General features: G+C 44.5%; 62 protein-coding genes. 18 read left to right on the top strand and 44 right to left on the bottom strand.

Features of this window, described 5'->3' with window-relative positions; translation table 11 throughout:
* Positions 1–5: 5 nt before the first annotated feature.
* The 9 genes from CHA01nite_RS14960 to CHA01nite_RS14920 all read right to left on the bottom strand — a co-directional run bounded on the left by CHA01nite_RS14960 (position 6) and on the right by CHA01nite_RS14920 (position 12,750).
* A complete protein-coding gene (locus CHA01nite_RS14960) occupies positions 6–170 on the bottom strand; it encodes a DUF4260 family protein (RefSeq protein WP_146942774.1) in 165 nt (54 codons plus the stop codon).
* A 67-nt stretch (positions 171–237) separates the two neighbouring features.
* Positions 238–819, bottom strand: coding sequence for a Crp/Fnr family transcriptional regulator (locus tag CHA01nite_RS14955; RefSeq protein WP_146942772.1), 582 nt, complete (start codon positions 817–819; stop codon positions 238–240).
* 84 nt (positions 820–903) lie between these two features.
* Positions 904–2,631 (bottom strand): sodium:solute symporter family transporter, encoded by a 1,728-nt coding sequence (locus CHA01nite_RS14950; RefSeq protein WP_146942770.1) that lies wholly within the window; start codon positions 2,629–2,631, stop codon positions 904–906.
* A 3-nt stretch (positions 2,632–2,634) separates the two neighbouring features.
* The gene (locus tag CHA01nite_RS14945; RefSeq protein ID WP_146942768.1) at positions 2,635–3,795 is read right to left on the bottom strand and encodes an aldose epimerase family protein; all 1,161 of its coding nucleotides are present in this window, start codon (positions 3,793–3,795) and stop codon (positions 2,635–2,637) included.
* Between the two features lie 22 nt (positions 3,796–3,817).
* Positions 3,818–5,314: an L-arabinose isomerase gene (gene araA / locus CHA01nite_RS14940; protein WP_146942766.1), complete on the bottom strand. Its 1,497-nt coding sequence runs from the start codon at positions 5,312–5,314 to the stop codon at positions 3,818–3,820.
* Between the two features lie 93 nt (positions 5,315–5,407).
* Positions 5,408–6,106, bottom strand: a complete 699-nt coding sequence (locus CHA01nite_RS14935; protein ID WP_146942764.1) for an L-ribulose-5-phosphate 4-epimerase — start codon at positions 6,104–6,106, stop codon at positions 5,408–5,410.
* A 17-nt stretch (positions 6,107–6,123) separates the two neighbouring features.
* Positions 6,124–7,824 carry a ribulokinase gene (locus CHA01nite_RS14930; RefSeq protein WP_146942762.1) on the bottom strand — a complete coding sequence of 567 codons (1,701 nt, stop codon included), beginning with the start codon at positions 7,822–7,824 and terminating at the stop codon, positions 6,124–6,126.
* 240 nt (positions 7,825–8,064) lie between these two features.
* On the bottom strand, positions 8,065–10,044 hold the full coding sequence (locus tag CHA01nite_RS14925) for an alpha-L-arabinofuranosidase family protein (protein ID WP_146942761.1): 1,980 nt from the start codon (positions 10,042–10,044) through the stop codon (positions 8,065–8,067).
* 66 nt (positions 10,045–10,110) lie between these two features.
* Positions 10,111–12,750: a glycoside hydrolase family 3 C-terminal domain-containing protein gene (locus tag CHA01nite_RS14920; protein ID WP_146942759.1), complete on the bottom strand. Its 2,640-nt coding sequence runs from the start codon at positions 12,748–12,750 to the stop codon at positions 10,111–10,113.
* 825 nt (positions 12,751–13,575) lie between these two features.
* Between CHA01nite_RS14920 and CHA01nite_RS14915 the strand changes: the two genes are divergently transcribed.
* Positions 13,576–15,294: a S41 family peptidase gene (locus CHA01nite_RS14915; RefSeq protein ID WP_146942757.1), complete on the top strand. Its 1,719-nt coding sequence runs from the start codon at positions 13,576–13,578 to the stop codon at positions 15,292–15,294.
* Positions 15,295–15,471: 177 nt separating this feature from the next.
* On the opposite strand, the gene CHA01nite_RS14910 is transcribed toward CHA01nite_RS14915, so the two are convergent.
* The 23 genes from CHA01nite_RS14910 to CHA01nite_RS14800 all read right to left on the bottom strand — a co-directional run bounded on the left by CHA01nite_RS14910 (position 15,472) and on the right by CHA01nite_RS14800 (position 56,535).
* On the bottom strand, positions 15,472–18,195 hold the full coding sequence (locus tag CHA01nite_RS14910) for a T9SS type A sorting domain-containing protein (protein WP_146942755.1): 2,724 nt from the start codon (positions 18,193–18,195) through the stop codon (positions 15,472–15,474).
* A gap of 960 nt (positions 18,196–19,155) precedes the next feature.
* Positions 19,156–19,530: a VOC family protein gene (locus tag CHA01nite_RS14905; protein ID WP_146942753.1), complete on the bottom strand. Its 375-nt coding sequence runs from the start codon at positions 19,528–19,530 to the stop codon at positions 19,156–19,158.
* Between the two features lie 30 nt (positions 19,531–19,560).
* A complete protein-coding gene (locus tag CHA01nite_RS14900; RefSeq protein ID WP_146942751.1) occupies positions 19,561–20,328 on the bottom strand; it encodes a helix-turn-helix domain-containing protein in 768 nt (255 codons plus the stop codon).
* Between the two features lie 64 nt (positions 20,329–20,392).
* The gene (locus CHA01nite_RS14895; protein ID WP_146942749.1) at positions 20,393–20,641 is read right to left on the bottom strand and encodes a hypothetical protein; all 249 of its coding nucleotides are present in this window, start codon (positions 20,639–20,641) and stop codon (positions 20,393–20,395) included.
* Between the two features lie 238 nt (positions 20,642–20,879).
* Positions 20,880–23,408, bottom strand: a complete 2,529-nt coding sequence (locus CHA01nite_RS14890; protein WP_174771832.1) for a glycosyl hydrolase 115 family protein — start codon at positions 23,406–23,408, stop codon at positions 20,880–20,882.
* Positions 23,409–23,658: 250 nt separating this feature from the next.
* Positions 23,659–25,548: a sialate O-acetylesterase gene (locus CHA01nite_RS14885; RefSeq protein ID WP_228458426.1), complete on the bottom strand. Its 1,890-nt coding sequence runs from the start codon at positions 25,546–25,548 to the stop codon at positions 23,659–23,661.
* Between the two features lie 32 nt (positions 25,549–25,580).
* Positions 25,581–27,521 carry a glycoside hydrolase family 97 protein gene (locus CHA01nite_RS14880; RefSeq protein ID WP_146942747.1) on the bottom strand — a complete coding sequence of 647 codons (1,941 nt, stop codon included), beginning with the start codon at positions 27,519–27,521 and terminating at the stop codon, positions 25,581–25,583.
* A 2-nt stretch (positions 27,522–27,523) separates the two neighbouring features.
* Complete coding sequence (locus tag CHA01nite_RS14875; RefSeq protein WP_146942745.1) at positions 27,524–28,900, bottom strand: glycoside hydrolase family 43 protein; 1,377 nt, start codon at positions 28,898–28,900, stop codon at positions 27,524–27,526.
* Between the two features lie 758 nt (positions 28,901–29,658).
* Positions 29,659–31,068 carry a glycoside hydrolase family 43 protein gene (locus CHA01nite_RS14870; RefSeq protein ID WP_146942743.1) on the bottom strand — a complete coding sequence of 470 codons (1,410 nt, stop codon included), beginning with the start codon at positions 31,066–31,068 and terminating at the stop codon, positions 29,659–29,661.
* A gap of 9 nt (positions 31,069–31,077) precedes the next feature.
* Positions 31,078–33,102 (bottom strand): NPCBM/NEW2 domain-containing protein, encoded by a 2,025-nt coding sequence (locus CHA01nite_RS14865; protein WP_146942741.1) that lies wholly within the window; start codon positions 33,100–33,102, stop codon positions 31,078–31,080.
* Positions 33,103–33,105: 3 nt separating this feature from the next.
* The gene (locus tag CHA01nite_RS14860) at positions 33,106–34,482 is read right to left on the bottom strand and encodes a glycoside hydrolase family 43 protein (protein ID WP_146942739.1); all 1,377 of its coding nucleotides are present in this window, start codon (positions 34,480–34,482) and stop codon (positions 33,106–33,108) included.
* Between the two features lie 9 nt (positions 34,483–34,491).
* On the bottom strand, positions 34,492–36,951 hold the full coding sequence (locus tag CHA01nite_RS14855; protein WP_146942737.1) for a glycoside hydrolase family 31 protein: 2,460 nt from the start codon (positions 36,949–36,951) through the stop codon (positions 34,492–34,494).
* Positions 36,952–37,161: 210 nt separating this feature from the next.
* Entirely contained in the window at positions 37,162–39,087 is a 1,926-nt protein-coding gene (locus CHA01nite_RS14850; protein ID WP_146942735.1) for an alpha/beta hydrolase-fold protein, read from the bottom strand.
* Between the two features lie 255 nt (positions 39,088–39,342).
* A complete protein-coding gene (locus tag CHA01nite_RS14845; protein ID WP_228458425.1) occupies positions 39,343–40,953 on the bottom strand; it encodes a glycoside hydrolase family 43 protein in 1,611 nt (536 codons plus the stop codon).
* 232 nt (positions 40,954–41,185) lie between these two features.
* A complete protein-coding gene (locus CHA01nite_RS14840; protein WP_146942733.1) occupies positions 41,186–42,904 on the bottom strand; it encodes a glycoside hydrolase family 43 protein in 1,719 nt (572 codons plus the stop codon).
* Positions 42,905–43,208: 304 nt separating this feature from the next.
* Entirely contained in the window at positions 43,209–45,671 is a 2,463-nt protein-coding gene (locus tag CHA01nite_RS14835) for a glycoside hydrolase family 95 protein (protein ID WP_146942731.1), read from the bottom strand.
* Between the two features lie 138 nt (positions 45,672–45,809).
* Positions 45,810–46,625, bottom strand: coding sequence for an SDR family oxidoreductase (locus CHA01nite_RS14830; protein ID WP_146942729.1), 816 nt, complete (start codon positions 46,623–46,625; stop codon positions 45,810–45,812).
* A 3-nt stretch (positions 46,626–46,628) separates the two neighbouring features.
* Positions 46,629–47,843, bottom strand: coding sequence for a mannonate dehydratase (gene uxuA / locus CHA01nite_RS14825; RefSeq protein WP_146942727.1), 1,215 nt, complete (start codon positions 47,841–47,843; stop codon positions 46,629–46,631).
* An 86-nt stretch (positions 47,844–47,929) separates the two neighbouring features.
* Positions 47,930–49,891 carry a RagB/SusD family nutrient uptake outer membrane protein gene (locus tag CHA01nite_RS14820; protein ID WP_174771831.1) on the bottom strand — a complete coding sequence of 654 codons (1,962 nt, stop codon included), beginning with the start codon at positions 49,889–49,891 and terminating at the stop codon, positions 47,930–47,932.
* A gap of 12 nt (positions 49,892–49,903) precedes the next feature.
* Positions 49,904–52,786, bottom strand: a complete 2,883-nt coding sequence (locus CHA01nite_RS14815) for a SusC/RagA family TonB-linked outer membrane protein (protein ID WP_146942723.1) — start codon at positions 52,784–52,786, stop codon at positions 49,904–49,906.
* A gap of 95 nt (positions 52,787–52,881) precedes the next feature.
* Positions 52,882–54,210 (bottom strand): xylose isomerase, encoded by a 1,329-nt coding sequence (gene xylA, locus CHA01nite_RS14810; protein WP_146942721.1) that lies wholly within the window; start codon positions 54,208–54,210, stop codon positions 52,882–52,884.
* 107 nt (positions 54,211–54,317) lie between these two features.
* Complete coding sequence (locus CHA01nite_RS14805; protein ID WP_146942719.1) at positions 54,318–55,802, bottom strand: xylulokinase; 1,485 nt, start codon at positions 55,800–55,802, stop codon at positions 54,318–54,320.
* A gap of 16 nt (positions 55,803–55,818) precedes the next feature.
* Positions 55,819–56,535, bottom strand: coding sequence for an NUDIX hydrolase (locus CHA01nite_RS14800; protein WP_146942717.1), 717 nt, complete (start codon positions 56,533–56,535; stop codon positions 55,819–55,821).
* Between the two features lie 852 nt (positions 56,536–57,387).
* Here CHA01nite_RS14800 and CHA01nite_RS14795 point away from each other — a divergent pair.
* The 4 genes from CHA01nite_RS14795 to CHA01nite_RS14780 all read left to right on the top strand — a co-directional run bounded on the left by CHA01nite_RS14795 (position 57,388) and on the right by CHA01nite_RS14780 (position 61,942).
* A complete protein-coding gene (locus tag CHA01nite_RS14795; RefSeq protein WP_146942715.1) occupies positions 57,388–58,161 on the top strand; it encodes an SDR family NAD(P)-dependent oxidoreductase in 774 nt (257 codons plus the stop codon).
* Between the two features lie 464 nt (positions 58,162–58,625).
* On the top strand, positions 58,626–59,546 hold the full coding sequence (locus CHA01nite_RS14790; protein WP_146942713.1) for a helix-turn-helix domain-containing protein: 921 nt from the start codon (positions 58,626–58,628) through the stop codon (positions 59,544–59,546).
* A gap of 202 nt (positions 59,547–59,748) precedes the next feature.
* A complete protein-coding gene (locus CHA01nite_RS14785) occupies positions 59,749–60,561 on the top strand; it encodes an SDR family oxidoreductase (protein WP_146942710.1) in 813 nt (270 codons plus the stop codon).
* Positions 60,562–61,021: 460 nt separating this feature from the next.
* On the top strand, positions 61,022–61,942 hold the full coding sequence (locus CHA01nite_RS14780; protein ID WP_146942708.1) for a helix-turn-helix domain-containing protein: 921 nt from the start codon (positions 61,022–61,024) through the stop codon (positions 61,940–61,942).
* Between the two features lie 154 nt (positions 61,943–62,096).
* Here the strand turns inward: CHA01nite_RS14780 and CHA01nite_RS14775 are convergent, their stop codons facing one another.
* Together CHA01nite_RS14775 and CHA01nite_RS14770 are read right to left on the bottom strand one after the other, a co-directional pair.
* Positions 62,097–62,795: a LytR/AlgR family response regulator transcription factor gene (locus CHA01nite_RS14775; RefSeq protein ID WP_146942706.1), complete on the bottom strand. Its 699-nt coding sequence runs from the start codon at positions 62,793–62,795 to the stop codon at positions 62,097–62,099.
* Positions 62,795–63,850, bottom strand: coding sequence for a sensor histidine kinase (locus CHA01nite_RS14770; protein WP_146942704.1), 1,056 nt, complete (start codon positions 63,848–63,850; stop codon positions 62,795–62,797). Before CHA01nite_RS14770 ends, CHA01nite_RS14775 begins: the two co-directional genes overlap by 1 nt.
* A 182-nt stretch (positions 63,851–64,032) precedes the next feature.
* On the opposite strand from CHA01nite_RS14770, the gene CHA01nite_RS14765 reads away from it, so the two are divergent.
* Positions 64,033–65,148: an acyltransferase family protein gene (locus CHA01nite_RS14765; RefSeq protein WP_146942702.1), complete on the top strand. Its 1,116-nt coding sequence runs from the start codon at positions 64,033–64,035 to the stop codon at positions 65,146–65,148.
* A 457-nt stretch (positions 65,149–65,605) separates the two neighbouring features.
* Positions 65,606–66,094, top strand: a complete 489-nt coding sequence (locus CHA01nite_RS14760) for a YybH family protein (RefSeq protein ID WP_170234744.1) — start codon at positions 65,606–65,608, stop codon at positions 66,092–66,094.
* Positions 66,095–66,498: 404 nt separating this feature from the next.
* Here the strand turns inward: CHA01nite_RS14760 and CHA01nite_RS14755 are convergent, their stop codons facing one another.
* The 6 genes from CHA01nite_RS14755 to CHA01nite_RS14730 all read right to left on the bottom strand — a co-directional run bounded on the left by CHA01nite_RS14755 (position 66,499) and on the right by CHA01nite_RS14730 (position 74,348).
* Positions 66,499–67,257: a copper chaperone gene (locus tag CHA01nite_RS14755; protein WP_146942698.1), complete on the bottom strand. Its 759-nt coding sequence runs from the start codon at positions 67,255–67,257 to the stop codon at positions 66,499–66,501.
* Between the two features lie 7 nt (positions 67,258–67,264).
* Positions 67,265–68,923, bottom strand: a complete 1,659-nt coding sequence (locus CHA01nite_RS14750; protein ID WP_146942696.1) for a tyrosinase family protein — start codon at positions 68,921–68,923, stop codon at positions 67,265–67,267.
* A gap of 205 nt (positions 68,924–69,128) precedes the next feature.
* Positions 69,129–70,241 (bottom strand): FAD-dependent monooxygenase, encoded by a 1,113-nt coding sequence (locus CHA01nite_RS14745; RefSeq protein ID WP_146942694.1) that lies wholly within the window; start codon positions 70,239–70,241, stop codon positions 69,129–69,131.
* Positions 70,238–72,184, bottom strand: a complete 1,947-nt coding sequence (locus CHA01nite_RS14740) for a LodA/GoxA family CTQ-dependent oxidase (protein WP_146942692.1) — start codon at positions 72,182–72,184, stop codon at positions 70,238–70,240. The genes CHA01nite_RS14745 and CHA01nite_RS14740 overlap by 4 nt, the downstream gene beginning before the upstream one ends.
* 585 nt (positions 72,185–72,769) lie before the next feature.
* Positions 72,770–73,354 carry a hypothetical protein gene (locus CHA01nite_RS14735; protein WP_146942690.1) on the bottom strand — a complete coding sequence of 195 codons (585 nt, stop codon included), beginning with the start codon at positions 73,352–73,354 and terminating at the stop codon, positions 72,770–72,772.
* A 463-nt stretch (positions 73,355–73,817) separates the two neighbouring features.
* Positions 73,818–74,348: a hypothetical protein gene (locus tag CHA01nite_RS14730; protein ID WP_146942688.1), complete on the bottom strand. Its 531-nt coding sequence runs from the start codon at positions 74,346–74,348 to the stop codon at positions 73,818–73,820.
* A gap of 151 nt (positions 74,349–74,499) precedes the next feature.
* Between CHA01nite_RS14730 and CHA01nite_RS14725 the strand changes: the two genes are divergently transcribed.
* From CHA01nite_RS14725 to CHA01nite_RS14690, 8 genes are all read left to right on the top strand, one after another.
* The gene (locus CHA01nite_RS14725) at positions 74,500–74,772 is read left to right on the top strand and encodes a hypothetical protein (protein WP_146942686.1); all 273 of its coding nucleotides are present in this window, start codon (positions 74,500–74,502) and stop codon (positions 74,770–74,772) included.
* A 158-nt stretch (positions 74,773–74,930) separates the two neighbouring features.
* On the top strand, positions 74,931–75,179 hold the full coding sequence (locus CHA01nite_RS14720) for a helix-turn-helix transcriptional regulator (protein WP_146942684.1): 249 nt from the start codon (positions 74,931–74,933) through the stop codon (positions 75,177–75,179).
* Between the two features lie 293 nt (positions 75,180–75,472).
* The gene (locus CHA01nite_RS14715; protein ID WP_228458424.1) at positions 75,473–75,697 is read left to right on the top strand and encodes a helix-turn-helix domain-containing protein; all 225 of its coding nucleotides are present in this window, start codon (positions 75,473–75,475) and stop codon (positions 75,695–75,697) included.
* A 96-nt stretch (positions 75,698–75,793) separates the two neighbouring features.
* Positions 75,794–76,120 carry an ArsR/SmtB family transcription factor gene (locus tag CHA01nite_RS14710; RefSeq protein ID WP_146942682.1) on the top strand — a complete coding sequence of 109 codons (327 nt, stop codon included), beginning with the start codon at positions 75,794–75,796 and terminating at the stop codon, positions 76,118–76,120.
* Between the two features lie 58 nt (positions 76,121–76,178).
* Complete coding sequence (locus CHA01nite_RS14705) at positions 76,179–76,652, top strand: DUF6428 family protein (RefSeq protein WP_146942680.1); 474 nt, start codon at positions 76,179–76,181, stop codon at positions 76,650–76,652.
* 14 nt (positions 76,653–76,666) lie between these two features.
* The gene (locus CHA01nite_RS14700) at positions 76,667–77,278 is read left to right on the top strand and encodes an arsenate-mycothiol transferase ArsC (RefSeq protein WP_146942678.1); all 612 of its coding nucleotides are present in this window, start codon (positions 76,667–76,669) and stop codon (positions 77,276–77,278) included.
* Positions 77,279–77,298: 20 nt separating this feature from the next.
* On the top strand, positions 77,299–78,318 hold the full coding sequence (gene arsB / locus CHA01nite_RS14695) for an ACR3 family arsenite efflux transporter (RefSeq protein ID WP_146942676.1): 1,020 nt from the start codon (positions 77,299–77,301) through the stop codon (positions 78,316–78,318).
* 578 nt (positions 78,319–78,896) lie between these two features.
* On the top strand, positions 78,897–80,891 hold the full coding sequence (locus CHA01nite_RS14690) for a PAS domain-containing sensor histidine kinase (protein WP_170234743.1): 1,995 nt from the start codon (positions 78,897–78,899) through the stop codon (positions 80,889–80,891).
* A 622-nt stretch (positions 80,892–81,513) separates the two neighbouring features.
* Here the strand turns inward: CHA01nite_RS14690 and CHA01nite_RS14685 are convergent.
* The gene (locus CHA01nite_RS14685) at positions 81,514–81,930 is read right to left on the bottom strand and encodes a pyridoxamine 5'-phosphate oxidase family protein (protein WP_146942672.1); all 417 of its coding nucleotides are present in this window, start codon (positions 81,928–81,930) and stop codon (positions 81,514–81,516) included.
* A 243-nt stretch (positions 81,931–82,173) separates the two neighbouring features.
* Between CHA01nite_RS14685 and CHA01nite_RS14680 the strand changes: the two genes are divergently transcribed.
* The 3 genes from CHA01nite_RS14680 to CHA01nite_RS14670 all read left to right on the top strand — a co-directional run bounded on the left by CHA01nite_RS14680 (position 82,174) and on the right by CHA01nite_RS14670 (position 84,859).
* Positions 82,174–83,280 (top strand): DUF5700 domain-containing putative Zn-dependent protease, encoded by a 1,107-nt coding sequence (locus CHA01nite_RS14680; RefSeq protein ID WP_146942669.1) that lies wholly within the window; start codon positions 82,174–82,176, stop codon positions 83,278–83,280.
* A 273-nt stretch (positions 83,281–83,553) separates the two neighbouring features.
* On the top strand, positions 83,554–84,141 hold the full coding sequence (locus CHA01nite_RS14675; RefSeq protein WP_146942667.1) for a Crp/Fnr family transcriptional regulator: 588 nt from the start codon (positions 83,554–83,556) through the stop codon (positions 84,139–84,141).
* Positions 84,142–84,205: 64 nt separating this feature from the next.
* Complete coding sequence (locus CHA01nite_RS14670; protein ID WP_146942665.1) at positions 84,206–84,859, top strand: hypothetical protein; 654 nt, start codon at positions 84,206–84,208, stop codon at positions 84,857–84,859.
* Positions 84,860–85,131: 272 nt separating this feature from the next.
* Here CHA01nite_RS14670 and CHA01nite_RS14665 read toward each other — a convergent pair whose 3' ends face one another.
* From CHA01nite_RS14665 to CHA01nite_RS14655, 3 genes are all read right to left on the bottom strand, one after another.
* Entirely contained in the window at positions 85,132–86,160 is a 1,029-nt protein-coding gene (locus tag CHA01nite_RS14665) for a LacI family DNA-binding transcriptional regulator (protein ID WP_146942663.1), read from the bottom strand.
* Between the two features lie 252 nt (positions 86,161–86,412).
* A complete protein-coding gene (locus tag CHA01nite_RS14660) occupies positions 86,413–88,032 on the bottom strand; it encodes a UxaA family hydrolase (protein ID WP_146942661.1) in 1,620 nt (539 codons plus the stop codon).
* Between the two features lie 5 nt (positions 88,033–88,037).
* A complete protein-coding gene (locus tag CHA01nite_RS14655; protein WP_146942659.1) occupies positions 88,038–89,501 on the bottom strand; it encodes a tagaturonate reductase in 1,464 nt (487 codons plus the stop codon).
* Positions 89,502–89,635 lie beyond the last annotated feature (134 nt).

Raw genomic sequence — 89,635 nt, 5'->3', positions numbered from 1 at the left:
AGCTTCTAAGACCATGCTCCTGCCTCAGGATTGATTAAATAACCGGCCGTTGACAGATCCGGCAACAGAAGACAGGCCGGAAAAAGCCACCAGGAATAGGATAATTGGGTAAAAAGAAAAATAGCGAATAAAAACTGTCCTAATTCTTCGAGCTGCAAAAGATTTTTCATTGTGTTAATCATTCAAAATTAATATTACAAAGGTCTGATAATGCTGAAATCTTTTACTTGACAAATATCAAGAGTTTTGGGACTGCCGTTTTCTTATCCTGCTGAAGGTTTCCGGTGTCATTCCTAAAACAGAAGCGATATACTGCAGCGGAACCTGATGAAATAATTCTTTATTTCGCTCAAAATACTGATTGTACCGTTCTTCTGCTGTCATCGATAAGTGAGAAAAAATCCGGTCTTCCATCATCATAAAACATTTAATGATAAATTGCTTTTCTATCTCGTTCCATTTTGGGAATTCGGTACAAAGTTTTTTATAATCGGATTTGGTAATCGTCAACAGCCTTACATCACTAAAAGCCTGAATCGTCCACCGGTTCTGCTGGTTAAAAAAGAATCCCATTGATTCGGTAACGAAAAAATTTTTAGTAGAAAGCCACTGCGTAATTTCCCTTCCATCTTCCGCCGGTGCGTATACACGCAAAATACCGGACTGCACAAGGCTAAGCCTCGTACAGATCTGGCCGGATTCTGTAAACATTTCGTTTTTCCTTAGAACTTCTTCTGTAAAATAATTTTGAATAATCAACATTTCTTCAGGGCCGAGACTCCCAAAATGTTCGCGTATCAGGGTATCAAAACTTTCCATGATCTTTGAATTGACTTTAAAATTAGACAAAAAAACAGGACACCATCGGCATCCTGTTTTTGTTTTGTTTTATTGATTTTGAAATTACCAGAATCTTACATAAATAGCAGTAAGCAGTAATAAAGTAACTACAATCAGCACCATTGTTCTTGGATCTACCTTGAACATTTTGCTGTCGATAGCAAAAGCTTTCGGGTTAACTTTCGGACCGGCAAGGCTGATCAGGATCATCACGACGATGGTAATGAAGAAAGACCATCCCATATTGATAAGGAATGGGATTTCCGTAATGGTGTGTACCACGCCGTTTTCCAGTTTTTCATAGGTGAATGCCGTATACAGCCAGGTTTCTTTTCCAAAGATGCCGATGGCAAAGCTGTTGAAGAAAATTGCCAATACGAAACCTAAGATGACCCCTACCAAAGCGGCAGTTCCGGTGGTTCTTTTCCAGAACATTCCCAGTAAGAACATGGCAAAAACCCCCGGACTGATAAATCCGGTATATTTCTGGATGAAGGTAAACCCTCCTTCTCCACCAATTCCCAGAACGTCGGTCCAGGTAAAGGCAAGCGCAACCATCATAGCTCCGATAATCACCCATCTTCCGGTTCTTACCATCTGGATTTCGGTAGCATCCGCTTTCAGGTATTTCTTATAGATGTCCAGGGTAAAAATCGTGGAGATACTGTTTACTTTTCCGGCCAGGGAAGCGACGATGGCTGCCGTTAATGCGGCTACTGCCAGACCTTTAAGTCCCGAAGGCAGGAAGGTAAGAATGGCAGAATAGGCTCCGTCTTTCACTCCGCTGAATCCCGGAAGCTGACCTTTGGTGTACAATACATAGGCTGCGATTCCCGGAAGCATTACGATGATTGGCATAAACAGTTTCAGGAATCCGGCAAAAAGAATCCCGGTTCTCGCGGTTTTAAGGTCTGCCCCCAAAGCACGCTGGGTGATGTACTGGTTACAGCCCCAATAATTCAGGTTTACGATCCACTGTCCGGCAAAATACATCGCCAGTCCCGGTAACACCACATATTTCTGTACCTGCAGGTTTTCAGGCATCCCCAAAGTCGTGGTGGTGGTGGTCGGCTTGTCCAGCATCAGCTTAAAATGGCCCGGCGCTTCGTTCATTAACGTATTGAATCCGGCAAACGCATTTCCTACCGCTACACCGTTAATCCGTTGGTCAACGATCTGCAACGCCATATACACGGTAGCAAAACCACCGATAATAAGCACTGCTACCTGGATCACATCGGTATAACCGATCACTTTCATTCCTCCCAGGCCGATCAGCAAAGCCATCAGCAAAAGGACGATCATAATAATATGAAGATGTTCGCCGCCCAGTAAAGTATCAATGGCCAATGCACCGAGATACAGGATGGACGTCAGGTTCACGATAACATACAAAAACAGCCAGAACACCGCCATGATCAGGGAAACCGATTTGTTGTACCGGGTTTCCAGGAACTGCGGCATGGTGTAGATCTTGTTTTTTAGGTAGATCGGGATAAACCATACGGCGATGATAATTAATGCTACGGCGGCAATCCACTCGTAGGCGGCAACGGCCACTCCCACGAAAAAGCCTTCACCACTCATCCCGATAAACTGTTCAGCCGAAATGTTGGAGGCGATCAGACTGGCCCCGATTGCCCACCAGGTCAGTGACCCTTCGGCAAGGAAATAATCTTTACTTCCGGTAGACTCGGATTTTTTCTTTTTATAGATCCAGAGTCCATATCCGGCTACCACCACAAAATAAATGAGGAAAATGATGATATCAATGGTTGCTAGTTGTCCCATACTTTATTTTTTAACTGAGAATTTATACATGGTTTTGGTCTGGTATTTCTGTCCCGGCTTCAGTTCGGTTGTCGGGAACGCCGGCTGGTTCGGAGAATCCGGGTAATGCTGGGTTTCCAGGCAGAATCCGCTTCTTTTTTCGTATTTCCCCCCGGTTTTGGTATCAAATTTTCCGTCCAGGAAATTTCCGGAATAGAACTGAACGCCCGGCTGATCAGTCATAACTTCCATTACCCTTCCGCTTGCCGGATGGTAAACGGTGGCAATGGTTCTCATTCCGTTTCCGTTCAGGATCCAGTTGTGATCGTAACCGCCACCCAGTTTCAGCTGTTCGTCCTGCGCAGTAATATCTTTTCCTATGGCTTTTGCTGCCGTGAAATCAAAGGGAGTTCCTTTCACGCTCTTTTCTTCCCCTACAGGAATTAAGGTGCTGTTTACCGGTAAGAACTTATCGGCATTGATCTGCAGTTCGTGATCCGTAATCAGATTGGAAAAGTTTCCTGAAAGGTTGAAATATGAATGCTGCGTCAGGTTTACGACCGTCGCTTTATCGGTTTCTGCTTCGTAAGAAATTTCCAGCGCATTATCGTCAGTAAGGGTATAGTGAACCGTAGTTGTTAATTTCCCTGGGTAACCTTCTTCACCGTCAGCACTTACATAAGTCAGTTTCAACGTCGGAAGTTTGGCATCCTTTACAGGTTCTGCCGTCCATATTTTGGTATGGAAACCTTCTTTTCCTCCGTGGAGGCTGTTCGGTCCGTCGTTCTTGTCGATATCATACGTTTTGCCTTCGAGGGTGAATTTTGCATTGGCAATCCGGTTTCCGTATCTTCCGATCAGCGCGCCGAAATAGTACGGATTCCCGTTGAAATAATCTTCAGGCTTTGTAAAGCCCAATACCACATCCTGGTATTTCCCATTTTTATCGGGTGCCATAAGCGAAGTGATGATCCCACCGTAGTTGATGATCTCCACCTTCATTCCGTTTTTGTTGGTTAACGTATATTTTTTGATGGAATCCCCCTTTGCAGTGACTCCATAGTCTGAAACCTGTACATTTTCCATGGTATCTGAGTTCGTTTTATTGTTGTTTTCCTTTTTATTGCAGCCGAAAATACATAAAACGGCCAACAAAATGAATAAACTGCCTCCTATTTTTTTCATAATTAATGATATTTTTGAAGAATTAACGGTAATACATTTCATTCCAGCGAAGGGTATTCTTAAACTCACGGATTTTCGTGTCTTCATCGATGACCAGTGATTCGATTCCTGCCATTTCCGCAAACACTTCCAGCTGATCCACCGTCAGGTTTTCACTGTAGCAGGTATGGTGCGCGCCGCCGGCAAGGATCCACGCTTCGGCAGCGGTGTACAGGTCAGGAAGCGGTTTCCAGAGTACCCTTGCTACCGGAAGCTTCGGAAGCGCTTCGGTAATGTCCAGAGATTTTGTTTTGTTGATCAGAAGCCTGAAATGGTTTCCGAAATCCATCAGTGCGGCCACCAAAGAATCGGTATTGCCTCTTGAATTGAAAACCAGTCTCACCGGATCGGCCTTTCCTCCGATGCCCAATGGGTGGATTTCACATGAAGGCTTATCAGCGGCCAGTACCGGATCAACTTCCAGCATGTGGGAGCCTAAAATGGATGGGTTCGAAGGGTCTAAATGATAGGTGTAATCTTCCATGAAGGCATTTCCGCCTTCCATTCCCTGCCCCATGGTTTTCATGGCCCTTACCAGGGCTGCCGTTTTCCAGTCGCCTTCGCCGGCAAAACCGTATCCTTTTTCCATCAGTCGCTGTACGGCGATTCCCGGAAGCTGTTCCATTCCGTGAAGGTCTTCAAAGGTATCGGAAAATCCTTTAAAGTTTCCGTCTTTCAGGAATTTTTCAAGTCCGAGTTCGATCCGGGCAGCCGTTTCCAATGATTTTCTGTTGGCACCACCAGAAAGCAGGGATTCTGCCATCCGGTATGAGGCCTCATACTCTTCGATCAGGGTTTTTACCTCGCCTTGCCCGATGCCGTTGATCACGCTTACCAGATCCCCGATTCCCCAGGTATTGACGGAGAATCCGAATTTGGTTTCCGCTTCCACTTTATCGCCATCGGTAACGGCTACGTATCTCATGTTATCCCCGAAACGCGCGAATTTGGCGCCCTGCCAGTCGTCCCAGCCAGCAGCCACGCGGCTCCAGTCGCCGATCTGTTTCTGTACTCTTTCTTCTGCCCAGTGCCCCACCACGACTTTTCTGTTTTTACGGAGGCGGCTTACCATAAACCCGAATTCACGGTCGCCATGCGCCGCCTGGTTCAGGTTCATAAAATCCATATCCATTGTCGACCACGGAATGTCCTGGTTGAACTGGGTATGAAGGTGCAGCAAAGGTTTCTGCAAAGCTGTCAGTCCGCGGATCCACATTTTGGCTGGTGAAAAGGTATGCATCCAGGTCACCACCCCGATACAATCGGCCGTATGATTGGCGGCGACCAGGGTTTTAAAAATTTCTTCCGTCGTTTTTACGGTTGGCTTTAAAACCACTTTTACAGGGATCTGTGAAGAAGCATTGAACGCTTCCACAATTTTCGCTGAATGTTCGGCAACCTGGGCTAAAGTTTCAGGGCCGTATAAATGCTGGCTTCCGGTGATGAACCAGATTTCTTTCGTATTGAGAGGTGTTAACATAGTTTATAAATGATAATTGATTTTATTGTAAAATGTACTGGTGTACAATGTAAAAAGTATACTGTACGTTTTTACATTGTACCTGCTACAAGATTATTGCCCGTAATAAGCATCCTTGCCGTGCTTCCTTTCGTAATGTTTTTTAATTAAAGAATCCTTTAACCGGAGTGCATTGGGATTGATCTGCCGGGTAAGATAGGCCATTTCAGCGATGGTTTCCAGCACTTTGCTGTTGTACACCGCTTTTTCAGCATTTTTCCCCCAGGTAAATGGGCCATGGTTTCCGATCAGGACCATTTCCACTTCCTGAGGCGAGAGGTTTTTCTCCCTGAAACAGTCGAGGATCTGGATTCCGGTATTGTATTCGTAATTGCCTTCGATCAGGCTGTCATGCATCGGAGGCGCACAAGGAATATCGGAAGTCAGGTGATCCGCGTGGGTGGTCCCGAAAATCGGGATGTCCATCTGCGCCTGTGCCCATGCAACGGAATAGATAGCATGGGTATGGGAAATCCCGCCGATGTTTTCCCAGTTTTTGTAAAGGTACGCATGGGTCTTGGTATCGGAAGACGGTCTCAGTTTGCCTTGAATGACATTGGCATCAAAATCCAGGATTACCATATCCTTCGGCCTCAGATCCGCATATGGCACGCCGCTCGGTTTGATGGCAAAAATGCCTTCCTCGCGGTCGACGGCACTTACGTTGCCAAAGGTGTAGACCACAAGCTTCAAGGCATCAAGCTGCATGTTGGCTTCGTAGCATTCCCGCTGAAGTTCTTTGTATTTTTTCATGTTGTTTGTTTTTGGGATCAAGCCCTGTTAAGGTTTTTAACCTTAACAGGGCTTTTAATTACGCTTTCCGTAAAATCGGCCAGCTGCTGGTACTGCTGCATCAGTTGGGCATACTTATCAACCTGTTCCGGCTGCGGATGGTATTCCGCTTCGAAACCGGAACCCATTTTCCGGCTGGCTTCCTGAACATCAGGATAAACGCCAGCGGCAACGGCTGCATAAATGGCAGCACCCAATGCGGGAGCCTGGTCTGAAGCAGCGACGATGATCGGCATATCCAGCACATTGGCCAGAGTCTGCATGATAAACGGTGATTTTCTGGCAACGCCGCCAATTCCGATCACTTTGTGGATAGGAACGCCTTCTTCCCCGAAACGATCGACGATTTTCTTGGATCCGAAGCAGATGGCATTCACCAGGGCTCTGAAGATATGCGGGGCTTTGGTTCCCAGGGAAAGATGGCTGATGGCCGCCTTCAGTTCCTGGCTGGCATCCGGTGTCCTTCTACCGTTCACCCAGTCCAAGGCTACCGGAATGGCTTCACCGGACGGGATTTTTTCTGCTTCCTGAGTTAGATTTTTAATCAGGTTATTTTCAAATTCTTCTTTAAGCCGGGCTTTCTGTTCCGGTGAAATGATCTCGGAATGGTCCAGCATGTTGTTCACCGGCCACATCAGAATGTCGCGGAACCAGGCCAGGACGTCTCCGAAAGCGGATTGTCCCGCCTCAAGCCCGACCATTCCCGGAATAACGGAACCGTCTACCTGGCCGCAGATGCCTTTTACGGTTTTGTCGCCGATAACCTCATTCGGGGCTACCATGATGTCGCAGGTAGAAGTTCCCATGATCCGGATCAGAGTATTCTCCTCCACTTTGGCGCCTACCGCACCGGAATGCGCATCAAAAGTTCCAACGGCAATGACGGTGGAAGCCGTTAAGCCTAACCGCTGCGCCCACTCTTCATTAAGATGGCCGGCGATTTCGTCAGACGTATAGGTTTTTTCATAGAGCCGGTCCCTCAATTCTCCCAAAGACGGGTCGAGCCGGTTTAGGAAATCTCCGGAAGGCAGGCCGCCCCAGCTTTCATGCCACATGGCTTTATGCCCGGCTGCGCAACGGCTTCTTTTGAAGGTTTTTAAATCTTTATGATCCGACAGCAGGAAGGTGATGTAATCGCAGTGTTCCATCCAGCTGTAGGCCGCCTTTTTCACGTCTTCATCCATCCGGTTGATGTGGAGGATCTTCGCCCAGAACCATTCGGAGGAGTAGATGCCCCCTTCAAACCGGGTGTAATCTTCACCACCCCAGGTTCTGGCGAGGGTATTGATTTCTTCTGCTTCACGGATGGAGGTATGGTCTTTCCACAACACCATCATGGCATTCGGGTTTTCTTCAAAGCCCGGGGTTAAAGAAAGGGCTATTCCCTCCTGATTGACGGGAAGGGGTGATGAACCGGTGGTATCAATACAGATGCTGACAATTTCTTCCGGCTGTACCCTGCTCTCACGGACCACTTCGGTAATGGTTTTTTCCAGCCCTTCGATGTGGTCTGAAGGATGCTGCCGGAACCTGTTTTTTTCCGGACTGCAGAAACGGCCTTCTTTCCAGCGTTGGTAATAGCTTACCGAGGAAGCCAGTTCCGCTCCGTTTTCAGTATCGATGAGCACTGCCCGAACGGAATCGGTCCCGTAATCTAATCCTATAACATATTTTTTCATGAAAGTGAATGCTTGATTTTGATAATCTGTTTTTTAAAATTTGGGCTGAATCTTTTTTAGTTAAGCATAAGAAATCAAACCGGTCATATAGTTAATTAAAGTCTATTCAACGTTTTAATTTCTCAGTGTTATGCTATTCTATTTTCATTTCAGAGATTCAAACAAATATAAGATTCTTTTTAATTAAATGTAATAAACACACTTAATTTTTATTAAATACTGATTATCAATTAAATAAACTTATTTCATCTTTAAAATCACCAAAGAATGTGCAGGAATTTCCATCATCATTTTCCCTTTTTTCAGGCTCAGTGTTTCTTCTTTGGGCTGAATAGGTTCATTTTCAAAGCTGTTCTCGGCGGACAGCTGCGGTGCCGTCAGGGTAATTTTGGTCAATGTGTTGCCAAATTTCATGTTTGCCGGATGGATGGTCACCGATTTGCTTCCGGCATCCGTATTGACTATTTTAATAATGGTCTCCTGAGTTGTTGCATCTTTTACGGCAGTGGCATACAGCTGATCCTGTCCGGTTACCGGTTTTCCATTAGCTGTAATTTTCAGGACTTCCGTTCCTTTGTTGTTGGAAAAGAGTTTCTGAACGTAATAGTTCGGTGTTGCATAGGACGTAAGGTTATTGAACCAGATCAGATCGGGCGTCCACTGCCATCCTTCGGCATGAGCCAGCAGCGGTGCGTAGGAAGTCATATAAACTACATCGGCATTTCTTTCAAGGCCTGTCATGAAAGCCGCTTCGGAAAGAGCGCATTCCCAGTTGTTTTTGTTTTCAGGCTTTACCACACCCACAGACTGGGCAGCGTATTCCCCGGCAAAGACTTTCGGACCGCTGCGGTCGTAAGCATCATACCGCGCTGAATTTTTCCGGAACCATTCCGGAGAGTTGTAGTAGTGCTCGTCCACGATCTGGGCGTTAAGCTTCTTTAGTTCTTTCCAGCCATAATCAAAAAATTCGCCGTCCGGAGACGGTCCGCTTCCGGAAATGATTTTAATCGCGGGATACCTGGAATGAATGGCCTTTTCAAAAACTTTATAGCGTTCGATGTAATCTGCTCCCCACTGTTCGTTTCCAACCCCGATGAATTTCATATTAAAAGGTTGAGGATGCCCCATTTCAGCACGGATTTTCCCCCATTTTGTATCGGAATTGCCGTTGGCGAATTCAATCAGATCCAAAGCATCCTGAACATACGGATCCAAATCTTCCATTTTTACGAGTTCGGCGGTATTAAACTGACAAGCCATTCCACAGCTTAAAATCGGAAGCGGCTCTGCACCTAAATCCTCTGCAAGCTGGAAATATTCAAAGAAACCAAGGCCGAAAGACTGCCAGTAATCGGGCGTGAGACGATGTGCAAATCCGTTGTTCCATTTATTGATCAGGTTTTCCCTGTCTTCTGCTTTACCAATTGTTTTTTTCCACTGGTAACGTTCTGCCAATGTTCTTCCTTCTACAATACAGCCACCCGGAAAACGTAAAAATCCCGGCTGTAAATCATATAATTTCTGCACTAAATCTTTTCTTAATCCCCCTCTTCTTCCTTTCCAGGTATCCTGGGGAAACAGTGAGATCATATCCATATTCACCACGCCTTTCCCGGTAAATGTGATTTGAAGCTTTGCTTTTTCAATCGTTTTGGAAGGAGTGAAAACCGCATTGTATTTTTGCCAGCCACTGCCTTTTATGATGGCAGAAACTGAAGAAACCGCCGTTCCGTTTTCGTCGACAAGACTTATATTGACGGCAGAAATGTTTCCTGAAACGTTTTCCAAATTAAAATTTAAATCATATTTACCACCCTGGTGCAGCCCGATTCCTCTGAATCCCTCGTTTTCCAGCAGATAATTTTTGTCGTTCAAAACCGTAATTCTTGCGTAATTCTTATTAGGTTTGGACTTATCGGTTATGATTGTCAGAAACCCGGAATCCAGGTTCGGAGATAATGTTTTCGTATTGGGCTGCTTCCATCCCGTCAACGGTTCGTCGAACTCAAAGCTGCGGTTTTTGATCAGTTCAGCGTAAAGCCCTCCGTCCGCTGCAAAGTTGATATCCTCGAAGAAAATCCCATACATCGTAGGCTGGATCTTGATTCCGGTAGAAGAACCGTTCAGATCAAGGCTGAAACTCGACTTTTGGGACTGAGCGGAAAAGAAAGCGGCCGTTAGAAAAATAGCGGCGGTTGAGATGATATTTTTTGTTTTCATTAAAGTCTTTTTATCAAGCTAAACCTCATAGGCTTTAAAACCAATGAGATTTGATAAGGTGAATCATTATTTTACTTTGAGCGGAAGGCTTTTTAATCCGGAATTGGCAGAAGTTCCCCCATACAGGATGGTGTAATCGCCGGGTTTGGATACCAGGTCATCCGCTTTTTCGTCATAGAACATGAACGAATCCGGAGACAGGGTCAGCTGAACGGTGGCAGAGGTTTTGGACGGTATGGCGATCCTTTGGAATGCCCGCAGGGTTTTTAGCGGAGCCAGCGGATCATTGTTCCGTCTGACGTAGACCTCAACGGTTTCTTCGCTGCTTCTTCCGGAAGTATTGGTTACGGGAACTGAAACGGTTACGTTTTCATTCGCACCGATCATATTCCTGCTCAATGTGGCATTTCCATAAGAAAAGCTGGCATAGCTAAGCCCATGCCCGAACGGATACAGCGGTGTTTCTTTCATGTAGCGGTAGGTTCTCCCCTGCATATCGTAGTTTTCAAATCCTTCATGCTTGCCGGTTTTAGAAAGGGCATCATCCAGCTGTGCGATGTTTTTATAGAATGTAACCGGAAGCTTTCCGGATGGATTATAATCTCCGAACAGTACATCGGCGACGGCTGTTCCGCCCGATTGTCCGCCGTACCAGGCATTCACTAAGGCGTCGTAATTTTTTTCGTCCTGCTCAAGACCGAGGGCACTCCCGGTACACAAAACGAAGACAACGGGTTTTCCGGTTTTTCTTAATTCAGCTAAAAGTTCGCGCTGAACCTTCGGCAGTTCGATATTGGTTTTATCGCCTCCGCGGAATCCTTCGGCATTCACCAGCATTTCCTCTCCTTCGAGACTTGGGGACAGGCCGCCGGCAAATACGATCACGTCGGCATCTTTTACTTTTTCTTTTACTACTGCAAAATTCACCGGATCTTTGCGGTACACTTCAAATCCGATGTTCACATATTTCCCTTTCTGGCTGTGGCGGAGCTCCACCTGGTACTCTTTCCCTTTCTGCATCTGCACCGGGAATTCCGACGGGTGTCTTGCATCAGGGCCGTGGCGGGTCGCGATTTCCTTTCCGTCGATCAATAAAGTATAAACATCTGATGTAAAAGCAGAGAACACTACTTCGCCGGTATATGTGGCAGTAAATGTTCCTGAAATCCGAGCCGACGTATTTTCGCGGTTAACGCCCGGCGCCAGCTGCGTTCCGCCGAAGCTGTTGTAATTGATTACCGAGTTGTTCACTGAAGTATTCACCGGAGTTCCTTTCCAGTCAGGATTGTTGAAAAATTCCACTTTCATGCCCGGTGTCCCGTTTTTCTTCTGGCTTTTAAAATTTTTAGACAGCGATGTCCTTGCGGAAGGATCTGCAATTTCGCATCCTTTTTCATAAATGATCTCCGTACCGGGAAGCTTGGTTCTGATTCCGTCCAGGATGGTGACGATCGAAGAAGGGGTCCCGTTATAGTTGCCCAGCTGCATAATTCCGTCATCGGCATTAGGTCCCACCACCGCAATTTTCTTCATGTTTTTAGATAAAGGAAGAACGTTTTTCTCATTTTTCATCAGTACGATCGACTTCCGGGCCATTTTCAGTGCCTGCTGCCTGTGTTCTTCCGAATCAACCACCGTGTAGGGGATGCTGTTCCAGCGTACGGACGATTTCGGATCAAGCATGCCTAATTCGAACCAGCCTTTCAGGATCCTTCGCATGGAAGCATCAATGTCTTTTTCGGTGATGAGTCCGCTGGCAAGGGATTTATTAAGGTTGTTGTACGTATCCCCGCATTCAAGATCGGTGGAATGCTTCAGGGCATCGGCGGCCGTGGATTTTTCGTCCGGATGGGTTCCGTGGTATTTTTTCTGGTAGAAATCGGCCAGTGCCCAACAGTCGGACACCACCATTCCGTCGTATTTCCATTTTCCACGCAGGATTTCGCTCACTAAGAAATCATTGGCACAGCAAGGCTGGCCATCGAAAGCGTTATAGGCACACATCACTTCCCTGACATTTCCCTGCTGTACCAAAGCCTTAAATGCAGGAAGATAAGTTTCATAGAGGTCACGGTGCGAAATTTCTGCATTGTAGGAATGGCGGTTCCATTCCGGGCCGCTGTGTACGGCGAAATGTTTGGCACAGGCGTGGGTTTTGAAGTAATCGGGATCGTTACCCTGCAGCCCTTTTACCGCTGCTACACCCAGGCTGGCCGTCAGGAACGGGTCTTCCCCGTAGGTTTCCTGACCCCTTCCCCATCGCGGATCCCTGAAAATGTTGATGTTGGGTGTCCAGAACGTCAGCCCTTCGTAGCGTCCTGTCTTCCCGGCTTCGGTTAAAGACCGGTTGTATTTGGCTCTCGCTTCATCGGAAATCATTTCAAAGGTTCTGAGGTGTTCCGTTACGTCCCAGCTTGCCGCCAGCCCGATGGCCTGCGGAAAAACGGTTGCAGTTCCGGCTCTTGCGACACCGTGCAGCGCTTCGTTCCACCAGCCGTATGCCGGAATGCCAAGCCTTGGAACGGCTTTGGAATTATCCATCATCATTCCTATTTTCTCATCTACCGTTAAGAGGCTGAGGAGGTCTGCGATCCGCTGTTCTACCGGCAGTTTCGTATTTCTGAACTTTTCCGTACCGGCGGTCTGTGCAGGTAATGCAGATGCCGTACTGATGAGGAGGCTGATGCCTAAAGTTATCTTTTTCATATATGAATATTCAATGGTCACCCGTTCGTTATGCTTTTCATCATTTAAAATTCATCAAGGTTTTGTGGTAATCTTTGTGAGAAGCACAAAGATAGGATTCTCTTTTAAATAAATGTGTAATTAACACTTAATTTTTGAGAATAATGTTGATGAACGGATTTTTAAGGATCATCATCTTGATAATCTAGGTTTCGAAACGTCCATGCAGGTTTTCTGACGCAAGGCTTTTATTTGAATCATGCGCAAAACCTAAGGACTATTTAAAAATCAGATCATGACTGAAAGCCAGAATATGAATAAAACCGGCTGATCTTATTAATGGATTACCAGACGGCAAAGTATAAGAATGATTGCTAGGTTAATAAAAGTTCCTTATTCGTAAACAATGCCCTTGCCGATTAACTTACCTGCTCCTTAAGAGCAGTATCGGTGTAGGACGAACGAAAAAAACAACCGAACTCCGGAGGAGTTCGATCTTTTGCAACGGTTGATAAGATGGCACTCCTACAGAGTGCTGTTTCCCATTAAAATTTCCCCCTGCTACACCGATGGTATTCCTATGGAATACTGCTTTTCTAAAGGATCAGGTCTGATGTTTTATGATATATAACAGAAAGCAGACTCGGTTTCTGATTTTTATCTGCTGATTGAGACCTAAACTGAACTTACCATTTAATCTTTATACATGTTGATCTGCTTAAAAGTTCATATTTCACCGCTCCTCTAAATAATAAAAAAAAATGATCGCAGTTTCACAAAATACAGCTAATTTAAGCGCATGAAACTGTCAGCAATATTCATGAATACCAAAAACCAAATCCAACTATGAAATCGCTTGTTCTTATTTCACTTTTTATGGCTTCTGCCCTGTCTGCCCAGTTGACTGCATTTTCCGACCATGAACTATACCAGATGGGAAAGGTATGGGGCGTCATGAAATATTATCATCCTGCCATATCGCAGGGTAAAACAGACTGGGACGGTGTCCTGCTGGAAAGTTTCAAGTCCGGTCCGAAAGAAGGAATCGATGGCCTTGTTAAAAACTGGCTGAGCAAGGCAGACCAACAAAAGTTTGATAAGATCGCCGGGAACAATAATGAATGTGACAGCATTACGCTCCGTAATTTCGACGCTTCATGGATCAAAAAATTAAAGATTTCACCTGAAACCAAGACCCGCTTACTGGATCTGGTGAATAAGCCGGCCGATGTCGGTTCATTTTATTCCAACACGGCTGAAAGCGGTATCTACTTCAGCAGTGCCAATGAGAAAGTTCATGAAAGTTTTTCAAAAGAAGTTAAAATGCTGGATCTTTTCAGGGTCTGGAATGCCATTGAGTACTTTTATCCTTATAAATATCTTCTTGACCATAATTGGGATAATGTCCTTAAAAAATACATTCCCTTATTCAAAAAAATCAATAATGAAAAAGATTACGAATCGGCAGTGATGCAGCTGGCTGCTGAGCTGCAGGATACCCATGTCGGAATTGAAAAGACCTACCAATATGATGTAGTCGGGAAGCTGTCTTCCCCCTTTACTTTTCAGATGATTGAAGATACTGTGCTTATCACCGGACTCAAAGATGAGGCGAAGATGAAAAAAGCCAATCTGGAAGTTGGTGACCTGATTACTAAAATTAACGGTAAATCTATTCTTAAAAATATACAGGAAAAATCAAAGTATTTTGCCTTTTCCAATCCATCCGTCGAACTGCGCGAGGCATACAGTTACCTTTTCAGCGGGGATGAGGAAACCTTTGCCGTAGAAGGAATTCATAAGAACGGGGAAAAGTTCAGGACCACTGTAGAGCGCACAAAGCGTATTTTCGATGAAGAATGGGATAAAGATGGCATCCCGGATCTTCATCTGGTGTACAAAGGAAAAACCTATAACTATTTAACGTACAATGAGAAAGAAAGCCGCCTGAATCCAAGTTTCGCCATAGATGATAAAGTGTATTTCGAATTTGCATCTTTAAAAGGATCGGAGATCCCTGCCCTGATGGAACAGTACAAAAATACAAAAGGGATGGTTTTTGACCTGCGCGGCTACAACGACAATGGTTCCCTGCTTAAAGTGTTTGATTATTTACTCAGCAAGCCTGTGGTCTACGGAATAAAAACCCAGCCCAATTTCAGCCAGCCCGGTAAATTCTGTTTTGTAGACAATATCGTGAATAAAGAGTATAAATTCGCAGGTAAAGACAATCCTGATCCGTATAAAGGACAGGTAGTCGTTCTTATGAATGAACATACCCAAAGTGCGGAGGAAATGTGGGGTATGGTTTTCAAAAAAGTCCCTCACGTAATCTTCGTAGGCAGCCAGACCTCCGGCGCCGATGGTAATAAAACTTCAATAAAGCTGACAGATGGTAACAAGATCATTTTTTCAGGGCTGGGTATTTATTATCCTGACGGAGGGGAAACGCAGCGTATCGGCATAAAACCGGATATCGTGGTGCGTCCTACCGTCGAAAGCACCCGGAATAAAGAAGACCTTCTGCTTTTGAAGGCACTTGAAGTGATTGACGGGAAGAAGTAAATCAGGACATAGCAAATCGGATTTAAATCATCTCTTATCAATTAATCACAACGCTTCATCTGCAGATAAGTAAAAAACCTCACAGGTTTTGAAAACCTGTGAGGTGTGAGTACCAACAAACAAAGCCACCCGAAACGGTGGCTTTGAAGTATAAAAAATAATCCTCGGTTAAAAAAATTACTGCTTGATAAACTTTTTCTGAACGGATTTATTTCCGGATTTGGAAATTTCCACCAGATACACCCCTGCAGGAAGATGCCCGATCTCGATGCGGTTTTTACCGGAACGCAACGGCTGGTCTTTCATAATGAGACTGCCTTTGGCATCAAATACGGAAGCCGTACCGGACGTTTTGAGGTCGATGAAGATTTCATTCTTTGCCGGACTCGGATAAAGGCTTGGTTCATTTTTACCGGCAAGAAGATTTTCTGTAGCTAAAGAGGTAAAACTTAACGGAAGTACCGATACCGTGAAGGTATTTTCTTCAGTGAGATACGCTCTGAAAGGATTGATCACCGGTTCGCTTCCTGCCACTACTTTAGAGAATTGCGGGGTTCCGCTGACCGTCTGTAAGACATAGCTGTTGGCCGGCACTTTAATGGTGTTATAGACGCCGTTCATCTGGTTGACGGTGATGGCTTTCGGTGTAGAAACAGTTCCGGTTCCCTGGAAGGTAACGGTTCCGCTGGCATTTACCAGTACCGGAGTATTGGCCGGAATGGTTCCGTTGGTAATTGCCGTACAGCTGATTCCTGAAGCACCCGGTATCATCTGGTATACGCTTACCCCGGAAGGAATATTTGCCGCGAAAGGCAGGAGCAGTGTTTCAAATCCGTTAAAGGAACGGGTGTAGTAAGCTGCGGTGGCACTGAAAGTAAACGGCACCTGGAAATCTTTCCCCTGGTCTGAAAGAACAAGGTTGGCTGCCGCGGTTCCGGAGATCACATTATTATTGGCAGAGGTTACCGTAGCCGGCACATAATAAATACTGTTTGAATTGGCACTGACCGGCTGCCAGTTATTGGCGGCGGTAGTTCCCGTGGTATTTCTGAAATCAACTGAGGTATAGTACCCGTTTTCCAATGCATCCATCAGGTTGCTGTCGACATCTGAATAAGAGCCTGTAAATTTAGAGGCCACTTCGTTCCCGATATTGAAATAAACGTCACCCAGATTCAGGGTAAGCACCGAGCCGTAGTTGGAATTCCTGAGTCCGAGAATGCCTTTGCACCCATCGGTAAGGACCTGTCTTGAAATATCCAGTGTGATGTCAAAGTTGCCTCCTGCTGGAAAAGTAATTTTTCCGTAGTTGTACGATTTTACCAGGCCCTGGCTGTTGATATAATACAGGGTGGTGTTGTCAGAATAGCTCTGCCCTGCCGTTGTAAAAGTGTTTACATGAAGCACCATTTTGTTGTAGCGGTCGTTCAGCTGGAGGTATCCGTTGGAAGCGGTCATGTTGGTACTCAGCAGCGGACTGGCATTGGAGAATGTTGCCGTGGTATTGCTGATGTTGTAGCCTGTCCCGAAGGCGGAATTGGTCGGCGTCATGGTTTCGATCTTGTTGTAACGGATGTCGCTTCCGGACATCTGGGAAACCGGGCGGTCGCCGCTTTTGTTGAAGACGAAAGTCATCACGCTGGAAGCATTGACCGTCACTCCCGGGCGGAAAGTCTGCGCCATGGTCACCGGTGTAGTGGCCATATTGTTCTGCGCATCGGTCAGAACCTGAGTTCCTGAAGTCGAATAAAACGGAAGATCCACTTTTAAATTATAAGCATTCGTGGAAGGGTTGATCACCATCAGCACGACCTGGTTCCCATCCAGGGAAATATAGGAAGATCCCTGAAGCACACCGGTGTTGTCGCCCCAGGTTGCCGCGATCCGTGTTTTCCCCGTGGTGTACTTGGCATAATGGGAAAGGATATAACCTCTCTTCGTCATTACTCCCGTGGTAGTTCCATTGGTTCCGTCGCCCATCAGCGCATAATACCGTTTGGCTGCGTAATGGATCCAGGCATTGACGTTACCGAGCATGGCATTATTAATGCTGGAAGCAAAATTGAAGGCATCCAGGTTCCAGCTGAAATCGCGCGGCGTTCCTGTAGAAGGGTTCCAGTTGATCAGATATTCCGTCTGCCAGATTTCTTTGCCATAATTCTGGAACTGCTTGTAGGCAGACTGCATCAGGCCGTATTGATGCCCTCCGTATACCTCAAAATTATCCATGGTAGCCTGATTAAGCATCGCATTGGCAAAATTATCGGTCAGGCCCACGCTTTCAGGAGCAATGACTTTACAGTTGATCAGCTGGCCGTAGTCGCGTACGAAATTGGCAATCTGTGCAGGGGTCCAGATGCATCCCTGGTACTGCGCCATCTCATCCGGTTCGTTCTGGATGGAGATATAATCCAGCGTTACCCCATTGCTTTGGAGATACGTCACGAAACTGTTGAGGTAGAGGGCATAATCCTGGTAATTGGCGGTTTTCAGATATCCGATCTGCTGTACGCCATTAGCATCCGTATAGACCGCATTCACACTGTTATTCGTTTTCCAGGCGGCCGGCATGGTCCATGGGCTGGCGAAGATCGTCAGCCCCATCGATTTGGCAAGCTGTGCCGTGGCCAGAACCGAGCTCCAGTTGCTGCTGTCTTCCGGGATGTACAGCCTCATGATGTTGTACCCTCCCTGGCTGCCGGCTCCCCATAAGGTCTGGATTTCCGAAGGGGTCATGTGATTGTACCCGAATTGCGGACTGCACACAAACCCGCCGAAGCCCGTGATTTTCTGATAGGTCGTGTTTTTGTTGATTCTTACCGTAGTAAGCTGCCCGGATGCACTGATGCCTGTGAGTATACAGACGGCAGCCATGGCGATGCGCTGAGCAAGTTTTTTCATAGTCTCATTGTTTAAGGTTAAAGTTTCAGCAAGCCGCTGAAGTGTAATATCTATTTTTAATGTTGTTTTTTGTCATGAAGAAACCTTCCCGACCGTTGAAAAGTCAGGTTCAGATCATGAAATAAATTGGTGGGAATGTGCCTCCGTGTCCTTGTTATCCATTCGGAAGATAATCCGGATACGAGAGATAAAAAAGAGTTATGTTTTCATCGTATTCTGTGGTTTGGCGGGTTGGTCTGTTTTATTTTCAGAAAAATGTTTATGACAGAAAATTATTACTGAATATCATTCTTCATTATGGGAAAATCGTAATGATTTTAAATCACTGACGAATTAAAACACAGTCTTTATCAAAAAAATTCAATAAGTATGAAATTATATTCCATTATGAATAAAATTTCACATTCCGTTAAAAACAAATATAAGATTCTATTTCAAATAAATGTATAATTTACACTTTATTTTTTCAAATGAATGATCCCTGAATTTAAACAAATCTAAACCAAGACATATATAATTGAGAATCAAAAACGTAAATATCATCATTATAATGATTTAGATTTTACAAATTTTGTTTTCAGAAGTATTAAATAATTGATTTTCATCTTCAAAAACCCTGTTCTGAAGAAAAAAAATTAACCGAAAAGTGGGTCTGTCATCACAGATCGGACGAAACGGTGAAATATTCTGTAGGTTGACGTGAATCCGGATCATGTGAAAAACAAACGGTATTTGAGGATTAAGCCCCTTCAGGGTTTAAACAAATTCATTTATGATTCATCCGAGCAATGCCGCGATCACTAATACCGCACTTTCAGAGCCTAATGGTTCTGCCGCCGATTTAAAAAAAATTAAATCCTGTCAAAATTCACATTATTAATTCTAAAAAAGAAAACTTCCATCAAATTTGCTTTAACGGAAGTTATTTTTAATCGATTTAAACAGTACTTAAGCGATGTTTTATTTAAACGGATTCACACTGATCTCAATCATCAGCTGCTCAAAATAGAAGTAAAACCCGAACGTATTCCTGATTTTCTTTGGTTCGGCATCCAGCTGTAAACCTTCGTGTCCTTTCAGTTTGTTATACAGTTCCCAAACCGCTTCTTCATCCTGCCGGTAAAACCCGATGTGGAAATTCTCCGGATATTCCGGTATACCTTCCTGCCTGTTTAATTCCTGTCCCCAAAGCACCAAAACAAACTGATGACTGTTTTCCAGTACGGCCATTTTGCTGTTGCGGTTGACGATTAAACTAAATCCCAGATAATGGGTAAACAGATGAACGGCCGGATCTACCTCTTTCACGACCAGATTGATATGATTTAAATTCATAATGTCTCTTGCTTGATTAACAGGACAAAATTAGTCTTCGGGCATCATGCTCAATTGGATAAATCGGTCGTTTTCGTTTTTATTTAAAAGGGTAGGCTTTACCCCTGCGAATTTTTTTACCTCCCTGATGAAATGGGACTGGTCGCCATAGTTCAGTTCCGGATAGAAATTGCCGTTTTTGACCTGTCTCATGGAGTTTGAAAAACGGATGATGTTGAGGTAAGCCTTTAACGATAGGCCCAGCCACTTGTTGAAATAGCGGTTTATCTGGCGGCTGCTCCATCCGGTCTGTTGTGCCAGTTCGTTTACCGTAACGGCTCCTTTCGAAGAATAAATCAGTTCAAACAGTTTGAGTTTCCGGGAATCTACGGCTTTTGTTAAATTCAGGGAAATAATGTTGCAGGCCTTTTCATAAAAGCGTTCAAGATCTGAAAAGTCGTCGTTGGAGAATCCCCAGTAACCGCCAGGAAGCTTCTGTCTGCTGTTTTTTAAATCTGCAAAAGACCGTTTAAAAATATATTCAGCGGCTGCCGGATGAAAACTCATTACAAACATTTTTGATTTCGGAAACGGCGGTTTGATTACCGGACCGGTAAAGATCCCGGACATAAAGATTTCAAAGCTTTCATCCTCCATCACCAGGACAGCCAAATCTATTTTCCCATCCGGAACAATAATGCTTCCTTCCGTTTCATCCGCATGGTATTTCATCATCCAGATGCTTTCTGCAAGATCTTTCAGTACGCCATCAGGTTTCAGCGAAGCATATTCCAGTTGATTTTTTGTTGAGTGTATCATAACAGGCTGATTTTAAAAGACGATAAATTAATGTAATTTCACCCCGCTTTGTTTTTGACAATATTTAATTACTCTTTTTCATTTTGTCTTTTAAAAACTGAAGATGTTTTTCAGCATTAAAATCTTTAGCGATTCCACTGTCGATTCCTTTCCGGATTGCATCTTTCAGGATTTGAATTTTGTTTTCTGCGCTTCGTTTCATTTTATTTATTTTTAAATCGGTTGGGTGAATATTATGATCAGTAAGAATGGGCTTTAGCCCATTTACCCTACGATGCATCATAATCGGCTTTAGCCAAACATTATTATTCATAAGCTTTGTCTAAAGCCGGATTTTAACCTCATCCATTACATCGGGCTAAAGCCCGACGCTATTGATAAATCCTTTTGCTCATTGATTTTCAAATACTTTATATTATTCTCTCTATTAAATTATGCTATTTAAAATCAATAGATTAAAGTTACCGAATTTTCCGGTTGAATTGAATGGCATATTAAATTACCAAAAGAAAAACCACCGGAACAATCCGATGGTTTCACATTTTATAAAATTATTTTCCGGTATAATCACTTTCCGGGGCACCGAGATAGCTTGGTTTCAGTCCACCGGTATCGATCAGGATTTTCTCCAGGACAATTCCCGGTTCCAGCACCCTGAACCGCAGCGTGTGATTTCCGGGCTGTGAAATCTGATGCCTGGTCATCGATCGGATAATGTGTCCGGACTGCCATCTTCCCAATTCACCTTTGTAATGGCCATTGAAATTTACTACCTGCGGGGCCTGTCCGTCGAACGAAATTTCATAGCGCAGTCCTCTGTTGTGATTGAAATTCAATGTCGGAGCCAATAGCAGCTGGACTTCAAATTCACCTTTGGATTCAAAGTTCAGGTCATATTCCAGATATATGTTTTCGTCAGGTTTAGGATAAGCATTCTGCGGAAAAGTGGTCACGCCGGATTTTGTTTTCCCGAAATCAGGAATCACTTCCCAGTGGATGCGGTCTGAATTCTGCATCCGGGCAAAATGTTCCGCTTCGATGGAAACATAGCCGTCTTTCTCCCGGAAGACTTTTTCTTTCGGAACTTCCGCATCGGAAACGTAGGTTACTTCAGGCATGATATTTTCCTTTCCGTCGGCCCAGGTTTTGTAACCGATCCGCATCTGGTCCATCATGTGCTGCCATTTTCCGCCGGCCATTACATGATTATAATAGTTATCCAGATAAGCATTTCGTTCGAAACACAGTTTTACCTGATCGGCGTATTTATTGGCTTCCGGATCTTTTTTAGCGGCCAGTTCTTTGTTCCTGGCCACGGCATAATACATTTCGTACAGGTTGCTGCAGGCATCAATCGGGTACAGCACCAGCTGGTAATAGGCATCCTGGTAATCCGCAGGAAGGTCCTGTTTCAGACGCAATGCCTTTAATGCTAAAGCCCGGTAATCATTCAGGACGGTTTCAAATTCATTGTAATTCTGGAGGCTGTATGTTTTCCAGTCCAGGGTTTCTGGCGTTACGCGGCGGTTGTATTTTGCGTAGGTGTTGATCATTTCCGCAATTTCTTTGGCGTGTTTTTCACCAAACTGCTGCGCGGACCATTTTTCTGTGTATTGAAACAGATTTTTTGAATTAAATTGTTTAGGGCTCCAGGCCATGTCCAGGAAAAAGCTGATCGGGAATTCCATCGGTTTCAGGTCCCCCACATTCACTACCCAAACCTTATCCACTTGATGCTCGTAGGAAAGGTTCATCTGCTCCCAGATGCGCTGGATCGGACTGATGTTGATCCACTTGGAGTTTCTCGGTCCGCCTACGTAATCGAAATGGTAATACATTCCGTAACCGCCTTTGTGCAAAGGCTTTGAAAGGTCCGGAAGTTTTCTCACGTTGCCCCAGTTGTCGTCGCAGAACAGCAGGATGACATCATCCGGAACACGCATTCCTTTGTCATAATAATCCTGAACTTCTTTGTACAACGCCCAGACCTGCGGTGTCCTTTCCGGTTTTTTCCCGGTGACATCGGCAATGATCTTCCGTTGGTCTTTCACGATTTTCTCAAGTAAGGAAATATTGGTACCCTCTCCCATCGCTTCATCGCCGTCGCCCCGCATGCCTACGGTGACCAGCTTTTCCCAGTTTTTGCTTCTTTCCATCCCGGATCTCCAGAATTTCTGCAGAACATCGGCATTTTTAGCATAATCCCAGACATTCGGCAGGTTGTTTCTTTTGATGTACCGGTGCCAGTCGGTCTGTGCCAGTGCCATCGGTTCGTGATGGGAAGTTCCCATAACAATTCCCATTTCATCGGCCAAAGGACCGCTCAGGGCATCGTCATCATAAAACGCTTTCCCCCACATCGCCGGCCAGATATAATTGCCTTTCATCCGCAGGATCAGCTCAAATACTTTTTCATAGAATTTGGAATTAATGCCGCCGAAAGTAGCTCTTGCCCAGCTTCCCAGTGAAGGTTCTTCATCGTTCAGGAAAATCCCCCGGTATTCTACGGCAGGTTCTCCGTCGGTGTACATTCCTCTTTTAAAGTATACGTTTTCCTTTCTCGCGACCGGCACATCCGCCCAGTAATACCAGGGCGAAACACCGATCTGTTGCGACATTTCGTAAATCCCGTAAATCGTTCCCCGCTTGTCGCTTCCCGCAATCACAATCGCTTCGGAAACACCCGGAAACGGATTGCTTACATTCTGGATGATATATTTTTCATTTTTTCCCATCAGGGATTTTCCGTCAAGCTTCTTTTGCTTAATCAGAGCATCGATGGTTTTGCTTTTACCAGCTTCACCGATGATGATGAGCATTCCGTTCACCCCCGAATTTTGAGAAATAAGCGTAGGCTGAATGCCGGTTACTTTCTGAAAATCTGACTGAAGGTTCGCCACTGCACGGAGAATCCCTTTGTCCGAATCGCTGTCCGAAAACAGCGTCAGTCCTGAACTGCCTTCTTTCAATCCCATCGAATTTTCCGCCTTCACAAAAGAAATAAACGGGTCGGCGGCTTTGACCATGGTTGTAAAAACCAAAGTGACCAAAAGAGAAAAATAGTTGAATATCGTCTTCATAATCGTTATTTATTGCGTATTTATTTAATAGATCGTTTAAACTTTTTATTTAATCACAAAAGCTTTTTGGCACATAAGTCACATGAGATGAAGGTTAAAATATTACAGATATTTTAGACCATAGGAGATTAAAAATCAAAGATTTTTAATCTTTTAAGAACTTTCTATATTCTCATCATTGCGGTATTGTCCTTTGTAACTTTTGTGGTTAATTTTTGGAATTAGTTTAAATAGATTAAGTGATCAAAACTTACCAGTCATCCGTTCTGAAGGGCGATGCCAGCAGACCTTCTGCATTTTCCAGATTGGCTTCTTCGGGATTGTTGCTCCATGCATACCGTACCGCTACCGGTTTTTTGATTTCCTTGCTGCTGACCACAACGGTATTGCCTTTGATTTTGGCTTCGGCCCAGACAAACTTTTTATCGCTTCCGGCAATGGCAAAATGTTTCAGCGCTCTGTTTCTGCTTTTCAATCCTTTTCCTACGTTGTCGAATGAAAGGATCACCGTTGAATTTTCTACCTTCATCGACTTAAAGACAGGGCCGCTGCTGACCAACCTCTCACCGTACACCAGTTTACGGGCGGCCAGGAACAGCCGTTTTGCCATATCTTTTTTATTAAGGGGATGAATGTCATTCCATTCCCCCAGATCATAATTCACGCTCATTACGGTATACGGAACCGTCTGTGAAGTCTTAAACTGGGCTTCACGGATTCCCGCCCATCCGCTTGGAGCATTGGGATCGTCTGTTTTTTCCATAAAATTGGGAAGCTGGACCAATAAAAACGGCATCTGTTTCCATTGAAACACTTCCCTCCAGTTTTCGATCAGGTTTTCCAGAAGAACGGCATAATTCTCAGACTGGCCGGCGTTGCTTTCGCCCTGATACCAGATGGTACCCCGCACTTTGTAATCGCGGATCGGGTAAATCATCCCGTTGTATAATCCGGAAGGCGTATTCCGCAGATTTTTCAGCTTCGATTTATAATCTTCGTCTCTGCTTATATCCCGGCCGATATTGTATTTCCATTCGCCCGTTAAATCAATCACAACACCGTCTCCCACGATTTTATAAGACTTGTCGGCAACGAATTCACCGTTTCCGAAGTTAGACGTAAGCTGGATGGCGATTGTATTTTTCCCCTTTTTTAAAATTCCGCCGGGAATGTCATATTTCCTTGGTGGATAGGTGTATGAAGTGGCACCTACGATTTTTCCGTTGACGAAAACCGAATCGCTGTCGACCATCACCCCAAGGTACAGCCGGGCAAACTTTCCGTCCATGGAAAGGGGAAGGTCAAAATTTTTCCTGAACCAGACGGTTCCTTTGGCCTGGATTCCGTTTTCTTTCCATGTTCCGGGAACTTTTGCTTTCTGCCAGTCTGCGTCGTCAAAATCCTTCTGATTCCAAAGATTCCTTCCTTTGTCGAGTTTTGAGGAATTGAGTGCGGACAATGCCTGCTTATCAATCAGGTTATTGGGAAAATCCTTCAGATGCTCCTGGCTGATCCAGCTCTGAATGACCGAACCGCCCAGGCTGGAAACCAGCATTCCCTGCGGAATTTTGGTATGTTCATACGCTTCAAGTGCGTAAAAATAAGCAAAAGCGGTCCAGTTCATCACTTCCGAAGCCGTTCCGGTGAACCATTTTCCGCCCGTTGCGATGTTCTCCTGAACGGATTCCACATTGTTCTGGGTAGGCACTTTGAAGTATCTGATTTTATTGAAATCCGAAACATTGATTTCCGGGAAACGGTCAGTTAGCCGGGCAATAGGCGTTTCCATATTGGATTGTCCTGATGCCAGCCAGACATCGCCCACCAGGATATCCCGGATCGTAATTTCATTGATTTCCATCACAAACGGACCACCCGCTTTCTGAGGCTTCAACTTTACAGACCATTTCCCGGTCTTGTCCGGCGAAGTATTGTAGGTTTCATTGCGGAACCTGATGGTAATGTTTTCGCCCTGATCTGCCCAGCCCCAGATTTTTAACTCTACATCACGCTGCAGCACCATTTTATCACTGACCAGATCCGGGAGTCTTATTTTCCCGAACGAGAGCTGATGGGTGAAAACAATCATCAGGAAGATCATTTTAAAGATTATCGACGGTCTTGAATATCCGGTTTTCATTTTTAAGGCTTATTTTAAATTTACAATCAGGATTAATGAATTACAAATCCGCCTTTTGACCGGATTTCTATTTTTAATTCCCCGTTTTTGCTGATGGTAACGGATTTTTCTGAAGTGATCCCTTTTGCATCATCATTGATGAGTTTTACTTTTTTTCCGGCCAGCATCGGAAGTTTTAACGTCAGTTTCCGAGCCGTATTTTCAGCATTCACGCCGGCAACATACCATTGGTCCTGATGTCTTCTGGCAATCACGGAATATTTCCCGGGATAACCGTCGATAAAAACCGTCTCGTCCCATAACGTCGGGATTTCCTTCATAAAATCCAGCTCGAATCCAGGAGCATCTTCCAGATTATTCGGCATGACGGCAAACATCTGAACCGGGTTCTGAAATAATACCGCCGTTGCCAATTGGAAGCCGTCTGTCGTGTAGCGTTTGTTTTTTTCTTTATTGGATTTTGTTAAATACTTGTTCAGGAAAGTTCCGCCGAATTCCATACTTCCGACCGTGTTCCGGATGAATGGGTGGAGTGACGCAAAAAAGGCTTCCTGCTTCCGGACATCTTCTGAGAAATACAGCATTTCGGAAGCCAGGACGGCTTCGCTTCCGGCGTAGTTCGGGTACATGACTTCCCAGCCTCTCGGTAAAGTGGCCCCGTGGAAAATGATGGTAATACCGAAATCGTTGGCATCGGAAAGGATGTCTTCGTATAACCTCATCGTTTCCTGCTTGTCGCCGCCGAAGAAATCCACTTTCAGCCCTTTGATGCCGATTTCCTTCAGCCATTTCATTTCTTTTTTACGTTCGATGGCAGAGCTCATTTTATTCCTCGGACCCATCGGTGCATCATTCGCCGCTCCATTGGAATTATACCACAGCATAACGCCTACATTTTTAGATCGCGCATACTGAACGAGTTCCCTCATCCGTTCTTTGCCTATATTTTTATCCCAAAGCGCATCCATCAGGATGAACTGGTAATTCATAACCGCGGCCAGGTCGATGAATTTCTTCTGGTCGTCGTAATTCATGCTGTTGTCCTGCCACAGGATCCAGCTCCAGGTCGATTTTCCGAAGCCGTATTTTTGCGAAGGCGCATACATCGGCTCCACAACATCGAAGGGAACGGTGGTTTCCACAATCGGCTTCAACGATTCACCGATGGTAATGGTTCTCCACGGTGTTGTTCCCGGCAGCGAGATGGCTGCGCCGGTGCTTCCGAAACCGTTGTTCTCCGCCATATCCGGATACGCGACCTGGTACAGATTCTTTTCAGCTGTCATATCGAGATGGGAAGCGCAGTACAGGCTGTTTACACCGGTTTCGGACAATAAAATCCAACCGTCGTTCCCGATATGAAACAGCCCCGGAAACACGTAACCGTAATCCGCTTTTGTTCCGAGTTCCGCATCGGCTTTATATCCGCTTTCGTAGCTCGGTGCGGTTCTCGCAAAACCGGTCATCGGCTTCATCATCGGAGACAGAAAAGTCGTGGTCTGCGAAGGAAACCGGTATCCCGTGATTTCCGACTGGACCACTGCGCTCAGACGGTCTTTCATCGGCTGGAGATCGTACCGGAAAGCAATATTGTTATTGCTGACCTGGAAGGCTATTCCGAGCTGGTACTGGTCGGCATTGGTAAAATGAACGGTCAAAGTATTCGCATGGTAAGTCACCTGTGATTTTTTGATCTTTTCATTGGTGTAGGTTTTTGAAACCAGATCTTTCTTGCTATCAGTGAATTTTAAATTTTCAGAAAAATCGGATTCGTTCGTAGTTAAACCTAACGGAGATTTTTCCAGCATGGTTTTTCCCTGAAACGTTACGTTGTAAAGTGCCTTTCCGTTTTCCGAATAGACGCTCAGTTTCAGTTTTCCGTCAGGGCTCAAGACCTCAGCGACCTGCGCCGTCACCGTATGCACCAAAAGAATACCGAGGGTAAGAGATAATTTAAAAAAAAGTTTATTCATAATCAGTTATTTTCAAGGAAAGTCCAGTAATCGAAAAACATCACATCCTTTGCTGCTTTTCCGTTAAATATAAAATACAGGTCGTGAACACCGGTGATTTTTTCTTTCAGCTGGGTCTTCACGGTCTCCCAGCGGTCGTCGCCTCCGGTGAGCGGTACCTTCACCGTAGCGATTACCGGTCCGGTAAGGCTGTCCGAGCGAACATCCATCGTTACATCGCTGTTGTGTGTAGTCCCTACCCTTGCCGTAAAACCGGCGGCTCCTTTTTTGCCGAAATCTACATTTTTCACACGGGTGTAAGCGCCGCTTTTTTTAGCCTTAATGAAAACACCGGCTTGTTTGTTCTGATACGATTTTACGTTTTCCGACCAGGCAATGGTCTCGGCCTGGTTGAAGGCATACGGATTGACGGAGGTAATGGCTTTGGTAATTCCATTCGTCATTTTAATGGGTGAAATGGAACCGTCTTTATTAAAATTAAGTTCCTCAATGCTCACTGACCTTGTAAACCCGCTTCCGCCGGGCAATGCGCCGTTGTGATAGAAGAAATAGGTTTTGCCTTTGAAATCAATCACTCCCGGATGGTTGGTAAAGGATTTCCCTTCGGTCGGCATGACAATCCCGCCGTATTTCCACGGTCCCTGCGCACTTTTACTGGTGGAATAGCCGATGAACTCAGGAAGCGGACCGCCCGGCCAGAAGAGGTAATACAGGTTTTTCCTTTTGTAAAGCCACGGACCTTCCTCATATTTGGTCGGCCGCTCCGGGTTTTCTTTTCCGTCCCTTTTCCCGAAAGATTCAGCGGTCATCGGAACTTCCACAATATCGCCGGAATAGGATATCATATCCTGATTCAGCTTTACATATTTCAGTTTCGGGTTTCCCCAGTACATGTGGGCCTGACCGTCATCATCCACGAAAACGGTCGGATCGATATCGCCCCATTCGCTCTGCACCAAAGGTTTTCCCAGTGGGTCGTGAAACGGCCCGTACGGACTGTCGCCCACTGCCACTCCGATTGCACCTTTATTGTTGGTCTTAGACCACATCGGAACGTACATGAAAAATTTGCCGTTCCTTTCAACACACTGTGCCGCCCAGGCATCCCGCTTGGCCCAGTCGAAATCATTATAGGAAAGAATGGTGCCGTGATCGGTCCAGTTCACCATGTCGTCCGTGGAATAGACTTTCCAGTCGTTCATGGTAAACCATGTTGAATCGTCTTCATCGTGGGTGGTGTACACGTACAGCCTGCCGTTGTAGACCATCGGTGCCGGATCAGCGGTATAGTTGGTCTGGATGATGGGATTCTGGGCAATTAATTCTGCCGAACATCCCAGCAGAAAGAGGCAGAGTATGGATTGCAGGGTCTTTTTCATATTTTCTATTTCATTGTTTTTTGAACACTAAGGGCACAAAGTTTTATTTTAAAAATTGCATATATTCGGTTTCACAAAGCCGCTGAAGCTTATAAGAGCATATACATCCTAAACAGAACTTGAAGCTTTAACATATGAGGCACACGAGATTCATTCTTCTGGTAGCTGAGCGGAGATGAAGCCCGCATATTTTTAGATCACATAAGATTAAAGTTTTTGTGTACTTATCTTACGTATTCCATTTAACTTTAATAAGCAGTATCAATATCTTTTGTGGCTTTTGACTTCGTCAAACCTTCGGTTTGTGGCTAAATATTCTCGTTTTGGCTTTGTGTAAACCACCCCGTCAAAAATTCTTTGAATTTTCGCCACCCCTCCATGGGAGGGAATTTTTATTCCTTTGGTATTTAACACATTGCATTTAATTTTTAACACGTGAGGTACATTAGATTTATTAGTTTTAAGTATTGCATATTAGGATATGTGAGATTAAAAATCTTAGATTTTTAAAGCTTTTATGAGCTTATCTGGCGTTAATTACATTAAACTTTAATAAGCGGTATCAATATCTTTTGTGACTTTTGACTTCGTCGAACCTTCGGTTTGTGGTTAAATTTTTCTTTATGGGTTCAGGTCATCTTTTGATTGCATCAATGAAAATCTTTGATTTTCTTCTTCTATGATCTAAAATACTCGCAACGCATAAAAATCAAATCTCATGTGTTAAAACTTTTGTTGATCAAATTCAGACGTTTCATTTATTTTTTCTGAAAACTCCAGGAATCGAAGTTAAAGAGCTTTCGTCCGGCGGTGATATTTTTTCCCTGAAAGACAAAATAGACATCATGGACACCGGAAACGGATTCTGATACAGTTGAAGTTATGGTTTTAAAGTCTTCCCAACCGCCGGTTCTCGGGATTTCGATCCGGGCAATTTGAGTCCCTTTTACATCATCCAGATGAACTTCCAGGATCCCGCCGTCGATTCCTGCGGCTACGGAAGCTGAAAATGCGGTTGGTCCTTTTGTTCCGAAATCTACCGCCCGGACTTTAATGTAGCCCCCGGTCCGGATATCGGAAACGTAAACGCCGGTTTTATTATTTTCGGAAGTGCTGCATTTTTCCGACCACGCCATGGTTTCGGCTTCGTTTTTCAGGTAAGGATTCAAGGTTCCTACAGGATTTACCCCTTCTTTGGTAATGGCAATTCTCGGGATGCTGCCGTCGGCATTGTATTTAAATTCTTCGATCGCCGTTGCCCGCCCGTAGCTTCCGCCGTTCGGCAATAGAGCGTTATGGTAAAACAGGTACGATTTTCCTTTGTAATCGATGATGCCACCGTGGTTGGTAAAGCTGTTGGTCGGCTGATCGGTCATGATTTTTCCACGGTATTTCCATGGTCCTGTAGGCGAATTGCTTGTTGCGTAGGACAGGCATTCCGTCCTGTTGGTCATTCCGGCGTACATCATGTAATACTGCCTACTCCGTTTGTAGAACCACGGCCCTTCCACATAAACATCATCGAACTTTTCCTGTTTCTGAAGGACTTCATCACTTTTTCCGGGCCGCCGCATTCCTCCGAAAGATTCTACCGACTGCGGGACTTCCGTTATGGGACCGTTATAAGTAGTCATGTCTTTATTCAGTTTAACATAAAACAATTTGCTGTTTCCCCAATACAGATAGGCCTGTCCGTCGTCATCCACAAAAGCCGTCGGATCGATGTTGTCCCAGGTTCCTGTAGTGACCAAAGGTTTTCCCAGAGCATCTTTGAAAGGGCCGGTCGGGCTGTCCGAAACGGCTACCCCGATCGCCATATTGTTGTCCACCGTCTGTGCGCAGATGTACCAGTAGAATTTGCCGTTGCGCTCCACACATTGTGCGGCCCACGCCCGGTCTCTCGCCCAACTGAACGATTCGAGTGAAATAGGAGATCCGTGATCGGTCCAGTTCGCCATATCGTCCGACGAATACACGTGCCATTTGGTCATCGTATAAAAATCGAATCCTGGCTGATCGTCTCCGGTGTACAGGTACATCCTGCCTTTGTAAACCATCGGTGCCGGATCGGGTGTGAAATGCGTCTGGATCACGGGGTTCTGTGCAGAGATCGTAAATCCTGCCAAAAGAAAAGATAAGGTAATATATTTTAATCGTTTTTGAATCATAACCGGTTATTATTTTAATGGACTCAATTTATAGTAAGCAACCCCATGAGCGGGAATATCCAGCGGCAGGCTTTGGACAGCAACATCAATTCCGGCCAGGTCTTTCTGTCTCCAGAGATCCCTTACGGTCTGTTGGCCGGAGATACCCAGCTTTTTAAAGTCTTTGTAAGAAAGTTTTGCCTTTTCCCTTCCGAAATTGGCAAAGGCCACTGCTTTTCCACCGTCTTCAAGGTCTTTTACATAGATCTTCAGCTCACCGATGGTGTTTAAACAAATACCCTGTTTTCCCAGAGCATCCTGATTGACGGCAATTACCTCATCGTTTGTCAGAAGGTTTAAGGTAAAATCATCCAGCTTTTCAAGGTCGCAACCGATGAGCAGAGGGGCGGAAAAGATGCTCCAAAGACTGATGTGGAGATACTGTTCATCGGGTTTCAGCTTGCTCTGGTGCGGATTTCCCCAGCCGACCACGCCTACGACCAGCATATCCGGATCATTCCGGTTGCCGGGTTTTGCGTACAGAGCGGCTTTATCCTGCGCAAGCGCAATACTTTTTACGCTGGCCCAGGTATCGGTAATATCGTTGGTGGTGCGCCAGGATTGGGCATGGGTTTCATCACCCCATTTCCAGACATCGCCCATCCCATACTGGCAGAGGTTGTAGACAATATCCCTCGGCTGTCCGTAGAGCAGGTCGCCCATCAGTTTAAATGGCTTTACCCCTTTATCCAGATCGCCGCCGCCGTTGAATGCCAGTGAAGGAACTTTGCTTGGGTCGTTATCCGGCAGGCCGTCGATTACGCCGCCGTAGCTGCACCAGTCGTATTTCAGGTAATCGACGCCCCATCTGGCGTAGCTTTCGGCATCCTGCTTTTCGTAGCCGTAGCTTCCGGCACATCCGCCGCAGGTCCAGGGTCCCGGAGAGGAATAGATCCCCATTTTCAGTCCGTTGGCATGAATGTAATCGCCCAGGTTTTTCATATCCGGAAATTTGGAGTTGGTTAAAATATAGCCGTCCTTATCCCGGAACTGCCCTTTGAAAGACGGGTCTTTCCCGTCCCGGTTGTACTGCCATGAATCATCGATGTTGATGTAGTTCCAGCCGTGGTTAACAAGGCCGGATCTCACGAGAGCGTCCGCGGCCCGCTTCACTTTGTCGGCTGATACTTCGTGCCCGAAACAGTTCCAGCTGTTCCAGCCCATGGTTGGTGTCAAAGCTATTTTGTCCCCGCTTTCTATTCTTAATTTTTTTGAAACTGAGCCTTTAGCATTTTTAGCTGATAAAAGGACTTCGTAGGTTCCTTTCGTATCTATTTTTCCGGTAATGATTCCGGTTTGAGAATCTATTGTTAAACCTTTAGGAAGGTTTTTCGCTGCAAAAGCCATCGGACGTTCTCCTGTTGCCGGAATCCTGAACAGGAAGGCCGAACCGGGACGGACGCCGTAGATTCCTGCGGAATTGATTTTCGGTACTGCTGCAGGTCTCGGGGTTAAAATATAAGGCTCCGAAGCGATCGGGTTGAAGGTTTCCAAAGTAGAAACACCGGTAGTTTCAAAGCGGGCATCCACCCAGTCGGCATGATCGTAATAGGGTCCGTTACCGCCGTCCGTCACCACCAGTTCCAGCTGTTTAATCCCTTTTAAGGAAACCGAAACCGGCTTTGCCTGGTCTCCGAGGTGCATGATTCCGCTGGACCAAACCTTTTTGTTGTCGCCGTAAATCTCGAATTCCACAGCGGGCTCATGGCCTTTCATTTCATCATCCAGCCCGACCAATGCCGAGAACTTTGTGGCTTTTCCATTTAATTTAATCAGTAAAGAGCTTTCGGCATGAGTTCCGAAGCCCCGGTCGAAGGTTTTGCCGGCAATCGTAAGTTTTTTACCGTCTACGGAAGTATTGATCCCGGGTTTGCCGTTCCCCTGTGTGGCAACACTCAGGTCAAGTTTGTCCAGCCATACGGCGGATTGGGCTTTGGATATCTGACCTGCCAGTAAGAAGGCTATGGAAAGTATGTGTATTTTATTCTTTAGCATGATTTAATTCATTTCGTTAAATTTCCACCAGTCGAAATAGAAAAGGTCTTTCTCTCCCTTGAAAATAAAATAGAGATCGTGAATGCCTTTACTGTTTTTCATTGGGGCAGTAACGGTCTTGTAAAGATCGCCCTCACCTTTTCCGGTAACCTGGACGGTGCCCAGCAAAAGCCCGTCCGGCGCATCGGTTCGCACTTCTATTTTTCCGCCGTAAAGGGAAGCGGCATTCACATCCAGAGATTTAATTCCCTTTGAAAAATCAACGCCCTGTACTTTGATGTAATCTCCCTGATTTATAGAAGTGACAATGATACGATCGGTGATTTTCTTACCGCGGTTATACGGCTGATTGCGCTCCCACTCCGTCACCATTTCGGTTTTCACGCCTTCGCTGTAGGCCATGGTTTCGGCCTCGACTTTTTGATAAGGATTAAGGGTCCCCACTCTCTTTGCGCCGTCCGCTGTCCAGAAAGGAAGTTTCCGGATCGAACCGTCTGCATTATAGGTAAGTTCAGTGACACTGACGGACCGGCGTTCGTAATGTTTGCTCATGGTCTGCATCCTGAGCATGTGGTTGAACCCGAAAACATAGGATTTCCCTTTAAAATCGATGATCCCGGGGTGGTTTCCACTGGACCGCTGATCGCCGTCCATGATCACACCGCCATATTTCCACGGGCCGACCGGCGATTTCGCCATCGCATATCCGATTCCTTCAGGACAGCATCTGGAAGCATAGGCCATGTAATAAATCCCGTTTTTCTTCCATGCCCACGGGCCTTCCTGGTAACGGAAAGGATCAGGTGCATCTTTTACCTTGGCAAACGAAGGATCTTTGGTAATGGGCCCGGCGAGTGAAACCATATCTTCGTTCAGCTTCGCATACCAGAGGTTCGGGTTTCCCCAGTAAAGGTAAGCCTGTCCGTCGTCGTCAATAAAAACGGTAGGATCAATGTCATCCAGAGAATTTTTGACCAGCGGTTTTCCTATGGGATCTGTAAAAGGGCCGTACGGACTATCTGCCACCAGGACACCAATTCCCATATTGTTAGGCATCGGGCAGTACATGTAAAATTTGCCGTTTCTTTCGATGACCTGAGGTGCCCAGGCCCCGTTGTCGGTATTCACCCATTTGAAATCTTTGAGGGAAGCCACTACCCCGTGATCGGTCCAGTTGACCATATCGGTGGAAGTGTACAGCAACCAGTCTTTCATCTTGAACCCGAAAGCATCGTCTTCGTCATGGCTCGTATAAAGATAAACCGTGTCTTTGTATACCATCGGTGCAGGGTCGGCGGTAAACTTGGTCTGGATGATGGGATTCTGGGCAAATGCGGCCTGAAAGCATCCGAATATTATGGTTAAACTTAAAAATTTCATTGTTATACTTTAAGATGATTTAAAACTTACGCTGATCTTTTTCCCCAAATAAACCACGGTTTTCTGCTGGCCGTCCGGAAGAATTAAACTGAAATTTCTTTTTTCAATCATCCCGTTAAATTGGCCTTTCCTTGCTTCAACGGTAAGTGTCTTTGATTTTTCATTCCAGTGAAAAGGGATTTCGGCAAAGGCTCCTTTTTCATAGTTGTAATTGTCGAATTCATCTTCGTACAGAACAAAATCCGCATCCGTTCCAGGATAGATTTTTACGGTAAGGTTGTCCCATTTTTTCTCCGTGGCATACTGTACATCGGGCCCGAACGGAATAATGCTGCCCGCTTTTACATACAAAGGAATGTTTTGGATATTGACGGTCTTTTGAATTTCCTGACCGCCTCTGTGCTTTTCATTGGTCCAGAAGTCAAACCATCCGGCTCCGGCCGGAAGGTAGACCTTCATTGTTTTCGGTTGGGTAAAATCTACATTGGCAACGGGATTTTCTCTGCTTTCCTCTTTTTTATCCCAGCCCTGATTTTCATCAGTTTTCACGATTTTTTCAGGGGTATACTGGGGATTCAGAACAGGAGCGACGAGGAAAGATTTACCGAAGAGGTATTCACTGTTAATATCCCATGTCTTTTTATCTGACGGGAAATCCATCGGCAATGCCCTCAGAAAGCTCGAGTTGTTTTGGGAAACGTCACGGGAAACGGAATAGATATAAGGAAGCATCGCGTAACGCAATCGGATAAATTTTTCTATCGCATCATACACCACTTCGCCCTTTTGCCCGAACTGGTAAATTTCTCTCGGCACATCGGTTCCGTGGGAACGCATCATCGGGGTAAAGGTCCCGTATTGAAGCCAACGGACGTACAATTCCTGGAACATTTTGTTTTGTGCACCGCCGTTTCTTTTATAAACCCCGGCAAAGAAGCCGCCGATATCGGAATTGAAATTCGGATTTCCCGTCAGGCTGAAATTCAGTCCTGCAGGAACCTGATTGCGCAGGTTTTCCCATGAAGAATTGATATCGCCCGACCAGGTATTGGCCGCGTATCTCTGCTGGCCGGCAAATGCTGATCGGGTGAGAATAAAAACCCTCTTATCACTGGTTGTTTGACGCTGGTGATCATAGACCCCGCCTACCGTCATTAACGGATAGGCGTTCCTTACTTTCCGGAATGAGCCGAGATAGGTTCTGGTATCCAGATCTTCCGGCTTCTGGCTGAGGTGATCCGGTTCGGTAGAATCCATCCACCAGGAATCTACTCCGAGGCTGAAGACGCCCTTGTTCAGGTATTTCCAGTAAATATCCCTGGCTTCAGGGTTGTAGGCATCGTACACGCGGACCCCGGAAGGATAATTCATATCCGGAGGCCAGACTTCCCTACCCGACTCCGGCCAGGTCTTGAAGTTGAACAGCATTCCTTTCTGGTCCATCTCACGGTAAGGATTGGTCATCGGCCCGAAGGACGACCAGATGGAAACGGCAAGGTGCGCATTCCTGTCGTGGATCTCCCGGATCATCTTTCTGGCATCGGGAAAATCGGGACTGATGAAATCCATGGCATTCCACTGGTAATTGTTCCCCCAATACTGCCAGTCCTGGATGATGCCGTCCAAAGGAACTTTCAGGTCCCGGTACTTTTTAACCACTTCCGTCAGCTCATCCTGGCTTTTATACCGTTCCTTGCTCTGCCAGTAGCCATACGTCCACAAAGGAAGCATCGGTACATTTCCGGTAAGATTCCGCATTCCGGCCACCACACCGTCGGCATTCTTCCCATAGATAAAATAATAATCGATTCCTTCCCCGACTTCGGAAGAGAAAGAGGTTTTCTGAGGACGGTCTGTAAATTGGGTCGGCGATTCATTATCCCAGTAGATCCCATATCCTTTTACCGACTGAAAAAACGGGATGAAATCCCAGGTGTTGTTCTGAACCATTCTGACATCCGTATTCCGCTGGGACAATTTTCCGTTCTGTAAAATTCCAAGGCCGTAGATAGGTTCTTCTTTTTCCAGCTGAAAAGTTTGTGTTACGGAAAGCGTTTGATTCCCGGCATCATTAAATGGTTTAAAATCAGCGTCTGTCTCTTTCAGAAGCTCCTGTCCTGAGGTTGACCGGTATGTTATTTTTCCTGTTTTAACATCAATGGAGAGCTGTAAAGCATTTGATTTTACTACTATAAAACCTCCCTTTTCCGACACCGAAAAGCGGGTTTTCTGTTCTTTTTTAATAACTGCCAGGCTATTTTTTTCAAATGGCTTACCGGCAGGGTATTTCACCACCCGGATGATATCCGGTCCGTAAAACATGACTTTTACGTCCATATGACCAGCGGTAAAGCTCAGCCCCGAATCGTTTTTAACGTAGGCCTGTGCGTAGACAGATTGGTACCAGCCCGCCGTAATCATCATTACGGTGACGGTTGCTTTTTTGAGGTTGATATCTTTGTATTTCATGACATAAGAGGAGTTGAAATCAGGTTCAGATCTCTTTTTTTCATCAAATTTCAAAGCTGTCCGCTGCAGAATGCTGCAAATGACCAGTGGTGTTTTTTTGAGTAGTATTACAGACTTGCCGTATTATCTGTTTTCTGTGAAGTCTATGTATTATTTGATATGAATCTCTTATTTAATTATAAATTCAAGGAAATATTGATTTTTATACTGTTATCTGAAAAGCAACTGCGCAAAATTGTACAGGTTGTTTCTCCAAACCGGCCAGGTGTGGCCGCCCGGATATTCGGAGTAGGTGTATTTTATTCCCAGCTCATCCAGTTTTTTCATCATTACCTGACCGTTTTTGTAAGCGATATCTTCTTTTCCGCCCATGGAAATCCAGAAATTTTTAATGCTGGAATTGATCTGCGATTTGTTATCGGTCATAAACCGGTATTCCCTGTCTGCCGTTTCCTGAAGCGAGGGCAGGATCCATCCTGAGCTGAAAACCCCCAGTGACGAAAATAGGTTGTAGTTCTGAACACCGGTGTGCAGCGTGTAGATCCCGCCCATCGACAATCCGGCCAATGCCCGGTTAGCCGCATCTTTCTTAACCCTGAAATTTGTTTCGGCAAAAGGGATAACAGATTCTTTCATTTCTTTGTCAAAAAGCTGAAGGTTCCTGTCGCCGAAACTTCCGAATCCTGCAGGCCCGATGTTGGCATCAGGCATAACAACGATCATCGGTTTGGCTTTGCCTTCGGCAATGAGGTTATCCATAATCAGGTTTGTTTTCCCCTGCATGGCCCATCCGCTTTCATCTTCGCCACCACCGTGAAGGATGTACAGCACCGGATAAGATTCATTTGTATTTTTATCATATCCCGGGGGAGTGTAAATGAACACCCTTCTCCAGGAATTGGTCACTTTCGAGAACATATTCTGTATTCTAAGGTCTCCGTGAGGAACGTCTTTTATAGCGTAATAGCCATCACCTGCAAACGGCACCTCGATCCCGCTGGCATATCGGCCCATCCCGTAAAAGGATTTGCTGGAAGGGTCTGCTACCGGTACATTGTCGATCACCATCGAATAGTAATGGAAACCTTCGCTTAAAGAATCGGTGGTCGTCTTCCAGATGCCGTCCGAGTCCTTGGTCAAATCGTATTTTTTTCCAAGGTCGATCTGCACTTTCTGCGCTTCCGGTGCTTTCACCCTGAAGATGGCTTTTCCGTTAGGCATGATCTGCGGATACTGTGCGTTTCTGATGTTGGATTCTGCGGGAAGACCCAATACGGTAAAATCTGAGAAAGTGCTTTTGTCAACCGGCTTGAAAATGAGCTGTGAGAAAATATACAGATCATTTTTCCATACTTTAAAGTCGTGGCCTCCCGGTTCGATGTAGAAAATGTGCGGAATTTTATTTTGCGCCAGGTAATCGTGGGTCCTTTTACTAAATGGCATCAGTCCGTCGGCATCACCACATGAAATCCACAACAGTTTTAAATCTTTCGCTTTGGAAGGATCCGGAAGCAGCTTCTGCGGCTCCCTGGTATTGGGAGCAGATGAAAAGCCGCCTATCCATGCAAATCTGTCGATATTCCCAAGCCCGAAGTTCAGGGTCTGTCCGCCACCCATTGAAAGTCCGGCAATGGCCCGGTTCTCCCGGTTTTTTTTTACCGGCAGTTTCTTTTCCACATAAGGGATCAGATCGTTCAGCAGGTCTTTTTCAAAGTTAGCGAACGCTTCAACTTTGTCTTTGGCCATGATGTTGCCGGTTGCCCGGTCGTCCTTCATAGCCCTGCCGTTCGGCAGCACGACAATCATCGGCGTCAGTTTTCCCTGCGCATACAGGTTATCGAGGATAATCTGCGGCGTACCGTTTTTATACCATTCTTTTTCGTCTCCGCCAATACCGTGAAGCAGATACAATACCGGATATTTGGTCCCCTTTTTAAAGCCCGGCGGCATGTAGATCAGTGCTTTCCGGCTAACGCCTACCGTTTTTGAAGGGTACTGGATAGAATCTATCTTGCCATGCGGAATACCGGCATTGGCCACATCGAATCCCGCAGGAGCCTGCCTTTGGGTGTTCTGTGCGGTTACCGGTACCGCTGTCAGAAATGTGCCTATGATGAGTAGAGATGTAATTTTCATTGGTTTTTATTTGTAATTTTTACACTTATTAATTTAGGCAAAAAAATAAGACCGGCAAGGATTTATTTTTTCACTGTTGATTTATTGAATTTCTCTTTGCTTTTTATTGATGTCGCCCCTTCAGGACTCGGTTTTTCCGTTATGCATTTTTGTCATAGGGCTAACACCCAATGCTGATCTGAGCCGCTCTTTCAGGGCTTGTCATGTTCCTGTTAGCTTAACTTTAGCATTTAAAGTTTTCCGGTCATTCAGTTTTTATTTTACATCTGTTTTCACCCTGAAAAAATCCACATCCACAAAGCCTCCTAAGTTTTTGGTGGCATAATTGAAAACCGCAAACTTGGAACCCATAAAAAATCGGCGGTAATCGAAAATCATTTTATAGCCTTTTGCCATTTCCGTCCAGTTTTTCTGATCGGTACTATAGTAGAAGTCCGCTGAGTCTTTTCCGAGATTGAAATCGGCATCAATTTTAAAGTAGACTTTGTCCGTGTTTAAAGGGATCCGTTTTTTCTCTTCTTTTTTAACGCCGGTCACTGCCTTGGTTTTATTGTCTAAACTGACTTCATCGGTTGAAAACACCACGTACTTCTTGCCGCCTTCCATGACGACAGACAGGATCCCGGAATCCCCGTTGAATGCGCTAAAACCTGCCACATCACCGTCTTTCATTCCTTTCACATCCAAGGCGACGATGCCGCTGGATTCCGGGCCTTCCATTCTTTGAGTCAATGTGTTCGGAGCAAGGTACAGGTTATCCACTACCCTGCTGGTTTTCAATCTTAAAAACCCTTTTCTTTCGGACAAGGACCAGGCGGAATTAACGGGATTATGGTTCCACTGCCACTGGATTTTCATTTTTCTATCCGAAAATTCGTCGCTTTCTACCAGATGGTTCTTCGGCTTGAACGGTGGCATAGGAACCTGTCCGGTCAATGGCACTTTTCCATTATCGCCCAGCACCGGCCAGCCGTTTTCCCATTTCACGGGAAGTAAAACAGGAACCCGTCCTACCCCGTTCCTGTCCTGGAAAATAACGGAATACCAATTCCCGTTTTTATCATCAATCAGTGCCCCTTGTCCGGCATAGGAAAATCCGAGGAAATTATCTTCGAGAACGACTTTCTTTTCGTAAGGCCCGTTTACTTTATCAGCCCGGTACACCACCTGCCTGCGTTTTCCGCCTTTCGGCCAGGAGATCATCATCATGTAATATTTCCGGTCTTTTTTGATGATCTGGTTGCCTTCCAGCAATCCGGTTTCAGAAGCATCTTTCTGAAAAATCTCCGTGCCTTCGGGATTGCCGATCACGGTTTTAAAATCCGGACTCAGCTCAAAAACTTTATTGGAAGTAAACACATAGACCCGGTCGTCATCGTCAAAAAACAACGAAGCATCATGAAAATGCCTGGTTCTGGTGATGAGTTTCCATTTGGCTTGTTCAGGATTGTCGGTAACGTAAAAATACGATTTGAACGGTTCGTCATTCGGGGAAAACAGAACATAATATTGTCCTTTGTGATACCGGATGGAAGAGGCCCACTGCCCGCGCCCGTAGATCGTTCCGTTCAGCAGGTCGTATTTTGAATTATCATTTAATGTGTTAAAAACATAACTTGCCATTTCCCAGTGCACCAGGTCTCTGGAATGCATCACCGGCGCCCCCGGCATGAGGTGCATCGTGGTGCTGATGAGATAGAAATCGTCACCGTTCCGGGTAATGGATAAATCCGGGGCATCCGCCCAGATGATGGGATTGGTAAATGCCGTCGTTGCTTTCTGAGAAGGATTTACCTGGGCTGAGATTGGATTCAGCCCGATAAACCCCAAAAAAGAAACTATATAAAATGATTTTTTAATATTCAAGATTTGAAATTTTTATTTAAACGCAATGCCCGCAAAGATTTTTTAACTACCAACTGCTTTTAGGTTCGCAAAGGCGTAAACTCAGCAAAGCAATACTATTTTCAACATTTTAGATTAACAACTACCTATGGCTTTATCATCCAGCTGAACCTTTTTAAGTTTTGGCTGAAGCCGAATGCACTGTTCTTTTTGAAAACGGGCTAAAGCCCGTTCCTATTGATATAGAGCCAGATTAATTCGGTACAATATCGTTAGATGACGTGCTGTACAGACCGATCAAGCTTCCGGTGAAACCGCCTGCCACATCGGTAGACAAAATATCTCCGGAAACCGGTCCGCCCAGGTTTTTGAAATTTTTACCATCCGATGCGTAGTTGAAGCTCAGGTTATCATTTTCGCCCATCACCTGAAGTTTCATGGTTTTTGACAATGAAATTTTCTCGCTGGCCACCAGCCTGGATGTTCCTTTTTCGGTTCTTTCTAGTACGATGTAATAGTCTTTGTCTTTTTTGGTAATTCCGAACACATAGTTGAATCTTTCGCTTTGGTAGCAGGTGATTCCGGCCAATTCTTTTTCAGACTTCGGTTTGAAATCCAGAGTTACGGACGTTTCGAAATCCTCATGCTGCAGCCTGTGGAAAAGAGCGGACACCGGAGCCAAAGCTTTGATATTCGTGTCCATCGGATTTACTTTTACCCCGTTTTTAGTTGCGGTAATGAAGTTTTCACGCGGCCCGCGCATTGCGATCCAACGGAAATCCAGGTTTTTATCAGTCAGTTTATCATTGTAGGTAAAGTTTCCGTTCGGGAAGAAACCGTTTTGCCCTGTCAGGTTTTGGGTTCCTTCAGGTAACTTCAATTTCGGCTTCATTGGTACCAGTCCGTTCTGGAATACCGGATAGGTTCCGCTCCAGTCCACCGGGAGCAGGAAGGTTTCACGGCCTTTATTCACGCGGTTGTTGACATTCGGACGAATGGCCAGGAATACGCCGTACCATTGTCCGTTCGGGCCTTCCACCAGATCGGCATGGCCTGCCCAGTCCACTTTTTCCTTGCGGTCTTTCGGGAAATAACGCTGGGTAAGGATCGGGTTGTTCTTCGCCGGAACAAACGGTCCTTTCGGAGAATCGGCCATGAAGATCACTTCGCTGTGCCATCCGCCGGTTCCGCCTTCCGCGCACATCAGGTAATATTTCCCTTTGTATTTGTATAAATGAGGCCCTTCGATCCAGATCGGTTTCTGGGTGATATCCACCCCGGCATTAACAATAATTCTGTCGGATCCTGCTACCACCTGGTCTTTCTCCAGATCGTAATCCCACATTTTGATGACGCGATGACCCTGATACTGCTCGGTTCCCTTTGGCGGCGCATCATTGTGAACAATGTAGGCTTTTCCGTCATCATCAAAGAAGATCGCCGGATCGATCCCGTCAAAATTCAGCTTCTGGACTTCGCTCCAGCCTTTAGCCGGATCTTTGGTTTTTACAACCATGTTTCCTACTCCACCCGCAATCTGTGTGGTGATCATATAAAACGTATCGTTGTATTTGTTGTATTTGATGTCCGGTGCGTAAATTCCCTGGGAAACTCCGCCTTTTTCCACTTTCAGCTGTGACGGTCTGTCCAACACGTGGCCTACCTGCTTCCAGTTGACCATATCCTTTGAGGTGAAGATCGGAACTCCCGGAAACATGGAGAATGAGGAATTCACCAGGTAATAGTCGTCCCCTTTTTTGGTGATGCTCGGGTCCGGATAACATCCCTGCAGGATCGGCGAGTAGAATTCGTCCGGTTTCAGCGGATTGTCATTGTATATCTTGTCGTTTCCACGGTAGTTGAAATCGGAAAAGGTCTGAGCGGAAATGTTGCTTACGCTTAAGAACGCTGCTGCCGTCAGCAAGGTGAATTTGTTCTTTAAAAAATTCGGATTCATGGGTTTCTTTTTCATATATAAATTTCTTAATTTTTGTTTTAAATATTGAACAGGGTTCGTTGTTTTTACCCAAGTCGTACCTGTTGTTATAATTGTTGCACCCTTTCAGGGTTCGTGATTGTTTTATTCATTTCCACAGGTTTCACCTGTGGCTATTTTTGTTCAACCCTTTCAGGATTCTAATGATCCCGCCAATAGGATTTCATCCTATCCTACATTAGCCGTCCCTTCGGGACTTCGATTATTATCATTTTAAATTTGGTTAGGGCTAATTCCTGCATTTATCTTTTATGAATGATCTAAAGCCCGTTCCTATTAATTATTTCATTTTTAATTTATAAATTTTTCCGGCTTCCGTTGGGAAATCGTAGATGAATTCGTTTTTAATTTCAACGGGATTGAGTTTTGCCTCTTTTGAGATCAACGGTCTTTTTATTTCCGGCGTTTCAAAAAAGGGATTCGGGTTTTTGCCTTTCGCTTTTTTGAGTTTTGTTTTTCCTTTTAATTCCATTTCGTTTGGAATCCTGATTCTGCAGTTTCCGCGTAAGGTTGATCGTATGGAAATTTCTTTCGCTTTATTATTTTCCCAAACGATATCGATTTCAAAACCGCCGTACGCTTTTAATCCGGAAATATTTCCGTTTTTCCATTCGTCAGGAAGGGCGGGAAGAATGTCGATAAAACCGTTCTGCGTTTGCAAAAGCATTTCGGTGATTCCCGAAGTGCAGCCGAAGTTTCCGTCGATCTGAAATGGCGGATGGGCATCAAACAGATTCGGATAAGTTCCGCCTTTGCTTCCCCAGCCGTCTTTTTCTACCAAGATCAACTGGTCTTTGATTAATTTGTTGGCATGATTTCCATCAAGCAGTTTAGCCCAGAGGTTGACTTTCCAGCCCATTGACCAGCCGGTAGAAACATCACCGCGATGAAGCAGAACGATTCTGGCAGCTTCCGTCAGTTCCGGTGTGTTGAACGGATTGATCTGGTTCGAAGGAAACAGACCATACAGATGGGAAACATGCCGGTGGTTATCTTTCGGATCGTCCCAATCGCCCATCCATTCCTGCAGCTGGCCGTAACGCCCAATCTGCATCGGCGGTAGTTTTGAAATAATGGTATTCCAAACCGGAATTTTATCTGAGTCAAGGTGAAGAATCTCTGCTGCTTTTTTGGTTTTGGTAAAGAGGTCGAACATCAATTGGTTATCCATCGTATTTCCGGCGGCGAGTGCACTTCCCTGATGTCCCTGCGGAATGTTTTCGGGAGATATCGACGGGGTTACGACGAGCCAGTGATGCACCGGTTCTTCAATAAGAAAATCTTCATAGAACTGTACCGCTGATTTCAATACCGGATAAACCGATCTCAGGTCATCCAGATCCCCGCTGTACAGGTATCTCTCCCAAAGGTGCTGGGAAAGCCAGGCTCCGCCCATCGGCCACATTCCGGCATTGGCGAAATCCACCACTCCGGAGATTCTCCAGATATCGGTGTTGTGATGGGCGACCCAGCCGCGGCTGTTGTACAGAGTACGGGCCGTTTGCTTTCCGGATTCGCTCAGGTCTTTTACCATTCGGATCAACGGTTCGTGCATTTCCGGAAGTCCGGTTTTTTCCGCCGGCCAGTAGTTCATTTCCGTGTTGATGTTGATGGTGTATTTGCTGTCCCAGGCCGGTCTGTCGGAGTTGTTCCAGATTCCCTGAAGATTGGCCGGCTGACCGCCGGGTTGTGAAGAAGAAATCAGGAGATAGCGTCCGAACTGATAATACAGAGAAATGAGTTCAGGATCGTAGCCGGTCGCAAAATTTTTAATCCGGACATCGGTTGGATTTTTTGCCGCTTCGGAAGTTCCTAAGTTGAAATCAACTCTTTTGAAATATTTCCGGTAGGCTGTAAGGTGATTTTTAAGTAAAGTTTTAAAGGATTTATTTTGTGCGGATTCAATAAATTTACTACTCTTCTGAATTTCGTCAGTATTCAGTGTTTTATAATCGGTGAAATTGGTAGCCATTGAAACCAGGATCAGTACTTCATCGGCACCATTTACCGAAATTCCGCTTCCTGCAATTTTGGTTTTCCCGCCTTTGCTGATAACTTTTGCCAGCGCGTTGAATTTCACCTGTCCCTGAACGCCATCCAAAGTAGAAGATAAGCCATTCATCTGAAAAGTATAGGTATCGATGGCTTTACTGTTCTTTTTCAGTTCGCTGTTGAAATTAGCCGTAAAACTGAGAGCGTTCTTTTTATCCGAACTGAGTTTAATAACTATAACCTGATCAGGAATTGAAGCAAAAACTTCTCTTCTGAAGGTAATTCCATTTGAAGTAAATGTGGTGGTGACCACCGCTTTTTCAATATCCAGTTCCCTGTAGTAATTTTTGACGTCTTTAAGATCAGTAAAATCCAGGGTTAAATTGCCGATGTTTTGATACGCCGAACCGTGAAGGGTTTTGGCGGTTAAACCCTGATCCGCAAGAACCTGTGCCCGTTTATAATTTCCGTTAAAAAGGTAATATCTGATGGAGTCCAGGACTTTAGGACCGTCCGGATTATCGTTCCGGGAGGGACCACCGGACCAGAAGCTGCTTTCGTTAAGCTGAAGCTTTTCCTTGGAAGGATCCCCGTAAACCATTGCTGCCAGCCTCCCGTTTCCGACAGGCAGTGCTTCCACCCACTGGACAGCGGGCCCGTTGTACCAAAGCTTGTTTTTCCCGCCTTTCTGGGCAAAGGAAAATCCGCTTATGAAAAGACAAAGGGTGAAGAGGCGATGTTTTGGGTTCATTAATTTTTTATTTTGTCTGTTATATTGAACAGGATCTTTTTCATCATCATCTGTGGATATCAAACAAAATTTTAAAACGAGACCTCAACGTATGATAGTCAAGGTCTCTCTAACTATATATGAAGAAAATAACCAATTTTAAACGCCGCTGAAGGCACTGAAGCCTCCGTCTACCGGCAATAAGGCACCGGTAATAAAGCTTGCGGCTTCCGAACAGAGGAACTGTACGGCTCCGTTAAGCTCTTCCACTTCCCCGAAACGCTGCATCGGGGTTTTGGCCATTACCTTTTTGCTTCTGTCGGTTAAAGAACCGTCCGGATTCAGAAGAATGGCCCGGTTCTGATCGCCGATGAAGAATCCCGGTGCTACTGCATTCACCCGGATTTTATCGCCGAATTTCAGGGCTACATCCGAAGCCAGCCACTGGGTAAAGTTGGTGATGGCTGCTTTTGCGGCCGAATATCCCGCCACCCTGGTAATCGCTGAATACGCTGCCATTGAAGAGATATTGACGATGCTTCCGCTTCCCTGCTCTGCCATTGCTTTTCCGAAGACAAAGCTTGGGTAAACGGTTCCGTTGATATTGAGATCGGTGACTTCATCCCAGCCTTTCATATCCATGTCAAAGAATGACTGATCGGGAGATAAAGTTGCAGCAGGAATATTTCCGCCGGCAATATTTAACAGAATATCGATTCTGCCATATTTTTCGGTAATTTTTTTTGAAGCCGCCTCAAGACTTTGGATGTCCATCACATTGGCTTCAACGGCAAAGGCATCACCGCCCAGGTCCGTCCATCCTTGTACACAGGCATCCAGTTTTTCCTGGCTTCTGCCCAGAGCGACCACTTTTGCTCCTGATTTGATAAAGCTTTTGGCCAGGCTTCCGCCCAAAACGCCGGAAGCACCTGTAATAACGGCTACTTTATCTTTTATGCTGAATATTTCGTTCATTTTTTATGATTGATCGTTGATAATTGATGAAGAAAATGATTGGTTTTCCCGGGCCATTTCATTCTGAACGGCAGCCATGACACCATCAATCTGTCCCAAGGCAAGCATTCTGCCCAGAAATGAGTATCCGGGATTGTAACCTTTGTCAATGTCTTCGGTCAGAAGCCTTCCGTGATCGATGCGCATCGGCAGATCCGGGTTTTCTTTTTCGAATACGCGGATCACGTCGATCAGTTTTCCTCTTCCGCCCAAATGATGGGCTTCGATGAAATCCCCGTTGTCGAAAACATTGGTGCTTCGGAGATGGACAAATTTCGTACGATGGGCAAATTTCCGAGCGAGCTTCGGGACGTCATTGTCCAGATTAGCGCTTAATGATCCTGCGCAGAAGGTCAGCCCGTTGTGAGGATTGTCTACGGCATTTAAGAACCAGTCGATATCTTCCTCATTGGTAACAATCCTTGGAAGGCCCAGTAAAGCGAAAGGCGGATCGTCAGGATGCACACACATCCGGATGCTCCATTTTTCGCAAACCGGCATTATTTTTTCAAGGAAATATCTGAGGTTTTCACGAAGCTGGTTTTTATCGATTCCGTCATACAAAGCCAACAGATTGTTGAATTTTTCTACCGGGTTCAGATCGCCTTCTTTAATGTTTCCATTAACGAATCCCTGTGTTTTTACAATCACCGAATCGATCAGATGATTATTGTCTTCTTCGGTAAGGGTATTTTTAAGTTCTTCTACTTTCTGAAGAATTTCCTGCGTATAATCGTTTTCCGCTCCTTTTCTTTTTAAAATATGAATTTCAAAATAAGCGAATTTGGCTTTGTCAAAATATAAAGATGACGAACCGTCTTCCCATTGATGGAAAAGGTCTGTCCTTGCCCAATCCAGCACCGGCATAAAGTTGTAACAAACGGTGGTTAAGCCTGCTTTGCCCAGATTTTCAAGACTGGCGATGTAATTCTCTATTAAAAAGTCGCGGTCTCCACCTCCGTACTTGATCGCTTCGCTCACCGGGAGGCTTTCCACCACAGACCAGCGAAGACCGTAACCTTCTATATAGTTTTTATAATCATTCACCGCCTCCAGACCCCAGACCTGCCCGTTCGGGATATCGTGTAGTGCAGAAACAATGCCTTCGACACCGATCTGACGAAGTGTCTCTAATGTAATCTTATCTTTTTTGCCAAACCAACGCCAGGTTTTTTCCATAAGTTTTGAATTTTTCTTCATACTAAACAAAATAGGTGCTTTTCAACACCTATTTTGCTGCTAATATGAATGTAGAATAAATTTAATTAGTATCCAGGATTCTGGTATTTTGCTTTATCTGCTGCAGACATTTCATTCATTGCGTCCAGCTGCCCCTGAGGGATCGGTCTAAGATAATGATAAGGCTGAATGTTTCTTGTAAAAGTCTGAGGCGTATGGTTTCCATAAGCTGTCCCTCCAATTTGATAAGTCGCACCATATTCTGCCCACTTTTGGGTTCTAACCAAGTCAAACCATCTGTAAAACTCTCCATAATATTCTCTGGATCTTTCGGCGAGAATATAATCTATGGTAATTGTTGCAGGCGTTGCGGCAATCATTGCTGCACTGTTGTCTGCAATATAAGATGCATTGTTCTTATTACTAAACCTCCATTTTCCGGCTCTAGCACGGATAACGTTGATTAAATCTCTTGCGCTCACGGCACCCGAAGCTCCCTTAACTGCCGCTTCTGCTGCAATGAAATAGAATTCTGAGAATTTGGCTACAGGGAATGGTCTCGTTAATGCAGCATTTGGATAACCTAATCCAGCAAGGTCATTTGTCTGATAAGTTCCGATTTTCCAAAGTCCCGGATATACAATTCTGCTGATTCCATTAGGTGAAATCACCCAATCTGCACGTCCTGGTAAAACCCCTGCCCCTACGCCATTTTGGCCGCTTCCGGAAGGATAAGCAATATTGGGAAGTTGAGAATCATCATCTAAAAAGCTTAATATCGCTCCACCTACCGGCACAGGAAGATTATTGGCATTGTATAACGTAGTAACAGTCTCCAAACCTGTTCCGGTTTTCTGCCAGTTTCCTCTATAAGTAGTTACAAAAGTACCGTCATAACGGGAATCATTAGTTTTATCAGCAAAGGTATTTTTGATCACTCCGATAGGCGGAGCCATACGTACCCAAGGCCTTCCGAATGACTGGGCAGCTTCTCTTGTAATCGGGGTTGCAGCATTCCATGTAGTGGCTGATTTACTACTTTTAATATTGGTATAATTCCAGGTCTGCATCCAGGCCGCGAAATTATCGGGAGCCCATCCGGAACCGTAGCCCACCGGATCTCCCTCGTTATAAAAAATACTGGATGCCGTATGATCTGCGTAAAGCATCTGCTCCGAATTGCGGTCTTTAGAACCTTCATTCACATCATAATAGGTAGGCTGAAGAGCATAAGATCCCGGAGTATTAATACCTTGTAAAGCAATATCGTAAGCCTGTTGGAAATACCACTGTGCATTATGCCCATCCGGATCTGTTCTTGCAGCATCAGGATAAGTTGGGATGTTATTAGGATTCTGTAACCACCAACCATAAGTAAGGTATGCTTTGGCCAGAAACAGCCTTGCTACATTCTTCGTAACACCGCCGGTAACTCTTGGGCTGGCAGGAAGATTATTTACTGCTTTCAGTAAATCCGGGAAAATACCTCTTGTATATACTTCCGGAACAGTGTTTCTTTTAGACAGAGTCGTAGGTGAAATATTAAGAGCCAATTCTCCTGAACCCAAATCTAACGGAACACCACCATAGGTCTGTACCAATTGGAAGTAATAAAATGATCTGAAAAACCGGGCTTCAGATACAAGGGATTCGGCAATATTAAACTTTGGTCCTCTTTCTATAATACCGTTAGCAGTGTTGATATAAGGAAAAACAGATCCCCAAACCATGCTTGTAGGAAAAGTATTGGAGTTAATAGCTCCTGCCCCTCCCGTCATATCAAGATCCTTGAAGTTACCGTCTGCACTCTGTGCCCAGGTTGCTTCATCCGTTCCGTTCTGTGTTGCACTCATGTAATAGCCGTTTCCGTAAAGAAGACGTAAGCTTCTGTATAAAGCCGTTACACCAGATGTTACACCATCTGCAGAGTTGAAGTAATCAACCGTATATCCTGATCTGGGTTGTTCGTCTAGAATTTCATTGCAGCTAGACAAGGCTAGTGAACTCACTAAAATACCCAATACAATTTTTTTGTTAATTTTTATCATGATGATGTAGATTTAAAAAGATAAATTAAGTCCCAATATAAAGTTTCTCGTGGCAGGATTGTTAGTTCCTATGATCAACTGACGATTTTTATAACCACTGGTGACCGCCTGGTTCTGATCTCCTGTGGAATTTGGCTCAGGATCCATACCGGAAAATTTATGATACGGAGAATAAATAATCAGGGGATTAGTAACCGTAAAGTAAATTCTCAAGCTGTTAATATTAAGATCTTTAAGGAAATCTTTATTTAAGTTATATCCTAATGTAAGTGTTCTCAATTTAACGTAAGATCCATCAAACATAGCTAAAGTTGACAGATATTTTGGGTTGTCTCCGCTTGTGGTTCCACCCGGTTTTGGAAACAGGGCATCCGTATTGTCATCCGTATAGTAATCCACATCTACGTTATTTCCTCTACCCGTTAATCTGTTTAAGTAACCGGTAGGGCCATAAATAGAACTGATCAGAATCCCTCCTTTCTGGAATGCTCCTACCGTACTTAATTCGAAGCCTTTGTAAGCAAAACGCATATTGAAACCACCTTGCCAGTCAGGATTGGTATTAAACACCTTCATGTCATTTGGTCCGATTTGTCTTTCCGGTGTTCCATCCGCTTTATAACCTCCAGTGTAGAGAACTTTGATCATCCCCGGAGCCGAATCTGTTTGTGGTTCTAAAATTTTTAAATAAGGATCTCCTTTTTGCCACAATCCAATATACTGATAATCATATAAAACATTAACATTATAACCTACAAACCAAAGATTATTCACATCTCTATCCGCACCTGATGCAAGGGATAAAATTTTATTTCTGTTGGCATACCAGTTAATTCCTGCATCCCAGCTGAAACCATCCGGCTTATCAATAATAATTCCGTTCAGAGAAGCTTCCCATCCTTTGTTCTCAATATCTCCTACATTTTGCAAAACACCACCTGGAATTCCAGCACTTGAAGGTAAACTCTTATTCTGAAGTATACCATAAGTATGTGTTCTGTAATATTCGACTGTCCCGTTAATTCTATTATTTAAAAAACCAAAATCTAATCCTGCGTTATGGGTTTTGGAATATTCCCATCCTAAATACGGGTTAGGTGCCGTATTGATAGAAACGCCTGTAGAATAGGCCGCTCCGAAGTTATACGGGTTAACAGATAAGCTTCCTAAAGTGGTATAAGGTGCGATAGCCTGATTTGAAGTTTCTCCCCAACCATATCTTAATTTGAATAAATTAACGAACTGGAAGTTTTTCATAAAATTCTCATTAGCCACATTCCATCCAACGGAGATCGCCGGATAAGTATTCCACTTATGCCCTTCTGCTAGAACTGAAGCACCATCTGCCCGAAGTGTAGCAGTAATCATATATTTATTGTCATAGGTATACATTGCCCGCCCCATATAAGAAAGAAGTCCGGTTCTTACATAAGACTGATTATTCGGGCTTACCGTAATATCGGTCTGCGGAGACTGTCCCAGATTATAATATTGGAAGAAATCTGCAGGTACATTTTTAGCACTGATATAACTACTCATAAAAGTATTTTGTTCAGAAGAATATAATGCAACGGCATTAATTTTATGTTTCCCAAAAGTTTTATCGTAAGTTAATAAGTTCTCAATAGTCCAGTGATAAGTTTGATTATTCCCTTTTCCGGCAGAAGAAAAAGCTGCAGGATTGGTATTAAATACTCCTACTCCTGTATAATTTCCGCTATTTGAAGTTCTGAAATCCAACCCTACATTGATACGGTATTTCAATCCGTCTATCGGTAGCTTAACTTCACCATAAATATTGTTGTAAGACGAGAAAGCATTTGTTTCATCTACATATTTATCTCCTAATGCATCAAGGCTCTGTCTTGTATAAGTCCAGGCTTGATCCATATTCGAGGACATACTTAACGTTCTTCTTGGATTTCCGAATTCATCATAAGGACTGGCCAATGGCGAATATCCTAAAGTAGGAGCTGCAGCAATACCATTTCCTTCAGATTTCACATAATTGGAATTGGTAGTAAAACCGAATTTAAAACTTTTTCCAACCTGCTGATCCAAGCCAACCCTAATACCAAAACGTTCATAGCTTTGCAAAGGAACAATTGCATCCTGTTTTAGATATGACAAACCAACATTATAGTTACCCCCTTCCGTTCCTCCGGAAACTCCTACATCATGGTTAGTAATCATCGCCGGCTTATAATACAACTTTTGCCAATCAGTATCAACACCATCTTTTTCGCTGTCTCCATTTTTGATAAGATCGCCGGCATCATGCCTTAGTTTCGTTAACTGGGCAGCATTCATCATAGGATACCTTGAGAACAAAGTCTGGCTCCCTGTAAAAGAATTGTAGGTGAATCTCGGCTTTTGACCTTTAGATCCTCTATTAGTTGTTACCAAGATTACCCCGTTTGCTCCTCTGGAACCATAGATTGCCGTTGCAGAAGCATCTTTCAGGATATCAATACTTTTAATATCGCTGGAGCTTATATCTCCCAGCGATCCTGCAAAAGGAATTCCGTCCAATACAACAAGCGGATCATTGGCATTATCTGATAATGATCTTGTCCCTCTGATTCGTATTTTCATAGTTGCTCCCGGCTTACTGGAAGTCTGATTGATTTCCACCCCCGCACTTCTACTCTGTAATGCTTGCGTAATATTGGCAGTAGGAACTTCTCTGAGGGTCTCACCCTTTACACTTACTACCGAACCCGTTACGGCTTCTTTTCTTTGGGTACCGTACCCGATGACCACCACTTCCTCTATCTTCTTCTCCTTGGGCACCGTATCTTTTTTAACCTGAGCATACGCCATGCCGGCAGGTAATAAGGCCATGGCAAAAAAGAGGGCCGCCTTATTGGTTTTAGCAAAATAAAATCGGTTCATAATTATTATTTTTAAATATTAGGGTTGAAATAAAAAGGCTGGTGATGATGATCATTAAAAGAAATCCTTAGTGTTTAACAGCCTTTTTATTTATTTTAGATATACATGTTCACGATCGCTTCAAACAATTCCTGTTTTCCGCTTTTTGGCTGAGGTTCCCCGATTTCATGGGCTATTCTCTGAAGATCCTCTAAAGTGAGAGATCCTTCTTCAAATGCCTTTCCGTTCCCATTGTCAAAAGAAGTATAGCGGTCTGTTCTTAATTTGTTGTAGTCTGAGTTTTCAAGAATGTCGGCAGCGGACAGAAGACCTTTTGCAAACACATCCATTCCTGAAATGTGAGAGATGAATAAATCTTCAGGATCAATAGAGTTTCTTCTGATTTTAGCGTCGAAGTTTACGCCTCCTTTTCCTAATCCTCCTGCCGGAAGCAATACCAGCCAGGCCTGAACCATTTCCAGGTAATCTACCGGGAACTGATCGGTATCCCAACCGTTCTGGTAATCTCCCCTGTTCGCATCGATGCTTCCTAACATTCCCGCGTCTACTGCTGCCTGAAGCTCGTGCTCGAACGTATGGCCTGCCAGGGTAGCATGATTTACTTCAATATTTAATTTAAAATCTTTATCCAATCCGTAATGTCTCAGGAATCCGATTACCGTTTCCGAATCGTAGTCATACTGGTGCTTGGTAGGCTCCATCGGTTTAGGCTCGATCAGGAAGTTTCCGGTAAAACCTTGCTGGCGGGCATAGTCTCTGGACATCGTAAGAAAACGTGCCAAGTGGTCTTTTTCACGCTTCATATCCGTGTTCAGAAGGCTCATATACCCTTCTCTTCCGCCCCAGAAAACATAATTTTCGCCTCCCAATGCGATGGTTGCATCGATAGAGTTTTTAACCTGAGTTCCGGCACAAGCCAATACATCGAAGTTCGGGTTGGTAGAAGCTCCGTTCATGTATCTTTCGTGGGTGAAAACGTTAGCCGTACCCCAAAGAAGCTTGATTCCGGTTTCCGCCTGCTTCTGCTTGGCGTATTCTACAACAGCCTGAAGGTTTTTCTCGTAGTCTTTCCAGTTGTCTGCCGGATCTACCAGGTCGATATCGTGGAAGCAGTAGAAATTAAAGCCCATTTTTGACATAAATTCAAAACCGGCGTCCAGTTTGTGCATCGCTCTGCTAACGGCATCGTTTCCGATATCCCAAGGGTGGTGAATAGTAGCTCCCCCGAACGGATCGCTTCCGTTAGCACATAACGTATGCCACCACGCCATTGCAAAACGGGTCCAGTCTTTCATCGGTTTCCCCATGATTACTTTTTCTGCATCATAATAGCGGAACGCCATCGGATTTCTGCTTTCCTTCCCTTCAAACTTGATCTTATCGATCCCTGTGAAAAACTCTTTTGTACCTGTTAAAGTGTTCATATTTTGTCTTATTTATTTTTTTATTTTCTTTAATTTTTTGCATGAAAGCTCCCGGCTCACTGATTTTTGAAGGTCAGCAAGTACATTGGAATTTCTTTTGTGATTTTTTAGATGATTTCGTTAAGATGGTTTTTCCACCTTGAATAGGCTTCTGTATATTGTTCGCGTTTTTCATGTTCCGGCTCGATAACGGCGATCTTTTCGAGTGATGAAAAGGCTTCCCTGGAATCGGCATAAAATCCGATTCCCATTCCCGCTGCCCGGGCAGCACCCACGGCTCCGTCCGTATCGTACAGTTCAATTACCGCATTGCTGACACTGGCCAGCGACTGGCGGAAAATCGAACTTAAAAACATATTGGCATTTCCTGCACGGATCACCTGGATATCCATCCCGATGTTCCGCATGATATTCATTCCGTACTCATACGAAAAGACAATTCCTTCCTGAGCCGCACGCAGGATATCCCCTTTTGAGTGGATGTTGAAATTGATCCCGTGGATCGAGCAGCTGGTATCCTTATTTTCCAGTACCCTTTCCGCCCCGTTTCCGAAAGGGATGATGCTTAACCCTTTGGAGCCGATCGGCGAAAGCGAAGCCATATCGTTCATATCTCCGTAAGAAGAAAGCGAAGTGGCAAAATTGTGTTTCAGCCATGAGTTCAGAATTCCGGTTCCGTTGATGCACAGCAAAACCCCCAGTCTGGTCTGCTCCGGCGTATAATTTACGTGTGCAAAAGTATTTACTCGTGACAGTTTATCGTAGTCCAGTTGATCCAGAACTCCGTAAACGACCCCTGAGGTTCCCGCGGTGGAAGCAATTTCCCCCGGATTAAACACATTCAGCGACAGGGCATTATTCGGCTGGTCGCCTGCTCTGTAGGAAATCGGGGTTCCTTCTTTCAGTCCGAGCTCCCGGGCGGCGGCTGCAGAAACCGTAGACTGGATTCCGAACGTCGGCACGATTTCCGGGAAAAAGCTTTTCGGGATCCCGTAATAATTGATCACATCTTCCGAAATGCAGTTGTTTTTAAAATCCCAGAAAATCCCTTCGGATAATCCTTCTATGGTGATTCCGATCTGTCCGGAGAGTCTCATCGCGATATAGTCTCCCGGCAGCATGATCTTGTCTATTTTTTCAAAAATCTCCGGCTCGTTATCCTTTACCCATGCCAGTTTGGAAGCGGTAAAGTTGCCCGGCGAATTCAGCAGGTGCGATAAACATTTTTCTTCCCCGATGGCTTTAAAAGCCTTTTCACCGTAAGGAACGGCACGGCTGTCGCACCAGATAATGGAGGGTCTCAGCAGGTTCTGGTCTTTATCTACAAGAATCAGCCCGTGCATCTGCCAGGTAATCCCGATTCCTTTAATATCCTCGGCCTGTATTCCGGATTCATGCATAACGGCTTCGTGCGCAAGCTTCAGGTTGGTCCACCAGTCTCCGGGGTTCTGTTCTGCCCAGCCCGGATGAATTGCCGTAATTTTCATTTCCTTTTTCGGAGAAAATTCTGAAGCAATCACTTTTCCGCTGGATGCCTCGATGAGACATACTTTTACAGAAGAACTGCCGATGTCATAACCTAATAAGTACATAGTATAAAGGAGGGTATTATTTAATTAGTTTCGTATTGTTTTTCTTAAAGACCTTGGCATCAAACTTATAATATCTGGCGGCACGGTGCGACACGTTTTTTTCGATTTCATCCAGCGGCACGATATAGTTGAAGGATGATATTTTTTTATGAAAGTTTTTGATATCTATATATTTTTCACTCAGTGCGCTGTAGAGCTGGTACAATTGCCTGATGGTAAACCTTTTCGGCAGAAGCTCGAAAATAATCGAGAAATCCGATTCGATCCATTTTCTGATTTCAATCAGCGATTCGCTGATGATCTTGTTATGATCGAAAGGCAACGAAGGCACCTGGTCGATCGGGAACCAGTCTACCGTGCTGTACTTGGTACTGTTGATCTTATGATCGATCTTGCAGAGCGAAAGATATGCTACGGTGATGATCCGGTCGATATGATGCTTATACTCCTCTCCCATCCAGTTGATGTCCTTTTCATTATTCGCCCTCATCGGGTCGGCAAAACATTTAAACTGCTTCAATACCATTTTTCTGATCCCTGTAAGCTCGTGAAGCACTCTTTCTGCTGCATCGTCTACATCCTCATCACTGAAAATAAGACTTCCCGGAAGCTTGATCTGCTTTTCCGCATCCAGATGCCTTTCCACGAGTAAAATATTCAATCGGTTATCATGGTCAAATCCAAAAACGACACAATCAACGGAAACATAGGTATGTATAAATTCAGGGCTCATTAAAGTGTTAACATTTATGTAACATGACAAATATAAAAATTCAGATGAATAAAAAAAATATTTTTATTGCTAACACTTAAATATCAGTAATTTACATATCGATTTTTTATGATAACAATTGTATATAATTAATGATAAGGTTATCATACTTATTACACTTACAAATATTGTAAAGGATCATTTTACAAGCATTTATACAAAAAATAAGTATAAAAAAAACTCTATTTTTCCTTTTAAAATAATATGATAAGAATTGTTAAAAAATATTTTTAAAAAAATTATAAACAAGTGTAAAAAAAACACTTTTATAGCCGAAAAAGCATTAAAAAAACATTAATTTTTTTACCGTTTTTGTATGTAAGGCTCACTAAAATTATAAAAAGTGGAATTTTGATAAATGAATACCCTGTTAAGAGTCGTTTAAAACCCGGGGTATTAAGATTACCATTATACCGTTATAAAAGCAACCCGATCAAATCTCTGTTGCTATCCGGCCTTGTTGCCTTTTTCTTTTAGTTCCTGGAGGAAGAAAGCATCACTGTAATCTTCAGGAAATTCCCAATATTTAAAAAGACTACACTTCAAAGCGGGTGACTTTCTGCCCCGTACCTGCTAGCTGATGGGCCCCCCGAATCTTTTCAGTATCAGATGCTTTATTAAGCTGTAAATGAGAATCTTCAAAACAATAACTGAACTGAATCCATTCAGTTTTCATCTGAGGCTTCTTATTTCCATAAAAGTTGCCGAAGAAAGCAGTATTATTCTCAATTCGGCTTCAGATTATCCCGATTGGGTTCCTCCTGATCATCTTTAAATATCCACCTTTGCTTCATCAATTTTAAATCGAAGATTATGCAGAACAATGAAAACAAAGCAGCACTGGTGTCGGGTGCGAATACGGGTGTAGGCTTTCAGATTGCCAAGGCTCTGGTGGAAAACGGCTATACCGTCTATGTAGGGTCACGTGACCTTCAGAAGGGGAAAACGGCGGCCGAGCTGCTCGGCAAATCGGCAGTGCCCATCCAGCTTGACATTACGGATAACGGCTCCGTCAGAACAGCCGTTAAAACCATCGAAGATGAAACCGGGTACCTGACGCTCCTGGTCAATAATGCGGCGGTTTCCCACGCCGGAGCACCGGGGCGTACCATGGAAGAGGTCCTGGATTCGCAGCGGGCCGGCATTGTACCCGTCGATGTAATGAAAACCGTTTGGGAGACGAACGTTTTCGGGACCCTTGCCCTGACGCAGGCCTGCCTTCCCTTGCTTCACAAAGCAGCAGGTGCTAGAATCGTTACGGTTTCCAGTGCTTTGGGATCCCTCACGATCAATGCCAATCCGGATAACCCGTACCGGTCCAATTTTGATGCGGCTTATGGCGCTTCAAAAACCGCGCTCAACGGCATCTTCCTGTCTCTGGCCATTGATCTGGAAAATACCGGCATCAAGGTGCATCTGGTAAGTCCGGGCTTTACGGCGACCGCACTCAACAACTTTCAGGGAACGGATTCCGTGGAAGAAGGCTCCAGGGAACCGGTCCGTGTGGCGCTGGCGGAAGATCTTCCGAACGGAAGCTTTACCGGTCCTGCTCCTTTCAGCGGTGAAAATAATGTACTCCCATGGTAATTTAGCTTACACCGGAGACTAATCCGGACGGACAGGCCGGAAGATGGAAGCGGGAGGCCGGAAGGTGATCTTGTCAGAAATACAACCAAAGGTTTTGCTCATCAGACTCAATATTTTATGGCTCTGCCACAGAATTTATTTAATCCGGACGCATTAGCCTTCGTGTTATTTTTTGATGAGATCAACAGCTGAATGTCATTTTGCATACAATTTCATTTACCGTTATCTTAAAATTCCGGAGGAGGCAGCTTTTTATAAAGTACGATAAAATCCTGTCAGAAGAATTAACCGTTTATCTGTCTGCCCGGAGCGTTCTATTGGAAATCCCGGATGAAATGAGCCTTAATTTTATTTTTAAATTAAATAAAACAATTGAATATAAGTTCGATATGGCCGAATTCACACTTATTCAATCTTAAAGAACCAGTGATCAGCTGTCGTCAATTTTTTTATACATTTACAGCATGAAAGCTAAAGAGGAACAGCTGATCCGTTTTATTTCGATATCGGAAAGCCACGAGGCCTTCGGACTGCCGGCGCCGCAGCACCCGCTGATCAGCCTTGTGTATTTCAACCGGGACAATCCGTTCAATACCGCAATGGCTCCGATCTACGATGTCCTGAGTTTTTATAAAATTACCTTTATCACCCGTAATAAAGGCCGGCTGAAATACGGCCGGAGTTATTATGATTATGATGAAGGCAGCATGCTGTTCCTGGCACCGAACCAGCTGGTGGGAAGTACCGATTACAACAGCGAGACCTATTGTTACATCCTGCTGATCCATCCCGATTTTCTGCTCGGCCATCCGGTAGCCACAAAAATCAGACAATACGGTTACTTTTCCTATGCCTCCAATGAAGCCCTGCATCTTTCGGAATCCGAAAGGGAAATCATCCTCTCTGTTTTTAAAATCATGGAGCGGGAGCTCAACAGCCGGGTAGACGAATTCAGCCAGGAAGTGGTGATCGCCCAGCTCGAGCTGATGCTTAGCTATGTCAACAGGTTCTACAAAAGGCAGTTCATTACCCGGAAAACCGTTAATAACGATATTCTCCAGAAAACAGAAAGTCTTCTTGATGATTACCTGAATAACCAGAAAACACTCCGCCACGGACTTCCGACCGTACAGTATCTTTCAGAACAGCTCCATATTTCTCCGGGTTATTTAAGTGACCTGTTGCGTCTGCTCATCGGCAGGAACGCCCGGCAGTATATCCGCAGCAAACTCATCGAAAAAGCAAAGGAGAAACTTTCTCTGACGGATCTTACCGTAAGTGAGATCGCCTACGAACTGGGCTTTGAACATCCGCAGTCGTTCAGCAAGATGTTCAGGCTACGGACGGGCCTTTCGCCGCTGGAATTCCGGGGTTCTTTTGAATAGTTTTTTTTAAGCCTGTCATTAAATATCCTTCGGGAGTATACACGATAAGCGTTCACCCGGAAACAATATCAATTGATCCGCTTCATTCTGTCCTTATTTTGTACAAAAGACCACATTGCCATTTTGGCTACGACAATTACCATTTAGGCTTCTCCTATGCCTGGCCGGTAAGATACCTTTGCTGTAATAAATTAAAAAAATTATGAATCAGACAATTTTTATTACCGGAGCTTCTTCCGGAATCGGAAAAGCGACGGCCAGGTTATTTGCATCAAAAGGCTGGAACGTTATCGCTACGATGCGTACACCGGAAAAAGAAACGGAACTCAACACAATCGGTAACATTACCCTGCTGAAATTGGATGTAACCGTACCGCAGGAGATACACGAAACGGTACAGAACATTCTTCAGGAACATGAAGTGGACGTGGTTTTCAATAATGCGGGCTATGCGCTGATGGGCGCTTTGGAAGCCGTGTCCGACGAAGAGATCCGTGCCCAGATGGAAACCAATTTCTTTGGCGTTGTACGGGTAACGAAAGCCTTTATCCCTTATTTCAGGGAAAGAGGCCGCGGATTGTTTATCACGACTGGTTCGTCTGCAGGCCTGGCAGGATTCCCGATGGGATCGATGTATGATGCCAGCAAATGGGCCATTGAAGGATGGAGTGAAAGTCTTTCCTACGAACTCTCTGAATTCAATATCGGGATCAAAACCATTGAACCCGGTATGGTATCTACGGAAATCATGAACAAATCCCCAATGGTTTCCCATCCTGTCTATGATTCCCTGCTGAATAAATTTGTAGCGGCGGTCATGCAACAGGAAAACATGACGACGTCCGAACAGATTGCCGAGGTGGTTTACGGAGCGGCCACCGACGGCTCAAAGAAACTGAGGTACGTCTGCGGTGAAGATGCCATCGCGATGTACAAACACCGCCTTGCAGTAGGCGACGAGGCCTTCCGCGAGGGAATCTTCGAGATGCTGAATGGCGGAAAATCTCTTATTTAAAGCCTTAAATATAGCAACATGAGGAAATATTTCAGCGACTTAAGGAAGCAAAGAAAAAGTGGAAATTTTAAAGATTTTAGCTTAATGTGAATCCGACGGTAACTATTATTTTTAAGCGATTTAATGGAATTAAAAGAAAAGTGAATACCTTAGAGAATTTAGATTAGTGAAAAAATCAGTTGATCTTCAAAATTACGGGTAATATCCTTATCGACTGTGCTTCCAGCATCCAGCACCCGTCTTCCAGCTTTTTAAGTACGGTTTGTAGCTCGAATCCACTTTTGCTCAGTGAAAAATCAGTTGATCTTCAAAATTCCCGGCAATATCTTAACCTAAGATACTTCCGGCATCCGGCTTCCCTCTCCCAGCCTGTCAATCGGGAGTTCACATTATTTAAACCTTCCATAGAAATCTGACGTCCACTATACCGGCCGTTGGATTTTTATGTACATTTGAAATTATGAAATCAAGACAAATTCATCATCCCAGGCATTTCCGGACGCTTTTTGAAATGCAGCACGCACTGAACCTTCCCAAGCCGGCGCATCCTTTAATCAGCTTGCTGGATTACCGGGAAGCCACCATTACCAATGAGATGCTGTCCTTTGATTTTGTGATGGATTTTTATCATATTACCTTTAACGATTCTTCGGGATGCCGGATGAAATACGGCCAGACGACCTATGATTTTAATGAGGCCGGCATGTGTTTTACCTCACCCGGACAGTCTTTGGCAGGCATCTCATCTTCGGGAAACCCTGCAGGTTTTACCCTACTGATCCACCCTGACTTTTTCCGGGGCTATCCGTTGGAACGTAAAATCAAAACGTACGGCTTCTTCTCCTACTCGATTAATGAAGCGCTTTACCTGTCGGATAAAGAGAAAAATATCATCACCAATATTGCCGGTAATATCAACGACGAACTGAAAACATCGATCGACGACCTGAGCCAGGATGTGCTGATCTCCCAGGTAGAGCTTCTGCTGACCTACAGCCAACGGTTCTACAAAAGGCAGTTCATTACCCGTAAAATCATCAATAACAATCTGCTGAGCAAAATGGAAATGCTGCTCGATCCATATTTCAATTCGGAAAGAGCCGTCATCGAAGGACTTCCAACCGTAAAATATGTATCGGATCAGCTGAAAGTTTCCCCGCGTTATCTCGGGGATATGCTCCGTTCGGTTACCGGATTCAATACCCAGCAGCACATCCACATGAAACTCATCGAAAAAGCAAAGGAGAAACTTTCTCTGACGGATCTTACCGTAAGTGAGATCGCCTACGAACTGGGCTTTGAACATCCGCAGTCGTTCAGCAAAATGTTCAGGCTCCGGACAGGCCTTTCGCCGCTGGAGTTCCGGGGTTCTTATAATTGATGTGAATGGTGAATTCTGCTCCGCAGGTCAATGTTGCTCCGCAAGTGAATTTATACGGTAAAAATTGACCATTAACCCGAAGGAATTGACGATTGACCTAAAAACTTCCCGCATCCGGCTTCCCTCTTCCAGCCCATTAAGCCGCATGTTGTTTTTAAAACAACCGTTTCGCCGAAAACAGCCGGGCAAAACCATCAAATGCTTCGCGGAAACTCCGGCCGACAGGAACGGAAACTTTCCCGATCAAAACCTCATGATAGCTGATGGCCGTCACCCTGTTCTGATTGATGACGAACGACCGGTGAATTCTTAGAAACCCTTTGTTTTGAAGACGGGCAGCCATTTCGGAAACCGATGTTTTCGGGACGGTAACCATCTCATCCCCGAGCACAGCCTTAATATCATTGCCGATGCTTTCAAAATAAAGAATGTCTTTCAGCAGAAGCTTCCGGCTGAATCCGTCGGTTTTAAAAATGACAAAATCCTCTTCATTTTCCTTTTCTGTCCTTCTCAGGATCCGGTCCACCGATTTGAAAAAACGTTCGAAGGTGACCGGTTTCAGGAGATAGTCAACCGCTTCAAGCTCAAAACCGTCGATGGCAAATTCGCGGTAAGCGGTCGTGAAAATGGTCGGCGGCCTTTTATTCAACGATCTTAAAAATTCAATACCGTTCAGGTCCGGCATCTGAATATCGAGAAACAGAAGATCCGCATCCTGCATCTGTAAGATCCGGTAGGCTTCCAGCGCGTTTTTGGCCGTGGCTACAAGATTCAGTTCCGCTATTTTCGAGATATGGTTTTCGAGAAGCCTGACAGCCAGTGGCTCATCATCTATTATTATGCAGTTGATCATTATGTTAAAGGAGTTATTAATCCGACACTGAACCGGTTGTCCGTTTGTTTTATTTCTAATGAATGCCGGTTGGGGTAATATAGGTTGAGTTGTCTTCTGATATTTTCCAGCCCGATGCCGGTATCATTATTCTGATCATTTTCAAACAACGGATTGTCTACGGTAAAAATGGCATTATTTTCATCGGTTCTTACAGAAATGCTGATGGTAACCGTACCGCTCGTTTTTTCAGCGCTGTGCTTAAAGGCATTTTCTACAAAAGACAGGTACAGCAGAGGCGGAATCAGGCCGGGAAATTCAATCTTTTCCACCATTTCGATATCCAGGCGTTCATCGTAACGAAGCATTTCAAGGGCAATATAATCTTTTATAATCTTCATTTCCTCGGCAATGGAACCCCTTTCTTTCTGGCCGTGGTAAAGCAGGTAATCCAAAATATCCGAGAGCCGGCTTATCGACTGGGGAACTGCACCGGAACCGGTAATGGATAAGGAATAGATGTTGTTTAGGGTATTGAAGAGGAAGTGGGGATTCAGCTGTGCTTTCAGGGCTTTCAGTTCCAGCTCGGATTTCTCTTTCTGAAGCTGAAGGGCATTCTGTTTTTCATCCCTGTACCGGAGCATGAATTTCACCGAAATGAAAATGAAAGATCCGGAAATAATAGGCAGGATGTAATAAAACAGCAGATAATTAACATCGGTGAAAATATCGCAAACAGGATCCTGAGGATAGTCTGCAAATAAAGGTTCGGCCAGATACACGATGAAAAGACGGTTCAGAACGCCTAAAAAATAGATTCCGCCAACAAAATAAACGGTGAAAAGAAAATATTTTTTAGCCTCGAAAAATTTCCGGATCAGAACGGAATAGATCCAGTTGGCTCCAATGATCTGGAAGATCCAGTGACAGATGTCATAATACAATATTTCCCTGAAATCCGGCTGCTCAAGTTCACCGTAATTCCGGAAGATCCCGAACACGAACAGCGCGATCCAGAATACCGCCTGCTGAATGATCCCGTTTTTTAGCTTGCCGCCTGATCTTTTTTTCACCATGCGTAAAGATATTACTAAAAAGCTTTACATACGCTGATCGGCTTTAAAAGCATCATTTTTGATGACAAACAGCAACAGCAGGCATCCGGATGGCGGAAATTGTTGTATACAGGCCAAAGTGGCCTTTCTGTCTACTTCGCTTCGAATCCAATCCAAATAAAAAGACTTTTGCAGAAAAAAGAATGGAAAAACAAAAATTCATCGGGCTGGATCATCTGCGGGCAATTGCAATTCTGCTGGTACTGCTGTATCACTACCGGATGTTTGAGCATCCGGATTGGGTGGACGATATCGGGTGGATCGGTTGGACGGGTGTGGACCTGTTTTTTGTATTGAGCGGTTTTTTAATTTCCAATCAGCTGTTCTTTGAAATCCGGGATCACCGGAGCATCCGGCTGAAAATCTTTTTTACCAAACGGTTTTTCAGGATTATTCCGCCATATCTGTTTACACTTTGTCTGTATTTCTGCTTTCCGGTGTTCAGGGAGCGGGAAGTTTTGCCGCCGCTGTGGAAGTTTCTTTCCTTCACCCAGAATTTCGGTCTGGATGTAATCCTTAAGGGAACCTTTTCCCATGCTTGGTCCCTGTGCATCGAGGAACAGTTTTACCTGGTGCTTCCGATTTTGCTGCTGCTTTTAATCAGATTAAAAAAAATAAAATACCTGAAACTCATTATTGCCTCAGTGATAATCTCTACCATTCTCCTGCGTATTTTTTCCTGGAATGAATATGTTCTCCCCTACCTGAAAACCCCGGATTTCTGGAAAGAATGGTACATGAACATCTACTATCCTACGTATACAAGACTGGACGGACTGGCCATCGGGGTGCTGATCGGTTTCCTGTTTCAATCCTCAACATTCAGGACAATCGTCAACAGGAACGGAAATCTTCTGGTTTTTGCAGGATTAACAGCCGTTGTATTTTCCCTATGGTTTTGCAGGGACCCATATTCAGGGCAGGCTTCTCTTTTCGGGTTTACCCTGGTGGCCGTGAGCTATGGAATACTGGTTACCGGAGCCGTTTCAGGCACTTCCTTTCTGAGCAGGAAATCCAATAACATCACCGCCCAATTGGCAATGCTCTCCTACTCCGTTTATTTGTCGCACAAAGGAGTCATTCACCTGGTACAGATGCTTCTTGAAAAAACTGAAATTCCGGTTGCCGGCACATCAGGGCTGGTGATCTGCTTTATCTTCTGCATTTTAGCAGGCTTATCTTATCGTTATTGCATCGAGACACCATCATCCCGAATCAAAAATAAAATCCTTAAGTCATCAAATTTTCGCCATAGGTAGTTTATGAACTGATAATGAAACGTGAATTCGGCCGTATTAAAAGCAGAATCAGCCTTTTACTTAATTAAAAAGAGAAATTAAGGCTGATTCAGTCAGGATTTTGATAGAATTCCTATCCTGTATTAATCCGTTTCTTTTGGACTTTAAAACCATATAAATCAGGCTCCGGCTGCAAAATGAGACCAAAGCTATTTATTGAGGATTAAAGGGGAACTTTATGAGAACGCAACAAAATATCGAGTTTGATCATAAGAACCTCTGCTTCTGTTTTTGACAGGAGAAACTTCCGGCATCCGGCTTCCCTCTTCCAGCCTATTAACCCAAGTTCTTCTTCGAGTTCACATTAAGAAAGGTATAGCTTATAAATTCCCGATACATTTTCTTCGCTACGCTGCCAGAAACATCCGAACAGACGTAATTCTTTATTAACATGCTCTACATAACATCCATTTTACTTATGAAAATATTCATTCTCAGCATTTTTATGCTTTGTTCCCATTTTATTCCAGCCCAGAAATTCAGTACGGAAAAAACAGAAATCCGAAACGTCATCCGGCAGTTCAGAGAAAGCATGATCCGGAAAGATTCCGCGGCTTTCCAAAGCCTGTTTCACGAAAATCCGGTAGTCTGGATTGGAGTTGTTAAAAACCGGTCCCAGCAGAAACGGCTGGAAAAGAATCCCGCGAACCGTAAAAATTATTTCAAGGACGCCTGGCAAAATTTTTTCCGCTACATTATGGAAAAGGGCCGGAAAGAAGAAAAATTTGAGAACATCCGGATCATCAATGACGATGTGATCGCGAGCGTTACGTTTGATTATTCATTCCTGGAAGAAAATACCGTAACGAACTGGGGCAGCGAATCGTGGCACCTCATCAAAGCGGAAGGAAAATGGAAAATCGTGAGTCTTATTTATTCTTACGAAAATGCAACGTTCAGGAAATAATAGACTGGAAGCATGTAGATGGATGCCGGAAGTTTCTCCTGTCAAAAGTATGGTCAAAGTCATTTGCTCATCAACCGAAAACAAATTGTGCCATATCCACTTCCTGAAATTTTCAGAAATTATAATTATTCAAATGGATAATATTCAAGAAAAAAATATTTTTGAAATTACCTAAAAGATAAAACCCACTTTGGCAGGTGGGCTTTATCGATGTATTAAATTTTAAAGTGAGCCCGACCGTATTTGATTTCTGTCAATTATAAGATGTAATATTGGAATTCAAATTTATGAGCCTTCAAATAGATTGATGATTAAAACCTTTGAAAGTAATACTGACATGATAAGCTTCCGGCATCCGGCTTCCATTTTCCAGCCTATTCACCCTATTTCTATTTGAATTTCCCTTACCTCATCGCCTGTAATTTCATCTGGGTCCGGGCAACCGTATATTTCAACAGCTTCAGCGGAATGCGGATCCGCCATACTTTGGCAGCGGGATGCTCCAGATGCTCGGCGATCATAAGGTAAGTCACTACGATCATCGCGGGATTATGACCTTCAGGCAGCAACATCGGGAACAGCATCAACGCCCAGCCGGAACCCACGCACCAGACGCCGTGCTTTACACCGAACTCCAGTGAATCGCGATAAGCGTCCCATCCGAAGGCACGCAAGGCATAATGGTTATGGCTGAGGTTGAGAAACTTCTGCTTCACCGGCGAAAACTGCCAAACCACCGCAATAGTTAATACAGCCAAGGCAGGAAGGTACGATCCGGGCATCAAAAGATTTAAACCGATGATGATGCCCACCATAAATACCCCCGCTATCATCCAGACCGTAAGATAGCCCAGCACAAACCATACGGAGCAGATCAGCCGGTACCGCCTCAGGCTCCGGAGATAAATGGCCTGGACAGGCACAATCAGTTTAGGCAGCATCATCGCCACGACCATCAGTCCCCAGCCCATGAGCTGTGAAGAAAAGGGATTCATCTGCAACAGCATTTTCAGGGAAACAGCCGACGGTCCGGCAGCCGAAACGTGGCAATGTTCCATGGTCATGATATGGCCGGGATTTATCAGCAACAGCAGCCAGGTGATGATGCTGATCCCGAAGATCACCAGGCTGATCTTAAAGCGGTCGGTTCCTGAGAGTTTCATGATTCAATTATTGGGCTACACGGTAAATACTGATCCGGTCGATCGTAAGGTCATTGTTCTCAGGCAGAGGATTCTTTGTCTTGATCACCACATTCAGCGAACTGAGATCGATATCGTTGTCCAGGTACAGTTCGTCGATAACATTGGTGATATTTAAGGTAAAGGTAAGTCCTGAACCGCCGTGGGCCCCGTCTTGCTGCGATGCCATCCGGATCCCGAAAAGTGCCACCGACCTTACGAATTTGTCATTCACAAAGACCGAAAGAAAATTGGAATTGTTGGTTCCTTTCACGTTTTCCAGCTGAAGAAAGACTTCATCCGGCAATTGGGAAACAGAAGCATTTTTCAGGCTCTTTGAAACGGTCTTCCATGATGGGGTATCCAGCTTTACCACAGCTTGCGTTTCTCCGCTGTTCAGCGACAGGGTACCGGCATTGGCCCCGATGATTTCATGTCTCTTTTTTTCGCTCATTGGAATTTTATTTTCAGGAACGGATGCGCCCAGTTTATTTAACCGTTCTGTTAAATTTTCAGGTTCAGCCTTTGGAGCAGCCGTTTCGTATGAAGTTAAAGACAGATCGTCGTAGGTGTAAGAATACGGAGATCCGTTAAAATTAAGACCGGTGGTGCTGTCAACATCTGCCGGGGTGTAGTACCACGGGGTACCTTTGGCATCCAGGGGCATGGCAAACTGCGAATTGCCGTGTGCGGAAGGCCCTTTCAGCCAATCGGGCTGGTTGGGATTGCTGTTTTTACCGGTAACGTTCCACGCATCCCACATCCGGTCGATATTGGCATGATGCAGGTAGAAGATGGGATCCAGGCCGGCCGTAGGAGGATCAGACATCAGGCCTTCCTCTTTTTCCGATGCATTGGGATCCGTCCAGGTATCCCCGTTAAAACCGCCTACCATAACGTGTACGAAATTATGGGGATTGGATTCCAGGTCACCGAAACCGCCGTTGCTGTGGCTGAAACCGGTTTCCTGCCCGCCGTAATAATAGCCGTACAGGTTGCCGGTTCCCGTCGGTCCGGGAGACGATTCGCTGTAGATGGTATCCAGCTGGCATTTGTCGTTGGCCTTCGGATCATCCGGTGTATCCTGCCCTACTTCCACGTATACATTGCCGTCCCCGTTCGGGCCGTATCTCTCCGGTACATATAGCGGATTGGGTGAGCCGTCAGGTAAGGCCTTCACCGTAAAAGCCGTCGGAATTTTAGATTGATGACCGGCATCCGACTGGTTTAGGTAATTCCAGTACGGCAATGCCCAATCCTCCGGTCCTCCCAATTGTTCTACGATAATGGTGCGGAGGAGGTTTTCCAGAGCCACCAGATAGCCGCGGTGCCACGGCGGGAAGAACCAGGTACCGTGCTGGCACTGATCCCAGAACAGTTCGTACACCTGGGCCGGAGGAAGTGAAGAAAGCTTGGCACCGGCCGGGATGTAAGGAATATCCGTCCAGTTCGGGTAACCCACAGGCGGCTCCCCGGTATTGTTGTTGACAAGATACTGCCCATGCACTGCGGCATAGAACCACCAGCTGGTGGCATCTTCAATCGGTCTCGACTGCATTACCTGTACCGCCTTCGCGTACCATAAAAGATCCGGGTTTTCGAATGTCCCGTTGTTGTTCCAGGCATTCTTTCTTGTAAATGTTGTCATGTTTAATTTAATACAGTGGTTAAAAAGTTATTTTTAAAATTTCAGCGTCCGGTTTTTTACGGATGCATTCCAAAGATAAAAGATCTCCCCGAAAAAATATTCCGTATAAATACGCAATTGCTTATTCACGAATCTTAAGTTGGTACAGAGGTTTAAAACGGGTCATATTAACAATGAAAACATCCGGCATCCCTCTTCAAGCCTGTTAATTTTGCCTCTGCGTTTTACCAATTTCCATCATCTGTTCCTCATGCCTTCTTATCCAAAAAGGTTCGTCCTTCCAACGGGTTTCCCGCTGATAGAATCCGGTCCGTTGTTCATTGTATAACCGGAAAGCCAGCTCAATTTTTTCATGATAATCATTGCCGGCAGATGAAATTCCTTCCAGACGATCCTTTGCGGCCATCGCTGCATCAATACCGCTGCGCAGGGCAAAAGCAATACCATGTGATGACAGCGGATCCAGCGAACAGGCCGCATCCCCTGCCGCCAGCCAGCCTTCCCCGGCGTAATGTTCCAGGTGGTGGCTTCCTGCAGAAGTATACTGCAACGGTACGATTTCCGTATATCGGTTTACGGGTACGCGGTGCCGGATGAATTTGGTCTGCAGGCTTTTGTTCTGCCAATAAAGGGGATCCAGCCAGGATTTGCGGTCATGCAGATCGGGATCCGTAAAAAAGATCCGGGCTACTTTTCCTTCGCCGATATCCGAAGCATACCACCAGCCATCCGAAACTGCCTCAATCAGGCTTTGCCGGTTATCCAACGGATCTGTGGCGGCAAGGATGCTGATGACGGCTGCCTGTTCGTCCCTGCGGATGCGCCTGATCCTGAGCTGCCGGCTCAGCCAGCTGTTTCTGCCGCTGGCATCGATCACCATTGCTGCACTTATTTTTAACCGGTCTCCGGCATATTCCCAGAGGTCATCTTTCCGGTGAAGCCTGAAAGAGCGGTCCGTTTCATGAAACGGAACTCCTGCAGCTGATGCTTTCCGTGTCAGCATCGATTCAAAAGCCGGACGGCCGACGTACCAGCCCAGCCCGGATGGCGACTGGATAAAATCGTTGAAGTACAGCCGGTCGTCTCCCCAGCAGGAAGCATTTCCGTAGCAGGGCTCATGGCGGTCGTCCAGAAATTCTTCCCATACGTCCAGTTCCGTCAGAGAATTCCGGGCAGAGGCTGCGAGGCTTTCCCCTGCCCGGAATTTATGGGTATCTGCCGGCCGGTGCACGACCATCACCGATGCGCCCTGCTGACGCAAAGTGATGGCCGAAGCCAGCCCGGCCGGACCGTTGCCGATGATCAGTACATCAATCATTCCCCTCTTCTTCTTTTCTCGGCGCGGTTTATCATCCACAGATAACCAGGGTCTTCTTCAGCAGGTGCCTGATGGGATGCAGCCTTCATGAATGATTCCGTTTCCCGCTTCTCACCTATCGTCCGTCCGTTTTCCACCCACATCTTATCCGGGAAATTGGCATCGCCGTTTCCTTCTTTCTGAATGAGAATACCGACGTCCGGCCATTTCGTAATAAATTCGTTGATGCCTTTGGTATAAGGGCTCACTTTTTTCGATGGGTACCCGTATTCGTAAACGATGCCCCGCAGCCACTTCACGCGGTTGCCGAAAGCCTCATTCTTTTCTTCAAGGCTCGCTGACTGATCCATCATGATTTCATAATCGGCTTCAGTCATCACGTCATTCGGCACCCGCACCGGCCAGAAGGTCGGCACATACTGGCCCATGATCGGCACGTAACCGCTCAGGCAGCTTGACGTATCGGTCTGCCACGGCACCGCCATCCATTTGGTGATATCACCGGCTGCCGAACCGTCCAGCGGTCCGCCCGGCGCCAAAACATTTTCGGAATCCAGAACCGGCCCGAAGGTCAGCGGGTCATCCAGCCTGCGCTTGATGCGGAAAGGTTCGGCATACAGGATCGGCTGTCGCATCGGCCAGGTAAATTCGCATCCCGGGTGGAAGGGCCCGCCGATGGTTTCATCAAGCGCCGTACGGTCCAGCCGGGCGGCCTGCTCTTCGGGGGAAAGGTCTTTCCATTTTTTGGTTTCTGGTTTATTTCCCAGGGTAAAATTGCCGTTGGCCCACTGCCGCATATATTCGTACTGGAACGGCAGTACGGCCATAAAATTTCGCGGATCGGTGTCCGTTTTCACGAAACCCTGTAGCCCGTCCCCGTACACCGGCGGGAAAAGCTCGGCCTGCATGGTTGCATAATCCGGGTTCCGGAACTGGCGGAAAATCGCCTGGCGCAATTCAAAAAAGCGGTCGGAAGCATCGGACAGCCTGGCAATCATTTCAGGTGTCGACAGGTTGCCCGGACTTCCCCATCCGTTCTGCTTGAAGATGCCTGCATTCACCCAGCCGTTCAGCGGCATCCGCTCCAGCATCGGGTAAATATGTTCCCAGAATTCCGGTGTCTCCGGCAGTACGGATTTGCCCATATCGGCAGCCGTCTGCGCCAGCAGGTCGTAGCCGGTTACAAAAGCCTGCACGCCCGGGGAATAGTCCGGCGGTGCCGTAAGTACCCATGCGCCGGCAGCTTCCAGCACTTCTCCTGTTTTCAGCCTGATTTTCGCATCCACGGGCCCGTCCGAAGTATCGTCATGCCAGGTCTCGTTATTGGCAAAAGTAGTTGCGGGAAGATTGGCGTAGGAAGCAGAGAGCCCGCGTCCACCCAGGAAAAGAAGACGGCCTTCTTCATCGGTACGCACTTCCCCCAGATACACCAGCTTATCATTGGAGTCCGGGGAGTAAAAAGTTCCTTTATCGAATGCAAACTGACGGTCTTTACCGTCGGCATTTGTATTCGTTCCTGAAATTTCTATTTTTCCGCCGTCGATGATTAGTCTTTTTCTAAGGTCATCGGTTATGGTAGAATTCCGCAACGTACTTTTCACGGCAGGATATCCTTCCTTCTTATAAACGCCTCTGGCCTGCGGAATATCCAGGGCCAGGTCGAAATCGTACCAGGCTGCTTTTTTGTTGGCTACGTGGACGGTCCAGGTGATGTCGCCGTCTTCCGCGGTCAGTTCCCGGATGATCTTACCGTTTTCATCGGCCCCGAAAAGACGGAACCGGGCTGCCTGGCGTTTGATACGCCCCTGGCTGTCGCGGAAATTCCCGGAATCGGTAATGGGTTCGTTGATCTGCTCCGGAATCAGGAAATATTCCTCCGGGCTGTTTCCCACCCTTGCAACGCCTATGGCCGGATGGATGATGACTTTTTTAATTTGAGACATGTTATAATGGTTTTTAATTTGAATTAAGCATAGAAAAACGGGTTGATTTATTCACCAAATAGTGATTTTAAGCAAATACGATTCTTAAAAACTGACCATTTTACTGACTCAAAATAACGAAGAATACGGCAGGTAGTATTCAGTATTAGCTACCAATCGGATCATTCCGTAAAAGTACTTATAAGATGTTCCGGATCTGACTACTTATGGATCAGGAGATGTCCGGAACGGGATTTTAAAATTACTGTTCGGATTGGAAACAGTAGGAATACATGGATATAAATTTTTAATTATAATTCGATAAATCAGGATTTAATATATAAACTTTAATGAATTAAAACCTTTGATTGAATCGCTAAGATCCTGTTTAAACGTCACTTTTCCTTTTTTAACATTAAGAATTTAAGATATTTAGCATGACAAATCAATTTATTGATGCTAATTGATGTTTACTTGATTCATTATATTATTGTATTAAAGTGAAGAATAAACAAAGTTTATTTTAATTCAGAAATTAAGAGAAATAATAGAGAGTTTTAATATGCCCTCTAATATTATGATACTGTCTAATTACAGCATAATCATTCAATCTTTATATAAAGCAAGCCTGATCTGATCAAAACCTCCTTTCCCTTTGAAACGAAAAAGATAAGCATTTAAGTTTTCACTTTTCCATTCCACATCATCTCTTAATGTTTCTTCCCTGGATTTTTCCGGATCTTCATAATTCACATAGGTCGGCTTACCTATTTTTTCTGATAGAAAATTCTTGATCTCTTCGAATTTATCCTTAAAAATATCTTCCGGAGTTTCTGTTTTTTCGTTAGGGTTCCACTCATAAAGCATAAGTTTAACCATCCCCTTTTTATCAAAGAAATAATCAACTTTTAGAACAAAAATATTAGCAGGCCTTTCATAAGAAATGGGATTTTCAAATGTATGGTTGGGAAAGTAAGGATAAATACCCTCGCTTACTCCCCAAAAATACCCTAAAGATATGTCTTTTGATTTTTCAGAAATTTCCTTTTTCTTTATTTCGGATATTTTTGGGAAATCAAAACTGATTTCTTTTTCTGCTTTCAGGATCTTCTCTTTATAAAGTGAGCAACTGTTCAATAAAAAACCGATACTTAACAATAAGCAAAAACGATTACAGATCTTTTTATTCATCTAACTTTCAATTATTTTACCTGAAATATCAATTTTCTTCTTTAAAGATAAAAAAAATCCAGCCTTCAGCTAGGTTTTGAAAGGAGTTTCAATCTAATTTGCAAGATTAGATTGATTTATAACAATAAAATGTTGTTAGATAACGTCAGTTCGAGTGTTTTTTGCAGCGTAGCGGAAAAAAATGTATCGAAAACGTGTAAAGCAGGACCTCTGGTTTGTAGTTCAGCAACTTCCCGATACGATTTTTTCAAAATCTATCCGAACAGACGGCAGTTAAGTATCAAAGGTATTCGTTGTAATGGCTATTCTGTTTTAAGTCGGAATTCTTTAAGTGTGTTTTATACTAAATGATATCATCGAATTCACATTAAGTAATCGTCTGTTACAATTCGGGCAATAAATGAGAGCAGCGACAAAACGTGTCATATAATAATTAAAAAAAACACGCTATTCCTTACTGCGGTCACTTCTGCTTCTGCACTTCCCTTTCCACAATCAGATAGCCAGCCTCCAGCATTTTAACCAGATGAATATACGGCCCGACCATCTTTTGCTCCTCTTTGCATCCCAAATCTGAAAGGGAAAAATAAGCAGCCGACGAAAGAAACGCTTCGTATTCTTTTCTGCGGTAAGCTTTGAAAGCCTTCCGTAGTATCCGTACCGGATCCCGGTATTCTTCGGCTGAAAGATTTCCCGTTTTTATGAGCAAACTGTTTCCAGGAGATGCATCAACCGTCCATCTGTTTCTTTTCCAGCTGATGAGAAAACACGCGCGGATAAAAGACCGCAGGGCCAGGTAAAAATGGAAAACCGCCGCCGCATCCTGAGCCGGTACGGATTTCTTTTTTACGGCGGAGATCACAATCTTATTGAGCATTTCCCGGGCGGTTGCCGGATCGTTGAACTGGAAAAAGGTTTCCAAAAGTTTCACCCCCGAATGCATCTCGCTGCCGGCCCAAAACCGGGCTTCCAGATCTAAATTTTTCTTTTTCATCATTTTGTTTTTTAGGCCTTTTAATTTTCCGTTATACGGAATTTTTGAATTGATTGATTGTTTTGTTGTGACTTCGGATGCAAATGTAATAATAATTTTCATTAATTACCGAATTCGGTAACGATATTTTTTTAATTAAATATCAAATTGCATGAAACGTGCAATTATGAATGAATTTAAGACGGAAGAAATCAAGAGGTTAATCGCTGAAAAAATTAAAGCAGCAAAAGGTGATATCCCTTACTCAAAAATTGCCGAAAAATGCAATGTCACCTCAGCCAGGATCAGTGATGTGGCCAACAATAAAATCGACTGTCAGCTGAGCACTTTACTTGAAATCGCTACCGGCCTGAGAATTCATCCCAAGGAACTTTTCGATATTGCTTTTGATTTTGAAGAATATTATTCTGAACTTGATCAGTAAACAGTTTTACGTAAATTCTGTTTTTTTTGATGTATTCTTTTCATGATTTGGTTTTTGATATTTAACTTATTCAGTTATTCTTGTCAAATATATACAAAAAGAAGATTGTAAACCAAATGGATTACAATATTTTTTATTAAATATTCTAAAATTGTCTTATGAGCAAGCTTAATAAAGACGATATAGAATTGAGAAATATGATTACTCAGAGATTAATCAATCTGAGAAAATCTACAGGTCTGAGTCAAAGCGAGTTTGCCAAACTTCATGAGATCGACAGACAACAGGTCAACCGATGGGAAAGCTTTGAAAGCGAAAGAGGTGTTACCATCTACACCATTCAAAAGTTTTGTACGCTCGTAAAAATTTCCCTGCAGGAATTTTTTGATGATCCATTGTTTAAATAAGTCCTTTTACGAACCTGAATCTTTTTCTGAATCTAATTTTTTCTTTTTCGTCATTTTGTTTTTTTAGGCCTTTATTTTTCGGGAGCTGTAAATTCTTACAGAACACAGCCGGAATTTGTATTACCATTGATTACATGGCTTATTTAAAAGCCTACTCCTTCTTTTTTATTGTGTCTTTTTTACTTTTCAAATATAATAAAAAAATTTAAAAGTGGGAACAATTACCCACAAAATATTTTTTGTTTCTCCTGAAATTGCATTTTATATACTATCTAATGATGCACATCGATCGGATGAAATTTCTCGAACTGTTTGGAAATCAAATAAAAACATTAAGAAAAGAAAAAGGCTTAAGTCTTAGGCAACTGGCACAATTGTGTGATATTGATTACAGCGATATAAGTAAAATTGAAAAAGGTCAAAGAAACATTCAGATCTCTACTATACTTGAACTCACCAAAGGCTTAGACATCCATCCCAAAGATCTTTTTGATTTTAAAATTGATAGTAAGTCTTAATAAAAGTAAGTAATCCATCAGGAATTTATTTTCAGGCAAAATAATTTTTTCATTGGGAATTTAATCGTAATATTGCGATATACTAATTCTCTAAATATGGGTTTGACTAAAACTGACCATTTTTCAGATCAACAAAATAAAATTGCTGTCATAGCGAAAGCATTAGGACATCCGGCAAGAATTGCTATTATTGAGTATCTGCTTAAAGTAAATGCCTGTATCTGTGGTGATATTGTCAATGAATTACCATTAGCCCAAGCAACCGTTTCCCAACATTTAAAAGAACTGAAGACCGCGGGTCTGATTAAAGGAAATATTGAAGGAACGGCGATGTGCTACTGTATTGATGAAAATACTTTCGGAATACTGAAAGACTATTTTTCAAATATAATCCTGAAGACGACCCATCAGAAATGCTGTTGAGGCATTTTTTTACTTAAATATATCGCAATATTGCATTTAACCAATAAATAAAGAATTTATGAAACTATCTGAAATTAAGGAAATCCTACGAACGTTGGATCATGTTGAATTTCAATTAGAAAATGGAACATTTGTTCCTGAACACTTCCATGTAACCGAAGTAGGAACGGTAACAAAGCATTTTATCGATTGTGGCGGAACTGTAAGAAATGAAAAAGCAGTAAGCTTTCAACTATGGAATGCCGATGATTTTGAACACCGTTTAAAACCTGCAAAACTTCTAAACATTATTAAGCTGTCAGAAGAAAAGCTGGGTATTGAAGATGATGAAATCGAAGTGGAATATCAAAATACCACCATAGGCAGATTTGATCTGGAATTTAACGGGAAAAACTTTGTTCTTAAAAATAAAACAACAGCATGCTTAGTTCAGGATGCCTGCGGAATTCCATCGGAAAAACAAAAAGTAAGTTTATCTGAACTTTCCAATAATCAAACCTCTTGCTGTACTCCGGATTCCGGATGCTGTTAAATTTAAATAAGACGATGTATCCCAAACTATTACAAACAATAGATTTACTGAAAAATCAGGAAATCAGCGAAGATAGAAAAATCATTTTAGCACCTCTGGTTCATTTTATCCGGGAAAGACGGGAAGAAGAAAAGGAAATAACCATTAATTTTATTTGCACCCATAATTCAAGAAGAAGCCATTTGTCACAAGTCTGGGCGCAGGTTGCAAGTACGTATTACAATATTCCGAAGGTAACCTGTTATTCCGGAGGAACCGAAGAAACGGCAATGTCTCCCAAAGTTGTGGAGACTTTACAGGAACAGGGACTTTTCATTCATAAAATTTCTGATGGGGAAAATCCTGTCTATGCTATCAAGTATGATGAAGATAAACATCCGATTATCGGTTTTTCTAAAAGATATGACAGTTCATTTAATCCTACTCACGGGTTTGCTGCAATTATGACCTGTTCTCAGGCGGACGGCGGATGTCCTTTTATTGCAGGCGCAAATAAACGGATTCCCATTACTTTTGAAGACCCTAAAGTTTCGGATAACACTTCCGGACAGACAAAGGTTTACAATGAAAGAAGCTTGCAGATTGGTGCTGAAATGTTTTATGTTTTTTCACAGATAAAAAAATAAGTAGAGATTAAATAAAAATAATGCAGACAAAATTGAAATTTTTAGATCGATACCTGACGCTGTGGATATTTTTAGCTATGTTTACAGGTGTAGGTTTAGGATATTTCTTTCCTGATATTTCCGGTCTTACCAGTGCCTTATCAATAGGAACTACAAATATTCCATTGGCAATCGGCTTAATTATTATGATGTACCCGCCTTTAGCAAAGGTTGATTATTCATTGCTGCCTGAAGTTTTTCAGGATAGAAAAGCAATTGGAATTTCGTTAGTACTGAACTGGATCGTCGGGCCGGTTTTAATGTTCACCTTAGCAATCATTTTCCTGAAAAATGAACCGAATTATATGATTGGTTTAATCCTTATCGGTTTAGCCAGATGTATTGCCATGGTGCTTGTATGGAATGATCTGGCAAAAGGCAATCGTGAGTACGGTGCATTGTTGGTAGCCCTGAACAGTATATTTCAGGTCCTGGGTTACAGTTTCATGATTTGGCTTTTTATCGATGTCCTACCGGTAAAATTAGGCCTGCCTGAATTCAATGTAAGCGTATCGATGACAGCGGTTACCAAAAGTGTTTTGACTTATTTGGGAATTCCATTTATCACAGGTTTTTTAGGCCGTTATTTTTTAATTAAATCAAAAGGTGCGGAATGGTACAACAGGAAGTTCATTCCCAAAATATCTCCGCTGACTTTATATGCACTTTTATTTACGATTGTACTGATGTTCAGTCTTAAAGGTGATAAAATTTTAGAATTGCCGTCAGACGTCCTGAAAATAGCGGTACCGCTGATCATCTATTTTGTCCTGATGTTCTTTGTCAGCTTCTTAATCAACAAATCAATTAATATTCCTTATGATAAAAATGCTTCGATCGCATTTACAGCAACAGGCAATAATTTTGAATTGGCCATTGCAGTTGCGATTGCCATGTTTGGAATTCACTCTCAACAGGCACTTGCAGGAGTAATCGGGCCTTTGGTTGAAGTTCCTGTCCTGATACTGCTGGTAAGGGTCAGTTTATGGCTAAAATATTAGAGTAGCTTTCATTTCTCAGAGAACATATCATCATGTGAATTTAACCATATCAACTTCATATTCAGTATATTATTTAATTAAAAAATAAAAATAAGACTGATTCAGCCGGGATTTTAAATCATCCTCATCTTGCGGGAACAAATACACGGTTTATGCTTCTGACAGGATTTTATCCTATCCTTTGCTAAGCCATCCTTTCAGGACTTTAAACAAAAGAAATCCGTCCCTATTAAAAAAAGGCCGGTTATTCAGGATTGAATAAAACTCCTCTCATAAAGCGATAAGCTTTCAGTTTGATGATCAGGATCTTTGATGCTGGGTCTGACAAGAGAAACTTCCGGCATCCGGCTTCCCTGTTCCAGCCTTTATTTACGGTTTGTACCTCGAATTCATGGTATTATAGATTCCTCAGAATATGTATTTTTAAGATTGTACCAGAAAGTTCAGGAGTAAATAGCTGGGAATTAAGTTTTTGAAAGTAATGATTGGTATCTATCTAAATTGATTTGCAGATCAATAAATAAGACTTTTTCATGATATGGCAACAAAATTGCTTCTGCCTATTATTGTTCAATTTTATGAGTACTGCAGACCGTTCTTTCGAAAATAATTTTAATTCCGACCTATTGATTCAGGCACTGGCCTGTTCTCCTGCACCCACCGCCCTGTATTCAGGGGAAGGAATCATCATCCGTTTTGCCAACAAGGGCATGCTTGAACTTTGGGGAAAAGATGCTTCCGTGATCGGCAAACCACTGATGGAGGCCTTGCCGGAACTGGAAGGACAGCCTTTTCTGGGGTTGCTGCAGCAGGTCTGGCGTTCCGGGGAAACCTATTCGGTATCGGAGGCTCCGGCCAAGCTGATCAAGAACGGCAGGGAAACGCTGGATTATTTCGATTACGAATACCGGGCCCTGCTGGATGAAAACCAAAAAACCTGGTGCATCCTGAATACCGCCCTGAACGTGACTTCACGCCGTGAATTCCTCCAGCAGATCCGTGAAAAGGAAGAACGGGAACAGGCCCTGAACGAAGAAATGGCCGCTACCCTTGAAGAGCTGACCTTCACCAATGAAGAGCTCAGCCATTCCATCCAGCAGCTCGCCCAGAGCAAAGAATATGTCCGTGCCATCATCGAGCAGGCACCCGTGGGAATTGCCATGCTGAAAGGCCCCGATCACCTCATTGAAATTGCCAATCCGGCGATCCTGCAAATCTGGGGGCGCACGGAACAGGAAGTACTCGGCCAACCCCATGAGGACGTACGTCCCGAACTGCGCGGGCAGCCGGTGAACGGATGGCTCAGGGAAGTTTACGAAACCGGGATCCCGAAAACCAACAATGAATTTGTGGTGAGGTTACGCCACAACAACGGTCTGAGAGAGGCTATCGTCAACTCCGTCTACCAGCCGATCTTTTCAGGAAGCGGGGAGATTTCCGGGGTGCTGATCATCCTGGAAGAAATCACCCAGCAGGTTCTGGAAAGACGCAAACATGGAAATGACCAGCAGATGCTTGCACTGGCCATCGATGCGGGAGATCTGGCGACTTTCTATTACCAGCCGGCAACCAACCTGTTCTCCGGGAATACTCTGCTGAAAAACTGGTTCGGCCTCTCTTCCACCGAAAACCTGGATCTGTCGGTGGCGCTGGATGTGATTGTCCCGGAAGACCGGGAACGGGTAGCCACCGCCATTATCCGTAGCCTGAGCGCAGATTCCGACGGCCATTATTTCATCGAGTACAAGATTCAGAATAAAACAGACCATCAGGTCAGACTGCTTCAGGCCCGCGGCAGGGTGTTCTACGATACGAAGGGCAATCCTTTAAGCCTCAACGGCACCCTGAGGGATATCACGGAACAGAAAAAAGAGGAAGAGCGGAAAGACGATTTCATGGGGATGGTGAGCCACGAGCTGAAGACCCCGATCACGTCCCTGAAGGCCTACATTCAGGTTCTGCAGCGCATGGCCGTAAAAGCGGAACACGTTTTACAGCAGAACACCCTGGAAAAATCTTTGAAGCAGGTGGATCATATGGCCGCCATGATCAACGGCTTCCTGAATGTCTCCCGGCTCGATTCCGGGCAGATGCACCTTGAAAAAACAGCTTTCGATTTCGCGCAGTTGTTTTCGGAAATTGAAGACGAGGTGCTTTCCGTGATCCATACCCATCCGTTTACATTTATAACCTGCGGCTCCGTATGGCTATCGGCCGACCGCGAAAAGATTTCCCAGGTGATCCACAACCTGATCGGGAATGCGGTGAAATATTCCGAAATGGGAACCGTGGTGACTGTAGAATATTTTATCATAGACAACAACCGCATCAAAATCAGGGTACAGGATAAGGGAAAAGGCATCCCGATGGAAGACCAACAACGGATCTTCGAACGGTATTACCGCGTCAACGATGCCCAAAGTACCTCAATTACCGGTTTCGGGATCGGGCTCTACCTGTGTAAGGAAATCATCGAGCTTCATCACGGCCACATTGATGTTGAAAGTGCGCAGGATAAAGGTTCCGTATTTTCATTTGTCTTACCGCTTGAGGGAGAAACTTTTAATCATTAAAAATTAAACGGTCAATCCTGTAAACTTCTATATTCTGAAGAAATAAAACAATGGAATTCAGATATTTAATTAATTCAAACGGAATTAAGGATAATTCAGTCGGGATATTAAATAGAATAACTTTTGGCATGATGATTAAAGATGTAATTTGATCATCAGGACATTGATCCCATTTTTTGAAAGAAGAAACTTCCGGCATCCATCATCCCTTTTCCAGCCTTTTATCCGGGTTTCTACTTCAAGTTCACGTTAATTTAACGCAAAGTTTAATGATTCTTTCCGCATAATTTAAGGGAGCAAAGTAAAGCGGCAAACCGCTGATTAAGCGGACGGGTCATGCGTAGGCTTCATCAGATCAGCCTGCTGATCCTGTCTTTGCCTCCTTATATTATCCATACCGTACAATAAGCTCTGCGTTAAAATAAAACACCGAAGATCACTCCGGTGTTTTGGGATATGCTTTCTTAAGACCTCGGGTTTCCACCCGGGGCTGTGATTGTAAAGCCCTTTCAGGGCAAATCGCCTGCTATTCTTTTCTTTGGGTTTTCATCATTTTGATTTAACGATCAATTGATTGGTAATCCTGGAAGAAAAAACTTCCTTCTACCAACCCAAACTCAATTTATGCAGTGTACTCCCCTTCTTCTTCCTTATGCCAGAAGGTTACCCGTTCGGCACTTACTTTCAGCAGGCAGATTCCCGGCGTATCAATACCTTCCGGAAACCATTGTTCCAGGCCGTCAACCCACTTTTCTTCTAACGTTTTTTTGTCGGTTACCACTGACGCTGTCCCGTAGCAGTCGATAAACAGCATATCGTCGGTCTGATAGATTAGGCTGACGGTATTGTCATTTTTAATCTGCCTGACTTTGTTGCTGTCTTCATACGTGAAGAACCAGGAATCGCCGTCGTATTCCACCTTTCCGTTGTTGCTCATGGGCCTGGAGTGCGGAACCTGTTTTTCGTCCTTTGTAATCATCATGCAGAAGTCCAGATCTTTCATGTTCTCTGCAATGGTTTCCAGTGATGCTTTTTTCATTGTCTTATTTTTTGTGAATGATTGTGATTGGTTTGAATTGATTTCCTTTTTTTCCGATTATTTTTAATGGTAAATAACCGAATGAAAGGATGGATACAATATCTTGTCTAAGGATAACCAAAAGGTGTACCGATTATCGGGAATCCGGAAGGCAGCCTGTCTTTCAGAGCACTAATCCTCTTTTTTATATTCCTGCCGGGTTACTGCTCATTTTGATTATATTTACCGGATAAATAAGAATACATGATACATCTACGGACGAAATCGTTCCATCTGCTCACCTTTATGCTGACCGCTGTCCTGATAACGGTATCTTCATCCCTTTTCGCGCAGACCTTTGAGGATGCTACCTGCTACAAATACTTCGAAATTACCGCAAGGCTCAAAAAAGGAGACAGCCTGAGCAGGGCCGAATGGAAAAATTTCCTGTCCGATAAAGCCATACAGGATTATATGGCCGATCAGGGTGTAGACGAGAACTATTTTGAGTCTTACCGCAAAAGCATGCAGATTGTCTATATGCCGAAAAATGCGGCCATCCTGAAGAAAAGACTGGAAGACCCAAGCGCCTACTGGCTGACGTATATGATCAATCAGTACAAAATCAATGAGGACGGCATGAAAGAATATCTTCAGAAGATCGATAAAGATTCCAGATCCTATTTTGATATCTCCTACAGGTATGCCTATTCCGCATTACCGAAAAAAGCACATCAGAAACTGCCCGGTCTCAAAGTAGCCATCATCCCGGTCCACAACGATGCGCATGCCCAGAAGGACATGATTATCTATACGCTTCTCTGCGCCTATAAAAATGACCAGAACCGGATGGGGGCCCTGGGCGGCCATGAACTTCACCACATGCTCCGGCCCCAGCCGACCTTTGATGTTGCCCCTCAGGATGACAGTCCGGTAATGGCCATGTACCGCGTATTAAACGAGGGTTCCGCAGATATGGTGGATAAAAAGTATATGACGGAGAAGGCCGCGCTCCTGCTTCCGGAACAGAGATACTTTCAGGAATTTTTCGACGAAGGCAAGAAGCTCCTTCCCCATATGGATTCCCTGTTACAGAAAAATCCCGAGACCTGGAAAGACCTTAAGGTTAGAGACTTTTTTAAAGGGACACCGTATTCCGGCGGCCATGTTCCGGGAACTTATATGGCCCATTATATAGAGAAAAACGGCTTCAAAGGTGAACTTTTACAATCTTTGGATGATCCTTTCGCATTTTTCCTGATCTATGACAAGGCAGCCCGGAAAGATAAGGGAAAGCCATTTAGGTTCTCCGATGCCGCCCTGCAGAATATAAAAAATCTTCAGAGCAAATACATCAGAAAAAAAGTTTGAGCTGATTTATTTTCTTTTAATAATCATTTTTTATATTAACATGAACTTGAAGTACCAACTGTACTAAAATGCCGGAAGAGGGGCGCTGGATGCTGGAAGCACCTAGGTTAAGGTCTGTAGAGTTTTGAATATCAACCTATTTTTTTACTAAACCAAAGTCTTGTATTTTTCTTTTTGTCTTGTTAAGTGATTGAAAACAAAATGAATATTATCGAATTTACGTTATATTAAAACTTTTTTCCGGAAAACCTGTTGTTTTCGTAACTTGCTGTCATGATCGGTAACGGGTTTTCCGGTGCAGCGGATTTTTTAAGTTTTGTTTCTTTGCTTTCCCTGCCTGAAAGTGAAGCAATAGCTCTTTTAAACTCAAAACTTTATGAGAAGAAATACCGGAAAGGCGAATTGATCCTGGAAACCGGCCAGATCTGTAAGCGGATTTATTTTGTAGACAGCGGCCTGGTGAAAACCTTCTTTTATACCGATACCCGTGAGTTCATCATGCGGTTTTTCTCCGAAAGCAGCATGTTTACGGTTCTCGACAGTTTCGTTCTTCAGCAGCCTTCCGCCTATTCCGTGGAAGCCCTGGAAGATACGACGGTCACCTGTCTCAATCATAATGATCTGGAACTGCTCTGCAGCCGGTATCATTCCATCGAAACCTTTTATCGGAAGCTCCTTTCTCTGGCGGCAGTCAATATGATGGACCGGATCGGCAGTACACTGGAGGAAAAAGCCGTGATCGCATACCGGAAATTCCTGAAAGAGCAGGGACCGCTGCTGCAGCGGATCAGCCTCGCCGACCTGGCTTCCTATCTGGGAATTACCCAGGTTTCCTTAAGCAGGATCCGGGCCATGAAGTAGTTTTTATCATTTGATAAATGCCGGTCTGGACAACCGGTGTACCTTCGGATCAAATCCATCCGTTATGAAAAACCCGTTATCCTTACCACAGAAACTCAGCTTTCTCGCAGCCTGTACTTTTACCGTCGTTGCTCCGGTCACGGGGTATCTTGCCATTGGGCTTGCTCCCGTTGTCATCGTAGGCGGTTCGGCACTGGCCGGCCTGATCTGCTGGTCGCTGACCTATTTACGAAACCCTGTGGAACCCCGGATCATCCTTCCGCTTTTTATCCTTACCGTCGCCGGTCTACAGATCCATATTGTTGAAGAATACGTGATGGGGTTTGCGCCGGCCATGAGCAGGCTCTTTGGTATTCCGTGGAGCGAAAGAAGCTTTCTGATGGTATTTGCACTGATCGGGCCGGTGATCTACACCCTTACTTCGTTAGGACTCTATTATAAAATCCCGATAGCCGGATTTGTGGCCTGGTTCATCTTCATCGGTCCGGGCGTCGCCGAATTTACCCATTTCATTTTCCCGTTAATCGCTCCGGAACTGCTTCCCCATGATCCGCATCCGCTGACGGCGTCTATCGAAGGCACCCGGATTCCGCAGATGCCGAACTTTTATTTCCGCACCACGGGGCATTACTATTTTCCCGGAATGTGGACCGCAGTGCTTCCCATGATCCCGGGATTCCTGGCCATTTACCGTTTGTTGATCAAAACGAATAGGTGAATGGTGAATTTTGCTTCGCAAGTGAATGGTGAATAGTTAATCTTGCAGGGCGGTGTATCTTGGGAAACGCAAAGGCGAAAGAGGATCTTAAAAGTTTTACGTGAAAGGCGCAAGGATTTTATCTTGGATAAAATTGAATACCGTTGATTTTAAGAATAGTAAATTTCATTGTTTAGTATCAGCGGTACGAAAATTTGACAGCGTCAGATTCTTTGCGCATTTAAATGCTGCCTTCTCCACAATCTTCGCACCGTTGCGTAATTCAACAGAAATTATTTCCGTTTGGATGATTTCCTGATGTGCAGCTGAGGCGTAAGAACCACCTTTTTTTCGATTGAAATTCCCGAACTGTTTTCCTTTATATTTTCCAGGAATACCTGGCCCGCCATTTTTCCCATCATTACCGGCGTCTGATCGACGGAACTGATCGGCAGCTCCATAAACTGGGTAAAAGGCTCGTTGGAAAACCCGATCACCGCGACTTCCTGCGGAATCCTGATTTTCTTTTTCTTCAGTTCCTGGCAAGCGCCCAACGCAGCAAAATCACTGGCCGAAAAAATGGCATCCGGAATCGATTTCCGGTCCCAGAGCTTCTTAATGGCCTCCACCCCTGCTTCAATGGAGCTTCCCGTCGGGATGATGTTTTCCTCTTTCACCTGGAAACCATGGTCGGCCAAAGCCTGCTTATAACCATTCAGACGGTTACGGTAAATCTCAAGATTAAGGTCTCCGGAAAAATGACAGATGTTTTTACAGCCTTCTCTGATGAGGTGTTCCGTGGCAATGTAACCGCCCCGGTAATCGTCGATGGTCACCGTGCTGATTCCGGGAATGTCTTTTTTACGGTCGAAAAAGATAATCGGGGTATTGCTGGTATCGAGGATGCTCCGGATGTGTTCCGTATCGACGGTGGTCCTCGAAACCGACATAAAAACACCGTCAACCTGGGCATTCATCAGGGTATTCAGGTGGCCCCTTTCAATATTCACCTCCTCATGGCTCTGGCAGATGATCACATGGTAACCGAAAGGAGAGAGCTCCTCTTCGATTCCCCGGATCACGGAGGAAAAGAAATTGGTATTGACATAAGGAACAATGATCCCGACATTTTTCGTCTCCCCGCTTTTTAAAGCCTTGGCCAGGTTGTTCTGCTTATAGTTCATTTCCTTGGCTGTCTTTGCCACCAGCTCTTTGGTTGCCACACTGATTCTGGGATGGTCGTTCAACGCTCGTGAAACCGTCGCCACGCTGATGTTAAGCTTCTTTGAAATATCATAGATGGTGGCATTTTTTTTATTCATACAGGTGGTAATTGGGCCTCTACAGGAGGAAATAATACAGACGTAAATTTAATCAAATTCTGTCTACGGAAAAGGAAATGCAGACATTTATGATGAATGGGGTTTAAAATTTTTATTGAATTGGATTTAAGTAAAAATCCGGATTCAGGTGAAATAGTAAAATTTAGATAGTACTTTTAATAAAAAAGAAAATGCTCCTCCCGGAAGAGGAAGCATTTTCAACCCTAATATTTATATAATTATAAATTCAAATTATAAGCTGACCCCTCTTCTCCATGGAATGAAATCATGCTGGTTCAGCAGGCCGGCTTTGGTTTTTGCTTCACCGCTCGCTACTTGGATGATGAACTCCAGGAGCTCTTCTGCCGTTTCGGGGATGGTCTTCTCCCCGCTGATAACCGTTCCGGCATTGAAATCGATAATGTCAGGCATTTTTTCCGCCAGGGCGGTATTGGAAGAAATCTTCACTACCGGAGCTATCGGATTGCCCATCGGAGTTCCGAGGCCGGTTGTAAACAGGACGACGGTTGCCCCCGATCCTACCAAAGCCGTGGTACATTCGGCATCATTCCCGGGTGTGCAGAGCAGGTTCAGCCCGGGTTTCGTCGCATATTCCGTAAAATCCAGCACTTCAACGATCGGCGCCGACCCTCCTTTCTTGGAAGCCCCTGCGGACTTCATCGCATCGGTAATCAGCCCGTCCTTGATGTTTCCGGGTGATGGATTCATATCAAATCCCGATCCTGCCGCCACCACGGAATTTTCAAAATCTTTCATCAGCTTCAGGAATTTTACGCCGTCTTCCTCATGTACGCAACGATTGACCAGCTCCTGCTCCACACCGCAGAGTTCAGGGAACTCGGCAAGCATCGTGGTTCCGCCTATGGCAGCCATAATATCGGAAACTTCGCCCAATACAGGGTTTGCGGAGATCCCGGAGAAACCGTCGGAACCGCCGCATTCCAGCCCGATATTTAATTTCGTAATGGAGGCCGGTTTTCTTTGCGTTTCGTTGGCCTTTTTAATGCCTTCGTAGGAATCTCTAATGACGCCGGTCAGCATTTCATCGATGGTTCCCGACTTCTGCTGTTCGTACACCACGATCGGTTTTTTATTACCGGGTGCAAGCGTATGAAGCGCATCCATAAAAATCTGAACCTGAAGATTCTGGCAGCCTAAGCTGAGGACGGTAGCTCCTGCCACATTCGGGTTGTTGACATACCCGGCAAACAGCCTTCCCAATGCCTCGGCATCCTGGCGGATCCCGCCGCAGCCGCCTTGGTGGGTAATGAAACGGGCGTCGATATTTTTAAAGATCCGGGTATCCGGTTCCTCTTCTTCTACGGCAAGATCGGTTCCCGATCCGCCGTTCAGCAATGACCTTAGTAACAATTGATGCCTGCTCGCCTTATCGTGCAGCAGTTCTTTTTCAAAAATATTTTTTAAAGTCTCTATATTTTTATTTTCACAGAATACTAATGGGAAAAACAGCCATACGTTTTCGGTTCCCACCTGTCCGTCTTCGCGGTGATAGCCCATAAATGTACGGTCTTTCCATTTAGTAATGTCCGGGGGAGTCCAGTCCTGTGTACCGGTTTTCCCTTCCACTTTGGCGCTCTGGTGCTTTACATTTTCAGTGGTAATCACCTCTCCTTTTGCGATGAAACGGTTGGCTTTTCCTACGATAACGCCGTACATGATAATTTGATCGCCTTCGTTAAAATCCACCGCCGCAAATTTATGTTTGGCTTTGGTGTCTTTCAGCACGGTATAATCCGACCCGTCAAGATGAACTGATTCTCCGGCAGGAAGGTCGAGCAATGCTACGATCACATTGTCTTTGGGATTTACTTTCAGTACGTTCTTCTGCATGATGTCTAAGAATAAGATTGGATGAAATTTTTATAAGCCGTTTCCATGTCGTGGTGATCGATTTCGTACAACGCTTTTGCAACTGCTTCTTTCAGGCCTTCTACCCGGGTAAGGTCGGTATCCCAGAAGCTTTTTTCACTCAGGGCCAGTTCTGCAACGGCAGGATATTCCTCATTTGCCCAGATTTCCCTGAATCGTATGATGATCGCCTCTTCATCATTTAAAGGTAAGGATTTATCCCCGAAGCTTCCCTGATAAAACCGGATCAGGCAGGCCAGGGAAAAAGTCAGGTTTAACGGCAGTCTATTATTTATTTCAACATATTGCAACAGGCTTGGCAGCACCCTTACTTTGAATTTGGAAACAAAATACAGAGCAATGCTTGCCAGATGATGTTTGATGAAAGGATTCCTGAACCGGTCAAATACTTCTTCCGCAAATTCTTTCAGATCATTTTCATCCGGGCCTAAAGTGGGATTGATCTCATTAAAGACCGCATCATTTAAAAATCTACCGGTAAACGGATGATCCATCGCTTCTTTTACCGTCCCCTGCCCCGCTAAAACGGCCGGAGCCAGCATCAGTGTATGACCGCCGTTCAGGATTCTGACTTTTCTCAACCGGTACGGCCGGATGTCATCCACCACCAGGATCTGTTCGTTGATCTTATGGAAAGGAATATGATCATTTAAATTTCCCGCATCCTGAATAACAAATAACAGGAAAGCCTCTGAAACCACCATCATCGGATCCCCGTAATCCAGCCGGTCTTCATAGGACGGAGCGTCATCTTTGGGATATCCCGGAACAATCCGGTCTACGAGCGTATTATGAAAATAATTATACTGAAGAATCCATTGCACGAACTCTTCATCTAAATTCCAGAGCCGGGCATATCTGATGATAATATCCCTTAAAGCAAAAGCATTGTCTTCGATCAGTTCACACGGAATAATCCTCACCCCTTTATCGGCAGCCCCATTGAAATAACTGAACCTTTCGTACAGCAGAACCGTCAGTTTCGCAGGAAAATTCCGGTGCGGACCCTGAAAGGAAGTTTCAGCTTCATCGTAAGCGATTCCTGTTTCGGTCGTATTCGAAAATATGAATTCCAGTTCTTCTTCTCTCGCCAATGCCAGGAATTCATCATAACCGGTGTAAGGGTTTACCGACTTCTGAATGGCGGAAATAATCTGCTTTTCATCAATAAGTTCCCCTTTTTTTATACCTCTGGTAAAAAGCGTATAGAGGTTGTCCTGCGATTCCAGTTTATGAACAGAACCGTTGGGGGTTGGCTGTACATTTACGATTCCTGCATTGAAACCGGCTTCCTTATTCATCTTATCAATGATGTAATCGGTAAATCCGCGCATGAAGTTCCCTCCGCCGAACTGTATGATTTTAATGGGTAGTCTGGTATTATGTCCGCCTGTTTCGCGGTTTAGTTTCTGTTTTGTCTGATGTTCCATCTTTCTTAATATATCCAGACCTTCAAGGTTTTAAAAACCTTGAAGGTTTAATTTGTAGTTGTTTTTATTTAATCTCTTTATATTTCGGCACCAGTGCTTTCATCACGCTCCAGGCGATCAGGTAAGCCACGGCA

It is taken from the genome of Chryseobacterium hagamense (genome assembly GCF_007991455.1).
Taxonomy (GTDB): Bacteria; Bacteroidota; Bacteroidia; order Flavobacteriales; family Weeksellaceae; genus Chryseobacterium; species Chryseobacterium hagamense.
Note: the sequence above shows the minus strand (reverse complement) of the source record. Positions and strands in the feature narration are given on the sequence as shown.

Bases quoted from the DNA above. Each gene is read 5' to 3' on its own strand.
- CHA01nite_RS14900 (WP_146942751.1), bottom strand. From the start codon at position 20,328: ATGATACACTCAACAAAAAATCAACTGGAATATGCTTCGCTGAAACCT.
- CHA01nite_RS14715 (WP_228458424.1), top strand. From the start codon at position 75,473: ATGAAATTTCTCGAACTGTTTGGAAATCAAATAAAAACATTAAGAAAA.
- CHA01nite_RS14935 (WP_146942764.1), bottom strand. From the start codon at position 6,106: ATGAAAAAATACAAAGAACTTCAGCGGGAATGCTACGAAGCCAACATG.
- CHA01nite_RS14660 (WP_146942661.1), bottom strand. From the start codon at position 88,032: ATGCAGAAGAACGTACTGAAAGTAAATCCCAAAGACAATGTGATCGTA.
- CHA01nite_RS14785 (WP_146942710.1), top strand. From the start codon at position 59,749: ATGAATCAGACAATTTTTATTACCGGAGCTTCTTCCGGAATCGGAAAA.
- CHA01nite_RS14840 (WP_146942733.1), bottom strand. From the start codon at position 42,904: ATGAAAAAGAAACCCATGAATCCGAATTTTTTAAAGAACAAATTCACC.
- CHA01nite_RS14925 (WP_146942761.1), bottom strand. From the start codon at position 10,044: ATGAAAACAAAAAATATCATCTCAACCGCCGCTATTTTTCTAACGGCC.
- CHA01nite_RS14700 (WP_146942678.1), top strand. From the start codon at position 76,667: ATGTATCCCAAACTATTACAAACAATAGATTTACTGAAAAATCAGGAA.
- CHA01nite_RS14875 (WP_146942745.1), bottom strand. From the start codon at position 28,900: ATGAAAAAGACCCTGCAATCCATACTCTGCCTCTTTCTGCTGGGATGT.
- CHA01nite_RS14685 (WP_146942672.1), bottom strand. From the start codon at position 81,930: ATGAAAAAAGCATCACTGGAAACCATTGCAGAGAACATGAAAGATCTG.
- CHA01nite_RS14800 (WP_146942717.1), bottom strand. From the start codon at position 56,535: ATGAGCCCTGAATTTATACATACCTATGTTTCCGTTGATTGTGTCGTT.
- arsB (WP_146942676.1), top strand. From the start codon at position 77,299: ATGCAGACAAAATTGAAATTTTTAGATCGATACCTGACGCTGTGGATA.
- CHA01nite_RS14745 (WP_146942694.1), bottom strand. From the start codon at position 70,241: ATGATTGATGTACTGATCATCGGCAACGGTCCGGCCGGGCTGGCTTCG.
- CHA01nite_RS14835 (WP_146942731.1), bottom strand. From the start codon at position 45,671: ATGAACCCAAAACATCGCCTCTTCACCCTTTGTCTTTTCATAAGCGGA.
- CHA01nite_RS14740 (WP_146942692.1), bottom strand. From the start codon at position 72,184: ATGTCTCAAATTAAAAAAGTCATCATCCATCCGGCCATAGGCGTTGCA.
- CHA01nite_RS14675 (WP_146942667.1), top strand. From the start codon at position 83,554: ATGATCGGTAACGGGTTTTCCGGTGCAGCGGATTTTTTAAGTTTTGTT.
- CHA01nite_RS14805 (WP_146942719.1), bottom strand. From the start codon at position 55,802: ATGTACTTATTAGGTTATGACATCGGCAGTTCTTCTGTAAAAGTATGT.
- CHA01nite_RS14795 (WP_146942715.1), top strand. From the start codon at position 57,388: ATGCAGAACAATGAAAACAAAGCAGCACTGGTGTCGGGTGCGAATACG.
- CHA01nite_RS14860 (WP_146942739.1), bottom strand. From the start codon at position 34,482: ATGAAATTTTTAAGTTTAACCATAATATTCGGATGCTTTCAGGCCGCA.
- CHA01nite_RS14780 (WP_146942708.1), top strand. From the start codon at position 61,022: ATGAAATCAAGACAAATTCATCATCCCAGGCATTTCCGGACGCTTTTT.
- CHA01nite_RS14945 (WP_146942768.1), bottom strand. From the start codon at position 3,795: ATGAAAAAAATAGGAGGCAGTTTATTCATTTTGTTGGCCGTTTTATGT.
- CHA01nite_RS14720 (WP_146942684.1), top strand. From the start codon at position 74,931: ATGAGCAAGCTTAATAAAGACGATATAGAATTGAGAAATATGATTACT.
- CHA01nite_RS14765 (WP_146942702.1), top strand. From the start codon at position 64,033: ATGGAAAAACAAAAATTCATCGGGCTGGATCATCTGCGGGCAATTGCA.
- CHA01nite_RS14725 (WP_146942686.1), top strand. From the start codon at position 74,500: ATGAAACGTGCAATTATGAATGAATTTAAGACGGAAGAAATCAAGAGG.
- CHA01nite_RS14870 (WP_146942743.1), bottom strand. From the start codon at position 31,068: ATGATTCAAAAACGATTAAAATATATTACCTTATCTTTTCTTTTGGCA.
- CHA01nite_RS14865 (WP_146942741.1), bottom strand. From the start codon at position 33,102: ATGCTAAAGAATAAAATACACATACTTTCCATAGCCTTCTTACTGGCA.
- CHA01nite_RS14770 (WP_146942704.1), bottom strand. From the start codon at position 63,850: ATGGTGAAAAAAAGATCAGGCGGCAAGCTAAAAAACGGGATCATTCAG.
- CHA01nite_RS14790 (WP_146942713.1), top strand. From the start codon at position 58,626: ATGAAAGCTAAAGAGGAACAGCTGATCCGTTTTATTTCGATATCGGAA.
- CHA01nite_RS14850 (WP_146942735.1), bottom strand. From the start codon at position 39,087: ATGAAAATTACATCTCTACTCATCATAGGCACATTTCTGACAGCGGTA.
- CHA01nite_RS14915 (WP_146942757.1), top strand. From the start codon at position 13,576: ATGAAATCGCTTGTTCTTATTTCACTTTTTATGGCTTCTGCCCTGTCT.
- CHA01nite_RS14950 (WP_146942770.1), bottom strand. From the start codon at position 2,631: ATGGGACAACTAGCAACCATTGATATCATCATTTTCCTCATTTATTTT.
- uxuA (WP_146942727.1), bottom strand. From the start codon at position 47,843: ATGGAAAAAACCTGGCGTTGGTTTGGCAAAAAAGATAAGATTACATTA.
- CHA01nite_RS14750 (WP_146942696.1), bottom strand. From the start codon at position 68,923: ATGACAACATTTACAAGAAAGAATGCCTGGAACAACAACGGGACATTC.
- CHA01nite_RS14920 (WP_146942759.1), bottom strand. From the start codon at position 12,750: ATGAAAAAGATAACTTTAGGCATCAGCCTCCTCATCAGTACGGCATCT.
- CHA01nite_RS14760 (WP_170234744.1), top strand. From the start codon at position 65,606: ATGAAAATATTCATTCTCAGCATTTTTATGCTTTGTTCCCATTTTATT.
- CHA01nite_RS14880 (WP_146942747.1), bottom strand. From the start codon at position 27,521: ATGAATAAACTTTTTTTTAAATTATCTCTTACCCTCGGTATTCTTTTG.
- CHA01nite_RS14710 (WP_146942682.1), top strand. From the start codon at position 75,794: ATGGGTTTGACTAAAACTGACCATTTTTCAGATCAACAAAATAAAATT.
- CHA01nite_RS14855 (WP_146942737.1), bottom strand. From the start codon at position 36,951: ATGAAATACAAAGATATCAACCTCAAAAAAGCAACCGTCACCGTAATG.
- CHA01nite_RS14820 (WP_174771831.1), bottom strand. From the start codon at position 49,891: ATGATAAAAATTAACAAAAAAATTGTATTGGGTATTTTAGTGAGTTCA.
- araA (WP_146942766.1), bottom strand. From the start codon at position 5,314: ATGTTAACACCTCTCAATACGAAAGAAATCTGGTTCATCACCGGAAGC.
- CHA01nite_RS14730 (WP_146942688.1), bottom strand. From the start codon at position 74,348: ATGAAAAAGAAAAATTTAGATCTGGAAGCCCGGTTTTGGGCCGGCAGC.
- CHA01nite_RS14735 (WP_146942690.1), bottom strand. From the start codon at position 73,354: ATGAATAAAAAGATCTGTAATCGTTTTTGCTTATTGTTAAGTATCGGT.
- CHA01nite_RS14670 (WP_146942665.1), top strand. From the start codon at position 84,206: ATGAAAAACCCGTTATCCTTACCACAGAAACTCAGCTTTCTCGCAGCC.
- CHA01nite_RS14885 (WP_228458426.1), bottom strand. From the start codon at position 25,548: ATGAAAACCGGATATTCAAGACCGTCGATAATCTTTAAAATGATCTTC.
- CHA01nite_RS14665 (WP_146942663.1), bottom strand. From the start codon at position 86,160: ATGAATAAAAAAAATGCCACCATCTATGATATTTCAAAGAAGCTTAAC.
- CHA01nite_RS14905 (WP_146942753.1), bottom strand. From the start codon at position 19,530: ATGAATTTAAATCATATCAATCTGGTCGTGAAAGAGGTAGATCCGGCC.
- CHA01nite_RS14680 (WP_146942669.1), top strand. From the start codon at position 82,174: ATGATACATCTACGGACGAAATCGTTCCATCTGCTCACCTTTATGCTG.
- CHA01nite_RS14830 (WP_146942729.1), bottom strand. From the start codon at position 46,625: ATGAACGAAATATTCAGCATAAAAGATAAAGTAGCCGTTATTACAGGT.
- CHA01nite_RS14755 (WP_146942698.1), bottom strand. From the start codon at position 67,257: ATGAAACTCTCAGGAACCGACCGCTTTAAGATCAGCCTGGTGATCTTC.
- CHA01nite_RS14655 (WP_146942659.1), bottom strand. From the start codon at position 89,501: ATGGAACATCAGACAAAACAGAAACTAAACCGCGAAACAGGCGGACAT.
- CHA01nite_RS14690 (WP_170234743.1), top strand. From the start codon at position 78,897: ATGAGTACTGCAGACCGTTCTTTCGAAAATAATTTTAATTCCGACCTA.
- CHA01nite_RS14775 (WP_146942706.1), bottom strand. From the start codon at position 62,795: ATGATCAACTGCATAATAATAGATGATGAGCCACTGGCTGTCAGGCTT.
- CHA01nite_RS14910 (WP_146942755.1), bottom strand. From the start codon at position 18,195: ATGAAAAAACTTGCTCAGCGCATCGCCATGGCTGCCGTCTGTATACTC.
- CHA01nite_RS14930 (WP_146942762.1), bottom strand. From the start codon at position 7,824: ATGAAAAAATATGTTATAGGATTAGATTACGGGACCGATTCCGTTCGG.
- xylA (WP_146942721.1), bottom strand. From the start codon at position 54,210: ATGAACACTTTAACAGGTACAAAAGAGTTTTTCACAGGGATCGATAAG.
- CHA01nite_RS14960 (WP_146942774.1), bottom strand. From the start codon at position 170: ATGAAAAATCTTTTGCAGCTCGAAGAATTAGGACAGTTTTTATTCGCT.
- CHA01nite_RS14815 (WP_146942723.1), bottom strand. From the start codon at position 52,786: ATGAACCGATTTTATTTTGCTAAAACCAATAAGGCGGCCCTCTTTTTT.
- CHA01nite_RS14955 (WP_146942772.1), bottom strand. From the start codon at position 819: ATGGAAAGTTTTGATACCCTGATACGCGAACATTTTGGGAGTCTCGGC.
- CHA01nite_RS14705 (WP_146942680.1), top strand. From the start codon at position 76,179: ATGAAACTATCTGAAATTAAGGAAATCCTACGAACGTTGGATCATGTT.
- CHA01nite_RS14895 (WP_146942749.1), bottom strand. From the start codon at position 20,641: ATGAATAATAATGTTTGGCTAAAGCCGATTATGATGCATCGTAGGGTA.
- CHA01nite_RS14890 (WP_174771832.1), bottom strand. From the start codon at position 23,408: ATGAAGACGATATTCAACTATTTTTCTCTTTTGGTCACTTTGGTTTTT.